The organism is Actinacidiphila glaucinigra, from assembly GCF_035918135.1.
GTDB lineage: Bacteria > Actinomycetota > Actinomycetes > Streptomycetales > Streptomycetaceae > Actinacidiphila > Actinacidiphila glaucinigra.
In genome coordinates, this window is the sequence record NZ_CP109145.1 from 170,311 (window position 1) to 285,653 (window position 115,343).

The 115,343-nt window shown below is 66.9% G+C and carries 68 protein-coding genes (2 of these 68 only partly in view); 44 read left to right on the forward strand and 24 right to left on the reverse strand.

Going from position 1 to position 115,343, the window contains the following annotated elements; all coding sequences use genetic code 11:
* On the reverse strand, positions 1-1,070 hold the 5' portion of the coding sequence (locus OIE69_RS44020; RefSeq protein ID WP_326581736.1) for a DnaB-like helicase N-terminal domain-containing protein. Its footprint begins 604 nt before the window's first position; only the first 1,070 of its 1,674 coding nucleotides appear in the window; it begins with the start codon at positions 1,068-1,070; the stop codon falls past the left edge of the window.
* A complete protein-coding gene (locus OIE69_RS44025; protein ID WP_326581737.1) occupies positions 1,067-1,435 on the reverse strand; it encodes a hypothetical protein in 369 nt (122 codons plus the stop codon). Before OIE69_RS44025 ends, OIE69_RS44020 begins: the two co-directional genes overlap by 4 nt.
* A gap of 602 nt (positions 1,436-2,037) precedes the next feature.
* On the opposite strand from OIE69_RS44025, the gene OIE69_RS44030 reads away from it, so the two are divergent.
* Together OIE69_RS44030 and OIE69_RS44035 are read left to right on the forward strand one after the other, a co-directional pair.
* Positions 2,038-2,418, forward strand: coding sequence for a hypothetical protein (locus OIE69_RS44030; protein WP_326581738.1), 381 nt, complete (start codon positions 2,038-2,040; stop codon positions 2,416-2,418).
* Positions 2,419-2,422: 4 nt separating this feature from the next.
* Positions 2,423-3,385, forward strand: a complete 963-nt coding sequence (locus OIE69_RS44035; protein WP_326581739.1) for a hypothetical protein — start codon at positions 2,423-2,425, stop codon at positions 3,383-3,385.
* A 434-nt stretch (positions 3,386-3,819) separates the two neighbouring features.
* Here OIE69_RS44035 and OIE69_RS44040 read toward each other — a convergent pair whose 3' ends face one another.
* From OIE69_RS44040 to OIE69_RS44050, 3 genes are all read right to left on the reverse strand, one after another.
* Positions 3,820-4,047, reverse strand: coding sequence for a hypothetical protein (locus tag OIE69_RS44040; protein ID WP_326581740.1), 228 nt, complete (start codon positions 4,045-4,047; stop codon positions 3,820-3,822).
* Between the two features lie 119 nt (positions 4,048-4,166).
* The gene (locus OIE69_RS44045) at positions 4,167-4,856 is read right to left on the reverse strand and encodes a hypothetical protein (RefSeq protein WP_326581741.1); all 690 of its coding nucleotides are present in this window, start codon (positions 4,854-4,856) and stop codon (positions 4,167-4,169) included.
* Positions 4,857-4,900: 44 nt separating this feature from the next.
* The gene (locus OIE69_RS44050; protein ID WP_326581742.1) at positions 4,901-5,965 is read right to left on the reverse strand and encodes a M23 family metallopeptidase; all 1,065 of its coding nucleotides are present in this window, start codon (positions 5,963-5,965) and stop codon (positions 4,901-4,903) included.
* Between the two features lie 362 nt (positions 5,966-6,327).
* Between OIE69_RS44050 and OIE69_RS44055 the strand changes: the two genes are divergently transcribed.
* The 6 genes from OIE69_RS44055 (at position 6,328) to OIE69_RS44080 (ending at position 11,930) form a co-directional block, all read left to right on the forward strand.
* Positions 6,328-6,645, forward strand: a complete 318-nt coding sequence (locus tag OIE69_RS44055; protein WP_326581743.1) for a hypothetical protein — start codon at positions 6,328-6,330, stop codon at positions 6,643-6,645.
* A gap of 110 nt (positions 6,646-6,755) precedes the next feature.
* Complete coding sequence (locus tag OIE69_RS44060) at positions 6,756-7,442, forward strand: hypothetical protein (protein ID WP_326581745.1); 687 nt, start codon at positions 6,756-6,758, stop codon at positions 7,440-7,442.
* Positions 7,432-7,812 carry a hypothetical protein gene (locus OIE69_RS44065; RefSeq protein WP_326581747.1) on the forward strand — a complete coding sequence of 127 codons (381 nt, stop codon included), beginning with the start codon at positions 7,432-7,434 and terminating at the stop codon, positions 7,810-7,812. Before OIE69_RS44060 ends, OIE69_RS44065 begins: the two co-directional genes overlap by 11 nt.
* A 2-nt stretch (positions 7,813-7,814) precedes the next feature.
* Entirely contained in the window at positions 7,815-9,005 is a 1,191-nt protein-coding gene (locus OIE69_RS44070; RefSeq protein WP_326581749.1) for a hypothetical protein, read from the forward strand.
* 60 nt (positions 9,006-9,065) lie between these two features.
* Positions 9,066-10,556: an SCO6880 family protein gene (locus OIE69_RS44075; protein WP_326581751.1), complete on the forward strand. Its 1,491-nt coding sequence runs from the start codon at positions 9,066-9,068 to the stop codon at positions 10,554-10,556.
* Between the two features lie 123 nt (positions 10,557-10,679).
* On the forward strand, positions 10,680-11,930 hold the full coding sequence (locus tag OIE69_RS44080) for an ATP/GTP-binding protein (RefSeq protein ID WP_326581753.1): 1,251 nt from the start codon (positions 10,680-10,682) through the stop codon (positions 11,928-11,930).
* Positions 11,931-11,992: 62 nt separating this feature from the next.
* On the opposite strand, the gene OIE69_RS44085 is transcribed toward OIE69_RS44080, so the two are convergent.
* On the reverse strand, positions 11,993-12,484 hold the full coding sequence (locus OIE69_RS44085; RefSeq protein ID WP_326581755.1) for a hypothetical protein: 492 nt from the start codon (positions 12,482-12,484) through the stop codon (positions 11,993-11,995).
* A gap of 353 nt (positions 12,485-12,837) precedes the next feature.
* On the opposite strand from OIE69_RS44085, the gene OIE69_RS44090 reads away from it, so the two are divergent.
* Positions 12,838-14,688, forward strand: a complete 1,851-nt coding sequence (locus OIE69_RS44090) for a type IV secretory system conjugative DNA transfer family protein (RefSeq protein WP_326581757.1) — start codon at positions 12,838-12,840, stop codon at positions 14,686-14,688.
* A gap of 134 nt (positions 14,689-14,822) precedes the next feature.
* Positions 14,823-15,395, forward strand: coding sequence for a hypothetical protein (locus OIE69_RS44095; protein ID WP_326581759.1), 573 nt, complete (start codon positions 14,823-14,825; stop codon positions 15,393-15,395).
* Positions 15,396-15,415: 20 nt separating this feature from the next.
* Here OIE69_RS44095 and OIE69_RS44100 read toward each other — a convergent pair whose 3' ends face one another.
* Positions 15,416-16,396, reverse strand: a complete 981-nt coding sequence (locus OIE69_RS44100; protein WP_326581761.1) for a hypothetical protein — start codon at positions 16,394-16,396, stop codon at positions 15,416-15,418.
* Positions 16,397-16,863: 467 nt separating this feature from the next.
* Between OIE69_RS44100 and OIE69_RS44105 the strand changes: the two genes are divergently transcribed.
* The 7 genes from OIE69_RS44105 (at position 16,864) to OIE69_RS44135 (ending at position 25,261) form a co-directional block, all read left to right on the forward strand.
* Complete coding sequence (locus OIE69_RS44105) at positions 16,864-18,054, forward strand: MFS transporter (protein ID WP_326581763.1); 1,191 nt, start codon at positions 16,864-16,866, stop codon at positions 18,052-18,054.
* Between the two features lie 55 nt (positions 18,055-18,109).
* Positions 18,110-20,122: a hypothetical protein gene (locus OIE69_RS44110; RefSeq protein WP_326581765.1), complete on the forward strand. Its 2,013-nt coding sequence runs from the start codon at positions 18,110-18,112 to the stop codon at positions 20,120-20,122.
* 174 nt (positions 20,123-20,296) lie between these two features.
* On the forward strand, positions 20,297-20,671 hold the full coding sequence (locus tag OIE69_RS44115; RefSeq protein WP_326581767.1) for an SH3 domain-containing protein: 375 nt from the start codon (positions 20,297-20,299) through the stop codon (positions 20,669-20,671).
* Positions 20,672-20,690: 19 nt separating this feature from the next.
* A complete protein-coding gene (locus tag OIE69_RS44120; protein ID WP_326581769.1) occupies positions 20,691-21,473 on the forward strand; it encodes an isopentenyl transferase family protein in 783 nt (260 codons plus the stop codon).
* Complete coding sequence (locus OIE69_RS44125) at positions 21,470-22,642, forward strand: MFS transporter (protein WP_326581771.1); 1,173 nt, start codon at positions 21,470-21,472, stop codon at positions 22,640-22,642. The genes OIE69_RS44120 and OIE69_RS44125 overlap by 4 nt, the downstream gene beginning before the upstream one ends.
* Positions 22,639-23,298 carry an HAD-IA family hydrolase gene (locus OIE69_RS44130; RefSeq protein WP_326581773.1) on the forward strand — a complete coding sequence of 220 codons (660 nt, stop codon included), beginning with the start codon at positions 22,639-22,641 and terminating at the stop codon, positions 23,296-23,298. The genes OIE69_RS44125 and OIE69_RS44130 overlap by 4 nt, the downstream gene beginning before the upstream one ends.
* 103 nt (positions 23,299-23,401) lie before the next feature.
* The gene (locus OIE69_RS44135; RefSeq protein ID WP_326581775.1) at positions 23,402-25,261 is read left to right on the forward strand and encodes an AAA family ATPase; all 1,860 of its coding nucleotides are present in this window, start codon (positions 23,402-23,404) and stop codon (positions 25,259-25,261) included.
* Positions 25,262-25,276: 15 nt separating this feature from the next.
* On the opposite strand, the gene OIE69_RS44140 is transcribed toward OIE69_RS44135, so the two are convergent.
* Positions 25,277-25,966, reverse strand: coding sequence for a hypothetical protein (locus OIE69_RS44140; RefSeq protein ID WP_326581777.1), 690 nt, complete (start codon positions 25,964-25,966; stop codon positions 25,277-25,279).
* A 417-nt stretch (positions 25,967-26,383) separates the two neighbouring features.
* On the opposite strand from OIE69_RS44140, the gene OIE69_RS44145 reads away from it, so the two are divergent.
* The gene (locus OIE69_RS44145; RefSeq protein WP_326581779.1) at positions 26,384-27,148 is read left to right on the forward strand and encodes a hypothetical protein; all 765 of its coding nucleotides are present in this window, start codon (positions 26,384-26,386) and stop codon (positions 27,146-27,148) included.
* 128 nt (positions 27,149-27,276) lie between these two features.
* Here the strand turns inward: OIE69_RS44145 and OIE69_RS44150 are convergent, their stop codons facing one another.
* Positions 27,277-28,056, reverse strand: coding sequence for an IclR family transcriptional regulator domain-containing protein (locus OIE69_RS44150; protein ID WP_326581781.1), 780 nt, complete (start codon positions 28,054-28,056; stop codon positions 27,277-27,279).
* A 683-nt stretch (positions 28,057-28,739) separates the two neighbouring features.
* Here OIE69_RS44150 and OIE69_RS44155 point away from each other — a divergent pair.
* Positions 28,740-28,964 (forward strand): hypothetical protein, encoded by a 225-nt coding sequence (locus tag OIE69_RS44155; protein WP_326581783.1) that lies wholly within the window; start codon positions 28,740-28,742, stop codon positions 28,962-28,964.
* 375 nt (positions 28,965-29,339) lie between these two features.
* Here OIE69_RS44155 and OIE69_RS44160 read toward each other — a convergent pair whose 3' ends face one another.
* On the reverse strand, positions 29,340-30,800 hold the full coding sequence (locus tag OIE69_RS44160) for a cytochrome P450 family protein (protein WP_326581785.1): 1,461 nt from the start codon (positions 30,798-30,800) through the stop codon (positions 29,340-29,342).
* 809 nt (positions 30,801-31,609) lie between these two features.
* Between OIE69_RS44160 and OIE69_RS44165 the strand changes: the two genes are divergently transcribed.
* Both OIE69_RS44165 and OIE69_RS44170 read left to right on the forward strand, forming a co-directional pair.
* The gene (locus tag OIE69_RS44165) at positions 31,610-32,929 is read left to right on the forward strand and encodes a cytochrome P450 (protein WP_326581788.1); all 1,320 of its coding nucleotides are present in this window, start codon (positions 31,610-31,612) and stop codon (positions 32,927-32,929) included.
* Positions 32,930-33,172: 243 nt separating this feature from the next.
* Positions 33,173-34,534 (forward strand): cytochrome P450, encoded by a 1,362-nt coding sequence (locus OIE69_RS44170; protein WP_326581790.1) that lies wholly within the window; start codon positions 33,173-33,175, stop codon positions 34,532-34,534.
* Between the two features lie 96 nt (positions 34,535-34,630).
* Here OIE69_RS44170 and OIE69_RS44175 read toward each other — a convergent pair whose 3' ends face one another.
* From OIE69_RS44175 to OIE69_RS44185, 3 genes are all read right to left on the reverse strand, one after another.
* On the reverse strand, positions 34,631-36,229 hold the full coding sequence (locus OIE69_RS44175) for a cytochrome P450 family protein (protein ID WP_326581792.1): 1,599 nt from the start codon (positions 36,227-36,229) through the stop codon (positions 34,631-34,633).
* A gap of 160 nt (positions 36,230-36,389) precedes the next feature.
* Positions 36,390-36,800 (reverse strand): hypothetical protein, encoded by a 411-nt coding sequence (locus tag OIE69_RS44180; RefSeq protein WP_326581794.1) that lies wholly within the window; start codon positions 36,798-36,800, stop codon positions 36,390-36,392.
* Between the two features lie 9 nt (positions 36,801-36,809).
* Positions 36,810-38,156, reverse strand: coding sequence for an ATP-binding protein (locus tag OIE69_RS44185; RefSeq protein ID WP_326581796.1), 1,347 nt, complete (start codon positions 38,154-38,156; stop codon positions 36,810-36,812).
* A 608-nt stretch (positions 38,157-38,764) separates the two neighbouring features.
* Here OIE69_RS44185 and OIE69_RS44190 point away from each other — a divergent pair.
* Together OIE69_RS44190 and OIE69_RS44195 are read left to right on the forward strand one after the other, a co-directional pair.
* Positions 38,765-40,042: a cytochrome P450 family protein gene (locus OIE69_RS44190; protein WP_326581798.1), complete on the forward strand. Its 1,278-nt coding sequence runs from the start codon at positions 38,765-38,767 to the stop codon at positions 40,040-40,042.
* Positions 40,042-41,106, forward strand: a complete 1,065-nt coding sequence (locus OIE69_RS44195) for a cytochrome P450 family protein (protein WP_326581800.1) — start codon at positions 40,042-40,044, stop codon at positions 41,104-41,106. Before OIE69_RS44190 ends, OIE69_RS44195 begins: the two co-directional genes overlap by 1 nt.
* Positions 41,107-41,272: 166 nt before the next feature.
* Here the strand turns inward: OIE69_RS44195 and OIE69_RS44200 are convergent, their stop codons facing one another.
* The 6 genes from OIE69_RS44200 to OIE69_RS44225 form a co-directional block, all read right to left on the reverse strand.
* Complete coding sequence (locus tag OIE69_RS44200; RefSeq protein ID WP_326581802.1) at positions 41,273-42,733, reverse strand: hypothetical protein; 1,461 nt, start codon at positions 42,731-42,733, stop codon at positions 41,273-41,275.
* Positions 42,734-43,166: 433 nt separating this feature from the next.
* Positions 43,167-43,883: a hypothetical protein gene (locus OIE69_RS44205; protein ID WP_326581803.1), complete on the reverse strand. Its 717-nt coding sequence runs from the start codon at positions 43,881-43,883 to the stop codon at positions 43,167-43,169.
* Positions 43,884-43,971: 88 nt separating this feature from the next.
* Positions 43,972-44,451 carry a hypothetical protein gene (locus OIE69_RS44210; protein ID WP_326581804.1) on the reverse strand — a complete coding sequence of 160 codons (480 nt, stop codon included), beginning with the start codon at positions 44,449-44,451 and terminating at the stop codon, positions 43,972-43,974.
* Positions 44,452-44,529: 78 nt separating this feature from the next.
* On the reverse strand, positions 44,530-45,315 hold the full coding sequence (locus tag OIE69_RS44215; RefSeq protein WP_326581806.1) for a hypothetical protein: 786 nt from the start codon (positions 45,313-45,315) through the stop codon (positions 44,530-44,532).
* A gap of 1,061 nt (positions 45,316-46,376) precedes the next feature.
* Positions 46,377-47,198: an IclR family transcriptional regulator gene (locus tag OIE69_RS44220; RefSeq protein ID WP_326581808.1), complete on the reverse strand. Its 822-nt coding sequence runs from the start codon at positions 47,196-47,198 to the stop codon at positions 46,377-46,379.
* 177 nt (positions 47,199-47,375) lie between these two features.
* Positions 47,376-47,576: a hypothetical protein gene (locus tag OIE69_RS44225; protein WP_326581810.1), complete on the reverse strand. Its 201-nt coding sequence runs from the start codon at positions 47,574-47,576 to the stop codon at positions 47,376-47,378.
* Positions 47,577-47,764: 188 nt separating this feature from the next.
* Between OIE69_RS44225 and OIE69_RS44230 the strand changes: the two genes are divergently transcribed.
* Positions 47,765-48,811 carry a hypothetical protein gene (locus tag OIE69_RS44230; protein WP_326581812.1) on the forward strand — a complete coding sequence of 349 codons (1,047 nt, stop codon included), beginning with the start codon at positions 47,765-47,767 and terminating at the stop codon, positions 48,809-48,811.
* 43 nt (positions 48,812-48,854) lie between these two features.
* Here OIE69_RS44230 and OIE69_RS44235 read toward each other — a convergent pair whose 3' ends face one another.
* The gene (locus OIE69_RS44235; protein ID WP_326581814.1) at positions 48,855-49,796 is read right to left on the reverse strand and encodes a quinone oxidoreductase family protein; all 942 of its coding nucleotides are present in this window, start codon (positions 49,794-49,796) and stop codon (positions 48,855-48,857) included.
* Positions 49,797-50,180: 384 nt separating this feature from the next.
* On the opposite strand from OIE69_RS44235, the gene OIE69_RS44240 reads away from it, so the two are divergent.
* Together OIE69_RS44240 and OIE69_RS44245 are read left to right on the forward strand one after the other, a co-directional pair.
* Complete coding sequence (locus OIE69_RS44240) at positions 50,181-51,029, forward strand: helix-turn-helix domain-containing protein (protein ID WP_326581816.1); 849 nt, start codon at positions 50,181-50,183, stop codon at positions 51,027-51,029.
* 1,687 nt (positions 51,030-52,716) lie between these two features.
* Positions 52,717-53,343: a hypothetical protein gene (locus tag OIE69_RS44245; RefSeq protein WP_326581818.1), complete on the forward strand. Its 627-nt coding sequence runs from the start codon at positions 52,717-52,719 to the stop codon at positions 53,341-53,343.
* Positions 53,344-53,629: 286 nt separating this feature from the next.
* On the opposite strand, the gene OIE69_RS44250 is transcribed toward OIE69_RS44245, so the two are convergent.
* The 4 genes from OIE69_RS44250 to OIE69_RS44265 form a co-directional block, all read right to left on the reverse strand.
* Positions 53,630-55,645, reverse strand: a complete 2,016-nt coding sequence (locus tag OIE69_RS44250) for a hypothetical protein (protein WP_326581820.1) — start codon at positions 55,643-55,645, stop codon at positions 53,630-53,632.
* Positions 55,646-55,658: 13 nt separating this feature from the next.
* Positions 55,659-66,992, reverse strand: coding sequence for a toprim domain-containing protein (locus tag OIE69_RS44255; RefSeq protein WP_326581822.1), 11,334 nt, complete (start codon positions 66,990-66,992; stop codon positions 55,659-55,661).
* A 175-nt stretch (positions 66,993-67,167) separates the two neighbouring features.
* Positions 67,168-93,426 (reverse strand): UvrD-helicase domain-containing protein, encoded by a 26,259-nt coding sequence (locus tag OIE69_RS44260; protein ID WP_326581824.1) that lies wholly within the window; start codon positions 93,424-93,426, stop codon positions 67,168-67,170.
* A gap of 71 nt (positions 93,427-93,497) precedes the next feature.
* Complete coding sequence (locus OIE69_RS44265; RefSeq protein WP_326581826.1) at positions 93,498-93,767, reverse strand: hypothetical protein; 270 nt, start codon at positions 93,765-93,767, stop codon at positions 93,498-93,500.
* Positions 93,768-97,054: 3,287 nt separating this feature from the next.
* Here OIE69_RS44265 and OIE69_RS44270 point away from each other — a divergent pair.
* From OIE69_RS44270 to OIE69_RS44355, 18 genes are all read left to right on the forward strand, one after another.
* The gene (locus OIE69_RS44270; RefSeq protein WP_326581828.1) at positions 97,055-98,017 is read left to right on the forward strand and encodes a ParA family protein; all 963 of its coding nucleotides are present in this window, start codon (positions 97,055-97,057) and stop codon (positions 98,015-98,017) included.
* Positions 98,018-98,328: 311 nt separating this feature from the next.
* Positions 98,329-98,694, forward strand: coding sequence for a hypothetical protein (locus OIE69_RS44275; protein ID WP_326581830.1), 366 nt, complete (start codon positions 98,329-98,331; stop codon positions 98,692-98,694).
* An 880-nt stretch (positions 98,695-99,574) separates the two neighbouring features.
* Complete coding sequence (locus tag OIE69_RS44280; RefSeq protein ID WP_326581832.1) at positions 99,575-100,441, forward strand: ATP-grasp domain-containing protein; 867 nt, start codon at positions 99,575-99,577, stop codon at positions 100,439-100,441.
* Positions 100,442-100,867: 426 nt separating this feature from the next.
* Positions 100,868-101,953 (forward strand): hypothetical protein, encoded by a 1,086-nt coding sequence (locus OIE69_RS44285; protein ID WP_326581834.1) that lies wholly within the window; start codon positions 100,868-100,870, stop codon positions 101,951-101,953.
* A 259-nt stretch (positions 101,954-102,212) separates the two neighbouring features.
* Positions 102,213-102,419, forward strand: coding sequence for a hypothetical protein (locus tag OIE69_RS44290; RefSeq protein ID WP_326581836.1), 207 nt, complete (start codon positions 102,213-102,215; stop codon positions 102,417-102,419).
* A gap of 153 nt (positions 102,420-102,572) precedes the next feature.
* Positions 102,573-102,977, forward strand: a complete 405-nt coding sequence (locus tag OIE69_RS44295; protein ID WP_326581837.1) for a hypothetical protein — start codon at positions 102,573-102,575, stop codon at positions 102,975-102,977.
* 262 nt (positions 102,978-103,239) lie between these two features.
* Positions 103,240-103,704 carry a hypothetical protein gene (locus OIE69_RS44300; protein WP_326581839.1) on the forward strand — a complete coding sequence of 155 codons (465 nt, stop codon included), beginning with the start codon at positions 103,240-103,242 and terminating at the stop codon, positions 103,702-103,704.
* A gap of 521 nt (positions 103,705-104,225) precedes the next feature.
* Positions 104,226-104,969, forward strand: a complete 744-nt coding sequence (locus OIE69_RS44305) for a Mom family adenine methylcarbamoylation protein (RefSeq protein WP_326581841.1) — start codon at positions 104,226-104,228, stop codon at positions 104,967-104,969.
* Between the two features lie 343 nt (positions 104,970-105,312).
* The gene (locus OIE69_RS44310) at positions 105,313-106,668 is read left to right on the forward strand and encodes a DNA cytosine methyltransferase (protein WP_326581843.1); all 1,356 of its coding nucleotides are present in this window, start codon (positions 105,313-105,315) and stop codon (positions 106,666-106,668) included.
* A gap of 457 nt (positions 106,669-107,125) precedes the next feature.
* Positions 107,126-107,704 carry a hypothetical protein gene (locus OIE69_RS44315; RefSeq protein ID WP_326581845.1) on the forward strand — a complete coding sequence of 193 codons (579 nt, stop codon included), beginning with the start codon at positions 107,126-107,128 and terminating at the stop codon, positions 107,702-107,704.
* Between the two features lie 361 nt (positions 107,705-108,065).
* On the forward strand, positions 108,066-108,689 hold the full coding sequence (locus OIE69_RS44320; protein ID WP_326581847.1) for a hypothetical protein: 624 nt from the start codon (positions 108,066-108,068) through the stop codon (positions 108,687-108,689).
* A gap of 623 nt (positions 108,690-109,312) precedes the next feature.
* The gene (locus tag OIE69_RS44325) at positions 109,313-109,912 is read left to right on the forward strand and encodes a hypothetical protein (RefSeq protein WP_326581849.1); all 600 of its coding nucleotides are present in this window, start codon (positions 109,313-109,315) and stop codon (positions 109,910-109,912) included.
* A 320-nt stretch (positions 109,913-110,232) separates the two neighbouring features.
* The gene (locus OIE69_RS44330) at positions 110,233-110,553 is read left to right on the forward strand and encodes a hypothetical protein (protein ID WP_326581851.1); all 321 of its coding nucleotides are present in this window, start codon (positions 110,233-110,235) and stop codon (positions 110,551-110,553) included.
* Between the two features lie 361 nt (positions 110,554-110,914).
* Complete coding sequence (locus OIE69_RS44335; RefSeq protein ID WP_326581852.1) at positions 110,915-112,120, forward strand: hypothetical protein; 1,206 nt, start codon at positions 110,915-110,917, stop codon at positions 112,118-112,120.
* Positions 112,121-112,403: 283 nt separating this feature from the next.
* On the forward strand, positions 112,404-112,940 hold the full coding sequence (locus tag OIE69_RS44340) for a hypothetical protein (RefSeq protein ID WP_326581853.1): 537 nt from the start codon (positions 112,404-112,406) through the stop codon (positions 112,938-112,940).
* Positions 112,941-113,210: 270 nt separating this feature from the next.
* Positions 113,211-113,573: a ClpX C4-type zinc finger protein gene (locus OIE69_RS44345; protein ID WP_326581855.1), complete on the forward strand. Its 363-nt coding sequence runs from the start codon at positions 113,211-113,213 to the stop codon at positions 113,571-113,573.
* A gap of 872 nt (positions 113,574-114,445) precedes the next feature.
* Positions 114,446-114,697, forward strand: coding sequence for a hypothetical protein (locus OIE69_RS44350; protein ID WP_326581856.1), 252 nt, complete (start codon positions 114,446-114,448; stop codon positions 114,695-114,697).
* A 564-nt stretch (positions 114,698-115,261) separates the two neighbouring features.
* On the forward strand, positions 115,262-115,343 hold the beginning of the coding sequence (locus OIE69_RS44355) for a hypothetical protein (RefSeq protein WP_326581857.1). It continues 422 nt past the right edge of the window; the window shows 82 of its 504 coding nt (coding positions 1-82); it begins with the start codon at positions 115,262-115,264; its stop codon lies beyond the right edge, outside the window.

A 115,343-nucleotide genomic window follows, 5' to 3' on the forward strand; every position in this document is an offset into this window, starting at 1 on the left:
AGGCGGTCGCGTAGCTTGTCCAACGCGTCCACCTGGGCACCTAGCGCCCTCGCCACCTCGTAGAGTGCGGTGTCAGCGGTGCCTTGGACCCGGACCGCCCCGGCCAGTTCGTCAACGACGTGGGTGATGCTCGGCTCCAGGATGTGATCCAGCGCGTAGATCGGCGCGAGGTCCGGATTCGTACCCCATGCGCCTCTGCTCGCTTGGACCAGGACCTCCCTGATTGCCAGCATGGCATTGGAATCTATGCGGGCCTGTGCCGCGGGATCGCCACCGCGACGCAGGTAGTCGTTGAACCACAGGCGCCGGTAAACGTGCTCAATCATGGCTTCGGTACGGGCGGCCGGTGTGACGAGCGGGTCGCTCACGGCCGGCAGCGCAATTGCCGGGTCGGGGCCGGTCACCAGCGCGTCCCAGATCTCAGCCGTCAGGGGGTCGCTGAAGTCCTCGGGCTGTAGCCAGTACGGCGATGCGCCCGATGCAGTGGGGCTGTAGAGGAATCGTTCCGCTCGCTGGGGATCGTCGAGAATGGCGCCGAGGACGGCCAGCTCAGGCTCGATGATGGTGAGCCCCGTAGCGGGCCTGCCGGCCAGCGAGAACGGCACGCCGTCGATGGCTGACGGCCGTTCGGCACCACGCACGATGACGTAGGCGTGGTGCCGGGCGTCCTGAACCGAGGCGTACCTGGCCCCTCCGACCTCGATCAGTTTGTTCAAGAGGTCCTGCCAGTGAGCCGCGTCGTTGAGGACAGCTTGTGCCCCTTGGTGGCCGGAGGCCGCCATCTCAACGTGACGGTCCCACAGTCGACGCACGACGATGTTGGCGGCTGTTATCGCGGGATCTTGTCCAGGGTTGCGCCACGTCTCGGTCTCGATCTCCTCGAGCCCGCCGCTGGCAAGGACCCCATATGCGTTGGCGATCCAGTCCGTCTGGAAGTGCTCGGTGCTCAACCAGTAGCGAGGGCCTGCGCTCGTGGCCTGCACCAGGTCGCGGGCGGCTCCCGGAGTGCGGAGGAGGCTGCTGAGCAGATGGACCTCCTGATCCGGAGCGTCGAAGTACGCCCCCTTCACAGCACAGCCCTGCCCGCGGGTGGCACCAGGCAGGTCGGTGCCAGGTCGGTGTAGGCCTGCTGATGTAGGGAGCGCCGCGTTGCGGTGACCGCCGCTCGGTACCGCTCGGCCTGCCGGTCGACCTCTGAGCTGCCCGCCTCGTCCAGGGCGGCCCACCCGCTCTCGTCTTCCCAGCGCCACCAGCGGTCCATGAATCGCACCGGGCTGCCAGGGAAGTCACCGAGGCGGGAGGCCCGGCCCTCCTGGATGAGCCGTTTCATCGCATCGCCGGGCAGGGGCGCTTCGAGGATCCTCTGCTGCGCAGAGTCCCTGACGGACTCGAACCGACCCGTCCCCTGCGAGGTCGGGCTGGTGTCCTCGGCCATGGCGGCGCTCCGATCAGAGGTAGGCGATGCGCTCCCCTGCAGGGTCGTCTCGGTCAAGCGCCTCAATCGCTCACAGCGCCGGTTCTCCCAAGGCCTGAACCGCCCTTGGTGAAAGACTTGGCCGTAGTCCCGCCCTGCGGACTTCGTGGAGCTGGTGAGCACAACGAACCCAACTCGGTGAAAGCGTCACCCCCGGTGTCCTCCGGGGTACGCGCGTGCGTGGACCGCACCGCCCCGTGCGGACACAGCGTGACCGAGGTCCCAGGATTCCCAGGGTTTGACACCAGACCCCTCAGGTATGGTTAACTGTGAGTGAGACCGGCCATCGGCTCAGGCTCCTCCGACGAGTGGAGCCCCGCTGCCCTTCGGGGTGCGGGTATGGCCGGTCTCTTTGCTCTTTAACGGCCAGCAGCGGTCATTCGACCCCTGGCTCCCACAGCGTGGGAGCCGCTGTGAGGTTTCCTCCCGCCAGTCGGACTCCGTAACTCTGCAACCGGGATGCCATGTTGGTGCCGTGTAGATTCACCAGACACTCCGGGCGGTGCAGTCCAGCCCGGCGACGCCAGCCGGCGAGAGAGTGGGGATCGCCTTCTATGCCCTCCATGCCTGAGATCGACTTCGACGGAGCCGATGCCACCCGTGCCGAGATACTCGCGGACCTGCGGGACCAGGTTGACCCTGACATCGCTGCAGCGCTCTCCCAGCCCGGGACACCCGACTACCTGCTGGCGCGCCCGTTTCAGGTCCCGCAGTCGTGGGACGACCTGCGAGGCCACGAGGACAAGCCCACCGACTCGTCCGATCAGCCGAACGAGGCGCAACTCGCGCTCTACGTAGAGCTCCTGGTCTCGGGAAGCTCGGCAGAGCAGAAGTCCTTGGTCTGCCCCGAGAGTCTGCTGGGCGCCTGGACGGCCCTGAGGACGCATCTGCCGGCCGTGGTGACGAGCGTCTGGGAGAGCCGATTCCCCCAACTGAGGAGGTGAGACCGTGATCCCGAACATCTCCTTAGCTCGGGAAGTCGCCGAATGCGCTGCTGCGGCGGTGAACGAGGCCTTGGGCCTGCGCTTCGCACTCGACGGTGACCTTGCTTTGCTCAGCTACGGCGCCCTGCAACGACGCGCCGAATCTGTCACCCTGACCACGACGGAGAAGCACAATCCGGAGCGAGTGACGGACCTCGTAGCTCAGGCCCTGGCCCAAGTCGGCTTCGAGGTACGACGCCCGGTCGGCGACGATCCCGGCACGCGCCGGGAGCTCTGGTTCCGACCGCAGCAGAACGACAACACGCCTGGGGTCCTGCTGACGTTGGCACGCATGGCGGAGTACGCCCCGCCGGTACGCCTCGTGGGCTTGGACCTACCCGTCACCGGCATGGCCACGCTCCTCATGCGCGCGCTAGAACAGGTGCAGTGGCCGTCCCGACTGGATCCACGCGATGTGGTGGACCTGAACAGCCAGGAGCAGTACTGGGGCGTTGAGGCACTCGGCAAGTTCATCAAGCGCGCCTTGGACCGCGAGGCCGAAGCCGCCCCTGAGCTGGACGCTGCTGCGCCATATCACAATCTGTACCAGCGGCTGCACCAACTGGTCGCTGTCTCACCGGACAGGTACGCCCTGGTCGGGGTCCGTCCAGAGCGGGCCGAAGCCATCCGGCGGGAAGTCTTCTTCCTGGCTGAGCGCGTCGCCCGCATGGCACCGACAACGGATGGCCCGAACTCGGCGCTCCTGAGGCGCGCGCTGTTGCCCTCCCTCGATCGCGCTGCCATCGAAGCGGAGCTCACCGCCCGAGGCCTCGACGCCGTATACCGCGGCGACCGACGCCCAACCCAGCCCGCCGCGTTGCCGGGAACCCCGAGCCGCCACCGCCCGCCCACAACGCCGCACCACCAGCAAGGGCACCCCGGTGGGCAGCCGCACGCTTCAACCGGACGGCCCACCGCCTCCCGCTGACGCGGCAGGTTCGCATGAACGATCGCCTGGTCCTCCCTGGTTTCGGGGAACGGACGTGCAGCCAGGTACTGAGCTGCGAGAGGGGTACGACCCTGGGGTGACACAGCTGCTCGGCTAGTTTCCCGGAGATTTCCGGCGATCTCGCTGAGGACGGATGGGAGCTGCTCACAGCTGAGACTGGCACCTCGCCGACAATGCACGGCTAGGGCTCGGTGACACGGTGAACGATGACCCGGCACAGCTACGATGCCGGGTCGCCGCGTGCCCGCAGCTCGCTTCGCTGTCGTTGCCGTTCGCAGAGTACACACGCCATCCGGGGGGCGACCCCGTCAGCCGTCACTACCTGCCGCGGCCGGCCACGTTCGCGATGTCCGACGCGCGTTCCGGCCCCTCTTCTCCGATCGGAGTGAGGAAGCGGGTTCGCCGCCGCAGCGTCAGTTGCGCCGGCGCCCGGTCCAGCTTCCGGTGTCGATGCGGACTGTCACGTGCAGTGCGAGGATGGCGGCCGCGCCCAGCAGGAACGTCTCGATGACCTTGATTTCCAGCCCGCCAGCCGACCATGCAAGGAACATGCCCGTGGCGAGGAGGACGACAGCAGCCAGGACGAGTACCGTCTGGAAGACCCTCAGCAGTGGACGCCAGGGGTTCACGGTCTCCCTCATCTCCTCGACTGGACAGTCAACTCCGCTGTACCCGCGTCCGTTGGGGGGGTCTGCCGGTACAGCCAGAGTGAAGGGTAGCGCCTCCTTGGTGCACCTGGTCGGAATTGCTGCTTGGTCATCTATGCGCTGGCATTGACTCGGCCTTCGATCTGGCGGCGCATGCCGACGGTCTGCTCTTGAGGCGCGACCTCAAGGAGCATCGCCATCAGGTCCTTGGCAAGGGTGCGGGCTTCGGGGAGTGGAAGCCGCATCCAGGCCGCGGCGGCTTTACCGGCAGCCTCGCGTGTCGTCTGACTGCCCGGTCCGTTCTGATCGAGCGCCGTGAGGGCCAGCCACACCCATGCAGATGTGGCATAAGCAAAGTCACCGCTGAGCCAGGCAAGGTCAGCACGGAAGCGGGCAACCTCGAGTGTCTGGGGCGCAGTGCTTGCGTGTTCGGCGGAGAGCTCCTCGAGCAGCGCGTTGGCTTCGGCAATGGCGACAGTCCAGTCGTGGGCACGGCCAGCCGCCTGCGCTGCTGCCAGGCGTGCGGGCGGCGATGCGGTGGGCGCCGCCATTGCCAGGGTGCCGTCGGCTGGGGGTTCCGTGGTTCCGTCCGGATTCACCTGCATCGTGAACTGGGCAGAGCTGCGGTCGTCGCGCACCGTGGCCGTCACCGCAGCTCCGCCGCTGGCTGCGTGGAGCCGCAGGACGTGAACGGCAACCTGGGCTGGATCCACGCCGAGCGGGACGTGCTGAGGTTCATGGTCAACGTGGACCTGGCCGTCACCGAAGATGCGGACGTCGTACGTTCTGGTGATCAGGCTCATGATGCTGTTCCGCCCAGGGGGCGGGAATCCCCTTTCGTTGCTGGTCACACTGACAGTCCGTGGCTACGGAGGTAGGCGACGGGGTCGATGTCCGAGCCGTACGCGGGCCCGGTGCGCGTCTCGAAGTGAAGATGGGGACCGGTGACGTTGCCTGTCGCCCCAGACAGTCCGATCTGCTGCCGTGCGGTGACCGCTTGGCCGGTAGCCACAGTGATCCGCGATAGGTGGGCGTACTGGGTGTAGCGGCCGTCGCTCATTTTGATCACCACGTTGTTGCCGTAGGCTCCGCCGGGCCCGGCTTTCACGACGGTGCCGCGGCCTACGGCCTGGACGCGGGTCCCGGTCGGGACGGGAAAGTCGATGCCGGTGTGGCTTCCTGAGGACCACATGCCTCCGCCAGCCTTGTACGGCGTGGTCACTCTGCTGTTCTCGACCGGTAGTGCCCACGCGCCGGAGCTGTCACCGCTCAAGCTGGAGCATCCGGAGGCCACGGTCAGCACGGCGTTGCCCCAGGAGTCGGCAACGAGGTCGCCGGCGGACTTCTCCCACTTGGCGTACGCATCGGGAAAGGCTGAGCGCTGTACAGCTTGGGCGACATCGGTGAGGGGCCGGGTCTGCCACCGGGAGACTTTCGCCAGCCGTTCATAGAAGCTGTTGCTGCTGTGCACAGCGTCGGTGACCTGCGCGGCCGTGCCCCATCCTTGCGAGGGCCGCTGCTGGAACAGGCCCAGGGAGTCGCGGTCTCCATAGGTGATGTTGCGGAGTCCGGATTCCTGCATGGCCGTGGCCACTCCGATGACGGCAGCCCGGGGCGGCATCCCGCGGCTGCGGGCGACGTTGGTGATGACGCTGGCCCAGCTCTTCTGGTCGGTCTTCCAGGCGGCTGCCTTCTGTGGGCCTTGCGGGTTCACCGGGACCGATATCGGCTCGGCGCCGGCTCGTGGGACGGCGGTCTGGCCTGCCACGGGTGGCGTTGCGGCGGCTGGTGCGCAGCTGTCTTCCCACGCCGGACCGTCTCGCCGAACGCCCGCGCCCATGAGGAGCGGGATGAACAGCACGGCACACAGGGCGCCAGCCATACCAACCGCTGCGCCGGCGGCTTTGCTCATGTCGGGTTTCCCCCGGTCGTCGATGCGTGTCCCGCCCCGTGGGACAGGGATCGCAATTCCGGTGCCATGGGGTGGTCCCGGGTACCCGGGCATCCCAGGCCTGCGAATGCTCTCGTTCAGGGCCGAGCGTTACGCGGCTAACGTCGGCGCCGAGCGACAGCACCAGGGGAATCGACAACTCGCGTTGCAATATATGACATTCGATAGGCCGTGCGTCAACCCACTGAAAAAGGCAGTGGATTTGCCGGAAGGTGCACGTCGTACTGGCCTTTCGTGTGCCGCTGATTCCCCCGCAAACGACGATCGGATGTCCGTGACCTTCGGCTCGCTGGGGCAGGCTTCCGTAGCCTGGGAGGGATTTCGTGCAAGCACATACGCTGGTCGATATGGCGGCAGGGGGCATCGGCGGCCTGGTCAACGGGATCGCCCCTGACTGGAACGTCTTCAGCGCTCTCGGTGACCGCGCCCGCGTCATCGTGGGCGTCATCATGGCGGGGGCGGTTCTCTACCTGCTCGGCAGCGCCATCGTTGGCGCCGTGCATATCCGCGTTGGCAATCAGCAGCACAACTCGATGGAGACCAAGAAGGGTCAGACCATGGTGGCGAATTCGCTGCTTGGGCTTTTCGCGGTGGCGTCCATGGCTACGCTCTTCAGCATCGTCTACGGGTTCGGCATCTGATGGCGGGAACGAGAACCGGTCGGGCCGGGACCCGCAGCCTGACGCCGGAGACACCTGCCTCCCCAGTCTCTGGAGATGCCTCTCCGTGGCGCCGTCTGAAGGTCGGCGCGGTGATCTTCGCGGTCGTGCTCCTGATCGGTGTCCTGCTGACCAGGTGCGAAGGTGGCGGCCAACCGGACACGACAGCCGCGACCGGCCCCGCCGCGAAGCCGACAACCCAGGCAGGCGGAAGCGGCAGCGGCAATCGAGCCCGGACAGTGAAGAACGGCGTGCCGGTGGGATACCCGCGCAGCCGTCAGGGAGCAGTGGCGGCCGCTGTGAACTACCAGGTCGCCCGGTCCAGTCCCGGCTACTTCACCGAAGCTGCCCTGCGCCGCCAAGTGCTGCAGACCGTGATGGCCACCGCGTCGCTGCCGAGCCAACTCGAGCAGGACAACCAAGCCACCGGCGCGCTCCTCAAGGCTCTGGGCGTCACCACGCAGACCGCGCCCGACATGGTCATGCGTTCGGCGCCGCTCGGCACCCGGGCCGACGCGTACACGCCGGAGACGGCCACTGTCGACGTCTGGATGAGTGAAGTCGTGGGCGTCCCCCGCGACAACTCACCGATGCCGGTGTCCGCCACCTGGTCCACGTACACCCTGATCCTCCAATGGCGATCCGGCGACTGGAAGGTCGCGGCGATCAAACGCTCGGACGGGCCTACTCCACTGGTCGCCACCGACTCCGTTCCTTCGTCGACCGGTGTCATGCAGTCCGCGAACTCGGAATTCGAGGCTCCCCCCTATGCCGGCTAACTCCCTGTCCCGTCTCGCCGCCCGCGTCGTCCTCGTGCTCATCCTTGCCGCGACCGCGTGCGTTGCGGCACCCAGTCCGGCCGCCCACGCGGACGGATGGGACACCTTCAACCCGTGCAATCTGCCAGGCGGTGCCTACGCCTGCCAGAAGGTCGAGGAAGGGTCGAAGTGGCTGTACAAGGCATCGGGAGCTGAGAGCGTGGTCAACTCCGCAAGTAGCGCCATCGACTTCGCCACGGACCCACTGGGATACATCGACGAGCGCCTGCGTACGGGCTTCCAGGGCCTCTTCAAGGCCTTCGGTGAGGAGCTCACAGGCAAAGAGTCACCCGCAGCCGGCGCCGGTCCCACCCCGAGCGGGGGTGACTGACCATGATGGAGATCGACTGGGGAAACCCCGGATTCCTGCGCCTGTACGCACTGGTCTTCGGTCTCTCAGCGGCACTGACGATGATCATGTGGTTGATCTCCGTAGTGAAACGTGCCATCCGCGGCGTATCACTCGGGCAGGCGCTGATGGAGAACATCGGCTACCTCATGCTGTCCGTCACGGTCTCCGCCTTCGCCCCCGCCGTCGTCGCCTACGCAGTGGACTTCTCCGACACTGCGGCAAACGCCATCCTCGGCGACTACCTGCCCGAGGTCATCTCCGGCGGCGCAGCCATCGTCAGCGTCCTCGTCTATATCTCCAGTACCGTGCCCGCCGCGGCAATCATCACTATCCCCATCCTGATGGCGATCGTTCTCGCCATCCTGGGCCTGTGGGTCATGCTCGTCGTCCGCAACGCCATGATCCTCATGGGCCTGATCTGCGGGCCCGTCGTCTTCGGTGGCCTGGTCGACAAGGATCTGTGGAGCGCAACCCGCCGGTGGGCCGGAATCATGGGCGGGCTCATCGCCAGCAAATTCGGCATCTACCTCGCACTGGCTCTGGCCGGCGCTCTCCTCGACGGCATCGACTTCAACCGCCTGAGCATCCCGCAGGCCATGGGAGTGCTCATCACCTTCTGCGCCCTCCTCTACATGGCGCTGATCATGCCGTTCCAGATCGCCAAGTGGCTGCCCCTGGTCGGCGATGAACTGCAGAACATGCACCAAATGAAGAGCGATGCAGCCGCCCGGCACCGCAGCACCAAGGCGGGCATGCAAGACGCCGACAATGACATGAAGGCGTCCGCTGCCAAACGCAAGGGCGGTGGCGGCGCACCCGGCGCCGAAGCAGCAGGACCGGCCGCAGCGGCCAGCGCCATCAAGGACGGCGTCGACGACGCACGCGAGCAGACCACAGAAGCCATCGAGTCCGGCACCGAAAACGCCGGAGGGGAGCCGCAAGCCAGCGGATCCGACGGGCCCGGCCAGGGCAGCGGCCCTTCCCCCGAAGGGCCGCAGACAGGCGGAGGAGACGGCCCGCAAGACGGCGGACCGGGACCCGGTCCAGGACCCCAGCGCCCGCCCGCCACACCCCCGCCCGGGCCAAGGCCTGCACCCCCCACACCTCCGCCGGCGCCTCCGCCGACCCCGCCCTCCGTACCAACGCCCCCTGCTCCAGCGCCCGTGGCTTAGCGCACGCCCACCGGCGTGCCCCGTACTGCCTCCCCCGCCCCGATGGATGAAGGATCAGCGATGGCCCGAGTGTTCTCCTTCCCTCGCCCGCGACCCCGCGGCCTGCTCGGGCGTCGCTTCGAAGCTGACGAGCAACTGGTCCTCTTCGCGGGGATCGTGCTGACCGTCCTGCTCTTCGCGACGCTCCCCACTGCCGTGCTGAAGATCCCGGCAAGCCTGCTGACCGCCGGCGCGACACTCTGGGCAACAGTCGTGCCCTACAAGGGCCGCACGTTTCTGCGCTGGTACGAGATCCGCCGCACCTACCGCAGGCTGCAACGCGACGGCAACCTGCTATACCGCTCGACTGCGCCCCTGAGCGGCCGCCGCAGAGACGGTCGACCCGAGCCGGTAGCGCAGCCTGCCGGCGTACCAGGAGACCTCGAGTGGATCACCGCGCACACCGCATACGGCGACATCACAGTCCTGCTCCAGCCGAACGAGGCAGTCTTCACCGCCGCCATCGAAGTCGAGGGAGCCAAGAACTTTGGCGGCCTCGACAGCGCCGACAAAGAGGCCCTGGTTGCCGCCTACGAGTACCTCCTGAAGGGCACCGCCGAATCCGGCGGCCGCATCACCCACCTGCAATGGCTCGCCCGGCTCCTGCCCGTCGACCCCAACGCGCACGCCCACGACGCTGCCGCACGCCGCGAGCCCACCGCACCCTCCTGGCTGACCGACTCTTACGACCAGCTCGTCGATACCGTCTCCGTCCACGCCGAGGACCGCCGCCTGTACCTCGTCCTCGGCATCCCCTACACCCCCGACCTCGCAGCAGAGGCACTGCAGTACCGGACCCTCCACGACGGCTACGGCGAACTCCTCGGGAAGGAAGTCGAGCAGTTCATCCGCACCCTCTCCAACGCCCAACTGAGATGGGTGCGCAACCTCAACGAACCCGCTCTGGCGTCCCTCATCCATCACAGCTACGCCCCCGATCACTGGATCGCCGACACCCGCGGCATGGACCGGGCGACTTGCTGGCCCGCTGAGATGGACGCTCGTGAACCCACCCGTATGGCCGCCCGTTCCTGGGAGGGAGCCACTCCGTGGTACAGCGCCACCGCGTGGGTCAAGACCTTCCCCATCCTCCCGGTTGGCGTCAACTTCCTCGCACCCCTGCTGCTGCATGTCTCCGACGTGATCCTCACTGTCGGCGTCACCATGCGGCTCCTGCCTGCGGATAAGGCCCTCCAGGACGCGATGGCCGACGTCACCAACGAAGCCGGTCAGGCCGACCGGAGCCCCGGAAAGATCGCCGACCCGAGGGAGGAGCGAGAGCTCAGCGCGGCAGCCTCCACCATGCACGACCTGGCCAACGGCGCTGTCGGGATCCGCCTCACCGGCTGGGTAACCGTCACCTCACCCAATCCCGACCTCCTGGTCCAACATCGCAACACCGTCCGAGCAGCCGCCGTGAAGAGCCAGCTCGCCATCGAATGGTGTGACCTCGAGCAGTACCGGGCCTTCGCAAACACTCTTCCCCTGGCCTCTGGCCTCCTACAGGACTGATCGACGATGCTCGAACTCCTTCGGTCCCAGACACAGACCCGCCGTCGCGCTCTGCGCACCACCTCAGCCACTGCCTGCGCGCTCTACCCGGCCGTGGGAGCTCCCTCCTCCGACCACCGAGGCGTGATCATCGGCAGGGAGATCTACTCTGGCGCGGCATACATCTACGACCCGTTCATCCTCTACGACCCCTCCGCGAGGGAACGCCTCCCCAGCGGCCACGTCCTGGTCCTGGGGAAGTCAGGCTTCGGCAAGTCCAGCCTGGAGAAGTGCTACGTACTGCGGCAGCTCCGCTTCCGCGACCGCAGCTTCGCCATCCTCGACGCCCAGGGCGAGGACGGTGTCGGTGAGTGGGACAGCATCGCGCGGGCCTTCGGCGTCACGCCGATCCGCCTCGTCTACGGCGGTGAGGAAGGCGAAGGAGTCCGACTCAACCCGCTCGATCCTCGGATCCCAGCTCAGTACCAGTACAAGATCCTCTGCTCGATGGCGGAAATCCTCGGTGGCCCCCTTACCTCCGAAGGGGCATTCGCCCTTGCCGTCGCCCACGACGCCGCCCGTGTTCGAGCCTCTGAACAGCAACGGGTCCCAGTCCTCACCGACATCCACGACGCCCTCACCAACCCGAAGCCCGCCATGCTCGGCAAGCGCGAAATCGGCATCCCGGACATGGTCACCTGGGGGCAGCCAGCCTCGCTGGTCATGGACCAGCTGTGCAGTGCCACCCGCGACCTCGCCGGCCTGTTCAACGGCCCGACCACACCCGGCATCGACCTCGACGCACGCCTCATCGTCTTTGACCTCACCAAGCTTCCCCGCGAGGGCGAGGCCATGCCGCTCTTGATGAGTGTCATTGGTCCCTGGCTACGGCACGCATGGATCAAACCCGGAGACACCGTCAAGCGCACGCTGATCGTCGAAGAGGCCTGGCACATCCTCAGCCACCGCCCAGTGGCCCGCCTGTTCGAAGAATTCGTCCGCTACGGCCGCCGCCTGGGGCTGAGCTTCTGGGCCATCCTGCACCACCTCGGCGACCTGCAGGTCGAGGAAGCGCCCGAAGCAGCAGCCATTCTCAAGCTCACCGCCACCCGCGTTCTATACCACATGGACAAGGCAGAAGCCGACATCACAGCGGACTACCTTCAGCTACCGGACTGGGCCCGCGAAGCACTCGTCGACGGAGCCAGCCGCTGCTCCCCCGGCCGGGCTGTATGGCAGGTTGGGAACAGAATCCATCTGGTCGAACACATCCGCAGCGGCACCGAGGCCCGCCTCACGAACACCAACCGCAAGATGACCGAGAAGGCGAAGCCAGGCAACGCTGCCGCGGCCGCGCCCGTCATTGCAATGCTCCCTCGGGCGGTGCCCCGATGAGGCCGCGCCAGCACGACTTCGAGAGGACACTGCGCTGGTACAGCGGCCCGACAAACGCCTTCCTACGTGCGCCGCGGTGCCGCCTCCTGATGCGACGGCTTGAGGCCAGCGGTCATCGTGACCAGGGCCTGCAGACGGATCCTGTCAGCCGCCGCCCACACCAGACATTCCGTATCGCCGAACTGCGGCAGTGGCACCTTCGGGCGTTGCCGAGGATGCTCGCGCAAGACCAGGCGCTCAATGATCCGTGCCTGCCAACGAGGCACCTTGACTTTCTGCAGCACCACACCCCCCTGGTCCGTGTGGTCTTGTATCCGCCGGTCAAGGCCGATCCCAATCTTGACGAACCGTTCGCCGCACCAATCCGGGAAGGCGATCAAGTAGACCCACGTAGGCGTCTCGTCGCCAAGGGCGAAGTTCCCCAGCTTGTAGCCCTTCCATCGATCGGTCCCGGGCATCCGCCCAATCGCGCTATGGCCACCGGCATGCCAGAAGATCACATCTTCAAGCGGAATCGTGGGGGTCAGCGCCTCCAAGCGGTCGATGAAGAGCATCTGCTGCTTCTGAACCGTATTCCGCTTGTGCCCGCATGGGCAGCGGGTGCGGTTCCGTACCTCCGCGTAGCGATGCCATTGAAAGACGCGAACCCGGCCGCACTCATCACAGGTCCCGACGTCCACAGGGGTCAGCCGCGAATGCTGCCATGTCTCCCCCTGAGCACCGAACCACACCTCGACCCGTCTGAACTCCATGCTCACCGGCCCACCCCCGGCGCGCATCGTACAACCGCGGGTGACCGTGCGGTGGTTCGCGGGCGAGCTGCCCGCATGCCGCAGGAGCAGGAACGGTTCACGATTCCCGTCACCAGCGCTGACGGCTCGTATGTTGCCCGGGAGGTGGCCGCGTAGTGGCTAAAGTCGTGACCCCGCACTCGGGTAATCGCCTTCACCTGTACAAGGACGCGTGGTGGATCGCTCTGTGCGCTGGCGCCCTCGCATTTACCCTTTGGGTGTGGATCGCAGCCCTGACCTCCGGCCTCCTGGCACACGGCGCCCTGGCCAGCGTGTCTTGGGGTGATGCGGCACCTGCCCTAGCGAAGCTTGTGGCCGCCCCGCTGCGGCCGCAGGACGCGTTCCCTGCTGAAGCCGGCGTTGGAGGTCCGTACACCTTCTACCCGCTGTTCATTGCCAGCGCGGCGGGGACAAGCTGGGGAGCACGCGCCGGATGGCGACGCTGGACGGCCAGTCGCCACGAAGGCCTCGATGGACTCGCTACCCGGATCCAGCTGGAAGAGGCCATGGGCGAGGCGAAGGCCTTGTCCCGACTCAGCGCCCTCAGGCCGAGCCTGAGCCGCCCGAAACCCAACTTGGGGAAGGCGTACAGGCCAGCCCGCCGTGGCGGCCGTTCGCCACAGGTTGCGGACGTGCCCGTGACCGAGGTTGCAGTCTTCTGTGGCACAGCGATCCCCACCGGGGTGAAGCTGTACGTCCCCTTCGAGGAGACCGCCCTCATCATCGCTCCTCCCCGTGAAGGCAAAACCAGCCAGTTGATCATTCCGTGGATCCTCGACTTCCCAGGATCCGTACTTGCGACCTCCTCCAAGACCGATGTGCTCTACGCGACAGCACGGTCCCGCGAGAAGTACGGGCCGGTCATGGTCCTCGACCCCACCGGCCTGTCGGGATGGCCCCTTCAGCTTCAGTGGAGCCTTGTCGACGGCTGTCAGGACTTCACCGTCGCCCGCAAACGTGCCGAAACGCTGACTGCCACGACCAAGAGTGACGAGGGCACGAAGAACGGCGGATACTTCGTCATGAACGCGCAAATGTTGCTCACGTGCTGGCTTCACGCCGCCGCGCTTGAGGACCTCAGCGCGATGGACATCCTGCGCTGGGCGACCGCTCCGACCGAGCGTCAGCCGGTCGACATCCTCGCCCGACACGGACAGCCGAACCTCGCCCGCGCCCTCGCGGCCCAGCACGCCGCGGCCCCCGAGGAACGGTCGGCAAGCTGGCGCACCGCCGAACAATCCGTCCTCGCGCTCTACGACCAGAAAGTCGCTGGGATCTTCGGACACAGCGCGAGCGACTCCGAGAACTTCTCCATCACCGAGTGGCTGACCAAGGGCGGCACGCTCTTCCTCATTGGGGAAGAGGAGGAGGGCTCCAGCCTCGCACCCATCATGGCGGCCTTCAGTCGAGCCATCCTGGACACAGCGAAGGTCATCGCAGCGCGCAAGCCCAACGGTCGATTGGACCCACCGTTCGCGCTCTTCGGCGACGAGTTGGCGAACGTCGCTCCCCTCCCGCAGATCCCGTCGCTGATGTCAGTCAGTGGCAGTCAGAACATCTTCATGGCAGCTGTTCTGCAGAACCTCGCGCAAGCTGAGGAGAGGTGGGGCCAGATTGGCGTGCGGAAGATGTTCGCTGCCGCGACCGTCAAGATCATCTTGGGTGGTGTGTCAGACGAGCAGGAACTCAAATCCTACAGCGCCCTCGCCGGCGAGTTCGAAGAGGACACCGAATCGATCAGCGACGACGGGGACCGCGCCTCGGTGAGCGTGTCGACCAGGCGGCGCGCAGTTCTCGAACCCGGCGACATCCGGCAGATCAAGGAACGGGAGGGCCTGGTTGTCCACCGCCGCACGCCCGTCACCCGTGTGAAGTTCGAGCGTATCCACGAAGGCCCACGCGCCAAGGAAATCGCAGCCGCCACCGAGGAGGCCCTGGCCAAGGTGAACAATCATGCCCGCAGTTGACTCCCGCACCTCACTCCACACCTCCACGTGCGCGTTGCCGGAACGCATGACGCAGCGGCGTCAAGGCCATCGCGTCAATGACGCGGAACGGAACCGCCGGGCTCGGGTCGCGGCCGCCTTCGGGGAGGTTCGCTGTGCCTGATCCTCTCGAACCGCTATTCAGCGCGCTGGAGAGCATCAACGATGAGTTGACGACTTTCGCCGCCCGACTGGCCCGGCTCGAAGATGCACGATCCGTCGCCGGGTCCTCCAGCCAACTTGGAACCGCTGGCGGGAGTGACGCCCGAGTGCCGGGAGCGCCCGTGGTGTGGCACGACCTCCAGGCCGAGGAGCGAGACCGCTTGTGGGCAGCCTTCACCTCCTGGGTGGTCAGAATCGCAGACCAGTACGAGCTCACCACCGAACAGCTTCCCCATGCCTGCTGGTGGGAACACGGAGGCGTAGTCGCCGAACTCACCGCGCTCTGGACCGGGTGGGAGTCCGCCTATGGCACTGAAGACGATGCTGCCGCCGGCCCGTATCTCTGGCACGACGCTTTCTCCCGCGGCATCGAACGCATCGGCCGTATGTGGCTGGGTGAGTGCACGAACGGCTACCACAACCCCAAGTCTCGTGAGGTGTGGGGCGTTAATCCTTCATACAGGCGTTCGATTCTGAGGGCAGGTCCGCCGAACACTGGCGAACAACCGGAGGCAAGCCCAGAATGACGGGGGACCGACCCTCGCCGTCAGACCTTCACAACGGTGATCCCCGCAAGGTGCTGGTACTCCGGACCTTCAGGGATACGCCGAGTGTCCATGGCCTCTCGCACATAGCCCGGCAGGGACCGGCGAAGTCCGCGCAACACATGGGGGACGTACGGGCGCGAGTAGTGCCCCCGGTCGTCAGACAACCCGTCGTCGAAGACCGCATCGTCCACGTCCAAGCGCGAGCGGCTGAGCGTCCCTGCTGCGAAGTGGCCCTTCCGGTGATCCGCGAGCGCCATCAGCAACCGTTTGGCCACAAGTCGAACACCCCGCTGACTCCTCGTCAGGATCTCTCGCGCAACGTCATCGAGGTATACGTCGCCGGCGCGATACCAGGGCTGGCTCGACCACATGGCGAAGTCTTCGAGAGGCGTCGAAGCATGCATGGACACGGCCGCCAGGTCTCGCGGAGAAGTACCCGTCAGATAGGCGGCAAGCATCGCTGGCAGCAGGCTGACACCGGCCCGTGGATCCTGCGTACACAGAACGCTGCGCTCAGGGTGCTGCTGGTCGCACACCAACGAGCTTCTATATTGAGAGTCGCCGCAGTACAGGACGTACGCGGCCGGCATCCTGAGGGCGTCCGCGGCGTACAGCAAGTCGTCCAGCTGGCGGCCGCCGCTGTACGAGTAGTCAACCTTCCATCCACTGACCCCAACCCGCTTGAGGTTTTTGGCTTGAACCAGCATCCCGAACGCTTCACCGGTGGCTGAGTCCACGAACCACCAGGCCCAGTCGGCGCCGAGGCGCCGCTCCTCGAAGTGCGTGAATGCGGCGTATCGCCACACTGGGTAGGCCGCCATGAGGAGCAGGACGGTGGCAGTCTCCTCGGGCCAGGTGGGATTGCCCTGGGAGAGCCACGTTGTTGTGAAACGGTCCACAGCCTCTCGGCCACGAACCAGTGCCGCGCGGAATTTGTCGGCTTCGCCGCCGGGATCGCTCACCTTCATGGTGTAGCGCACTTCGGTACTCCGCGTGTCCAGAATGCCCGAACCCTGTTACCCCTCCGCCAGCGTTAGCCAGCAGATCTCTGCGCCTTGGGCGTGTACGGCACCTCGCAGCAGCACCGCTGCTGAAACTTCGCGTCTTGGAGCCAGCCGACCCGGGAGCCGAAGATCCCCAGGCGGGACACAAGCGATAGTTCTCGAATCGTCTGACGGAACTACGGACAGTCGCGGACCGCCAACAGGGATTGCACATTGAGGCTCAGGCTGCCTCCTGGTGGGCTACTGATCACAGCGGTCAAGCCTCCTGCCGCTGGCCCTTTGCCGCCCGTACGGTGCGCGCCGGTCCCCCTCGGCCCCGTACGGGCGGCCAGCGGGTACCCGCTCCCCGAAGGCAGCATGCGATGGCGCTTGCAACCCCTGACCGCACGCACACGGCCTCCGATCGTGGTGTCCCGGGCACCGAACGGCCACCCACGTTCCGTATGGTGCTCGCGCACCACCACTGCGCCCGGTTGCTCTTCGCATCGGTGGCCGGGCGTCTCCCGCTGGGCATGGCCCCGATCACACTGCTTCTTCTCGCCACTCGCGAGGGGCTGCCCCTGCCGGCGGCGAGCTTGCTCGCCGGTGTGTACGGCGTCGCGCCGGCGGTCGGCCTTCCGCTGCTGGGGCGCATCAGCGATGTGCACGGCTTGCTCTGGCCGTGTCTGGCCGGAGCCGCGCTCGTCACCACCGCTCTCGGCACGCTCGCGCTCGTAGGCACCGCCAGCCTTTGGCTCGCGGTGGGCTGCGCGGCCCTGGCCGGAGCCGGCTGCCCGCCCTTGGAGGGCGCTCAGCGATCACTATGGCCGACAGTGCTTCCAGACACCGCACATGTACGGACCGCGATCGCTTTGGACTCTGCCACCCAAGAGGTCGTCTACGTCGCAGGTCCAGCTCTGGCGATCGCTACCGTCACATGGCTGTCGCCCGCAGCAGCCCTGACCGTTGCCGCAGTGATGACCGCTCTCGGCACCGCAGTGTTCATGTCTACTCCCCCGGCCCGCATCTGGCGCGGCTCGCCGACGCGCCGTCCGGACCGGCTCGGGGCTCTTCGGCCCCGAGGCATGCGCCCTGTTCTTATAGCGATGGTCTTCTTGGGCGCCACCGCTGGCGCCTTGGACGTCGCCGCAATCACCGCCGCTGGCCGCAGTCAGGCGGCCTGGCTCGCCGGAGGCATCCCCGCTGCCTTTTCCGCTGCAGGGATCTGCGGAGCCGCTCTATTCGCACGGCTCCCTGCCCGCACCACCCGTCGCGGAGTGCGGCAGTTGTTCGCACCCGCAGCCGTGTTCACCGCCTGCTGGATCCCCCTGCTGACACCCGCCCCACCCCTGTTGATCCTCGCTCTGGTGGTGCTTCCGGGAGCTGTGTTCGTAGCGCTCTTGACCGCGAGCTCGCTTGCTGTCGCTGCCCTCGCCCCGCCGGGTACCTCAACCGAAGCTACTGGCTGGATGACCAGCGCACTCCGCCTGGGCACCGCGGGGGGAACCGCGCTCGCGGGCCCTTTGACCGGCTCATTTGCGGTACCGCTGGCGGCCGCGGCCGTGTGCGCACTCCTGCTGGCCATTCGACCAGACCAAGCACCCAACCAACGCCCGGCCTCACCCGCCCATCCCGACCTGCTTCGGAAGGCCTAACCACGTGATCCCGTCGCCTGAACTATCCGCCCTCCTGGCGAGCGCGGATCGCATCGTGTCCGCATTCCACACCGACCCAGCACCGGGGGCGGTCTCCCGCGCCCTCACCCAACTGCACAGCCTCACATCGCCCGAGGCAGCCCGCGCCATCGACGTCATCGCAGGACGCACGCAGCCCGACGGCGCAAGATTGCTGCTCCTCCTCGCGCTTTGGGCCGACCATCGGGCCGCCGGCGGTGAAGAACTCCTGTCGGCGCTACGCCGCAGCAAGCCATCGTCCGCGAATCACCCCCCCAGCGGGCCCGCGGGCAAGCTGGCCGCGCAACTCATGGCCGAGCCCGACGGGCCAAGGCTGCTGGGAGAAGCCGAGGAACTCCTCAGCATGATCAACGCCCGCGAGCGGGAATCCCTAGAACACCTCGCCCGGGCGGGCGGCATCCGCCCCGGGACCCGCTACCGGTACCGGCTCTCCATGCCGGACGGCTCACACCGCCCCGTCGCGGTCTTTCCCAGCGCCTCGGCTGCATGGCAGCACCTCCTGCACCATGACACCCCACAGCACCCGATCGGCATCGTCGCCGAGACCACCGACGGCCAGGACGTCGAACTGAGCCCTGCGCGCCTTCACGACGACGTCGTCGCCGAACGCGCACTGGGCGACGAAACAGTGAGCGAGATCCATTCGGGGCTGCTCCGCGCCGCGGAAGTCGCATGGCTGCAACACCGTCTGACCGGGCCAGCCCGCTACCCGGACGCTGACCATGCGGCATCCACCGTCATGCGCCCCACCGAGCCGAACCGAGGCACCGCAGGGCAATGGGCCAGCGCCACGTTGGAAGCGATGGTGCGTCTGGGGTCCCTCACCCTGGTGGAACGTGCCGCCGACATCCTCAACGCCGAGGAAACCCGGCCGCTCAAGGGGCAACTGTGGCTGGACGCCTTCCAGCTCGCGGCGCAACAGGCGCTGAGCATCACCATGCTCTCCCGCCGCGAGTTGCGCCGACTTGACACGGAAGAACTGGTCGCGCACTGGCAAATCCTGCGCCTGGCGGGAGTCGACGATCCGCGCCTGGCATTGTTCGCCGATCAGATGCTGACTGAGCTGTCAGCGCGCGACCCCGGGGCGCAACGGCTGCGGGCGGTGCTGGAGCCCATCATGGCCGACACCGCACGGGACTGGACCGTGGATGCTTCGCAGCCTCACGGACAGTCACGCCGGCAGCAGGCTGCCGAGGCCTTCCAGGCCGCACGCGCCTTCACTTCAGCCCGGATCCTCCACCGCGTCGACTGGGACCGCAGGGACCACATCGACGTCACGCACGACGCGCTCGCCGCCGCTGGCATTGACGACGCCTTCGGAATTGCTGCCGGTCTGGCCGAGTCACCAGATGCCGCGGTCCGCCGCAGCCCCCTTGCTGTCGACGCGTACGCCCAAGCGTGGATGGCGGCACACCCCGACGCGTGGCAGGCGCTGCATAAGGAGGACATGGCTGCCGCGCTCGCCGCCGATGCCGCGGTCGACTCCCATATTCCCCAGGCTGCCGCGAACGCCGTGTACCGACAGCTGCGCGCGGACCGGCTGGCGGCCGTCTACAGCGTCCTCGGCCGACTGACCTCACCCGTGAGCGCACCAACCGGGCCGTACACCACGCTCGCTGCGCAGGCCCACGCCAGCGCCCTCCGCCACTTGGCGGTTGCCACCTTTGGTAGCGCTCAGCGCGCCGTCAACTTCTTCTCCGATCATGCCGCTCACCTCGAGCACACCACGGCCCCGCAAACGACCGACTCACCAGACGCTGGAGACCGGCCGCACGGCGACGGTCCCGCGAAGCAAGCGTCCGCTCTCCGTCGCGCGGCCGTCGAACTGGCCAGCCTCTTCCCCGAACTGCACACCCAGCAGGACAGCGCTGGCCCGCAGGACCGGCTGCGCGCCGTCACCGCCCAACTGGCCGCAGGTGCCGCAGCGCGTCGCCGGCCAGCCCCGACCGGCCTTCCCCACGCACACGATCCGGCGCAGCGTGCAGCAACACAGTCACTTCCGGGCTGTGTCGGCCCGGCACGTCACTAACCCACCGCCGCAGCAGCACCGCATTCCCCCGTGCCGGGACGCCACCCCGAAAGACCGTGCCGGGCCCTGGCACCTCACACCGCCCATCACGCCAGGCGGGCCAGATCGCCGCCAGGCTCCTGTCCCGAGGCCCCCAGGCCCGCTCGCAGCGACTACCGGAAGGACACAAGCTCCATGAAGCTCAAGCGCACAGCCGCCGCATTCACCGCCACCGCGGCCCTCCTCGGTGGTGGCATCGCCCTGGCCCCGACCGCGTCCGCCGTCGGCTCCTCCGCGTGCACCGCCAACGTGACCGACCAGGACGTCTGGCCCTACAGCGACGGCCTGCGCCTGCGCTCAGGTCCGAGCACCACGTATTCAGCGAAGGGCCTGCTGTACGGATCCGACCGGCTGACCGTCCGCTGCCGCAAGGGCAGCTGGTACTACATCTCCACCGACACCAAGACCCGGACCGGCATCGCCCGCAACACCTACGGCTGGATCTCCGGCTCCTACATCAACTGGCAGACGTGCTCCACCGGCGACGCCTACTGCCCGTACAACCGGTAAACCGACGGGAGACCTGCCCATGACCCCCGTCCCTGGCTCCGCGTGTATGGGCGCCGAGCCCGCCCCGGGCGTGATCCTCGTCCTCGGACCGACCGGAATCGGTAAGACCGCGCGGTCCGTCGAGCTGTCTCGCAAGTACGGTAGCCCCGTCATCGCCCTGGACCGCATCCAATGCCACCCGCAGCTCGCCGTCGGCTCCGGCCGGCCCACCCCCGCGGAGACTGCAGGGACCATCAGGATCTACCTGGACGAGCGATCGCTGGCCCTCGGCATCCTCGACCCCGGCGACGCCGTGGACCGACTGACCGGTGAAATCAAGCGGCTCCGCGACGCGGGCGCCACCACCCTCATACTCGAGGGCGGGTCGATATCGCTCCTCACCGAGCTGGCACGACGCAGCGACTGGACCGCTAACGCCACCGTGCGGGCCGACGTCTGGCTCGAGGCGAGCCCCCGCCGCTACCGCGACCAGGTCGCACGCCGTGTCGAGCAAATGCTCGGCTACTGCGACCACGAGCCACGCACCCTGCTCGACGAGGTCGCCGACCTCGTCCTCGACCCAGCGCACCTGGAACCCCTGCACAGCATCGTCGGCTACCGCGAGGTACTCGACATCAGCGCCCGCCGAGGCATGCCCCCCACCAGGCTGCAATCCAGCAGTGGGCGAATGCTGCGGATGGATCTCTTCGAAGGCGTGCTTGGTGCCCACCTCGACTACGCCAGGCAGCAGCGCCACGCACTCCAGCAGGTGCTGCCCGCACTGACCGATCTCGGGGTCCGGGTGGAGGTGCGTGAACGGTGACCGCGACCGCCATCCCGGCCGTCGTCGCTCTGCGTCCTCCCGTGGCCGCCCGACGGCTCCTGACCGCATACTTCGCGGGCATGGGCGCGCTCATGGCGGTGTGGGGGGCCCGGATGCCCGCCGTACAGGCTGTGGCCCACCTCTCCACCGGCCAATTGTCGATCGTGCTCCTCGCTGCAGCCGTTGGCATGGTCGCCGGTCTCCAGGCCGGAGGCATCTGGGCTCACCGGCATGGGCCAGCACGGCTGCTGACCGCGCCAGCCGTCGGCCTGGCCCTGGTGCTCGTGCTTCTCGGGCAGGGCCGCACTCTGCCCGAACTCGCGACGCTCGCGCTGCTCTTCGGCTTGGTCCACGGCGTCCTCGACGTCGGCGCCAACGCCGCAGCCGTACGCTGCCAGGACAGATACCGGCGACCCATCATGAGCAGCCTTCACTGTGGCTACAGCGCCGGCGCGCTTTGCGGCGCCGCCCTGGCAGCACTCACCGCCCACCTCGCGCACAGCGTCGTCTTCGCCGTCTTCGGAATCACCGCAGCCCTCGCCGCCCTCGTCGCAGCACCAGCCACCCGCAACATCGCCGACCTCGGCACTGAAACCCACCAGTCGCATGCCTCCACACAGCCCCCCGCCACCAAGCACCCCCGCAGCCTGCTGTGGCTTCTCGGCGGGCTCGCCGCGTCCAGCCTCCTCGGTGAAGGCGCGGCAGCGGATTGGGCAGCCGTCCATGTGCACGACCTCGGCGGCCAGGCCTCGATCGCTGCCGCCGCTTTCGCCGCGTACAGCGCCGCCATGGCCGCAGGCCGCCTCATCGGCGACCGTCTCACCAGCCGATACGGCCCCGCCACGGTGGTCCGAGCGGGCGCTCTGCTCGCCGCCATCGGATTCGGCAGCAGCCTGATGCTCGACTCCGTTACAGCCGCCATCGCTGGCTGGACAGCCCTCGGGCTCGGCCTCTCCGTCACCGTCCCCTGCCTGATCACCGCTGCCGGAACGGGAGGCCCTCGCGCAGTCGCCGCGGTGGCGGCCACCGGCTACCTCGGACTGCTCGCCGGCCCCGCAGTGATCGGCGCCCTCGCCTCCTGGATCACCCTGCCAGCCGCCCTGGCCCTACCCGCCGTACTTACGGTCGGCATCGCCGCAACCGCCCGACGAGCTCTGGAGTCCCGTTGAACCCCGCCACCCCCGCGCCCGCCTCACTGGAAGCGCTGATTCTCGACTACAACGGCGTCATCGGACGCCAGCCCACGGCCCCCATGTGGGCGGAGCTCGCCGAACTGGCCGGATGGCCGACCAACATGCACCTCAACTTCCAGCAGGCCTTCTGGGCCGACCGCGAAGCGTACGACGCCGGCATCGACAGCGACCGCGCCTTCTGGACACGCCTGGTCCGCGGCCGCGACCTCACCCCCGGCCTCCTCACCACGCTGCGCACCACCGACACGGCCATGTGGCTGCACACAGACCCGGTCGTGCTGAACATTTTGCGCGCCGCCCACCAGACAGGGCTCAGGCAGGTAGTTCTTTCGAACGCCCCGCACCCCGTCGCCGACGGCATCGACGCAACCGAGTGGCGCTCAACCCTGATGTCGGCCGCTCTCTACAGCGCCAGGCTCGGCCGGAACAAGCCCGCGCCCGAGGCCTACGAGGCGGCCCTCGCCGCCGCTGGGTGGCCGAACCCCGCCACAACGCTGTTCATCGACGACCGCGACAGCAACTGCCAGGCGGCACAGGCGCTGGGCATCAGCACCCTCCACTACACCGGCAACACCTCCCAGCTCGCCCGCGCCCTGCCCGCGCTGAAGCCCTCCCTGATCTCCGCTGCCTGACCCCGGACGGTACGCCCCTGACCTGTACCAGGGCGCGTACCGTCCGGCGGGTCACCAGCGCACCTTTTCTCCCACTCCCCGGGACCAAAGACGGCGCGACCTCATGCGCACCGGGCACAACCGGCAGCCTGACTTATGGCGCCTCGGCGGCACCCCGGCCCCGGGCACGACCATGGAAGGCCGCCTCGTGCCCGAGATGACTCCGCAACGGCTCTACGCCCTTACCAGCATCACCACGCATCCCTGGGGCGACGACACCCCCGGCCCGAAGATGCTGATCAGAGATCCCCTCGTAGCAACCCAGTGGTACTTGAGGATCGAGAGCGAGGAGGTCTACGCAGTCTCTGCGCAAGTCAGTGATGACCAAGGCGCGACGTGGCGTCCCCTGCTCCCCTCCGAACTGCTGCAGGACGCCCACCGGCACCTCAGCGATGCCCTCGCTGGCCAGCGCGATTCACGCCGAGCGCTGGTGGCTGAGGCTGCAGCTTGGCTCGACCGCAGAATGCGGTTCGTTCAGCCTGACGACCCTGTCCAGTGGATCCCGTCGCGTCCGTCGGTGCAGGGCTGGAGGACCGGTGGCGACGTCTGGGCTATGGCGATGGGTACCGTGCCCAACGACGATGTGCTGTCCCACCTGGCCGCGACATACTCCCACCGTCACACGGTAGGGGCGAAGCTCGTTCGCCGCGGGGCCCGCAAAATCCTCGCGGCCCTTGCCCTCGGCCAGAACCCGAGCGCGGGCGGGTCGGACGTACTCCTGCGGGCGTGGCGCGTGCTTCACCGAGCGGCTACTCACGTTGAAGCTGGTCAGGTTAACGCCAGTGCGCGCGCGGGCCAGGATCGAATCCTGGCCCACCTGGCGACCCACCATCCGGAGCGGGCAGCCGACGTGGCGAAGCTGAGGGTGCTGCGTCCCGTGGCAGGTGTGGATGAGGCTGGCGACCCGCCCGTGCGGAATCGTGCCGCACAGAATGGCGCTGCTGGTGGGCAGGCAGCTGGCACGGTGGAACCTGGCGAAGCTGTCATGCCCGGTTACCCGAAGGCCTTCCCCGACGATCTGCAGGCCGCAGCAGCGTGGCGGCAGCTCTCGCCCAAGGCTGCGCGTGCGGCCGACCTGGCGATGGACGACCTCTCGCGCGCCAGCCACCAGCTGAATCGGCTGACGCACCCGGAAACAGGGATGGCACCGCAGGAGGACCTGACCGAGGACGGTGCTCGAGGGTGGTTCAACGCGTGCTGCGTTCACCTGGCCGAGCTCGATGCCGAGCACGCGATGCTGATGTACGCGCACCTCCTGGCCAGCGCGCGGGATGAGGCCAAGCCGGCCCTTCATCGGCTGGGTGTGGCCGCGGCCGAGGCAACGGCCGGCTTGGGAGTCGACGAGGGGAACCGCCAATTCTCCGAACGGTTGAGGGCCATCGAAACCGGCATTGACGAGACCGTCGCGGCCCAGGCACAACTGGCACGTAACGCACTGCACCGCTGCATTCCGCAGATCAAGCCCACCATCGGCTGGCGTAGCCTCCTAGAACAACGTCTCATCCGCAAGCCCGGGCTCGGCCCCGACGCTTTTGAGATGACGTGGAGGACCCTGCGGCGTTTCGAGAACGATCTGGACGTCCTGACCCGACGTGCCCAAGCGAAACGGGAAGGCGACCTCGTTACACCTGAGCAGCTTCAGGACGCCCAGTCTCGTGTTACTCGGCTCCGAGGTGACGTAGCAGCGCTGCGCACGAGCATGCCCACAACGCGCCGGGCTTTGAAGGCTCTACAAGACGTGATGGAGCTGGCGCCTACCGATACGTTCAGCGTCGCGGCACGCCTGTCGAAAATCATCGCCGACTCGCAAAAGCGCGCTGCCGATGCCCCACCAGCACATGATCCGATGCCGTCCACGTCCCATTCCGCCAGCACACAGCGCACCCACCAGCAGCAGGGAAGCGCTGGACGGAGCGTTCGCTGAGACCCAAGGGAGAGCTCAGGCCTCTGTCGACGCGGCCTCTCCGTCACTCTGTGGCTCCGCGTCAGTTCCACGGTCACGACCTGCATCGGCGGCAGGGATAGCGGTGTAGAAAACGGAGCCTTGGCGCCGCTCCCGCTCTGCGAGCCCCTTGGCTACAAGGTTCTCCAGGGTGTTCCTGATGACTGGTGACGAAGCTGCCCTGTCGGGGTGTTGTTCCGCCACGGCTTCGGCGACCTCCCGAACCATGCGGGGCTCATGGGTCGCGTGGAGGACCTGCTGCACGAGTGCCACCAGACTCGGCCCGGACTCCTTCTTTGCCGATCGCGCGCCGACTGCAGGTCGTTGCCGGCCCCCGCTTGCCTTACGGCTGCGAGCCGGCTTAGCCGCAGCGGACTTGCGACCACGAGGTCGGGGAACCGCGGCCTCGTCGGTGCCCGACGCCGGCTCCTCGGAAGGCGAAGGGCCTTCGGAGACTACGGTCGAAGCGTGCGCCACGGTCGAAGCCACGCTCTCCTCATCGTTCTGCAGACGAGTGAGAACAGCACTCTCACGATCCAGTTCCGCAAGGTGCGTCTGCAATTCCTCAATGCCCGCGAGCACGCGCGAACGCTCAGATGCGATGCTGGCGAGGTGGCCAGCAATTCGCTGCGAACGCGCAGCCTGCAGGTCCCCCATGCCGGAAACGTCCAACCGCATGGCATCCATGGACAGCCCGCTCTCTACGAAATGGTGTTGCTGCCGGATGCTACCCACTGCACCCCGTATCGGTCACAGATTACGGCGAGGCAACCACGAACGAGTGCGGGAACCATCAGTCTGCCGTGCACCCGCTCGGTACCAGCAACCTTACTGAGTAGCACCGCCGGCAAGCGCGGCTCCAGCCCTTCGCTTCGCTCAGGGGGGAGGCCTGGAGCCTATCGCGCATGTCAAGCGCACTCCCGTAGACCAGACCTCCCGGCAAGAGTCCGGCGACACAGCACGCTCACATGCGTCATTTCGTGCCGCGCGTGCCGTCCCATGCTGCGGACCAACCCAGCAGTCAGCACGGCTGTCATCCCGGCACGCGGAACCAAACACACAAGCGCAGTCCCGCCCTGTGCCCAGGTCGGCATCGTGTATCCCATGACGACGAAGCCAAATAGCAGCCGACGCCCCGCCCGCATCACTGTCGCATCGCTCGCATGCGCTGGCGTGCTGATGCTGCTGCCGGGCTGCCGGGATGCCCTATCGCAGAGGCCATCAACGGGCGCCGTGAAGCCCGCCGCCGATGTCCCGGCCAGCAACACCAAGGCGACCCGAGTGGAGAAGCTGAAGCCCGCCGACATTTACGGCCGCGCGACCAAAGCCAACGCCGAGGCCTCATCCCTGAGAGAACGCATGATCCGAAAGGAGTCGGCCTACGACCTGCGGATCTCCGCCACCGAATGCGCCGGCACAGTCGACATGAGAGGAGAAGGCTCCTACCGCATCGTCAAGAAGGGTGATGACGTGTGGGCGCTGCCGGACGAGAACTTCCTCAGAGTCTTCGCCGCCAACGGTATCGAGACGGCCGAGGGCACGTGGCTGCACGGACCCGCCGACAACAGATTCATGGCCGACCTGGCAAGCTTCTGCAACAGCAAGCAGTTCACGTACCCCGAGACTGCGACGACGCCAATGACCAAGGGCAAGATCACCAAGATCAATGGACAGGAAGCCATCCCGGTGACGGGCAGCGTCGACACCCGCTCGCGCACCTACTTCATCGCAACCACCGGAGCCCCCCACCTGCTCGCCATGAAGAGCCGCGGCAACGTCGCCGTCGGTGACATCACCTACTCAGACTTCGGCACCCCCGTGAACGCGACGAAGCCCAGGGGAGTGATTGTGGAGGCACCGGCCTATTGAGCGCGGTCCGCTTGCTCGACGACGTCGCTGAGGCCAGCGGACACGAACTATGTTCAAGCCGCATCGTTCGTACTTCTGGAGGAGGCCTTGCCCAGAACGATGCATAGTGCGTTCGAGACTCCTGTGGGCTACCGCTCTGGCCGGCTGAGCCGAGCAGCCGTGATCTGAATCGCAGCTACGATCTCCGGCGACGGGTCAGGCATCGCATCAGCTGGCATGAGGACGAGAACGCTGCCCATGACAGCGTCACCCAAAAAGACAGGCGCAGCAATCGAGTGCCAGCCCTGGCGGCACTCCTCGAATCCCACGGCGTAGCCGGTGTCCCGAACGTCGGCCACCGCCGATCGGAAGACGTCTTGATCGTGAAGGGCACCGGGGCCAGCGGCCAGCGGCAGGGCAGTCGACGCAACGACTTCCTGAGTACGCTCCGGCAGGTAGGCAAGGATGGCGCGCCCCGGAGCACCCAGGCGCAGGGAATGCGTGATGGAAAGCAGATCCTTCCGGGTAGTGCCCAGCGCTGTGAGATCGAAGCCGCCGATCGCCATGTCTATGCAGTGACGGCTGGTCAATCCGAACGGACTCTTGAGGTACAGGAACACGAGCCCCTGATCTGTGGCGCGCTGCAAGGCGTGCAGTTCCTGGCTCGCGGTCTTGGGCAGGGAGCAGACACCGCGCTCTACAGCCGCAGCGAGGGAGTACACCCCCGGCTCAAGCCGCAAAAAGATGCCGTAGTTGATTCCGCTTTGAACAACACGGCTTACCGTGGATAGATCAAGGCCCGTAACGGAGATCAAATCGCCCATAGATGCCGTAGCGCGCCCAAGTTCGGCAAACGCCTGTTGAACCGTGAACGTGCGGCCGGCCTGAGTGCCTACGCCGCGAGCGTTCATGCCCCGCTGGCTCGCCATGGCCTCTGCACTCCCCTCCTGCGCCTGAGTCGCGCTCGAGACGCCGGTTCAGCTGCAGCGTCAGGTGTCATAGGCGACGCCCGTGGGCGACAGGCGTCTGGCGCGAGCGGGTCATTGCTCGTCCATCGCTGTCCGGAACGCCGTCCTGCAGCCACGTTCGTGCAGGGGCGCTCGGGACACAAGTGTTCTTGCCAGGAGGCGGCAATCTGCGCGAATCCCGGCCAAGCAGAGGGCCTTATTGCCAGCCTGGCAATATTGCTGCCCGACTCATTCCGGTTGGGCTGGCAACATCAAGGCGCCTCAGGATCCTCCATGCAACTGGCCCGTTGTCGGCGAGCCCTCCTCCGCGCTGACCCGAACAAGGACACGGGGTCACCAGTGCAGGCGACGGTATGCCGAACCTGCGCCGGGTCCCGAAGGACGCGTCGCGGGCGCTCATGGGCGGCTCGCCGCATCGTCGAGACTTGGCGCTAAGACCTCTCGCTGCTGCGCGAAGAGGTATCAGGGTTCGCTGACCGCGAGTTCTGGCAGGCCAAAAAAGCGCCCTGTGCTCGCCGAACAGCTCGTTATGCGACGGGCAGAGACGGAGCGGGCAGAGCGTCGTATCGACGAGGAATTGACCCCGGACGAGCTTGGTGACGCCGCGCTGGAGTGGGCGCCTGAGCCGGTTCTTCCTGGCCAGCGTGCTGCTGTCAGTAGGGCTGAGCGACGGCCGCTGGAACACCTCCGCGCAGGCCGGCACCGCCATCACACTGCTGCTTTTCCACCGCAAGCCGCAAGAGCTGGATGCCCAGGTCCCCGGGTGCCAGTGGAAACTGCTGGACCCGCCGGGCATGATCCCGCCGGTGCTGCGCGACCTCCTGCACCCACGCCCGGAGGAGGGGTCCCCGCATCCGGAAGGCGTCTGACGGGTACGTACGATCCGACTGGTTCACGACGACGACCTCCACCACCACAAGGCGCGAGTGCGGCCGTCGAGCAGGTCCACCCACCACTCCGACAGCGCGGCGCAGTCCTACGAACCTGCTGCCGCAGGGCAGTGTGCACTTTCGCGAATGAGGCGAGGACCCGCTGCCGGATGACATACCTAAGTTCTTCTGGCACCGCTGCTCCGCCGCCGTTGAGCCAGGCGCCAGCGGTCCGGGCCAGTGGCCACCCGGCACGTAGCTGGGCCAGCGCCTGCTGGAAGGCGAGGATGGGCGGCGTACCCCGACCGGACGCGCTTCAGCTGCCTCGCCCCGGGCGGGCTTAGGGCCAGCGGGAAGGACAAGTGACGAGGAACATCATCTGCCGCCCCGCGGGGTCCGAGGTGACCGCCCACGGACAAAGGACCTCAGCGAGTTCGATCGCGATGAGCGATCGTTCGCCGCGGTACCTGAAGCGGCCGAGTCATAGTGCGGATGCTCGGCGAAGTACAGAGGCTGCTGTGGCCACTCCGCCGAAACCCCTCGGTCGAGATCGTGTACAGGACTGAAATGGACGGGAAGGCTGGCGGGACCGCGCACAACGAGCGCTGGCGCCCACTCCACCTGATCCACAGGCACAGTCAGCTCCATCCCCGGCAGGTGGAGGAAGAGACGTTCCAAGCCGATGTAGACGATGTGGCAGGCCAGATCCTGAGCAGGGCAAGCGTGCGAACCAGCGCCCCAGGCGAGGTAGGCCTGGTGCCCGACAGCGGAGAACGGATCGTCCGGCCTCGTGCGGGACCCAGAGGCGGCGAGCGACAGCACGATCATGTCCCCGCGCTTGATCTGGCAGCCGCCGAGCTCCACATCCTTCAGTGCCCAGCGATTGAAAACGTTCTGCAGGGGTGGCGCCTGCCAAAGGCCTCTGTTCGCAACGTCGCCGACCGACACCCGCGCATCTCGGATCTGAGCCCGGAGCTCGGTGTCGGTGAGGATCTCCAAGACCGTGTTGGACATCCACGCCGCGGTGGTCAGCGAGGCGTTCATCATGAACCAGCTCTGGGACTCAACCTCGTTGATCTCGCGCCGTTTGCCACCTGCAGCCTTCAGCATGCGGGACGTCAGGTCCGGCCCCGGATCCTTGAGCTTTTCCACAACCACCCGGCGGAAGATCGAGTCCAACCGACGTGACCCGTCGTGAGCCTGCGGCGTGACCCGGATGACTTCATGCACCGATGCCTCGACCTCTTCGGCATAGCGGGCGTCGATGCCGAGCAGGCCCATCATGACCAGCAGCGGCAGGCGGTGAGCGAAGTCAATCTCGATATCGGCCTCACCCTTGTGAGCGAAGCCGGCGATGAGCTTGTCAGCCAGCGCGGTGATGAACCGCCGTGTCTGAAGACTGTGCTGTTCCAAGTCGGCGAAGGCCTCCACGACAGGCCGCCGGCGCCGTGCATGCTCGGCGCCATCATGGCATTGCATGTGACCGCGAGGATCGAGGAGACGCAGAAGCGGGTGATTCTCTTGGACCTCCTCACGGCGCGCCCAGGTACGCGGATCGTTGCTGAACCAGCCTTGACGGTTCTGAGCGACGTCACGGGCAAGGTCGGGGTCAAGGACCATCCATTGCCAGAAGGTGCCTGACTCGTTGACCTTGACCGGAACGACCGGGCCGTACTCCCGGAGTTTCGTGTAGTACGCGAGCGGGTCTCGCTCGAATTCCGCCCCGTACAGCGGCAGAGGCTCTCGTGGGGGCGGGGCGGACGGCGGCAGCTGGTCAGCGGTCGCTCCATGCAGGGGGCAGCCGGATGGGGCACGGTGGGGGGAGGATGTGGTCATCGGTGCTCTCAATCAGCAGCGAAGCGGTCCGGCGGCACGATCAACTTGTCGCGCTCAGGACGATGGCACATGTAGCCGCCATCTGTCCGCCGATCTCGGTTCCGGGCCGTGCAGGCGTATGGAGAACGGACTCAGGAGCTTCTGTCGCGTAGTTCGAACAGGTTGGGCCCTGAGGCGTCACGAAGGCAGCTCGGCTTGAGCCCGGGCTGACTGCGCGCATTGCTCAGACATCAGCGGAAGTCCCCGGCAGCGTCCGGCCCAGCACGGAAGCGGTACGCCGGGATGCAGGGCTGCGGGATGTCTCGGCGCCGGCGGCAGGCAAGCATGCGTCCCGAACTGCCCCCTTTTAAAATGCAGTTGAGGATTCGTCAGATAAGTCGTCTCGTACGCACAGCGTGAGCGGAACCCACTATGCTACTTCAGGCCCAGCCTCCTCGCGGAGGTCCGGCCAGCCCTGTCGTGCTATCGCTGCGGGTCGCATCCCGGGTCGGGCGCGGCGTGGTTCAGGGTCAAGGTTCGCTTCATCCGATGACGGGGACTCCACCTTGGTGGACGAAGGACCTCGCGCCGTCGGCTGGTGAGGGCGGCCAGGGACCTGACCGCATCGAGATGCGACCGGCTGTCCCATCATCGGAGGCTCCGTGAATCCCCCTGACCCCCACACTGCCGCGTCCCCGCAAGCCGCTGTCCCGCCCCCTGGATGCCCCGCCCACGGTATGGCGCCTGCGGACATCCAGCGCCTGTACGGTCCCGCCGTTGATGACGACCCGAGCGGCATGTACGAGCGGCTTCGGCAGCGGCACGGTGACGTGGCGCCGGTCCTGCTCCATGGTGATATCCCGGCGTGGCTGGTCCTCGGACACCGGGCCACCCTGGAGGTCCTGCGCTCCCCGAAGCGGTTCACCCGGGACTCCCGGGAGTGGACGGCCGTCAAGAACGGACAGTTGGGCATGGACTCGCCCATCCTCCCCATGGTCGCCTGGCAGCCCCTTGTCCTCTTCGTCGACGGTGACGAGCACAAGCGGCTGCGCGGTGCGGTCACCCGAGCGCTGGGCGCGTTCAAATCCAACGGGATCCGGAGCATCGTCACCCGGTTCGTCCACCAGCTCGTGGACGAATTCGTGCGGGATGGCAAGGCGGACCTGATTTCGCAGTTCGCAGAGAAGCTGCCGATGCTGGTGATGACCCGGCTCCTGGGCATGCCGGAGGAGTACGGGCCGCGGCTGGTGGATGCCGCCCGCGACCTGATGAAGGGCACCGAAACGGCGCTCGCCAGCAACACCTACATCACCGAGGTACTGCAGCAACTGGTCGCACGCAAAGAGGACAATCCCGCGCACGACCTCGCCTCGTGGCTGATCAAGGACGAGTCGAAGCTGACCACCGACGAGGTCGTGGAGCATCTGCGCCTGATCCTCATCGCCGCTAACGAAACGACGGTCAACTTGATCGCCAACACGCTCAAGACGGTGCTCACCGACCCCCGTTTCCGTGGTCAGCTCTCGGGCGGGTCGATGACGCTGCCCGACGCTCTGGAGCAGGTCCTGTGGGACGCTCCGCCCCTTAACGCCATCCCCGGGCGCTGGGCCCTCAGCGACACCAACCTCGGCGAGCAGGTGATCAAGAAGGGCGACTTCCTGGTGCTTGCCTTGGCCGCGGCCAACCGCGACCCGGCGATCCGACCTGACCTGGACGCATCGCTGGCCGGCAACAAGTCCCACGTCTCCATGAGCAGCGGCCCCCACGAGTGCCCGGGTCAGGACATCGGCCGCAGCATCGCCGACACTGGCATCGAAGCGCTCATGGGCCGGCTCCCCGACATGGCCCTGGCGCTCGATGAGGAGGACCTGACCTACGACGCCACCTGGCTGACCAGGCACCTGCGCACGCTGCCGGTGACGTTCACCCCCTCCAAGCCCAGCAGGGCCGTGGAGCCCGAGGCAACGCGCACGAGCCCGGCACTGCCGGAGCAGGTCCCTGCGCCGCAGCCGGCCACTGCGCCGCAGGCGCTGCCGCCTCTGCAGGCGTCCACGCTGGGCGTTCCTGCCGCAACCGCTGTACCCACCTCCGCAGGCCGGCGTCCGTCGCTTTGGACGCGACTGCTGCGGCGGATCACAGGCCGCGGCTGATCGCTTACCCCTGGAGGCGGTGCACAGTACCCCTGTGCACCGCCTCAGCCCTGCCTGCGTCCCTTCGCCACTGTGTGACCGGTCCCCAACCACGCCCGTTGCGGCCAATGGCGCACCGTCAGAAGAACAGCGCTGGTCAGCGCGACTTCTCGTCAGCATCGGACCGTGAAGCGGCCGTGTACCCATTGCTGCAATGGGCATTCATGATGGGTATATGTGTTCCCAACGCAGAGGAGCGTCGTCGTGACAGGGCTGCCTTCCATACCGCGCGCCCCGAAGGGCCTACCGCTCCTCGGCCACGTCTTGCCCCTTTGGCGCCGACCACTCGACTTCGTGGACTCACTCAGGAACACCGGCGACCTCGTTCGGGTCGATCTGGGTCCCCTGCCCGTCTACTTCGTGAACAGCTCGACCCTGGCCAAGGAGGTCATGGTCACCAAGGGCCCCAGCTTCGAGAAGGGCCGCCTGTTCGACCGCATGCGACCCCTCGTAGGCAACGGCCTGGCCAACTCAGGCGGCGCGACGCACCGCAAGCACCGGAAGCTGATGCAGCCCTCCTTCCACCACGCGCGCATCGCCGGCTACGCAGCAGCAATGAGTCGCGAGGCCCAGTCAGCCGTCGACGCCTGGAAGCCCGGCCAGACGATCGCTGTGGAACGGGCGATGGCAGAACTCGTCATCAATACGCTGGCCGCGACAATGTTCTCCGCGGACCTGGGCCGACCCGCGGTGGACGCCGTCCACAAAAACGTTCCTGTGATCCTCAAGACCATGCTGGCCCGCGCCGTGTCGCCCAAGGTCCTGGATCACCTCCCCATCCCGGCCAACCGCCGGTTCGACGCGGCCACCGCAGAACTCCTCAAGGTCATCGACGACGTCATCGCACTCACCCGGGAGAGCGGCGACACCGACCAGCCCGACCTGCTGTCCACCCTGCTGGCCACCCGGGACGCGGAGACGGGCGAATCGCTCTCCGACGGCGAGGTCCGGGACCAGCTGATGACCATACTTTTCGCTGGCAGCGAGACCACCGCATCCACCCTCTCTTGGGCGATGTACGAGATCGCCCGCCATCCTGAGGTCGAGGCCCGAATCCTGGCCGAGATCGATGCAGTGGTCGGCAACGATGAGGTCGGCTTGGCGCACGTGCCGCAGTTGGAGTACACCCAGCGGGTCATGGACGAGGTCCTACGCCTTCACAGCGTCACGCTGCTCATGCGCCGCGCTACGGAGCCGGTGGACATTGGTGGCGTAACCATCCCCACCGGCACCGAGATCGCGTTCAGCCTGTATGCCCTCCACCGGGATCCTCGCGTCTACACCGACCCGGAGATGTTCGACCCCGACCGGTGGGAGCCGGAGCGTCGGCGTCTCCTGCCCCGCGAAGCGTACGTGCCCTTCGGTGCCGGCACCCGCAAGTGCATCGGCGACGCCTTCGCCTCCACTCAGATCGTCATCTCGCTGGCCACCATCCTGCCCCGTTGGCGGCTGCAGCTGGCTCCGGGCCGTGCGCCGCACCCGGCCACGGCAGCGATGCCCTACCCGGATCACCTGCCCATGACGGTCAGCCCCCGTCAGGCGCCTATGCGGCGCACCGCGGCCTGACCTGCGGTCGCTCGTTCGGTTTCCGGCCAGCTGCACGGCCAAGGGGCGCCGGTGCTCTCTGCACCGGCGCCCCTTGGTGTTCTTGCCGTACTGCTTCTACCGCTCGTAGTCCTCTTCCGGCGTGACGATCCCGTTCCACGGATCCCAGGGCAGTTCGCAGACCACGTACCCCTCGATGGCACGCCAGCCCACCCGCAGGACAGTCTTGACGGAGGCCGGGCACATGTTGTTCGCCAGGTCCTGGGGCGACGGGGAAGGCCCGAGGCTGCCGTCGTCATACACGACGTAGATGATGTGCCCACCGAGCCGCGTGTAGCCGTGCCATGGGGCGAGCTCGGCAGGCAACGGGTGCGGGTAGGGCTTGTCGAAGACCACGTACTCGCCGAGGGCTTCCATCATCACCGCCTGCGGATCCGGACCGGCCCACAGCGGCTGGTGGCCCGCCGGTGTCGGCGGAGCCGTGGTGAAGATCGGATCGGGCAGATAGGTCGGCTCGCCTTCCACGAGCATCTCCCGGACGCGCGTGAACGACACAGGAAGGGTGTGACGATCCCTGGCCGGAGCGTTCAGCATCAGATCCGGCAGGTGATGGAAGAGCCGCTCAACACTCGTGTGGACGATCCGGAGGGCGAGGTCACGCGCCGGCATCGGGCACGCATGGTCGCCCAGACCCCACGCGATCTCGTAGCCCGACATGGTGACCGAAGCGCGGGGATCAGCGCTCGCCGCGGCGAGTGACACGACGACCAGGTCCCCAGCGCTGATGTCCACGTCTCCCAGACGGGTATCCCGCGTGGCGATCCGGGCCAACAGCTCGGTGCGCGGCAGCAGCCGCTGCAGAACCTGCGTGGTGACTTCGCCCATGCCGCCGGACTCCTGTTGGGCTGCGCGACGTAGCTCCGGGTCGGTCAGCATCGCCAACAGCGTGTTGCCCATGAGAGCTTCGGTGGCGGCCAGGCCCGTAGTCAGGAGCCGCCGCGTCTGTACGTGGATTTCCTGCGGTGTGAGGTCAGGCCCGTGCGCGATGAGCCAGGAGACGAGGTCGGGGCCGAACTCGGCACGCTTCTCTGTGACCAGCTTGTCCAAGAAGTGGTCAAGCTTCCGGGAACCTCTCTCGGCGTGCTCCGGCTCGCGGAGGTCGCCCAACGCGTTGGAGACGCCCGCGGAGTACCGCTGGTCCATGCCGAGCAGGCCCATCATGATGCGGGTGGGAAGCCACTGCACATAGTCGGCCATCAGTTCCGCGGCGCCGGAGTAGCGGCCCGCGAAAACCTCGACCTGTTCGTCAGCGATCTGACTGATCCACTGGATGGTGCGCTCAGGATGCAGTTCTCCGAGCGCTCGCTCCAAGGGAACGGCAAGGTCCCGTTGCACGGCGCTGCTGGCGAAGCGTGGACTCTCGCCGAGGGCCATGTCGATGACCGCCAGCGGAGGTCTGTCGCCCGTGACGGGCCAGCCGTGCCATCGACCGGAGTCTGTCGTCCACAGACCGTCGCCGTTCGTCAGGACCTCGTGGACCTCGTCGTAACCGAGTACCAGCCAGCCCGAGGCGTCTTCAGCGATCTGCGCGGCTATGACGGTTCCTTCGGCCCGCAGGCTGTCGAAATTGCTCACCACGTCGACGTAGAACGCGTCGGTGAACAGAGGCTGGGCGCCGACGGGGCAACGGCGCGGACTATCAGAGGAGGGGGACATGCGGTCTCCGGGGGGCGAGGGGATCTGCCGGTCGCGGCGGCTTTCCACCATGGCAATCCGCAAAGCAGCCAAGCCTTGCGGCCTGGCCCTGTGGCCAGCACGGCCTGTACACCGCCATGATCCCCTAGCCGGAGTGGCTTTGCTGCAACTGCTGCCATTCTCAGACCCGGTGGTCACCAGTCGCATGGCCCGCTTGCACGTCTACGGCGTCAGCGACGAGAAGAACTTCGTAGCCACTGGAGACCGGTTCCCTGTGCAAATTGGTCTTCATCATCATCCTCCAGCGACGGGACGGGACGGCATCCGCCTTAGCCTCCGCACCCAGCTCCCAGCTGAGCTCCAACACGCCGTCTCCGGTCCAGGCACCTGTGAGGTCACGCTCACAGCGTTTCTGCGCCCCCCGTAGCGTGGCATACGGCGGTTCCAGCTGGTTGGCATTATGCATGTCGACAAAAACAGCCTGATACCGCTCTGGCTGCTTGGCTGCGCTGACCATGTCTTCGTCCCCATCACCTTTGAACTTCTTCAGTTCACCCGCGCCCTGTGTGGTCAGGCGCCGCTCGGAATCCATGACCTTTACCTAGGGCGCCATATCGGCCGCGGGCAGGCTGCGCCGGCCGGCGGTGAACAACAGGGGCGAGAGGGTGACGTACGCGGACGTTCCGCCGCCCGGGTGGGGATCGAGTTGAACGCGGGCCTGATGCTGTACAGCGAGCAACCCCACGATGTGTACGCCTTGGCGGCGACTCCCTGGCATTTTGGGTGGGTTGCTCAGCCGCGCGTTGATGGTCTCGCGGTCTTCTTCAGACATGCCGATCCCCGCATCGTGGATCGCAACGGTCCCCCCACCGTCAGGGAGGACTTCGACACTCACCGTGACTCTGGTCGCAGGAGCGGAGAAGCGTGCGGCGTTGTCTAGTAGCTCGGCAAACAGCCGGATGAGGCCGGCAACCTCCCGCCCGCCGACGAACACTGGCGGTACATCTGCCAGGTCGATTCGGGCTCCTTGTTCGACCTCGGCTGCGGCGTGGCGCAGGACCTCCGACAGCGGAACTGGCGTCGACCACACCCGTCCAGGAGCCTCACCTGCGAGTAGGAGCATGTTTTCGCTGTTGCGGCGCGCGCCGATCGCCAGTTTAGCGACCGCGCTGAGCGCAGCATCCGGATCCCGGTGACCGTGTCGGGCCCCATCGATCTCGGCGAGCAGCCGCTGCAAATGAACCTGGCTGCGCCGGCTTAGCAAAGCGAAGGCCGCCCAGGCCTCGCGTGCCGCATCCGGCGAGAGCGGCAGCTGGTCTGGCGGGCCATCAGAAGCACGGCTCCGCCAGCGCCGACGGCTGCCGCTGGCTTCTTCCTCACGCCATGCCTCCTCGAGCCCGGCCTCCAGGCGTCGTTCCGCTTGGTGAAGCTGCTCGCCGGTGCTGTGATAGGCGTCTTCCAGGTCTCGTAGCCTCCGCATCTGGTCGGTGAGGGCCCGCAGGTGGTCCTCATACTGACGTGACAACTCCTCACGTTGGTCTCGGAGGCGCACCACCTCGGCCCCATTTCCAGACTCAGCAACCGCAACAATCTGCAAGGAGTGCAAGCGGTTTTCCAATTCGCCGCGGCGATCAAGCTCGATGCTGAGTTGCGCCTCCAGCGTGCGGACCTGCTCCTCGGCCTCCTGCGCCCTGCGCTGGGCCGCGGCCAGTTCGTCCCGCAGCACGTAGACCTCGTGCCGGTTGGGATCGTGCGCGGCACACGCCGCAAAGTACAAGGCACGTACGTTGGCGCGAACCTCGGGGACCAGGGGCGCGCCAAGCTTGTCTTCGATGGCTTGGTACAGCCGCCCAAGGAACTCGATCTCAGGCAGGCGCCGACCGTTCAGGTACCGCGACAACGTGCCCGGGTCGAGACCAAGGACGCCCTGGAGCTCCCCCAGGGTCATCTCTAGGCCGATGTAGAACTCGCGGAGCTTCGTAGCCCACGCGTACATGGCTGGGTGCAGGTCAGCTGGCAGATCCGCCAGGCCACGCCTCTTGCGTCGCGTATCTTGCCCCACCGGCAACAAACCCCCTGCCCGTCACAAACTTGCCGAGCCTCGGCAAGACTCCAGTACCCGCTTGCACATCCACCTCACCTGCCGCGATGTTGGGGAGACGGCGGGTCATTGATCACCCGACTCCCGCAAAAGGCACTAGGGGAAGCAACGTGCAGGTAGAACAGCAAGATGTGAGCGTAGCGGCGTCGCTCTCGCAACTCGACCCGGCATGTGCCGCAGGTACCGCACTGTCACAGTTACCACAAGCGGTCCGGGAGACATGCTGGCACCGCATCCCACTGTCCATGCGGTCTTGGCGCGCGGAGTGAGAACTCATGACCTCATCGTTGTTCAAACGCACGGCAGCAAGCTGCCCTGCCCATGCCGACGCTCGCACGCATTCCTCACCGCCGATCCGGAGGTCGCCGGAGTGCCACCCTCTCTACGGTCCTGAGTTTGAGTTGGACCCGCTGGAGTACTACGCACAGTTGCGCCGCCATGGCCCCGTTGTCCCTGTGAAGGTCGACAAGGATGGCACCTTCTGGGGCTGGATGGTGCTGGACCCCGACCTTGCTCGTGACGTCCTGCAGAACCGGAACGAGTGGTGGAGCAACGATCCCAAGGTCTGGAAACACCGACCCACCCAGGGCAACCATCCTCTCTTGCGGCTCCTCGATCCCCGAGGCCACATGCAGTGCCAGGACGGGGCGGAGCATGCGCGCCGTCGGCGGCCCGTGGTGGAGGCCTTCGCCGACCTGGAACAGCACAGTCTCCAGACCCGCACTTTCATCACCGAACTGGCCGACAGGCTCATCGCCGGCTTCGCACACCAGGGAGCGGTCGACATCGAGCAGGACTTTGCCCACCGACTGCCGCTCCTGGTGATGATGGGCCTACTGGGCATCGACAGTCGTTACGCCGATCAAGTCGAAGCATCGGTGCACGAGCTCATCCGCGTCGGCCCGCACGCCGACGATGCGTCGCGCCGCATGGACGACGTCCACCGCCAGGTCGTCACGGAGAAGACCAAGCACCCGGGGCCTGACCTGATCTCCCGCATGTTGAAGGCCACGGGTGACAGGCTTGACGTCGACGAGGTTGAAGCTCAGAGCTGGTTCATGATGAACACGGCTTTCACCACGTCGGCGTGGATGTCGAACACTCTGCTGGAGATTTTCACCGACACTCGGCTCCGCGCCCAGATTCACGACGCGCGAGTGTCAGTCGGCGACGTCGCCAACCGCGGGCTATGGCAGGCGCCGCCACTACAGAACGTTTTCAACCGGTGGGCTCTGCATAACGTGGAATTCGGCGGCTGCCAAATCGAACAGGGCGACATGGTCGTCCTTGGCCTGGCCGCCTCCGGCTCAGGTACCCGACCCTCTGACCCCTTCTCAGCCGTCGGACATCACGCCTACCTGGCCTGGGGCGCTGGTGCTCACGCCTGTCCCGCCCAGGACTTGGCCTGCCACATCGTCTATATCGGCTTGGAGCGACTCTTTCTCCACCTGCCCGATATAGCCCTCGCAGTCCCCGTAGAAGACGTGGAATGGGCGCCCCCGCTGGTGGTCCGTGGGCCTGCGAGCCTGCCCGTTACTTTTACCCCCATTCATCATCTCGACAGAGGAGATTCTCCGTGGCCACAACAGCCCCTGTACTTCTCGCAGCAGCCCCCGACGCCGACGGACACGAGGGCTCCAGGCTCCGAGACCACGGAGCGGTCTTCCCGGTGGAGTTCCTTGGTGGCGTACGTGCGTGGGCGGTCACCTCGCACGCCTCGGCCCGGCAGGTGATGGCCGACGCCTCCATCCGCAAAGACGCCGCACATTGGCAGGACAACAACGACGGGCTGGTGCCCGAAGACTGGCCGCAGCGACCCTTCTTCCTGGCCCAGAACCTCCTCAACGCCGACGGCGACCGCCACGCACGACTGCGCGGCCCCATCCAAAAAGCCTTCACTGCCGCCAGGGTCCGGCCCCTGCGCCCCAGGATCGAAGCCATCACCGATGCGCTACTGGACAACATGGAATCCGGCGCCGCCGGCGTTATCGACCTCAGGGCACAGTTCGCCCTACCGCTGCCCATGACAGTCATCTGCGAACTGCTCGGTGTTCCCGACGACCCGGCCATGCGCGACCGCTTCCACCGGCTGTCCGCGGCGGTCCTGCGCATGGACATCACGCCGGAGGAGTCGCAGCAGACCTGGCAGGAGTTTCCGATGGCGCTACAGGGCCTGGTCGACCTCAAGCGCGCCAAGCCTGGGGAGGATCTCACCACCGATCTGATTTCCGCCTGCGACGCCGGCAGCCTCAGCCCCGAAGAGGTCGTCGCCAACCTGCTGATCGTGGTCCTCGGCGGCCACGAGACAACTGTCAACCTTCTCAACAGCGCCGTCCTGGCCCTGCACCGGCACCCGGATCAGCTTCAGCTGCTCCTCGAGGGAGCGGTGGGCTGGGAGCAGGCCGTCCAGGAGACCCTGCGCTATGACGCGCCGGTCCGCTTCACCATGCCGCGTTACACGACCAGCGACATGGAGGTCGAAGGAACTGTCATCCCCAAGGGATCGTTGGTGATTGTTCCGATCACCGCGACCGGACGATGCCCGCACGCCTTTTCCGGCGCTGACACGTTCGACCTGCGCCGAAGTGACAGCCACCGCAACCTCGCCTTTGGGTACGGTGCACACCGTTGTCCGGGCGCCGCGCTCGCCGTACTCGAGGCCGAAATCGCCCTGTCCCGCCTTTTCACGCGCTTCCCGGATCTCCGGCTGGCCTCTGACCAGGCGCCGCCCAGGACTCCGGCCCCCGGTGTGAACAGCATCAGTGAGCTTCCCGTGATCCTGCGCCCGGTGTCCTGATCAACCCGGTCACCTGGCGCGCTCTCCCAGCGGATTGACATCTCCCGCGCCGGCCGCGGCTCCGCAGCCGGAGGTAGCACTCCCGCCGCCGTGTGCCACTCAGGCACACGCGCTCGCCATACACACGCGGCGGGGGCCGCCACCTGCGCGGCCGATTCAGCCACCGCTATGCCTGCGGAACGGGATCTACGTACGGCTCATGAACCGGAACCTCCGCAGGGATCCGGCGCTGCGCGTCGCCCGTCAGGGAAATGATCCGATGCAACGGTATCTCCATGTCCGGGTGGCCCCCGGTAGGCGAAAAGCCCAGCGTGCTCGTGTTGAACGTCCTGACCGCGCCGTACAGCGTGTGCAGAGTCGTGTCGGGCCTGCGCCCGCACTCGACGCTCAGGGACATCGTCCAGTCGCGGAGCCCGAGCGCTACCACACGGGTCAGCGCAGCGGACGCCGTACTGGCTTCATCCAAGGATTCATCGGGTATCCACCGATAGCCGCCGCGGACCAGCGCACTGTACAGCTCAACGCCATCCAGATCTCCCTCAAGCTGTGCCCAAGCTGCGTTCCGGCCCTCACGGCTCGCGGCGCGCGCTTGCATCACCGGCAACGACACTCCTGATGCGCGTACGTCTTCCTCGGCGTCGCTGGCTACGTACGGGAAAGCCAAGCGAAGTAGTGCCAACGCCTGACGCTCGATGTTCTCTCGGCCCTTGGGTAGTCGCGGGCCCGCGACAATCCGTCCGCCGTGAGCGCGGGCGTGAGCTGTGGCGTGACGGACGGCATTCCCGGGAACGGCAAGTACGACGGCATGGTTCGGCGCCCAGGACGACCGTTCACGCCGACCCCCGCACGGCACGGTGGGACCCACCTGCTCGTACTGAGCGAGGTATGCAAGATCGACGTCGCGCTCGCGAGTCAAGGGCCAGCCGGTCACGAGCAGCAACTGATGGCGCACTGCTCCGCCGCCGCCGGCTGTCCGCATGGCGGTCTCCAGCTTCTGGCAGGACTGACTCACATACCTTCTCCAGAGGTATTGGAATTCACGATCGGCCCACTCCGCTGGAGAGGAACAGCCATACGCCGGGATGCTCGCCACTCGGGGAAGAGCTGTTACATCGCGCACCCGCGCCGTGCCCCAGTGGCCCTCGACAGCATGCATCGCGGCGTCGAGAGCTGACTCGGCGCTGGCGCCCTGCGCGCGAGCAGTGCTCCATGCACGGCGCACCACTGACCAGACGTCGCACGGCTCGCCCCACCATGTCCGGTCGATCGCCGCCGCCAACTCCCGCCCCTCTTCGCTGACCCTCTCACCGGCGGCGACTGCGTCGCACGCGGTGCTGATGGAGGCAGCTTCCTTGGCTGCCGGCGCTGCCACTCGCCAGGCCGCCAGCGCCGACTCTGACCGCTGCAGCACCGTCGACCAAGCCGCGGCCATCTGCCTCGCTGCAGGTGCAAACTCCTCATTGGCCGCCAGCGGCTCCAATCGAGCGCGGACCCGAGAGTCTCGGTGCCGTGCGGCCTCCCAGAGCGCCAGCGGATATCCGCGCCAGGCCCCCAGACGCTGCGATGGCTGTTCCAGGCTTCTGGCACGCCCGTCCGCCTCAACGATCTCGGCGGCTGCGATCCACAACGACTCCTCGACTGGGCGCAGTCGTATCAGAGCGGCGCAGGTTCCACAGATGTCTGGTAGTACGTCCAGCAACGCTTGAGGGCTTCCACTCACGTACTGCCCGTATCGACACCGCGCTCCGGGCGACGTTGCAGGCAGGTGCCACTTGCTGCTACCGGTTCGACCCAGAGACACCTTGATCCTGCGGAGCGATCGGACGTCGACACCTGCACGGGCCAGCTCGTGTTCTCGTAGGAGCGGGAGCCCGCCTCGGCTGTTGCGCACGATTGTCTAGCTCCTTCAGCCCCGCCCTGCCGTACGTGATCACCTTGGCACAGGGAGGCCATCGCGGAATAGAAGCGATGTGGCCGTGAATCTTCCGCAGCCAGCAAGTTCACTGATGGCCAGGTACCGCATCACACGCAGTGACGAGGCTCCGTGCTCGCTACGCCGCTCAGGGCACTTCACGCTGAGCGGCAACCCGGGCGCCCGACGCCTCGTTGACCGGCGTGATGAAAACAGCCAGACAGCGGAACTCGCCATCTACTCCCCCCAGGTCCGCGTACGGTCGCCATGTCAGTGGGTACACACCACGTAGTACCTGCGTGTTGGGGATGTAGGCGCCGCCGGCCCACAGGAGTGTGCCGCGCAGCGTACGTCCCTCGTGGATTCGGAACTTGTCATCGTTAGTTTTTGCGCGGCCGGCTACTTGGGGGCGCCAGAGTGAGGCCTCGTTCGTCACGAGCAGCGCCAGGCCGTTCTGGTCCTCACGGTCACAGAAGCGTTCCAGCCGCTCCAGATCTCTCACGAAGTCCCGTCGCGCTACATCCGGGGCCCCGTGCTTCCGCAGCTGGTAGACCTCGGGCGGCAGGCCTATCGTGCCTGACCATCGACGCGTGACGTATTTGAACTCGATCGCCGTACGGGCCAACGGGCCCACGCACAGGAGATCGAGGTGCTCGTTCTTGCCACGCCCGCGCCTCGGCACCTCAAGCCGCGACCCTACCTCTGGTGCGAGCTCCCATAGTGCTCGAGCGAAGCTGTGCTGCAGATCCGCTTCGGAGTGAAATAGGGGCCTGACGGCTCGCAGAGCGGCGAGCACATCGTCCAACAGGATCCGTCCCGCGATCGTCTCCGCGGTACGGCCCGCCGGCGAGGGTGTCGTGGTCACAGGGCACATTGAAGTGTGGTTCGCATGACTTGCCAAGCGGCATGGAGGCTTTCGCTCGCTCACGGCGCTGGTGGGGCACACTTCGCCACTATCTGGTCAGCAGCTTGCGCCCCAGCGCGATGATCTCCGCCAACGCGTGCGCGCATTTTTCCTCACGCCCATCTGTGAACTCGAGTGTCTCCTCAGCGGTGAGAGTGCCATCTCCACTGATGAGAAGATCCAGTCCCCACGCCCACGTGTCTAGATCGCTCATCGCCGACTCGGCCCTTATAGCGATGCCTTCTGGGCCCTCCAACTGCACGGCCACGAGCGCGTCGCGTGCTTCTCGGACCTTCTCTGCGAAGTTCTGGTCGATGCCCGTGTCCAACCGATCCTCGCGTATCGCCAGTTCCGCTGCTTGCCCAGCGCGAACGGCCGCGTCATACCGAGAGATGAAGGCTCCGTACGCATCACGGCGGACCTGCCGACGCCACTGGGCCCGCTGTTGTCTGCCAGAGAGGTGTGCGGCAATGAGCGTTCCGATGATGCCGATGCTGGCCCCTGCGAGCGCGGCGATCCCCTGGTCCATGCGCACATTGAAGCGGATGATCGCCTGGGAGCACTTAGCGCTAAGTCACATCGCTACGTCACACCAAGCCCCTCGAGATCAACTCGCTACGCGCATGGCACCGGAGGCGAGCTCGCACCTCGCGCTTAGCCGGGCTGCGGACGCGAGTGCTGCCGCGGCGTACTCCCTGCGGTTGCGCTCCATGTGGTGCTTGTGGCCCATCACGGCAAGGGCTCCGTAGACGGTGGATCCCCTCCACAGAGGGACGCCGAGGATCAGCCAGTCGGGCAACGGAGACTGGGTCATGACGTAGCCCTCGGAGAGGATCTCTCGCATGCGGTGGCTCTGTGGTGCTCCGTCCAGGTGGGCCAGGATGGCCAGGCCGGGGCCGTCGGCGGTGAGCGGCGCGTAGCGGAGGGCCATGCGTGCGTCGACCGCTGCGTGCTGGAAGGCAGCCTGGAAGTCCGTCCGCCGCCCGTAGGCGTGGTGGAGCATCAGGCGAGAGGGGGTGTCGTCGATGAGTACCGCGCCAAAAGCCATGCTGACTTGCGCGGTCTGCCGCTGGAGGGCTGTGGTCTCGCGGTCCAGGGCGCTGTTGTGTGGCAGCGTGAGGTGCACGCTGGCGTCTGGGCGGTGCAGGGCGACGTCAGGAGCGATGCCGTAGCGGCCGGGAGCGCGGTAGACGAGGTGACGGGCTGCGACGCCAGCGCGCAGAATGCGGTGGGCCGTGGACTTCGTCACGCTGGACTGGCTGATGATTCGGTGGAGCGGGTGCAGCCCAGGGCCCATGGCGTTCAGGGTCTCCAGAACACGGTAGACCCTCATGTGCGCCGTTAGGCCCTCGTCGGCCGCGGCGGTCTCCTCCGTCGTGTCGTTGTCGAGCATGTGTCGTCCTCCTCGTCGGGATGTCGGCTACGTCCTGGGCTGTGCGGCAGGACGTGCCTGGGGTGCGTCGCGGACCCTCGAGAGAGCCAGCTACGCCCCACGCAGGACCTGCAGGTCCGAGTTCCGTCACTTCCTCTAGGGCGCCTGCTGGGCCCGTAGAAGGTGAGGTGACGGGTCCTCCTCTGGGCGTGGCTCTATCGATTCCGTGCCGCATGCAAAGGACTGAGCGAACGGCAGCGTTCCAGGGACCGGGCTAGCCGCCGCGGACAGCAAGCACCGGATGGGAATACTCTCCCTCACGTCCCACCCCAAGGACTAGTCCATTGACTGGCTCCCCCGCGTCCTTTTCCATCCGATGGAAAAGGACGGTGATTCCTCGAGGTAATTTCACCGCACACCTCCGGTCGAAGCATCGGCGAGGCGCTTCATCTCATTTCTTCGGCGAACACTCTGTGAGCGAGTCGGTGTGAGAATTCACGGCGGAACAGGCCTGTAGATGGGAACGGTTCACCCGAGACCGCCAGCAACAGTTACACGATGGGCCAGGGGCTCGCTCCGCCGGCACTCGGCTCGAATCCGGGCCGGACGAGGCGTCGACGGACGGCCGCCCATGTCCACGGCAGACACGAAGCAGGGCCGGAACCCGGGCGCCTTGTAAGTTGCCCGCGGGTTCCGGCCCTTGACCGGACTTTCGACCGGGAGCTCACTGCCCTGCCGAAAGTTGCTTCGCCGTCGACGTGGGGCGCCAACGAATCTGAGCCGCTCACCCCCAAGTGAGGGGCCCAGGTCTCCGGCGGGGTCTGCCGATTCCGCCGGAAGTCATTGTCTCCGTCCCGGAGACGATTGGCCGTGAAGGTCGGGTTCGGCGCCCGCCAAGAGTCGGGCGCCGATGGCCACTACTGTGCTTCATGACTTCGCGTGTGGCCAGTGATGCGAACCGGTCGCCTTGATCATTTTCCATAGGATGAAAAACGAGGGCACTCACGTGCGGAATGAGGGATCATCCTGTGGAACTCGAGCTCGGCTGGTTGGCAAGCATTCCGAACTGCATCTCACCGGTCTCACGTAGCCGGCCGTCCTGTCGATCCGTCGCCTCGGCGGCTTAGAGCTGCAGCAACGTCCTTGACCGCGGCAATGTACTCGGTGGATGGCTCCGGCATCTCGTCTGCCGGCTTCATCACCAACACGCTGCCAACGACGTTGTCTCCCCAGAAGAGCGGCGCAGCCAGAGAGTTCCAGCCTGCTACGCACTCCTCACGACCTGTGGCGAAGCCGCAGTCGCGCACGGTGCTCAATGAGGTCAACAGTTCCGTCTCGTCCAGGAGCGCTCCTGGGCCCGCACGCGCCGGTGATGGGGTAGCGAGCACGCTCTCCTGCATGGGTTTCGGCAAGTAGGCCAAGATGGCCCGGCCGGGAGAACCTACGCGTAGGGACTTGGTGATCTCCATGCGGTCCCGCGTTGTCATGCCGAGCTCCGACAGGTCGCTGTCTCCCACCGCCATTTCCACACACATCCTGACCAGCCCCCCCAGCGGACTGATCATGTACAGGAAGATGAGGCCCTTGTCTGTGGCGCCGTGAAGGTCCTGCAGCAGTACCTGCGCGGCGTCTCCGTCGTGGCTGTAGGCACTGGCTTGCAGACCCAGGGCGACCGAGCCGAGGCCGAGCGCGTAGACCCCTCGTTCCGGCCGGCTGAAGTGGCCGGTGTAGATCCCGCTCTGAAGGATGCGACTGACGGTGGAGTCGTCCAGACCTGCGACCGCTGCCAGCTCGGAGAGCCGAGCGGTGGGTCGGCCAAGGGCAGCGAAGGCGGCCTGCACGCTGAACACGCGCTCGGAACGCGTGCCAGCGCCGCGTGCGGTGCCGCCCTGCTGGATGCCCATGTGCCCCCGTACCCCCTTCTTGCAGGTGCCTGCGGCATCAGTTGCCGTGGGCATGCCACCCTGTCGGACATGTGTTGCTCGTCTTACCGGGCTGATCGGGTTGTGCGTCGTCGCGGACCAATTGCCGATCGCTCCCTTGAGGGCGTCGCCAGTGGCGCCGCCGACGCCCTCAGGGCGTCACCACTGGATGTCGTCCGCGCCCCACTGGATGTCGTCCGCGCCCCACTGGATGTCTCCCGCGGGCGCAGACGCAGCGATCCTCCACTGGATGTCGCCGGCCAGCGCCACGGTGGGACCCGCCGCGAAGCCGACGGCCAGCGCCACGCCAGCAACGGCGGCAGCCGCGCCAGCCAGGGCTTTGAGCCTTGTGTTCCGCATGCTGTTCTCCTCTTGGACAGGCCCGGCAAGGTCGGCAGTCCGGGCACAGGTTGGCCACACCCCGAGTGCGCACCTGCATGTACAGGCGACGCACATTTGTGTGGCCGACCCTTAGGCTGGCCCACGGTTGTGATCAGTTCAACGGTTCCTCTGTTGGTAGAAGTCCTATTGCAGAAAGTCCCCTCGACATGAGTGATGAACTGGACAAATCGCCCATCGGTGTGGGAGACCCACACGTACCGGAAGCCGCCTGGGAGCTCTACCGAGAGGCCGCTCGAGGCACGCCAATCGAGCCTGGAGACGATCGACTTGACATCCTGCAGGCTCTGACGCTGGTCGTCCCGGATCCCCAGCGCGGTGGCGCGCCGGTGCCCGCCGAGCCGCGGCGTGTCGAACGCGCACTCACCTCCCGCTACATCGAGGAGGTGCGCGCCGCAGCGGAGACTTTGGCGAGGTTGCCAAGCTTGATGGACAGGGTGGATGACGAGTTCGAACGCGCCTCCAACTCCTTCTCCGGCGGCGGAGTCGATCTCGTCGAGTACTACGAGGACATCAACGCGCGGCTCGCGAGAGCCTCCGACGCAGCCCAGGTCGAATGCCTGACGTCGCACCCTGGCCGGCGCGCGCCCGAGCGCATCATGGTCACGAAGGAACGCGACAAGGCGCTCCTGGAACGAGGGATCGGCATCCGAACCCTGTATGCCGAGGTTAACCGGAAGGACTCGTGGACTCGCGGTTGGGTGGAGATGGTCACCACCTTTCCAGCTGAGCCAGGTGCCCTCGTCCGCACGTCTGATTTCCCCCCCATCAAGATGATCATTTTTGACCGGACCGAGGCCTTCCTGGGTAGATACCTGCCCAACGGTGAGCTTGGTGAGGGATCCTGGCACGTCCGCCACCCGGGCGTCGTGAGCCTGCTCGTGGAGTCCTTCAACGTGCACTGGCGCCTCGCTACCCCCTGGACGCCCGGCGTTCAGGCGCCGTCGGACGCGGCCGACGGTGAAGGGCGTAATGGGTCGATGCCATTCCTGGACAACGACCCGAGGCTACTCTCGATCTTGTGGGGCCTATCGAGCGGCGACGGGCGTGACCGGGTCGCGTCGCTGCACACGATGAGCGTCAAGACGCTCGACAAGCACTTGGCCGCTCTCAAGCTTGCGATGGGGGCGCAGACGCTCTTCGAGCTGGGCTACAAGTTTGGCCGGTATGTCGAAAGGCACGGCCTCGACGACTGACTCTGCGAGCCGCTGGGTCCGGGCACGACTCTTGGGCCCAGCTCTACGCAGGATCGAGAGCGAGGTGCAGGTGCCCACGGCCGGTCTCGAGGTCTTCGTGCGCCATGCGGGCGTCACCGAGGGGGTACACCTGACTATCCGTCAGTTTGAGCACTCCCGTGCGGACGACTGAGTACAGGGTCCGCATCCCGAGAGCAATGCCCAGCCCCTCGCGAGCGAGGTGGTGCAGTTGGAAGCCGGACACCGTGATCCCTTGGTTCAAGAGGTGTTCCATCGGCACCGGCCTAGTCACCGGACTTGGCGGACCGTAGATGGCGATGCGTCCGCGTTCGGCCAGGGCTGCGGCGGCAGACTGGAGTAGGAGTCCGCCCGAGAAGTCTAGGGCGGCTGCGACAGGGCCGCCGGCGGCGTCGAGGATCCGGTCAGCCAGATCGTCATCCCTGGCGTCCACCGAGGCGCGAGCACCCATGGCCAAAGCCACGTCACGTCCGGCGGAACTGCTAGCGACCGCAAGAACATCCGCGCCACTGGCCACGGCAAGCTGCAGGGCGACAGCGCCTGGTCCACCATCGGCTTGCATCACCACAATGCGCTCACCCCTGGAGACTTGTGCAAGGGTGAACAGCGCGTGCCAGGCCACGTTGCCATTACCCAACAAGGCCAAGGCCTGCGCGTCGCTGATGTCATCGTGCACGTCCCAGCACGCGGTCGACGAGGCGAGAACCTTCTGGGCGTAACCCCCACCGTCCGTGAGTGCCACCACCCGCCTGCCGGTGTCGCTCAACCCAACAACCTCGCGGCCGGGCGTGTAAGGCAGCGAGACGAAGTCCCCGCCGTTGTTGGCTCGCTCGATGGCATCCACCGAGCTCACGCCTGCCAGGGACACACTGATAAGCGTGTGGTCAGCCCGGGGTGCAGGGGCCCGGACCTCCTCTTCCCGCAGGACGTCCGGACCGCCGAAGTCTCTCATGACGATGGCGCGCACTACTTGTCTCCTCAGGTCGTGAGGCGCGGGGTACCGGTCCGGCGAACAGGCTAGGGCATGAAGGGCCTGCGGCATCAGTACCTGATGTGATCTGTCTGCATTTTCGGCCGGTTGTGCACGGTCTGCTGCCCCACAGTGCACGGAGTGTCGCCCACGATTTCTCACCGGGCGAGAAACGGCGCCCATTTCTCACCCGGTGAGAAACCATCAACGGCATTTCTCGCCCCGTGAGAAACCCGGCAGGAGGAGGCATGAATTCGAGTTACACATTGACGGGAGTGACTCCTGGAACTTAGAGTCACACCCGCTTTACGGGATTGACGTGCCCGCAACTGGTCGTACCGCGTCGAGCGGACGAGCAGTCGACGAGGGGGATGGCGGACGATGCCTGAAGTAGGAGAAGGCAGGCAGGACCAGACAGCGAGCGCCACCAAACGGGGCTTCGACATGCTCGTTGCGCTGGCAGAGCTGGACGTGGCCAGACCGACCCTGGACGGCAGTCACTCACTGGCTGAGATCGCGCAGGGGGCCGGCATTCCTGGCACGACAGCGCTGCGCTATCTCCAGGACGCCAGGAGAGCCCGACTGGTGACGCAGACGCAGCGAGGACGCTATGCGCTGACGCCGACCGCTGGTGCTGTGTTGGCGCCCGCGCCTGCCCTGCCCGCGGCCACCACCCACGTCCTGACGCAGACCCAGCAGGCCACAGGACAGATCGTGCTGCTGTACGCCGCGGAACTGGTCGGAGAACCAATCCGCGTTCGCCGGGGCGCGGCCCTCGGACAGCATCACACGGTCATCCAAACCGCTCCCGCCGCCGCTCAAGCCGCGTTGGAGACAGCTCCCCTGCAGGTGACGCCCAACGACGCCGTGGCCCTCGCGATCCTGGCCGCGCTGGAGGGTCGCCGCCGCACCACCCCGCGGTTACTCGAGGACGTACTCGACTGCGGCTTCGCGCAGGGTCCATCCCCACTGGCAGGGTGGATCACGCTGGCTGCGCCTGTCTGGCGCGGGGCTACCGTCGCTGGCGCGTTGGCGGTGCTCGTCTCGGAACCTCAGCTGCGGTACCAGTACCGCCGCGACGAGTACCTTCAGATCCTCCTGAACGCCACTGCAGCTCTGAGTCGCAACAGCATGGCGGGAGGCACGAGCCTGCGAGCGGTGCCCGGCGCATCTTCGCCTAGCACAGCAATCGGGCGCGAGACTGCGCGAGACCACCGGGCCCTCGCCTAGGCAGCCAGAAATGGAGCCCCGGCAAGCGACCCCACCCACCTGGACATGTGACGCTTCGGCAGCGGCGCGACACGACCCCCGTGAAGCTCGCTTGATCACCCAGATAGCGGATAGGCTGCCCCGTTGCAAGACGCCTCCGCTAGGCCGCCGGCGCCCTTGCAGCCAGCGAAAAACAGAACGGGCCCGCGATACCCAGACGTGTGAAGACGCCTGGTACGGGCCCATCCGTACGGTGCGCCCTGTTGTGGAAGGCGGGGCCACCGCGCCGACACGAACCTTGGAAGAGGTGTCGACGTGACCAAGGCTACCCGCCCCAGGCCGGGAACAACCAGCACGGCCTGCTCCGGCGTGGGTTCTACCCGCCGTCGAGCTCACCAGCTGTTCTCTGAGGGCAGGGTCAATACGCTCCCCGCCGGCGTCCGCCGCGCAGATCTTCTCGGCTGCGGACCCGCAGCTAGGGGGCATATGAGGTAGCCGTTCACAGCGCGGGAGTTCTGAGCCCCCTCAGATGAGGGGGACTTGCTCCACCGCCCGGCCGCTCCCGGTGCGACCAACACCGGGGTTTGCGGCCCCAACGTCACCGTCCGGTACAACCCACCGGACGAAGGCCCAGAGGTTCCGGCGACCAACCGGAGCCCTGAGCGACCTACAAGGTTCACCCGAACCTCCAGACCCACCGAGGCGGGTCTTTGTGTTCCCTCGCAGAGACCACGAGAGAACGGTGCCCATAGTGCAGCACTTGGCTGCCGCTTGCCAATCCCGGCATGCCCAAAAGTCTGAAACATCCCTGTCTTCTCTGCCTTCCGTACGCGCCGACCGCTACTCGTGGGAGGCTTCTGCGCTTGGAGATGAGACCGTTGAATCCCGTCCGGGCCCGGCCAACGAGCCCTCAACGGACGACGTCTCCTGTCTGCCCGCGGCGTCCACCTGCCCTACCTTCGCCCTGGTGCTGCACGCTGCGGCGCAGGAGGTGAAACACACGGCATCGCGACGGATCCGTCACGCCAGCGACTGGATGGATGCCGTTCGGTGGATGGTGCAGGAAAGGTTCCATCCGAGTGCAAACGCAACCACCCTCAGAGTCGCTGCGGACATCGCCGCCCGCATGCACCACAGCAGCCACGGCCACGTCGCTTACAACCGTCGAGCAATGACCGAACGCCTCGCGCTCTCAGCAAGGTGCATATCCGAGCACGTGCAGTACTTGCGACAACTTGGACTCCTCGCGTTCGTTGAGCACGGATCGCGGCGCAACTCCCTCCGGACGCGTCTCGGCGCCGACTACCGGCGTGGCATGGGGTATCGCGGGACGGCAACCATCTACGCCCCGGTGGCACCACGTACTTGGGACGTCGCCCGCGGCCATCGAGTCGCTGGTGTCGGCTATGCCGCGAGGCTTTCGGGCGTGACGGAGACTGGCCGGCACCGTGCCGTGGAAACTGCCCGTGCTCGGGCAAGGCAGCGTCAGACCGACCCCTCACGACATGCCGCGTGCACCCCTTCTGTTGGGTACCCAAGCCATAGTTCTACGGGTGCGGGTAGTGAGTGGTTTGAAAAGAACACCGCGCTACCGCGCGTCTCAGGCAGCAGATGCAGACTGGCCAAACCAGCGTCCGCGCTCAGGCTTGCCGTCAGCGAGCCGTCTCCCATGGCTCACCGACGCGCGGCCACCAAGGTGGCGGCCAGCGTGGACGTGGCGGCTTGGGTGAGACCGCGGGTCAACTGGACCCAGGCAGCCACTCTGCGCGGGCTGGCGTACGCGCTGCGTCCGCTGCTGGACCAGGGGCTGACTCGTGAGGACATCGCGGCGCTGTTGACGTCCTGGTCCTGGGCCTGGGGTGGGACCTGGCGGCCTAAGAACCCGGTCGGCTACCTCATTCAGCAGGCCGCGCGCGGTCGATTCGACTTGCAGGTCTCGTCGTCAGAGGTCGCGGTGGCGACGTCTTGCGACTGCGGCTGCGACGGGACCGCCTCGTCCGTCACGGCAAACGCTGAATTTCGCGCCGCTATGGCGGCCCTGCGCACCAGTGGTCCTCAAGCGGTGCCGGACCCTGACCGGCTACCGAAGACGGTAGAGGGCGACAGAGCTGCGGAGACCGCATGGCGGGCATCTCAAGCGAGCGAGATCCGTCAAATGATCCTCGCGTCGCTTCACAGCGCCGCCGTGGCGGCCGACGCTCGCCAGCGGGCCACTCTGGACTTCGGGCAGTGGGAGGCCGCCGCAGAGGCCCATCACAGAGCCACGTGGTTGCGTCCGTCTCCGGTGGCCTTCCGGGCGCCGGATGGCCTCATCAGCGCCGCTGTGAGGGGCTGAGGCAGCGAAAAGCTTGCGGCCGGCTCAGAAAGGCTGCTGGGACGCCGCAAGGTGCCGCTCAACGGACTCCGCTGGGATTGGTTCCTGGTAACTGTGCGTAGGGAGCGGGGCGGGTCTGCTGCGGTCCGAGCACTTCCTCCCGCTGCTGCTGTGCGTATTGCGTGCGGCGTCGCCGGCCCGCCCTGGCGAGACGGTCACGTGTCAGCCGCAAGAGCTCCAGGCGGCCCAGGCGTCGCCTGGACTCCTCGTCGACCATGATGTTGCTCCCTTCGGGAAGTAGAACCGGTTACCTCATGGTCCGGCTGGCCGCCTCTTGCTGCTGGGGGTGCTGTTCGGGGGCTGCTGCGTGTCTTGTCGTGAGCCGATCGTGCGCCGGTGCCTTGTCCGGAGCCGGGAAGGCGGCCTCTCGCGCTTGACGCGCCTCCACGAAGCTCTGGATGCGCTCCCGGTCTTGCGGACTCAGAACGGCACGCACTGGTTCGGCATCCAGCCGGGAGCCACTGCCGGGGTGACGGCGCTCCTTGGTGCGGTCGCGCCGAGGCAGCGGCGCAGGGGAAGGCTCGGCACCGCTCTCGACTGCGGCAGGTGGGCCTGGTTCTTTCGGACCGGGAGCGGCCGGCGACGGAGCTTCTTGGGCGGGGGCCGACGGCCGGGGCCGTTCAGGGAGTGCCAGGAGACCGGGCAGACGCTGTTCAAGGTGCTCGAGCAGCTCAGGAAGGGACTCCTCGGTTGCGAGCACATCCCGGGGCCGCAGAGGCTGGGGCGCGTCAACGACACGAAGCTTCTGCAGCACGTCGAGGGCGCGCTCGGCCTGGCCGTAGTCGAGGCTGAGGCCGGGAGCGTCGGCAAGAATGAGGGCGGAGGCGGCAACTCGGTGCTCGACGATGTAGCTGGCGACTGCAGCAACGTCGGAGGCGGCGACGACCGCGCTGCGTGCATCGTCAGTGAGGTCGGCAGGTCCTGCGATCTCGTGGGCGTACATATCGGACGCGCGGTTCAGGAACGATGCGTCAGGATGGTAGGGGTCGGCTTCGACGCGTGCACGGAGCACTTCGATGAGTTGGAGCCGGGTAATCGCTGGGGTATCGGTGGGCATGCTCGCCACAACTGGCAGCGGGGGGAACTGAGCAACAAGGGGGTACTCGGACCCCACGTGCTGGCCGATCCGGTGCTGAAGCAGAAGGAAGCGGATCTGGTGATCTGTCTGCTGGTCCACGGTCATGCCGCCAGAGCTCAGTGCAGCCCAAAGCATCCGGGTTTCGTCGTACAGCGATGCCAGGACCCGGTCCGGCGGGCGGTTGTCGTAGAAGCCGACGTCACGACGCTCGGACTCACCCAGGCTGCCACGCAGCCGTTCCAGGCGCTGTTCCGCGAAGTGATGAACTACCGCGGCGATGGCCCGTCGGCCTGTGTATTCCTCCCCGCTGCGGTCGTACCTGCGCATGGCCGCCCGGGCGATCGCCGAGATGGCTTCGAACCCGCGGATTTGGACAGTCTCAATCATCCCGTGGAGTCGGACGTCCCGGTTCAGACGCTGGGCGGAACGTGTCGCGGCGGAGCCAAGGTGGCTCAGCGCCGTCATCAAATGGGCAGCCTCCGCGAAAACCGCGTCCCCGGTTGCGGCGATCCGCAGAGCAGAGGTCAGCGCTGGTTCGTCCTCGTCCCGGGGCTGTCCCGGCGGGCTGGTGGGGACCTCGAGGCCTGTGACTCGCAACTGTCTTGTGAGAAGCCGGGCATGGCGTTGCAGGTTCCGTGGCGTGGCGGGCCCATCTCCGGGGTTGAGGCCAGCGACCTGAGCACTGAGGCGCTCGGCGGTGGTCAGGACCTGATTCAGGGCTTGCCCAGCCGTCGTTTCGTACTGTCCCCATTGGTGCAGATAGGCGGAAGCCCTGGCGGCGTGGCGAGCGATGAGGCTGGACGCCAGCACGGCGATGCTTACGTCTTGGTTCGTTGTTTGCGTCGACGTGGTGTTGCGGGCTTTCAGCGCCGCGAGCACGGGTTCCGTCTGTCGCGTGATCTCGCAGATGGCGAGCCAGTCTGGGTTCGAGAAGAGGTACGCCTGGACCTCTTTGCTGGCTGTGTGATGGGTGACGACCGCTGCCAGCTCTGCAAAGTCCCACGAGCTGACATCTTGCGCTCGAGCCAGGGCCTCCAAGGCTCTGAGGTTCCGGGAGGCGGCACCGAAGCCGTCCAGTCGCTGTCTGCGGATTAGCTCGGCTTGCAGCTCCTCGGGCGGGAACTCGGCCTCGAGCAGGCCCCGGAACTCAGGTGGTGCGGTGGCGTGGCGCGCCGGTGTTGTCATCAGCGTCTCCGTTTCAAGACTGTCCAGGAGTCGGCGGGGCTGACTGCTGCCCTGCCAGGGCTGTGGCTTGTCCCTGTGTGTGAGAGCGGGGTTGTGTGTGTTTCGCCGAACCGGAGTCCGGCGGACGAGCAGTTCGTCGACTCCTTGCGTGTCGGCTCTCGTCGAGCTTGCTGACCAGGTTCGCCACCGTTCCGGCGTACATCGACAGGTCGGTGTCGCTCTCGGTCGGCTCGCCGACGGCGCGTGAAGGGCTGCCGTCTGGAGTTGATTCCTTCGGTGGACGCACCACAGGTGCAGGTTCGACAGGGGTATGCGACGGAGACCCCAGAAGCGCGGTCAAGTCCCGGCGCTGCGCGACCACGGTTCTTGGTGCGGCCGCCTGGTACGGGCCGAGGACCTGCAACCCCTCCAGGTGGTGCAGGAGGCGGTTTGCTCGCTCCTCGGATACTCCTAGCGCGCGGCGCACGGTCAGGGGCGACGCGTTGCGGGCAGTCGTGACGACAACCGCGGCATTGTGAACCAGCTGCGTCGGCAAGGGCCCCTCGGGATCATCACCGGTCGGCGGCGCGCCCACGAGCCGCTGCTGATACGCCCAAGCCACCCCGACGAACAGATCCGCCGTGGGGTCGTAGGGACGGCCGACGCTTTCAGGCTCAGCCGGGCTGCCTGCCGTAGCCGGCTTGCCAGGGACGACGTCCCGGAGTTCGGCGACCCGGACAGTGAGATGGCGGAGCAGCATCTCGTGTGCCGCGACAGGGTTGGGAATCGGTGGCGCGCCGGCGATCAGCCCGTCATCGGAGAGGAATGGCACGTCAGCTGGATGTCCATGGACCTGTTCGTAGCGCGCCCGCCATCGAGCACGGTTCACGATCCACTGCTCCTGCAGGGAAGGCACATCTGCCAACGCGATGCCTGACGCCATCTCCCGTTCGAGGCCGCGCTCTAGCTGTGCCAGGTCCTGTAGTCGACGGTCCGGCCTGATTCCCGCAATGCTGCCTTCGGGGATCGGAAGGCCGCGCAGGCGCGCCATGACGCGTTCCAGTCGCTGGCTGAGGCCAGACAAGCGGATCTTCGCCGCGACGGTGGACAGGCCCTCCAGGACACGCACGACCGCGGACTTTGCACGGTGCATGAGCTGCTCACCGTCAGGTCCGCGCAGGCGCTTCCACGCGGGCAGGTCGACATCCAGTTGGGCAACGAGGTCGGTGATCTGCTCGTACATCATGCCGGGCAGGCCGGTGGAGTACGGGCGAAGGCTCACCAGGGCCTCGTGAACGCTGTGGTGCGCGGCGGAAAGGTCCACCGCGAGTGGCTGTTCCGAGACCTCTGAGGAGGCTGGCGGAAGGGCGGCCGCCTCTGTGCTGATGCTCTTGAGCTCCTGAGCCTCTTGCCGGAAGCCATCTGTGAGAGCCGACCAGGCAGGATCCGGACCGGAAGTAGTGGGTTCCTCGACCCAGGCGCCATCATCGCGCAGCACCCAGACGTGCCCGGCGAGAGCAAGATGTTCCAATGCGCCTGTGGCCCGGCCCGCCGTGTACAGCGCGGCGGCCTGCTGGGCACGGGCTCGGATCTGATCCGGGATGTGCTCCTCGGCGGTCCCTTCGGCGAGTGTGGCTAGCAGCCGTGCGAAATCTGCGGGCGCAGGGAGGGCGGGGAAGCTGGAGGGAATGATGTCGCTCAGGGAATGGTGCCACGTCGCACTGAGCGGCCGTCCGAGAATGCCTGCTGCTTGCGCGGCCCGGCACTCCACCGCTGCCCGCACGGCATGCTCGCCCAGAGCGTGTATTTCGCTGTAGGCCAGCGACAGCGAGTCGATCACTGGCTGGCCGAACCACACGGTGATGGTGGGGTCGGGCGTGGTGGCGTCGCTCACTGAGGTTGCCAACGCGATGCCGTGCATACTTCCCCAGTCTTGCTGGTGGGGAAGGCGGACTGGATCGTCTGGCTCGCTGCCGCGTTGGACGATCCGGTCGAGAAGGTCGGTGTGCAGCCGGTATGCGGCGGCATGCCGGTCACGTACTTCTACAAGGCTGCCGTCAGGTCCGACGAGGCTCGCGACGAACGGCATCCGGGGCGCACCGTCGGGGCTGGCCGGCGTCGGGATCCTCAGTGGCTGCGTGGTACGGGCGGCTCTCTCCGGCTTGAGCCGGGCAATCTCCTGGTCGAGCGTCGGCCACGTGCCCGGTTGCTCCTCGGACGCCTCTGCCGGCGAGACCGGTGGTCTGGTGTCGGCGCTGGCGGCATCGGCGTCCTCGCTGCCGGAGAAGGCGCCTCGGCTCTGCACAAGGGGATCGTCGTTGAAGTATCCGTCCGGGTCCCGACCAAGAAGGTCCAAGGCGCGCTCGTAGGCGCGGTTCCAGCCGTCGGAGTCGGGATCTCCCGGCCCGTGCAGGATGGCAGTCGCGGTTATCGGACCTGAGAGGCCCCACGACGCGTGAAGCTGCTTGGCCCAATGCGCGGCCTGTTGCTCCAGGTGCTCGCTGCTGGCACGAGCCCCGGGTGCAATGGCTTCGCGTATGTAGCGGGCCGCCGCATTAGCTACCTTGATGTGCCGCGTATCGGTAGTGAAACGGTGCGCGGCTTGCTCTTGGGAAGTCGCCAACTGCATGAGCTGCGCCTCCACCACGGCGTTCAGCAAGGGCTGCGCATCCTGCAGCGCCAGCGCGAGTTTCGCGCCAGCATGAGGTGTGCCGTGACCTTCGTCTTCCTGCCATAGCTGTCCCGCGTCCTTTGCCGGAAGGCTGCTTGCGGCCTTGACCTGCGGGTCCCCCTGCAGAAGCTCCCACCGGCTCAGCAGTGCCTTGCGCCCTGCGACATCCGCGTCCGGGAACAACACCACGGCACGTCGACGCTCGGGGTCCGTTCCGCGGAGCAGCTCCAGTTGCGCCAGGGTCAACGCCGTCCCCATCGGGGCTCCGGCAAGGTAGCGCTCCTGCTCCGTCATGCCAGCGCTGGCGAGGGCTACCGCGATCACATCGAGGGGCCCTTCGGGAGCAACGGCCGGTCCGCCGGCTCCTTGCTGCGCGGGATGGTGCAGACCGAATACGACCTCGCTCTTGCGGAAGACTGCCGTCTCCGGGCTATTGATGTACTTCGGACCGCGCTCCTTCGCCTGCTGTTCGGTATCGTTCGGGTGTGCGATCCGCCGCGCGGTGAAGCCGACAACAGCGCCGTCCGCGTCATGGATGGGAAAGGTGATCCGGCCGGCGAAGAAGTCGTAGAGCTGACCTCGCTGTGTGACCTTGGCGAGTCCCGCACCGATGAGTTCCGCCTCGGTGAAGCCCTGCTGACGCAGTTCGTCAATGAGTCCCGTGTCGTGCCACCGTTCCCGATCACTGGTCGGGGCGTACCCCAGAGCCCAGGTCTGCTGGGCGCCGGACGGTATACGACGTTCGTTCGTGAGGTACGACCTTGCCTGGTGGGCCTCCGGATCCTGAAGGAGACGGCGGGTAAACACATGCTGCGCCGCAGCCAGGGCCGCCAGCAGGCGTTCACGTTCCGGCTCAGGGACAGAGGCGTCCTCCTGGTCTCGAAGCGGTCCGGTTGCGCCCTGCCCGGGCTGAAGCGGGGCGGCCTCGGCGCCGGCGGCAGGGAGGGGCGGCTGGCCAGGCTGCTCGGTGGGCCTGAATTCGATCCGGTAGGGCCTCAGCCCTGCGGGAGCCTCCTTGTCGAACACGGTTTGCAAGCGCTGTTCGAGCTCGCGGTTGAGGTCCGTCGCGCCGCGGCTTTCAAAGGTGACGAGGATGTGCCCTGGCGCGGAAAGAGTTGCTTCTACCGAGGCGGCTCCAGCTCGGGAGCATTCAGGCTCAGCCAAGGTCCGGGCCCATTCGAGGGCGGCGGCCGACTCGAGGGCACTGGGACGTGCCTCCTCGTGCCGCGCAGCCGCAGGCGACAGTAGGCCAACGGGGGACGCGGCCTCTGTCGGGCGCTGCGCCGGAACCTCCTGGGGCGCAGGTTCTGGCGCGCCAGGTGCCGTGGCGACGCTGGCCGATGGTGTCCCCGCAGTTGCGCTGGTCGGGGGGGCTGGGGCGTATGCCATGAGCGGGACGCCACCTTCGTCGGTGGCGTTCATCCAGGCCGTCATCGCCGCCAGCAGGCGCGCTGAATCCGTGGCCTCCAGTTCAGCGGCCGTGATGTGGACGACTCGGGCCTGCGCATCGGTCGTAAGCCCGAAAGAGAGCGTGCGCCTCGATTCATCAGCGGTCGTGGCGGCGTAGACGGGCTGACCGTGGACATGCGCGAAGTGGTGGATTCCTGGCTCGGAGTTCAGGTAGCGATGAGCGTGTTCCAGCAGGTGAACGGCTGCCTCGTCGGCCGAGAGCCACACGCCTGCCCCATGGGGGAGCTCCAGGGCGGGGAGGTCGATCTCGTCTTCCAGGACATCGTTGACCACCGGCGCCTCCGGTTCTGGGCGTACCACTGCCGCAGGCCCGTCATCGAGCTGCGTGACGGTCTGCTCGTCCACTTCGTCAACGCGCCGTTCAAGGAGGTGTTTGATCCGGCGGTCAAGGAACTGCCCCACTGTCACCACGCCGATCGGTGTGTCAATGGGCAGGACAGCGAAGCCACCCTCGACCGTCAGGGCCTGCAGTTCGCGGAGCGACTGGAGCGTCGTCGCCTCCGCCGCCTGGGCCACGACGTGAGCCCCCATGGTCAGCTGGGCACAATGAAGATGATGGGACAGCTGCTCCAGGAACGTCGCGCGACTGTCGGGCTCACTCGCTGCGGTTGGGCTCAGGGCTTGGCGGGTGGCGTTCTCGAGGTGGATGAGCGCCTTGAGGACACGTCGCCCCAAGCGACTGGTGCTGCGTAGAAACGCCGCGGCGTCAGCGCCTTCGGTTGCCGTGAGCCATTGCTCGTTCCTGGCGATCGCGGACTGGAGGGCCGCATGGGCGGCTGTATAGGCCTCAGCGTTGACGTACACGGCCGGCGCCTGGGTGTCTCTCGATGCTGGACCGTCGCCTGCCGGGTCGACGTCAGATGTCGGCACGCTGCCGGGGCCGCCGTCCCCACTGGGAGCTTGGACATCCCCGCGCCCCTCATTCCGTTCCGTCGCCACGGCGGCCGCTTGAGCAGACTCAGGTTGGGCCTGGCGCGCCGTGTGCGGAGAGAGTGCGAGGCCGTTGCCCGCTCCTGCAGCAGGGTCGACGTCAGCGGTCAGCCACGGGTGGTCCGGAGGAACCCGGACGGGCAGAGGATCGAACGTCTCTTCGGGCAGGAAATCAGTGGACCGACCTCCTCCCTGTGGGGTGTGCCAGATTGCCGTGCCAAATCGTGCCTTCCGCCCGCGGCCGCGCCGGACGCCATAGTCCACGCGCTCGACGACGCGTTCGCCCTTGCGGTTGGGGACTCGGATGACGTCTCCGGGCCGCAGGAACAGGGTTGCCAGCTGCGTTGTAGTCTCACCGGCGGCCTCCGCGCGGTCGAAGGTACGCCAGCGTGTTGCCCAGCTCTCGTCATGGAGCACCAGGTGACGGGGCTTCGGATACGGGTCAGACCCGAGCGGGTAGAGCAGCGCAGGATGGACGGTCTCATGCGTTCCGTCATCAAGGCGAACGACCTGCCATCGCCCGGACCCGCGGGGCGCAGGTGCCGTGCCCACAGCGACGACCTGCCTTTCCAGGCTGTCAGCTGCCGCGCCCACGTGGCGCAGCGCGGTCCCGTCGGGATGGAGGACGCGGCCCGGACGTTCTGCCGTGCCGGCCTTCTCGACTCCGGCGAGAGGCAGCGTCCCTTCTGGCAATTCAGTGACCCAGGGATGCAGGCTCGTGCCGGACTTATCACGTGACACTTGGAGGGCCGTGACGTGCGTCCGCTCTCGAGTGGCATTGCAGGCCGCAACCAAGTCCCGTAGCGGTTCGCCGAGCTCGGCTTGGAGGTCTTTGTCGGTGGTCCGCTGCAGGTCATCCGTCACCGTGTCCAGCATCCACTGCAGCTCGCGGAGCTGGTGAGCCACGTCGGCCAGCACCGCGGGACCTGCAGGCAGCTGTTCGGCGATGCGGGTCACGGCCCGCCGCGGATCGTCCAGGCCGATGCCTTGACGGCTCGCTCGCGGCCACCGGCCATGGCGACTGTCAAGAGCATTGAACGCTTCGACTACCAGCAGCCACGCGGCTGTCGCTTCACGAGGATACGAATACGGTAGCCCTGGCTCGGAAGGCGGACGGGTGGCCGGCTCGCGGGAAGCCTCACTGATCAATTCTGTATTCACGACACCTGCTTGTTCGTCGCCCGTCGACGTGGAGGCTGCTCCTGTGTGAGGGGTGTCAGCGCCAGGATCGGGGAGCTGGGACCTGCCGGCGATGGCTGGGACCACAGGGGGTTCATCTGGCGATTCGCCCGCATACGGGCCACTGCCAACTTCGTGGGTGTCCCGAATCCGGCCGTCGGTGTGCTCACCCTGCTCGGACTCAGAGACAACGTGCGGGTGATCGGCGCGTACTTCTACGGCGCCACGTGGCTCGGCTCTGGGCGAGGTAGTGAACTGCATCGGTGCACGTGGTGGGACCGCTTTCCAGCTTGCCCGGGCCTGTATCCACGCGAATACAGCCTCCTCCTCGCCCAGAGCCTGGTGGCGGCCCGCGTTGGCTACGAACCGGGCCGAGTCGACAACCGCTGTTGCCGCAGGGAAGTCCGGATAGCGAACATGCTTGCGACCAAGCGGGACCAGTGATCCGTCCCACCCAGCCGCATCCTCGACGGCGTGCGTGATTGCCTTGTGATCCAAGCCGGCAGCGTCGGCGTGCTCGGCCACGGCCATGAGATATGAGACGACGAGCCCTCGTATCCGCAAGACGTACGTCTCATCTGCCTGGACGCCACGTGTCGTGCGCCATGCCCTGTCCATGGCCTGCGCGTCCGTCCCGGCAGCCTGAATCCTCTGGAGGTAGTCGCGGGTTGCCTGAACGCCAACCTGCTCAAGTGTGTGACGTAGGTTGGCTACTGCCTGCGTGGCGTACGCGCGGGTCGCCGGATCAGCGATGGACTCCAACGCCGCCTCGGCGTTTTCGTCGAATTGAGCGAGGGGGTGGTGTCGCCGCCACAGCCACTGCATGCCCTGCTCAGGCGCTGCGAGAGTCGCCAGGTCTCGAGCCGTGGAGCGAGCGCGTCTGTCGCGTGCATGCGATGCCGCGGCGAGGGCGGCTTCCTCTGCCTCGGCAGCGATCTTGCCTCGGGGAAGCTTGTACCAGTCCTCGGCCAACGGTTCCACAACGGGCGGCTGCGCCCATGCCGCCGCAAACTCCACCCGCGAACTTTGCAAAGGAGCGTAATCGACGGACTCCGGGAGCACCAAGAGTGCTCCCCCGCTGCTCTCCCTCGGTGCATTGCCAAGCTGGGAAGCGGCGAGGATCGACTCGGCTCCTGGGCGTCCGGCGTCATCCGGGCTTGCCGGCTTCTGCGGGCCGTCCGGGGAATCAGGAACGGTCTCGGTTACTGGGTTCGCAGGCTCTGGGGTGCCGGGTTCCTCGAACAGGCTCGCTTGAGTCGGCAGTCCGTTACTTGGACCCTGATTCGGTGGAGCGGCAGCGTCACCAGGAAGCGGCCGCGGCTTCCGGCCTGGTGCGCCTGTGCCCGACGCCGGCAATGAGTGCCCCAGGTAGTCGGCATAACGCACGGGGTCGACGACTTTAGGCGGCTCGACCCATTCTGCGGTCTTGCCGTCAATCTTGGCCTTGACGTGTGCTTCCCACGCGCGTTTGCGGGCCTCTGCTGCGACGATGATCTCTTCGTGCTGAGCTTGCCGGGCAGCCACCACTGCTTCGCCGGCGGCAGCGAGGGCTTTGCCGCTAAGTCCAGCCTCACGGGCAGCTGCGCGCGCGATACGCGCCGCCTTCCGGTCTCCTTCGGCGAGGGCCTGAGCATATAGCGCTGCTCGAACGTCGGGCTTCGGGTCCGCCTCCCCCGCAGCGAGAGCAGACGCGAGCATCTCCCCCGCCAGTGCGTAGGCCCGCTCCTGCCAGTCAACCCAGTTGCCTTTCCCTTCAGCGAGGTATTCGGCGATCGACGCTGCATCTCGGCCGTACCCGTCGTCATCGGTAAGCCGGTACATCAAATGCTTGCCGCAGATCACCACGCGCCCGACAGCCCGGCCGTCCTCGCCAAGCACCTCCACCACAAACCGGTGGGGCTCATCCTTCTTGCACTTGCCCACATAGGGAGTGGAGACCGGGCAGACCTCAGCGTGTTCCTGGTCCACAGCTAGGACTCGCAGCCGCTCCGTAGGCACTGCGGTCAGTCCACCGCTAGTGGCGCACCACACCGCAGCCTCAAAGCGAAAATCCGGTGAGCGGCGAAGGCTCTCCCTTAGCCGTCCGTCGAGGTCATGTTCCCAACCCCACGGGTGCTCGGTCAGCAGTCCAACCTCGCCGAAACGCTTCACCAGGACGACGCCAGGCTCAAGTTCTTCCTGCTGCAACTCCGTGCTGAAGGGCACCTTGTCGTTGGTGCGGTGCCCATACTCGGCCCACCGCCGGAAGGCCAGTGCTCGGCTCTCCCCGTCCCTCCGGATCCACGCGAGGCCCTTGTCCAGCTCCTTCTTGCCATCGGTCCAATGGAAGGACTGACCGCCCTTCCAGGTCGGTCTGCGTGTGATGTCCCATGTGTCAGGCGAGGATGACCACGCGGTGAGGCGATATTCATAGCCGTACGCGTTCGTGAAGACGTAGTCGTGAATGTCCTTGGCGTCATCGCCGACATAAGGCACCACAGACTCACCTGCAACGAGCTTTCCGGGGAAGGGGTGCGCCGCCCCTTCACCGGGCGCACTCTGGGATACGCCGGAGACGTGCTCCTCCTGAGCGGGCTCAGCCTTGGCGACCACGGATTCCGCGGCCAGGCCGGCACCCTTGGTTGACGACTCATCTGCCTGCTCAGCTTGCGTCGTCATGGCGAGTATCCGCTCCCGTTCCGCCTCGGCCATCGACCGGGCCTCACGGCTCTTGAGCGTCCGTCTCGCAAGGTCGCGCGCTTCGTCGGAGTCGTCGACGACGACTGCGGTCCGAGGATCGACTTGAAAGTAGCGACCGCTATTAGAGGTGATGCCTCGGGTTGCCAAGTGCAGAGGGGGACCAGCATCAAGCACGACTACAACGTGGGGCACTCCGAGTTCGCCGTCGACGCCCGCATCGAGGACAACGTCCCCCTCGGCTACGTCCCCGTAGGTCGTCAGGCGGTGGCCCACCGACAGCGAGTCAGCCCACGTCGGGTGCGGCAAAGGCGCTTCATCGTCCTCCCGGACCGCAACAACGTGTGTCTCCGCCCAACTGGGGACAACCCGAAACTCGTAGCCGCCATCCTCTCGAACCAGCGGGTTTCCTGTGGTCCCCACGACCCGAGCGGTACGTGAGCGGCCGGCTTCGTCCCGGTAGTCCACGTAGTAGCCGACGCGAAACTTGATCCGGAAGCGCCGCTTGTAGGACTCCTTCTCGGCCGGTGTGGCTCCAGGACCTGGCGGCGTCTCGTTGCCTGCGATGACCCGACTCAGACCTGACAGCGAAGCGCTGCGCGCATGATCGGCACCTGTCTCGCCTTCTGGCGCCGACGCTGCCTCATTGCGTTCTTCGGGCTCGCGGGCGCTGGCAGCAGAAGGATCCGCATCCTCTTCAGCCCACAGCGTCAGGGGCGGTCGCTCAGACGAGGACAGGCCCGGCCCGCCCAATGCAGCTGCTGGCCAGTTCGCAAGATACAGATCAGCAGCTTCAAGAAGCTCACCGACTGCTCCCCCCACTTCCGAACCCAGGGGATGATCCCGGACTTCGTCACGCAGGGCCGCAGCCCGTGTTCGAGCGACACTGATCGCCGGTGCCGCCTCCTCGTGCGTACCCTCAGCAAAGATCACCCGCGCATTGGCCAACGCCTCGCCAATCGCACCAATGCCGTCTGGCGACGCCTTAGGCCCCCATACGCGGTCTGCCACCGTCGCCAGCCCATTGAAGACGTGCGCGAGAACAGCAAGCACCGCCTTCGCGTGCTCTCTTGGTGCAAGGAACTGAGGCCGGTCATCGACCCACCGCAGCGCAGCCTTCGACATCCGAGGCAGACGGCTGGCACGCTCCTTTGCCGCGTCAGACCCTCGGACCGCCTGACGCGCTGCCTTCAAGCGCGCCTCGTAGGCTGCCGCATCGTCAGCGTGCAGGCCCGCCGGGAAGAGGCGCGCCAGGTACAGAGCCTGCTCGCCGGCAGGCGACGGACGCAAGAGGCCCGACTGCTCACTCAGGTAACCGGCGTCCAGCAGCCGCGTCACTCGTTGGGCAGCGACACGCCGCCCCACCCCGACGCCTTCGCCCTTGTGACGATAGGTGCCATCTTCCGCGACAGTGAGCAAACCAGCCGCGGCCAACTCGACGACCTCGGCCATCGCGCGAGACCAGCCGAGCTGCGGCACATATTCCTCGGCCTGGTCCTCATCGCGTACCTGGCGCACCCGGTTCTCGTCATCCATGCCGGTCTCAGCCAATAGCGAGTTCTCTGCGTGCTCCGAGATGGCGGCCAACATGTCTGCTAGCTCCTGCGCTCGGCTATTCGCACTCTGCCCAGGAGCGACAGGGACTTCGCTCTGTCCGGCGGGGTCTCCGCGAGCACTCTGAGCTGTCTCGCTGGTTCCTGCCCTGGCCTGTGACTGCTGCGAGTCGGTCCTGCGGGCCGGCACGGTCTCCCGAGCGGCGGTGGTGGCGTCGGGGATGCTGGCGGTGTCGCCCCAGCCGTCGGGCGTGCCCGCGAGGGGCGTTTCGCCTTCGGTAGTGCCCCACGCCGCGGTGGTGGCGTCGGGGATGCTGGCGGTGTCGCCCCAGCCGTCGGGCGTGCCCGCGAGGGGCGTTTCGCCTTCGGTGGTACCCCAGCCGTCGGGCGTGCCCGCGAGGGGCGTTTCGCCTTCGGTAGTGCCCCACGCCGCGGTGGTGGCGTCGGGGATGCTGGCGGTGTCGCCCCAGCCGTCGGGCGTGCCCGCGAGGGGCGTTTCGCCTTCGGTGGTACCCCAGCCGTCGGGCGTGCCCGCGAGGGGCGTTTCGGCTTCGGTAGTGCCCCACGCCGCGGTGGTGGCGTCGGGGATGCTGGCGGTGTCGCCCCAGCCGTCGGGCGTGCCCGCGAGGGGCGTTTCGCCTTCGGTGGTACCCCAGCCGTCGGGCGTGCCCGCGAGGGGCGTTTCGGCTTCGGTAGTGCCCCACGCCGCGGTGGTGGCGTCGGGGATGCTGGCGGTGTCGCCCCAGCCGTCGGGCGTGCCCGCGAGGGGCGTCTCGGCTTCGGTGGTACCCCAGCCGTCGGGCGTGCGCGCGAGGGGCGTCTCGCCCTGCGTCTCAGCCCATGTCGCGGCCGCATCCGGCGCTACCGGCCGGTCGGGAGCAGTAGCCAATTCGACCTCTCGGTGATCAGTGTTCGGTCGGCGGACACGCCACACGCGCAGCTCCGGAATCCCGACCGTAGGAGGAATGTTGGGCGTGGTCCCCCCGGAGCTGCACGTTTCCCGTTGGAGTGGAACGATCACGCGGAAAACATCAGCGAGTTCCTCTCAGCGGAACGCGGGCACGTCACCGCTGAGCGGGGGTGGTCGGGCTTGCTTCGGTCGGAAGAGGAAGTCGCTGTTGTGAGTGTTGGCCGCCTTTGGAGGCCGCTGCTGCTGTCGGCGCCTGCCCGGTTCGGGCTGCTCGAGAGCTTGCAATCTTGCGCGCTAGGGAGCTCGCTCGGATCGCTTCGGTTGCGGCGGTTGCGCCGTAGCTTTCGATGATCTCCGTGACCTTTGCGTTCGAGGTCACACTCAGGCTTGCCCGCGTGAACTGGGCAACCGGCGGTCTGCTGGCATCGAATCCGAAGCGCAGGACCCTTCCATGCTCGGGGTGGGAAGCGACTGCGACATAGATCGGTAGACCGCTGACCGTGGAGTGCAGCACGGGCGCCGCTGGGGCTGCGGGCGACGCGAGGATCTGTAGGAAACTTTCGCGGAGCTGCCCTGAGGCTGCAGTGGCTGCTGAGGCATCGGCAGGTTGCCTGTGGCTGGTGATGGCGTGGAGGATCTTGTCGTCGGACCAGGTGGCGAGCATGTCTTCGTTGAATGCGGCTGCCGGCCGGGTGGTGGGGTCGAATCCGAATTCGAGGATCTTGCCGTGCTGGCGGCTGGGGGCCACGCGGACGTAGAGGCCGCGGCCGCGGAGGGCGGTGTGCTCGGTAACCGCGGACCCCGCAGCTGTTGTCTGGAGCAGGTGCAGCAGGCTCTCCCGCAGGCTTTCCGTGTCAGATGGCGTCGGGCGCGCTCCGCTCGTAGCCCTTGCGGGAGGCATGCGGCTGGTGATGGCGTGGAGGATCTTGTCGTCGGACCAGGTGGCGAGCATGTCTTCGTTGAATGCGGCCGCGGGCCGGGTGGTGGGGTCGAATCCGAATTCGAGGATCTTGCCGTGCTGGCGGCTGGGGGCCACGCGGACGTAGAGGCCGCGGCCGCGGAGGGCGGTGTGCTCGGTAACCGCGGACCCCGCAGCTGTTGTCTGGAGCAGGTGCAGCAGGCTCTCCCGCAGGCCCTCGCCATCCATGGGGGTGACCGAGCTGGTGTCCGGCCTCTCCTGAGCGGCGCCAGTGCCTCGTCGTTGACGAGCAGGACGGCTCGGGGTAGGGACGATGGCCGGTTGCGGGATCAGGGCCGCCTGGCTGGACACGCGGATGACGTGCGAGGGCAAGACGAAGGCGGCGGCCACCACCTCACGAGGTGCGGCCTTGCTGGCAACACCGTTTTCTATGACGGTGGCATCCAAGAGATGCGTGCGCTCCGCAGGCCCCTCGCGGTGGTTGCGCGTCAGCCTGGCTCGCCCCCGAACGCGCGTTAGCCCTTCTGCTGCGCTCGCGCTCGCGTTCGGCGCATGCGGTGCCAGGTCATCGTCGATGTCGACTTCGATGATGTCCTCGGGCGTGACAAAAGCAGAGGACATCCTGATTCCGTACGGCTGGTCGTCTTCCGTGACCACCGTGTCGGCGGGGTCCTGCTCGATGAATGTATTGCGAGGGAAGTGCCACTGTCCGGCGCCATCCAAGGTGAGGACGACAGTGCCGAATTCTGTCTCTCGTCGCTCCAGGACCTCCCAGGGTTTGTAGGTGTCGTCGACCTCGAGCCACACCCAGCTTCCGGCCTCGACGGTGTCGGCCCACCTGTGGCCCTGTTTCGGAGGCTGTGGGCTGCGGTCCGAGATGGTCTCGAAGAACATCCACAGCGAGGAACACAGTGAGCGCGGTCGGCCCTGTGTCCGGTCGAAGAGAGCACGCTGCTCCAGCAACGCATGGTTGAGCCATGCGACGTCTGGATTGCTGAGCGTCCGCGCCAGGTAGGGATCGCTCCAGTCCAGCGGTGAGCCGTCCGGCAAGTGCAACGAGGACAGGACTCGGGCGAACTCTTGCGCTTCCTCGCGGGACGGCAGGTGCCCAAGCGGGTTGGGCAACATCTCAACGTCCGTGGCCCGCCAGTAGACGCTCTCGGGAAGGAGTCCGTCGAAGTGCATACCGCTGCCAGCCGGGACGAGTTCAAAGTGGCCACCGCGCTGCCAGAGCGCAAAGTGACCGTCGCCGGCGACTTCGTCGAGGTGCTTGCGTCGTGCAGCATCCTTGAGAGCGGTAGCCCGCTCGCCGGACAGGCCAGGAATCTTTGCAGATCGGAAGTGGGTCCGGATTTGCCCGATGGTGCTGAATCGACGCTCGCCCTGCTGCGCCTCTCCCCCGTCGGCGGAGGAATCCTCGGGCGATGCCGCGAGGAAGTAGTCGGTTGTCCGGACGTTCTGGATGGCTTCACCGGTTTGGGCGTCGATGACCCTGACCCAGCCTCGCATTTCGTCGGTGAGTTCCATCCGAACGCGAGCTGGCCTGCTGAGCGGCTGGCGCCTCGACACGGGTCGTTCGCCCTGCTGATGCGGATTGTCGATCTGACCGAGCCACCAGAATGTGCCGTCAGGCCCAGCTAGCTCGCCGGTCTTGCCGTACACGATAGGAGCGAACGCTTCTCGGGTCGGTGTGCCCGGCTCCCACTCTTCAGGCGCTGCAGTGGCCGCTTCTTGTGCTGCTGGCGCGGCAGGCGCGGGCAGGTTGGTGCGCTTCGTGTATTGCCGAGCGTAGTCACCGTGTGGGTCCAGGCCGTGCGTGATCAGGGCGTGGAAGATCGCGGTCTTGATGTCCAGGCCCGTACGGTCGCGGAAGGCCAGCCCAAGCCCAACGAGGTCTTCCGCATCCCACTCGAAGGGCAGGCCGTCGGCGTCGCGAATGCTCTCCAGTGCCTCAGCAATGGCGTTGGCCTTCTCGCGTGACCCGACGTTGAGTCCCCACGTTCCGAACGGCAGCCGGAGCCGGTCGGGTGTGCGTACCTCGTACTTCTCCTTACCGACGGTGATGATTGCCAGGCGTTGACCGGAGCTGAGGTGAGTAGCGGCATGTGAGGCGCCGTGCTTATGGCAGAACTCGACGCGCTTCTTCTGGCCTTCCTGGTCGGCGTCCGCGGGATCCGGTCGAAGGTGACGCAGGTGGTACTTCAGGTTTTCGACGGCGTCTGCGTCCGGGTCCGCGATGACGAACCGAGGCGTCAAGCTGGCGAGGGCTACCGCTGCACGTTCGGCTGTGTCGTAGCCCTCAGAGTGCTTGGCCGAGGTCGCTCCCTCGACGCCGTACACGTAGCCGGCCAGAGTGGAGCGGACCCAGCCGAGGCGGACGTCGCCGCGTGCGATCGCCTGTGAGCCGTCCGGCCCGGGGGCTGCGACGGTCAGCTCGGACAGAATCCGGTCAAAGGCGGTGACGAGAGGCTGGGCATCCGCACTTCCGGTGCTACGAGCCTCGAGTTCAGCGCGGAGGGCGTCGCGCTGTTGGACGGCGCGTACAGAGTCGGCGGTGTCGTTCGCGTCCCCGTGGGTGCTCAGCCATGAGGCGAGGGCGGCAGCACGAGTTTGGAGTTCGTCCGCGGTCAGGCTAGGCAGCGGGCGAGCAACCAGCGGTGGCCGTGGCGCGGCCTCATGGGTGAACGGTCCGCCTTCCGGCTTCCGCGGCTGTGGCTGGGAGGCAGGAGCTGATGAGGAGCCCTGGTCGAGCAACGTGACGAGGCGGGTGCCGTCGCGCCACGCAAGGACTTCCTCAAACCCGAAGTGGGAGCCTTGCCGGGTACGCAGCAGGTGCTCCGTGCAGTGGGCGACGACGGCCCACTCCCGGGTGGAACGAAGGAGTACCTCGATCGTGGCCTCGGGACGAGGCTTGAGATCGTCAGGGGTCCATCGTCCGTCGCGGCGGCTCCAGGGCAGCTCAAGAAGCTCGGTCAGCAGGGAGGCCGGAACGTCCAGGTTCGTACTCGCCTGTGGCACCGGCGCTGGCCGCGCGTCTGCCGCGCGGGGCACGGAGCCCACCGCGACTGCGGCCACATCGTCGCGGGTGAAGGTGAGGGTCCGCTGGTCGACGGTGGTACCACTGAGGACTGATCCCGATGTCGATGTGATGGTGACGGTACTGAACGGGCCGTCCGAACCTTCGTCCTGCTGAGTGATGGATGCAGCCAGCACGCTGGGGTCACCTGGATCGGGAACGCGCACCTGGTCGCCAGGCTCAAAGGTGGGCAGCACACTGCGGTCGGCCCGCACCCAACCTTCGGGAGCGGGCGTGAACCGATACTTCCGATCGAAGACCGCCTGCTCGTGCTCAACAATGCTGCCCTCAACCTGCGTCTCTGTGCGGCCCCTGTACGCACGGGTTGCCCCGAGCGTGCCCGACACGTACACCGAGTGGCCGATGGCGACTTGATCAGCGCCCGAGGGGTTCCAGCAGGTCAGGGTGATGGCCTCGGCAGACGCTGCGGCACCAGGGATCTGGACCTTGATGAGGACGTCTGTGCTGCGGTGGTCCTTTGCGACGATGGTGCCGAGGGTGGGCTGGAGCGCCTCCCCAGGGCGGTACGACGCGGCGAGGGTGTCCTTGGGTTTGGGCGCTGCCGGTCGGACGGTAGGTGAGGGTGCGGAGGCGGCGCCGGTCTCCGGCACAGGAGCAGGCTCGGCCTGAGGACTGGCCGATGGGGTGGCTTGGGGGGCGTGATTCGTCTCAGGCGCAAGGTAGCGGTCGTCAGCCAAAGACCGGAGTTCTTCAATGTAGGCGAGCGAGCCCAGATCCAAGCCGCGCTTGCCTCGCGTCGCCGTCACGTAGGCCAGGCGCAGGTCCTCCGGGGTCGGCAGGACAACGTCCTGGCCCGGCTCAGTACTGGTCTTGGGACCTCGGAAGTCGGTGCCGACCTGCACCTTCGCCCACTCAAGACCCTTGGACTTGTGAGCAGTGGACACGATGAGGTCTGCATCCGCGGCATCCTTGGTCAGTTTGCCGACCATCTCGATCAGCGCGTCAGCGCCATGCTCGTCGACGAGACGGACGAATGCCTCGAGCTGCTTGGCGCTGTCGTGCTTGTCGACGTAGCGTCGCACTGCTTCCCAGGACCTGAAGGGCACCAGGTCAGGGTGCTTCCGCGTCTTGCCCTTCTGCTGGAGCTCCTTTGCTCCCTCGGCCATGCGCTTCAGCTCGTCGCCACCGCCGACCATGTGGACCTTGCGACCGTCGTTCAGCGCAGCGAGGACGGCAGCCACTACGCCGGCGTTGGTGCGGCCTAGCACGGCGTCCGGAACGTCGATCGGGCCGATGGCAGTGCTGACGGCGTCGTTGCCTTCCATCAGGTACGGGGAGCCGAGCAGCTTGAGGAAGATGTTCGCGATGTCGGCGACTTCCGGGCCGAACCGCCACGACTTGTTGAGGGGAAGCTCGACGTCGGCCGGCCAGTCTTCCAGCGCGTTCTCAGCCCCACGGAACCCGTAGATCGACTGGTTGGGGTCGCCGACGATGACGACCTGAGCGGCGTGCCCGACCGTGGGGCGCATGTTGTCCAGTACGACCTTGCGCAGGACTGGATTGATGTCCTGGGCCTCGTCGAAAACAATGGTGTCGGCGTGGACCTTGGGCCGGGACAGCGCCCAGATCTTCAGGTAGTCATCGTGGTGGAAGTTCAGTTCCCGCGAATTCGGGTCGATCTTGTCGCGCCAGGCCGCTTGGGCATGCGCCAGAACTGTGTTGCGTAGCGCTGTCGGGCGAGCTGCGATCTCGAGTAGGGGGTGGTCTCCTTCGGGAACATGGGAGAGGTCGATCGTGTCGGCGTCACTGTTGCGGAAGCTTCTGATCGTCTCCTTGATCAGGACGACGATGTCCTCCGCTGAGATGTCCTCCCCACGATCCCGGGCGAGCACTGGCTGCACCTTCAGGTATTCGGCCCAATCGGCTTCGGCGTTGCTGCCGATCCCACCGTCCTGCTGCCCTTCGGTGACCTTGGCAGACAACGCGGTGACCATGAGGTCACGAGCTGCCAGGGAGTGCGCGGTAGAGACACTGACGTGGCGAAGGCCCGCAAACTTCTGCCTCGCGTCGACAGCGTTCGCTGAGTTGAAGGCGAGGTAGGTGATGCGCCGGTTAGGCATCCGGCGGGCCATCGCCACCATGGTGGACGTCTTGCCGGTACCAGCGAGCGCCTGGACTGCCACGTTCAGGCCGTCCTGAGCCGCCACGACGATGTCCCGCTGCTGCGTGGTGAGCGGGTACGACTCAGCCGCCGCGGCCTTAGTCTCGTAGGCGGCACGCAGCTCGAGGGTTAGGGTGCGGCCGATGTTGTCACGGTCATCTCGCCATGCGGCATCCATCGCCTTGATGTACGCATTGACTTCCTTCTCCAGCCGTGCGGCGAAGATGGCGGTCTTGGGAGCGGTTCGCCAGTTTCCGTAGTTCGACTCCCAGCGACCGGTCTCCTTGATGAACGACAGGTGCTTGGACTTCAGCCACTCGCGTAGCGCTAGGTCTTCGCCGTCACCGCGGGTGCCGGCGACGATGACGTTCGTCCCTTCGCGGCTGACCGAGAGGCGCGTCGACGGGCGCGGGTTGGCTTCCTCCCAGCGCTGTTTCGCATCCGGATCCCCCACGGGGACTTCCGCCTTGTGCTGTCCGGTCGTCCCGTGCTCCGTGCCCCCGGTGTCCTGCGTGTCGTCTGCCGGGGACGAGGGCATTTCACCGGGAGCGGCAGCGTCCGTCGCGACGGCCGGCTGCGACGTTGTGCCAGTGAGGTGCGAGACGGGCGTCTGTGCTGGCGCGCTCCGCTCAGGCTCGGGCGCCGGCACGGCGTGCTGCGTGGCAGCCGCCCGGATCGACGCAACGGCAGATTCAACCTCAGGGTGCGATTCCTTCGGGTGCTGCGCGAGAAGTTCTTGGAGTGCGCGCGCCACTTCGCTCAGGCGCACGAGTCGTCGAGTTGCCTCCTCCGTGTCCACTACGTCTTCGGGCAACTCGTGCAGCATCACGTGTTCCAGTGCTGTGGCTGCCTGGCCGACCTCACCCGAAGCGATCGCGAAACCGGAGCTGACGACAGCCCACCATTGGGCCCAGGCGAGCGCTCGAGCCTGCTGGTACTCCCCTACCGGCGCGTCCTCCGCAACCGGAGCCTTGAAAACGGGCGGCCACGCGCCGGGGCGGCCAGCAGTCGCCACGGTGCGTTCGGCCAGGCTTAGTGCATGCTGGGCGAGCTCAGCGATCTGCGCCTGCAACGTCGGGGTTTTCTCAGACCGCAGGCGTTCTGCCACCGCGGTCGCAACCCGCAGCAGCTCAGCCGTGCGGGCCAGCGTCATCGGCTGCGGGGCGCCGAACAGGCGGCCCTCCTGAATCGAGGACAGCGCATGCTTCAGTCGCAAGGCGTCGGGGCGCCCATCGGCTGTCCCGGACGTCATGCGTCGCCAGGCGTTGTTGTGGCGGACCCCTTGGTTGTACAGGCGCTCGATGGTTCGCAGGAGATCCTGAACCTGCTGCGAACTGGTGAACGGTTCGCCGGGCTCAATCTCCGGCACGGACGTAAAGCGCAACCCGCGGTTGTCGGCGCCTTGGGCCGTCCCGGCAGCCGCCGCTTCCCTGGCGTCCTGGCTGTCGTGGACCGGGAGGTCGAAGCCTCGAGAGGCCATCAAGACCTTCAGGACACTCACCGCGTTGGACCGAGTCTTGTGCGTCCAGTGCGTAGGGAGAGCGTGGCAGTAGAGGCCCGACGCCACCTGTGCCCGTTCGACGGTCCGGGCAGTGAAACCCCGAGGACCGCCCGCAACCTCCAGAGAAAGGAGCAGCTCGCGATCGTCTGGGGCTACACCCCACACCCGAGTGTGCTCCCGGGCATGCTCGATCCACACCCCGCTGTGGCTGACCTCGCTTGCAGGCCCGGTGAGGACACGGTGGACCTCCACTAGGTGCCTGATGGACTCAGCGACGCTCCTCCGCCCAGGGATGGATCTGTCCCCATAGCTGGTCCTGTGGCTGCCCTTTCCGAAGGCCTGGTTCTCAACCGACCCGATGCGTTCGTTGTCCGGGCTGTACACGACGGTGGTGCTGTAGGTGCTGGCCTGGTGGTATCCGTCCTCGCCGGGGACAGGCTCCGCGTCCTCGGGCAGCTCTCCTTCCGCGAGCGGGGGGCGCTCTTGGGCTGCAAGTTCCGTCTCCTGCTGCTGCCGCTGTTCCTGCTCGCTGATCCACCGGTCGTGGGCGTCGACGACCCATGCCAGAGCTCCGGACTCCGTGTCGAAGGGCTCACTGCTCGACCAGTCGCCGGCGCCGGTGGGCATGTATCCGCCGGCGGAGTGAGTGGCGATCGACCCGATCGTCTCGCCATTAAGTAGGACCGCGGCGGCTACCAGGTTCCCATCCCGGGTGAGCTCTCCCATCGTCACGCGAGCCGCCAAGGCTTCCGCCTTGTCTCGGCCGCCCAGGCGCAACGCATCGTCGTCCGACACCGGGCGGCGCTCGTGACCGTCCGGGCTTGCGGGTGCAGGCAGCGGATCTGTTGCGCCCTGCTCTGCTTCGGCCGTGGCCGATCCCTGCGTGGCGGGAACGATCTCCCCGTCAGTGCCGCTGGACGGATCCGGCCCCTCGTTGCCTTCGGTCGACATGGTTTGCCCCGGGCCGGCCTGAACATCGGCCTGAGTCTCCTGTGCCGACGGCCGCTCGTCAGGCTTGGTGTCGGCAGCGACGGCGCGAGGCGTGGGTTCCTTGCCAGCTTCGCGGAGCCGGGCGGCGGCCGCTGCGAGGTCTTCCAGTTCAGCAGACCAGTGGTCGACGACTTCGACAGCGGCCTGGGCGCGGGCAGCCACCTCGCGTGCGCCGCCTTCGGGCCTGATCGGTCCGGCAGTCCTGGAAGCGTCGACGGCCTCGCCCGCGTGCCCGGCCTCACCTTCGATGGCCTCCGCGGTTGCCACCGCCACGTCGACAAGCCTGGCGGCGGCAGTGCGGGCCGCTCGCAGCTGGTCGCGGAGCTGGGCGATCGTGGAGGGCCTGGAGGCGACCGCGTTGCTCGCCGCCCGCAGGGCGCCAAGCGCTTGATGCAGGTCGCCATGGCCGAGCATCGGGATGGCCACGTTGTACTGCGGGTGATCGAGAGCAGTCAGGACCGCGGGGCGTACAGCGCGAGCAACGATCGTGTCATTGCGCAGCGCCAAGTCGCCGACGGCTTCCTGGACGACGCCGGCGCGGGCCACGACCATGCTGAGCTCGTGAGTGACCGTGGCGCCGCCCCGAGTTCCCTCCACGGCGACTGACCCGTTCTCCTTCCACGTGATGGAGGAGACGGTCAGCGGCTCCGACCAGAGTTCGGGGGTGAGATCCTTTGCTGATCGGTCCGGCAGCCGGACGACCGCGCCAGCGGCGACCTGAGTCCAGGCTCGACGCCGCCAGCCGGGAGGGGCGAAGAAATGACGGTCGTCTTCCCACTGGATCGCCCAGCCGTGCACATCGCGCTTGCGGTCCGTGGCCATGAGGGCATTGCCGTCGAGGTCGACGAACAGCCACTTTTGGCTCCTCACGCGGATGGGGGGTGCGTCCTGAAGCTTGTCACGGTTCAGGACCGCGCCCAGGGGCTCCCCGGCCTCGTTGACGAGCAGCTGACCGTTGTGGGCCTTGAGCGCCTTCGGGTCAGCAACGATGGCTTGCAGGGCCGTACGGCGCTTCTCAAGGCGAGCGAGCTTGGCCGCCACCCGCTCCAACTCGTCAGTGATCTCCGCACGGCGAGCCTCAACAAGCGGCGCGTGCCTGTCATCGGCCAGCGGGAGGTCCAGCCGAGCTCGCTCAGCGTCAAGTTCCTCCAGCGGGGCGCCTCGCAGGCTGACTGTGCCTGGGCGTGCCAAGTTGGTCTCCTCAACGGAGTCCGCAGCGGTCAAGACGTGCGGACCGCGACGCCGCGCCAGCACCCTGTCGTAAGGCACAGCTCCCTGTCCGACGTCGATGACGGACGCCTGAACATCCGCGACCGTGTGCCACCACGATTGCGGCCCGGAGATCAGCACCTGGTCGCCTACCCGGAACTCAACGGGGCTCCAGTCCCGCGGGCTATCGAGACGGCTCAGCTCCTTGCGCTGCGCGAGATCGAGCTCCGGGAGAGTGACGTCTGCCGGTCCACCGTCCTGGGTGAGGTGCACAGCGATGGAGCGTCCGTACTTGAGCATGCCGTTCACGAAGTCGCCGGTGTTCCGGCCCCGCACCTCAGGACTGACCTTGATTGTCTGGACGTAGGCCCCGTAGTTCGGCGCCTTCTTGAAGTTGTTGGCCCCCAGCACGGCGAGCACGTCGCTGTCGCCTTCGTCCACGCCGTAGACGTAGGTACGGCTGCCCGGACTCGGGTCGTGGAAGATCCACACCGTTTCCGGCGGCCGGGGCCCCGTGGCAAGTTTTGCCTGCTCAAGGGCCCGGTGGCGTTCAGCGATCAGCTTGGCACTGTCGGCCGCCTCCCGGCCGCCGGTCATGTAGTCGCCTGCGACGGAGACGGTCCACAGCTTCCGGCCATCCCACCCATTGGGGCCGTGCCCGTGCCCGACCACGGATGCCCCGTATCCCACGGTGATTCTGTCGGATTTGTGTCCGGAGTAGTCCGCGTAGGGGTCAGCTTCGGGCTGAGGGTCCCGTCGCCACCAGTAGCCGGGCATGTCGGCAATCTCAACGGCATCGTCGGGAGCCGTTGGCACCGGTTCCTCCTGCTGCGTCGGTTCATCGGAGGCACCCGCCAGCGCTCCCTCTTCCGAGCCGCCAGCCATCGCAACGTTTGTTGGCTCCGTCGCCGCTGGCGCAGAGGACTCGGGTACTGGCTCCTGGTCCGTGACTGAGACAGCCGAAGCCTCGCTCGGCTGCTCGGGGAGCGCCGGGTGGCTCCGCATGATGCTCAGGACCTCTCTCACGGTGGGCCGCAGCATGCCGCCTCTCGGGCCGGCCTTCCCGTCGGCTCGCGTCGCCAACGACGACTGCGCGTCCGCGGCGAACCGGCCCTTCTTCACGTGCCAGTGCAGGGTGAAAGCCCAACGGCCCACCGCCGTTTCGGCCTCGAGATCAACCAGCAGGCGCTGCGAGTAACCGGAGTTGCTGGTGGCCACGGCCGTGGTCCATCCATGCGCCTTCGCGGCTTCCCACAGTTCGCCGACGGAGCCCGGGACGGGATACTCCGGGGCCCACTCGCCACCAGCCCGCACGGGGGGCGCACCGGTCCCCTGCGCTGCCTCAGACTGCCGCTCAGCGTCACGGTCCGCTCTGCTGGCCTGTGCTTCGTCCCCACGCTGAGCGCGTCGTGCAGCGCGGTCCTCGCGTTCCGCTACCTGGCGCTGCCGGTCCGCTGCGGTGTCGGCCTCCGTCGCAGGTGTGAGCCGGTCGATGTGTACGTCCGTTGTTGTCTCGTACGCGAGCTCTTTGACCTTGAAACAGCCATTGCGGGTGTAGCCGATGACTTCTGCGACGTACGGGCTGTTCGTGGTTCCGGCGTCTGGCCCGACCCATACGAAGTCCCTGGGCTGATAGCGCTCGGGCACGGGAACAGCGGCAGACGCCTGCGAGGCCGGCTGGGGCGCTGCGTCAGGTGCCACGGTGTCGGCCTCCCGGGCAGCGACGGTGGTGCGCAGCCGATCCGGGAGCGTGTGAGCGTGGCCAGCCAGGACTGTCACGACTCCGTACAGGTCGCTGCCGCGGTGGTTCTCCTGCTCAAGCTGGTCTCGAAGTTCTCGCACGTCGGGCGCGAGCTGAGCGAGCAAGTCGGCCTTGCGCAGAACTTGGCTGTCGTCCAAGTGAATCCGGTCGTGCGGATCGACTTGTTCCAGTGCGTGGATGACACGGGCCAGCTTCGGCTCGTCCTCAAAGGACAGCGGCCATATCCTGCGGCCAGCGGTACGCAGTGCCGCGATGAGGGGCTCCAGATCAGCGAAAGCCCACGACAGGTGCATCGCACTGGGGTACGCCGTGGGTCCCGGGAATGCTTGATTCTGTTCGGCAGACCAGACGCGCAGAGCGTCCATCACCGCGTGACGGAAGTTGGCTGCGTCGTAGGGCTGCGGAGGCAGCACCGTCACCGAATTTCCGGGGCTCGGCAGTACGTCCCCCATGACCGTATGCCAGCCGGAGCTTTGCTTGACCAGCGTGGCCACCACAGTCCCGCCGGGCTCCCGCAGGGTGTAGCTGGGACCACTCCACACGCCCGCTTCGAGGACGACAAACCCATCCGCTCCGGGCACGGCGTAGCATCGCCGCCCCGGGTACTTAAGGTGAGGCACCGGCTGGAAGGGGTTGTCGCTGCCGGACTCGTAGTCGCCCAACGGCTCCATGGGCTCAGCCGACGGAGCGATGGTTCGCGGGTCGGCGTATCCAAGGCGTGGGAGCAGGAACGGATCAGCTGACCAGACCTCTGCGGTGGAGGGAAACACCCTTCGCCACTGGGGGCTCCACACGGTCGCGGCGACACGCTCGGCATGCCGCTGGACCCGCGAGATGAAGGTGTCGAATGTCTCCCGCGCCTCTCCGCCGAGTTCCGAGCCCAGATTTGGATTCTGAGTGGCTCGGGCCAGGTACAGCGCGGCGTGCACGGTGTCGGAGGAGTAGGTGAAGCTCGCAGACCGAAAGGCCGCAAGCGCTTCCCCCAGCGGGCCGGCTCCTGGTGCTGTCCCGGTCCACTCAGGGTGCGCGAAAAGGTCCCAGCCCAGTCCGACGAGCTCGTCTATTGCCCGGCTCCAGGCAGCTGGCGAGTCATACGGGCTGGTGTCCGACCAGTCAGTGGCGACGGCGAACAGCGAGCCCTGGTCGGCGTCCGCAGGGCCGGCGTAGCGCCGCCAGGAAGCGGCAAGTGCCTCAGTCGTCGGGGCGCCGCCGTCCTCGATGGCCGTCCACACTGCGTCGGCAGCCGCCGCCAGACGAGCAACCGCGGCCTCACGCTCTGGCGAGTTCTCTGGTGCCGAGGCCAGGGCCTCGTCGGCCGCCAAGAGCTCCTGCCGCCTGGCATCGCTGAGACCAAGACTCACCCACGCCGGCAGTAGTTCCCACCGCATGACCTGAGGCAAGTGCGCCCGATGGCGTGTCCACCCCTTGGTGATGAGAACACCGGCCGGGGCCGGGTCCAGCCGAGCAATGTCCTCCAGGCCCTGTGGCTTCCTCGGTACCTCCAGGAACACACCGAAGCCGGAAACGGCCAGCTCATCCCTCCAGATTCGCCAAACCGCAGGATCCTCCAGGAGGCGCACGAAGGCGGCGAGTCCCACACCCCGCGCCTGCCTGCGCAGCTCCCCAACGTCGCCATGGCGTTCGATCATCTGGCGCAGCGCCGCGCGCTGCTCTGCCAGCGATATCCCGGGGATACGGGCAAGGTCGACCGGGGGCCTCGCGGTGTCGGCTGTCTGGCTTTCCACGGCGTCGAGTGCGTCCTCACGTCCGGACAGTTTCCGCCCTGCAGGCTCCGCGACCACGCGGCGTGGGTTGGCGTCCTGCTGCGCCGGGGCGGCTGCCAGTGTCGGCACGGGTCCAGCCACGGCGGACTTTGAAGCAGGAGCCTGAGCTGCTGGCCAAGCGCGGCGTGCATCGACCGGCGCTGGCAACTGCTCGACCATCTGCGCTTCAGGCACGAACAAGACGACCTCGGTGCCGTCATCTTGAGTCACCACAACACGGCTGCGGCGCACCTCGTCACCGCCTTGCCGGAGCACGTCGTACTCGCAGGACCGGACGGCCCCCACCACGGTGGTGGAATCGGCTTCGGAGCCGTCCAGAAAGCCTGAAATCCGTGCTGGCAGGTTCGGCTCGACCTCCCACGGAAAGCACCACTGAGTGCCGGAGACCGTCAGCGCCCGGGCCGGCCTAGCAGGTGCCTGATCGGGGTGAAGCGGCAACCCAGGATGATCCAGCCGACGCATTTCGTCGACCAGCCGCTCACGCAGCCGGAGCGCTTGACCGGCGGCGCGCGCGTAAGTTGCCCGGCTCGGGTGTCCTGCTCCGCGGTTGAAGTCGTCCGCCAACGCCGCCAGGTCGGCAGCGACGCGCAGGAAGTCCTCCCGGACGCTGCCACTGAGAACCTGACCATCGCGGAGCGTCTTCAGTGCAGCACGTCCGCGCCGGGAGGTGTGCTCGGCCCGGCGCTGCCCACGGGGGCGGCCCTTGTCCACACCTTCCGGCAACACGGGCCATGCGGACAGCACCTCCGAGGCGAGGTTCTTGACCCGCTGAGGGACCGGGACGGTGACGGAGATCGGGGCACGCGGAACCACCCGGGCCTTGGTCTTCCCGCTGCGCCCGTCGTCACTGACCCAGCGGCGCCCAGTGAACAGGCCCATGAAGACAGCCTGGTGCAACCCATTCGGGCTGACCCGGTAGTCGAAGAAGCGGTGGCTGCTGCCGTTCCAATCCGGAAGCGCGCCGAAGACGGTGATCCATGAGCCATCGAGGCCGGAGGCGTCCCCTTCCAACAGGGGTAGCAGCTCGGCGTCAACGCGAACGCGTATGGCGGCCTCGTCCCGGTGGCTGCCATCCAGCCGGTTGAGCGCACGCCAGGTCAATCGCTCAGGCAAACCACCGGCGGATGCAGCAGACAACGCCGCGGCCATCGCCGTGTCGCGCTCTTCGTACTGGTGCCAGCGTCCGGCATAGTGCCCGTCCAGGGCAGGAGCGGCGTCGACAACAGACCCGGACAGCGCGGTGACGACAGCTCTCGCCAGCGGGTGGCCCTGCGCATCACGCCAGTGGCGGCTGAGTGGTCCAGCCAGCGGCGCGTCGAACGGGAACGGCTGGCCATCCGCGTCCTTGATGTCCTGGACTGCCTTCGCGGCTGTGCATGCCGTGGTGAGGTCCGGGAAGGCTGGCGCGTCCTCGGTGCCTGGCACCAGCGTGCCGCTGCCCGGCAGGTGGAGCCGGTAGCCGGCGTCGTCAGGGACGAGTGCGAGACGGCCCTCTAGCGCAAGAGCCGGCTGCCGGGCCGCTTGGCTGAGTTCCCGCCGCCGGCCATTGGTGAGCATCGCGTGACCGGGCCCTGCCAATTCCGGGGAGTCCCCCGTCCAGTGGTCCGCGAGCACGGAAGGATCCGTGAATCGGGGCTGGTCGTCCGGAGGCATCGGCACAAATGGCAGGCGTTCGGCGAACAACGACAGGGACTCGGCTGCCCCAAGTGGCGTAAACACCAACGGGTACGGCGTGTTCGGGGTATGCACGACCAAGGCGCCATCGGAGTCGGTGTCCACGGCGCCGCCCGCTGCCAGCAAGGCGGCCAGCTGGGGGGTGAGGTCTCCGCCGGTGTGCAGATGCCTGTCGTCCGCTCCCTGGAAGGCGCTCCACGCATCGACGTGGAATGCCGCGGCGCGCGCGGCTGCGCGCGTGGTCACTTCTCGTTCCTGGACTCGTCGCTCTCGCATCGCAGGGGTTGGCTGACGATGGTTGATGCGAGCGTCGAGGTCGTCCCAGGCTCCCTTGATTGCGGCGGTCAGGCGGATCCAGGCGAGGAGGCGAGCGATGCGATTCACGCCCTTGTCCGCATTGGACGCGAACTCCGCAGCCCACGGGGACTGGTGCACCCATTCCGCGTAGGTGCACGCGGCAGCCAGGGCCGCTACTGCTTGGATCTGCAGACCCTGCGGGTCCCCGAGCGCGGAATCACGGACCTGGAAGAGAGTGCGGTAGACGTTCTGCAGGATCGCGTGGTCGAGCCGATGGGCGTCCTTGAACGCGTAGTTCATCTCGTCCCAGGGACGGTTGTGGTCGCTCGCGTGCCGCGGCCGCCCCACTTCGGTGGATCTCACCGCGTCTCGCAGCGCGTCGAACGCTGCCGACCGCCAGCCCGCCGGTGTTGCACCCACCTGGTCGGCAGCGGCGCCGTCGAGGTGCTCGACCTCCCGGGCGGCACCCTGCAGCTTCTGCCATGCATCGGCGAGAATGCCGTCCTCGGTTAGCGATGACGCTTCAGCCAGGAGCTCATCAAGCAGATCCTCGGTCGGAGCGTGACGGACGAACCAGTTCCAGGCGCCGCTTCGGATGAGCGCAGTGACAGGGCTTCCGTCTGCGGTGGTTGAGGAGAGCGCGGCCATGAGGCCCGCGTCGGCGACAGCGCGCGTCAGCAGTTCCTCCATGGCGCCTGAGGAAGCGCTGAAACCGGTAACGGGATCGGCGGTGACGAGCGGGGCCTTCCGAGCGTCCAGGCCATGTGCGGGGAAGGCAGGCAGCGCCGATCCGACGATGGCCACCTCAGCCAGCCCCGTGTCCCCGGCTTCCAAGGTCTGCTCGAGCACGTAGGCGTGGTGGCGCAGACGGGCCTCCACCGTCTGCAGCACGGCACCGTCCACGACGCCGTTCCGCGCGCGCCAACGTGCGGTGGCATCGACCTGATCCGCCAAATCGTGCAGCACGGCCGGCTCAGCGAGTACGCGTCCCTGCTCCTGCGCCTGCCGTAGCTGGTCCAGCACGAGCACGCCGTCATCGAGCTGCAGAACGCCGCCAACGATGGCGTCGCGAAGGAGGTCACTCACCTCCTGCTGTGCTGTCGCCGCAGCGACCCCATAGGGGTAAGTCTCACGTGCCCACTCCGGACGCTCTCGCGTCCTCTGGCGCGTCCCGGGGGGTTCCTCGGCGATGCCGCCCAGAAGTTCGTCTGCCAGGTTCGTGGCGGGCTCCGCGCCCCGAGCCAGGGCACGCAGCGCCGCCCCCTGAGTCAGGCGCAGGCGATCCAGGTGCCGCGTGACCTGCGAGGCAAAGAGGTCCGCCCAGGGCGACTGGGCCTTCAGGGAGGTCAACGCCGATGCCAGGAGTTGGAACCGGTTGATCTCGCCGGCTGTCTGTCCGACTCCATGCCCCGCCACGACGTCGTCCCAGGCCTGCTTGACAGGCCTCAGCCACTCTTTGCCCTCGTGTTCCGATCGAAGGAGCCGATAGTGGGCTGCCAGGACACGCTGCTGAGAGACCAAGGACGCCCGGTCGTACCCAGCCTTCCCCTCCCCCGCCGGCTGCTCGTGTGCGATTGCTTCAGCGAACGCCTCAGCGGCTTCTGCAAGGGAGGCGGCAGCGATGATGCCCGCGTGGGCGTGCCGGGGCCGGGGCCGGTTCCGTTCCATGGCGTACCGGGCGGTCCGAGCGGCCTGAGCCACGGCGAGTGCCGCTCGCTGAAGGCCGGTCCAGGAGCGGACGACCGATTCCTCTTCCAGGGTGTCGCTGGCCTCCCGCCACGCGGCCACCGCCGGGACCGCGTATTGCGCCAGCGGCGCAGCCGCCTCGAGCGCACGCTGGTTCAGCTCCACCAGCACTCGGTTGACGTACTGGAGGGTCTCCTGCCGCGTGAACGGCTGAGTAGCGAGGATCTCGTCGGCTGTCTGCTGCAGCGGTGCATCGCCGCGGCGCGCTTCGGCTACCGGCCGACCGCCGGCGGCCAACAGGAATTCGCCACCAGCGTCCGTCAGGACCAGGCCCTCCTCCGACGTGGTGACGGTGGCCCCGTCGGCAACCTCCGCAAACACTTCCGCAGCAGACCACCACTCCTTCTGGTCCTGGCCGACCCGGACAACGGCCCCTGCCGGGCACTGCTCCACGATCAGTGCGGCGGGCCCCGGCACGGCTGTGCCAGCCGGCCAGCCCAGTTCAGCGCCGGCGACCTGGTGCGTGGCGCGCATCCGCGAGGCATGCGTGTGCGCTGCGTCCATCAGTGCGTCGGTGGCTGGATCTGCGGAAAACTCCTCCTCGCGCAGTTCGCTGTCGAGGATGGCCGCGTACTCGGCAATTTGCTGAGTGAGCTGAGCAGTGCCAACCGTGCCAGCGGGGCGGCTGGCGGCGTCTTGCAGGAGTTCGATTCCCGCCTGGGCGACATAGCCGGCGAGCCGATGTTCGGTGTGAAGGCTCTCCCCTTTCCACTTACGGCTCCACCGGCCCATCGCCGCCACCAGGGCAAGGGCACCCTGCTGGGCAGCTACTCCATCGGCGTACGGCTCCGCCTCATCGGTGTCGTAGGCATGCCAGGCCGTCGCCACGGCGTCGCTGATCTTGGGAGCCTGCGCGTCCGCGCTTGCGGCGAGGTCTTCGGTACTCCCCCGCGCCTTGGTGCTCTCCAGCGCAGCGCGCAGATTCGGGACAGCGTCGCAGTCCGCGAGGACATCAGAGAAGTCACTGGCCCGCCGTGTGGCGACCTCCAACAGCGACCGCCCGGGCTCTGCTGCCGCAACCAACTCCGCGATCTGCTCTTGGTGCGGCAGCGTCAGCAGGATGCCCCGGCGCTGGTTGCCGTCGTAGACGCGCACGGAATCGGCCTCGTCGCCAGGGAAGAGGCGAGGCCGGCCGAGATCTGCGGCAAGCAATTCCAGCACCTCGCCCCCGGCGAGCACCGCAGGTGACCCTGCTCCCGTCCACAGGTAGTACCTGTCGGGATGTGGGGTGACCGAATGCCAGGTCCGCCGGGCCACCGCACTGTGGACGTGAGCGATCAACGCGTCGCGCGCTTCGGTATCGCTGTCGGCGAAGTAGCGCCAAACCGCGCCCCGGTCCTGCCAGAGGTCACTGTCGACGCTGCCGGCGACATGGTCGTCGACCCACTCCCCCACCACCGTGACAGCAACGTCCTGCCGATTGGCGATCACCACTCCGGCCAAGTGGCGGTCGGTGCTCGCTGCCTCGACGACCGACCGGACAATGTCGGGCCGGTCGTCCCAGGCCGCCGGCAGGGGCAGGCCAGGATCAGGGTCAGCCAAGGCTTGTGGCTTGCCGGTGGTGGGCGGGGCGGCTTCTTGCAGCCGCTGCCACATCTGTCCGAACGGCCCCGTCAGGCCCGAGGGGGTGATGCTGCTCTCCAACGCTCGCCGAAGCGGTTCCGACATACTCGCTGTGCGCTCGCTGAGCCACGCCCACAGAGCCGGGGCATAGGGCAGGTCCGCTATCGGTGAGGTGTGGCGCATCTGGTCCAGGAGAGCGTCGTCGGCCAGGGCATCAGCGGTGAGCCGGGCGAGCTCCTGATGGAAAGCGGGCTCTGCCTGGTGCAGAAGGGTCTGCGCGCGACGGGCGTGCTTGCGCAACTGCCCTGACCAGCGCGTGAACTCCGGATGCGCGGTATACCGGTACATCGCATCGTGCTGTTCGACTGCGACTTGCCTCGCCAGTTCTGAGAGCGCCGAACAGAGGGCGGGCACCACAGCGTCGGGAACGCCATCGTTTTCGGTAAACCGCTCAGCCAACAACTGCAGGAGCCGCAAGACTTGGCGCTCTCCGCGACTGCGATTCGCCGTGAGATAGCCGCGCTGCCGCAGGTCATCGCCGTCTCGCAGGATTCGCTGCTGATCGTCCCAGAAGTTTTCCAGGCTGCCAGGCGCTGCCGCAGGGGCGAGCAAGCGGTCAGTGAGCGTGACAGCGGGCGCCGACGTTGCGAGAGCCTCCTCCACCGGACCCGGAAGGGTGGCGGCGTTGAGGCTGGAGCGGCCGAGGTGGGTGTTGGCCAATGCAATGAGTTCCGTGAGCGGTTCGCGCACCGGCGAGCCCTCGATTGAAAGCCCGTGCAACTCCCACGCTTGCAGTACCGCCAGATCGATCGCTGCTGTGTGAGCACGGGCGCTGACGAAGACGCCCGGCTGCCCCAGCAAGGCCACCAAGCCGTGAAACGCCTGGTACTCCCCGCGGCTGAGACGCGCTGGGTCACCTGCCGCATCCCGTACGGCATCCAGCGCCTGGGCGAGGTCATGCAGGCTGGCCGCGGTCTCTGCCGCGGTCATAAACGGCCCCTCGTCCGCAGTCGGGCCGGGAGCAGCACGCTCGATGCTCGCCAAGGTCGCGGCCATCCGGTCCAGATGGTTGTCGACGCCGCGGATGATGTGCCGCGCTCTCTGGGACCACGACATCCCCCGCGCTGGGCGGCCGGGTGCGTTGAGATCGTCGAGCAGACGCTGCATCCACGCCCGGACGTGACTGTACGCCCGGTAGTGGGACGTCTTGGACACCACCTTGGCGAGCTCGCCAGCTGAGCGGGCAGCCGCCTCCCAAGCAGCGCGCGCCGCAGCGAGTTGGTCGAATCCCTCGGCCACTTCACCGTGGGCGTCCAGGAAGTCAGCGAACAGCCCCTGCAAGGCGTCGGAGGCCTCAGCGACCGCCCCGAGGTCTTCATAGCGCGCCGGCGGGTCAGGAAATGTCCAGGTGCCCACCGAGGGCTCCTCCCCCGCGGCGAAGTCAGCCGGGTCGCTGCGCCTCGCCAAGCGGGTAATGAAGGCCGTGAACTGGCGACGGCTGGCACTCTCGGCTTCCTGCCGCTGGCTGTCCTGGGCATCGCGCTGAGCGAGAGTGACCCGGTGGCGCGCCAGGAACGCGCGAACCAGGTCCGTGAACGCGTCCAAAGGCTCTGCGAGATGAGAGCGCTCGTGCTCGTCGAGAGAGACAAGGAGACGTCTGGCTCGCTGTAGAGAGTCCGACAGGTGCGTCGCCGCATCGGCGAAGTCCTGATCGTCCTGGGCGGCAACGGCCCTGAACAGCGCCTGCCGCATGCGGGAGTATTCCTGTGGGCAGTCCTGCTTCCAGGCCTGCCAGGCTGCTTCGCTCAGGCTGATTTCCGCTGCGTCCACGAGCGCCATCGCCTGGTGCCACTCGAAGTCGCTGGCGAAGGGGAGCGGCGGCGGCTCCTGCTCGGTGGCCGCCGGCGCGGACGGCCCGCTGCCAGACTTCGCGGCACTGTCGAGAGGTGCGGCCGGCGCGTGCGGCAGGACAGGCGTCGGCGAAGCCTTTGGAGGCGCTTGTGACGGCTCAGCGACACCCTGGGGAGCCACTGTTGCTCCCACCGCCTCAGGGGCGGTGTCAGCGGACGCGAGGACCGTCAGCCCCCTAGCCGCCGCTTCCTCCGGCTGGGCGTCAACGGGACCCTCCCTGTCCGCGTACGTCTGCCACCCTGTCGGTTCAGCGTGAGCTCGCCACCACACCCACGCCTCGCCGACTACGCCGGTGTCTACGTGGTAGACCTCCCAGGCGGGGTGAACCTCCAATCCGGAGGGACGGATCCGGTAGCCCTCGTGACCAGCCACGGCACGGGATTCAATGCCCAGGAACCGCTCAGCCGCCTCTGCAACCGTGATCTTCTGACCATCGACGCGGAACTCTCTGCCACGTTCCCCGTAGACCTGCTGCACGAAGATGCCGCGGCGTCGGAGGAGCTCCAGGAAGCGGCCTTCCCCGTCGCGGCTGCTCACGTCCATGGCCTGCTTCGAAATGAGGTCTGGCAGGAAGCGCAGCAGGTCTTCCTCGAGCTTGACTGGGTCTTCCTCGCCGACGATCGCCGCAAGGTCGATGAGGCCTCGCTCCTTCGCGCCCCCGTACCACTCCCGGACTGCCTGCGGCCACGCGGTGCCCTCCCGCTGACGCGGGCTGGAATGCAGCTCTAGCAGCGTCGGGTCCAGGAGTGCGGCGTTGGCGAGACCGTCCAGTGCCATGCGGCGGGCACGAACGAGGTCGAGATCCAGGTCAGGGGCCCTATCGGCTGTGGTCGGCATGCCCGCATGACCCGCGGTGGTCAACGCCGGAGCCTCCGGTGCCGCCGGACCGCTCCGTCCCGCCGACACCCCGTTGCTGCGAGCGTCTGAGGGAACTGCCGCTCCTGATACCTTGCCGTTTCCACCCGAGGCGTCTGGGTTCGTCGCCGGAGCGCGTCGCGTGCTCTTGGACGACCCGCCCACAGCGGGTGTGGCATCAAGGTCGGGCGCGGCCACGTCAGCGTCATGAACCTCCGGCTCAGGTGCCTGCGCGGCGCTCTGCACGCCCAGGGCCTTTTGCAGGTCACGGGCCTCAGCCGTGGCCTCGTCCAGCTCTGCCTGGCGCGGGAAGGGCTTCCCCACCAGTTCGGCGGCTCGCGCAATGTTCGTCTCGAGGCGTGACTGGTGGGTCTGATTGCGTTCCCTGAGCCCAGGGAGCGTGTCAAGAGCGTTCTCGAGCCGGCGAATCAAGCCGACCCGGTCTTGATCCTTCAGCTTGTCTGCGGACAGCGCGACGGCTTCGATCGGCGCTCCCTGGAGGTACATCGACACGTACATGCCAGTGAAGTCCCGATCGGTCCTGGCAAGGATCGGGAATCCTCCGAGCTCGCCCACAACCTGCTCGTCCTGATGTCCCGAACGAGAGGACGAAGCAGCGAGCCGCTGCAGGTACCGGGCAAGCGCCTCGCCGGCGTCGCGTCGCTCGTCGAAGCCCTGGCTGCCCACGGTCATCGTGAAGGCGTCACCACGGGTGTCGGTACGACGGGCCAATGCCGCGTCGATGGCCACCAGCTGCTCTGCGAGGTCCTCCAGTCGACGACGCCCCTGCTCTCCCGTGATGCGGTAGGCGAACTGCTCGCTGGACCACAGCCTCTGTTGGAGCTGGAGCTGCGCCAGCTTGGCCTCTACCCGCTCCAGCTGCTCCAGCTCCGGCTTATCCGCTGCGATGGCAAAGATGACGCCGGCGGGGATCCGGCCGTCATCGCCATCGAGAGAGCCCTCCAGGATGCGACTGGTGTCGTTGACGTCGAGGATCGGCTCACTGAAGCCCTGCTTGGTGTTGACCTTCTGCCACAGGAACGGGTCGTAGGACTTCTTCGTGACGACCGCGGTGTGGTGCATGGCATCGTTCTGATTGCCCTGGCGTTTGCCTCGCCCGAGACTTTGGACGATCGGTGTGTTCTTCCACGTGGGGTCCATCTGCATGACGTGGATCACGCGCTTCTGATTGTTCCGGCCCGTGCCGAGCCCGGCGCGACTGCCGAGGAGGACAGCGACCCGTCCCTCCTGTGCGTCCCGGTCCAGCCGCGCCTTCTGAGCGCGGGTCTTCGCCTCCTGATCGAACCGGATCAGGCTGCTGGGCATTCCCCAGCCCACGAGGAGGTCACGGATCGCCTCGTAGAACACGAACTCCTTGCCGGGCCCGGGTACGCCCAGATCTCCGAAGCCCAACTGCAAGCTGCCCCTGATCGGTTCCTCGTTGCCGTCCTTGTCGTAGTAGACGTCGTCCTTGTGGAGCTTCCAGAGCCGGAAGAATTCCGCCGCAATGACGTGGGCTTTCTGCTCCCCCGACGTGTCCAAACCCACGAGGCGCACGTCGAGTGATGCGAGGCGGCCGTCCGTGGAGATCCACAGTGTGTTATCCGCGACGAGCTCGCCCTTTTTGTTGTACTTCATGTCAGGCTGGCCGTAGCGGATGTTCAGCATGCGCCGACCGAGATCCTTCATCGCCCCGCGAAGCTCCGGGGTGGCGTCCACCTCGAGGATGCGCATCTCGCCGCCGATGATGGCGGGCTCCCCCAGCTCCAAATCCCGCTTGAGCTTGACGTCGGCGACGCTGAACAGGACCCGCTTTAGCTCGGTCTGATTGACGTAGCGGGCATGACGGGCACGCGTGGAGAAGCTGTTGCCGTCCGGGCTCATCTCCACCCGGATCACGGGTTGGATGAACGTTGTGGCGAACTGGTCGTCCTCTTCGATGCCCCACTCATCCCGCAACAGTTCAGGAGCGAGGTACTTGAGGAAGGTGAGGATCTCCATGGGCGAGTTGTCCACGGGCGTGGCGGTCGCGATGGTCACCACACGGCCGCCGTAGCAGCTGCGCAGGTAAGCCAAGACCATGTCCGCATGAGCAGTGATCTGATTACCCTCGAGGGACAACTCCTGGATCGAGGAGATCACGCGCAGGTTCTTCAGCACGTGCCCCTCGTCGTAGAAGAGGTAGGTGCTGCCGGTGCGCTCGAACTCCACGCCTGAGTCACCTGCGGAAGCGAGTTCGTCCTCCAAGCGCTCCTTGAGTGTCGCGATCTGCTTCTCGACGTCCTTGACCGTGAAGCGGTCCCCGCCGTCCGCATTCTCCAGGTGCGCCTCCAGGCGCTTGATCTCCCGGTTGACGTAGTCCAGACGAGCCTTTTTGCTCATCGGGATCTTCTTGAACGCGTTGTGGCTCAGCAGGACAGCGTCGTAGTTGCCGGTCGACCAGCGGGCCACGAAGCGCTCGCGGCGCTCGCCGGTCAGGTCCGTGGAGTCGGCTACCAGGATCCGTGCCCGCGGGTAGGCCTGCAGGAACTCACGCTGGAACTGATCCAGCACGCCGCGCGGCACCGCGTAGACCGGCTTCTTGACCAAGCCCAACCGAACGAGCTCCATGCCGCCGACGATCATTTCCAGCGTCTTGCCGGCGCCTGTTCCGTGGAACAGCCCTGTGCCAGTCCTCGTCGCGCGGATCCTGGCCACCGCGGCCATCTGGTGCGGTCGCAGCGTGAAGGCCTTGGACAGGCCGGGGGCCGTGATCTGGGCGCCGTCGTAGTTGGGCGGCACGATCGCGTTGTATCGATCGTTGTAGTACCGCAGGAGAACTTCAGCCCTGTCGGGCTCCTCCCACAGCCACATGCGGAACCGGTCGTCAAGCTGCTGGGACTTCGCCAGAGCGAACGCGGTGGCCTCGCTGTCTTCCACCACCCGCTTGTCCGGCAGTGTCCTGGTGACGCGAATCTCCTGGTTGTTGAGCAGATTGCTCGCCAGCTCCATAGCCGAGCGCGCCGCGGTCCCCCAGACAGTCCGGGCCATCAGGCTTCTGGAGTCGCCGCCCTTGACGCTCCAACGCGCACCGAGGTTGCTGACCTCGATGTCGTCGTCCTCCAGGATCTCCCTCAGGAACTGCTGCACATACTTGGCGCTTACCCACGCCGCGCCAAGACGGCTTTCGATCTCCGCCGGCTCAAGGTCCCTGGGGATGACCTCGGTGAGAGCGGCCACGTTGACAGCGAAACGCTGATCGGTCTCGGCTGCGGCGATGGCCGCTGCCAGCTTGCGTCGGACGTTGCCCGACAGGTACTCGATGCTGCGGGCCAGGCCACCGTCAGGGTCGTCGTAGACCAAGTCGCCCAAGGCATCCCGCGCCTGGTTCTCACTGTCCAGGCCCAGCAGACCTGCCACCACATCCAACCGGATCTCGTTGTGGCGGTCCCAACAGATCAGCGCAGCGTCCTCAGGGCTGTCGGCACGGGTCAGCGGCTCTGGCGGAGCCACCACCCGCTTGCGGAATACGTCGGCCTTGACGGCCGTCTGTGTCTCCTCCTGGAAGGACTCCAGCGCAAAGACGTACGGAGCGAAGGGATCGTGACGAAAGCCGCCCATCCGCGGGTACGTGCGGTGCTCGTGCTCACCCTCATCCTCGCCGTCCCGCCCACCCGTCGAGGCTTTGGTCGTCGACTTGAAGCGGTTGACGGGCCCGATCCGGTCCACGTACGCGTCGTACCGCTGGTTAAGCTCCCCCCGAAGTTGCCCCATCCGCGCAGTGGTGAGGTGATGCTCGGCTTCTTCGTCGAGCAGGGCCACCGCCACATCCCGCAGCCCGATCAGTTCACGCAACTCCTGAGCCTGAGTCTTCGGCGGGTCGTGCGGGACTGGGCGCCCATTGCGAATCTCCGTGAAGCTTCCGTCCGGGTGCGCCTCAAGCAACCCGTCGTACTTCTCCAGAGCGGCATGAAAGACCAACCGCGGCGCATACACCAGGCCCGAGGACTGCGCCCGATTGACCACCTTCGCTAGAGCGTCCTGAAGAGCACCAACAGCAGGGCGATCGGCACGGACCACCAGGTCCGCACCATGACGCGTCACGTCAACCTGGGCCTCGCCCAACATCAACTCTGGGTGATGAAGGAAGTAGCCGTTCACCTCCACCGACTGCGCAGCAACGCCCGCCCTGGCCGACGGCAGCGCCGCCGGCTCGACCTGCAGCCAGTCAGCGGGCGCCGGCTCTTCACCTGACCCGCGACGCCGGAAGACCAGGAGATCGGTCACGACTGGGGTACCAGCCGCGTCCTGATGGGCACCGGTCGGCAAGCGCACCGCGCCCACCAAGTCAGCCAGTTCCGCCATCTGGGCCCGCGCTTCTCGGTGCGCCTTGTCCGTCCCGTCAAGCGTGAACCGTGAAGTGATCAACGCGACGATGCTGCCTGGCCGCGTCATCTCGAGGCTCTTCAGGATGAAGTGGTTGTGAATCGGGTGCCGGCGGTTCGGATTGAAATCGGGATCCCGCAGCTTGTGCTTGCCGAACGGCACGTTGCCCACAACAAGGTCGTAGGCCTCCCCCGGTGCCCGGGTCGCGGCAAACGACTCAGCAATGATGCTTGCGTGGGGGTATAGCGCCTGAGCGATCGCAGCAGAGATGGGATCCACCTCGACGCCGACAATGTCAGCGCCGGCCGGGACGTCCGCCAGGAAGCGCCCGGCCCCCACCCCCGGCTCCAGGACCCGCAAGCCAGATCCTGCCTCCAGACCTAGTCCACGCAGGGCCTGCCAGATCACCTGCGCGTAGTCGGGATCGGTGTAGTGGGCGTTGAGCGTCGACGCGCGTGCCTGAGCGAACTCCTCCTCAGACAACAACTCCTGGAGGGCAGCCCGTTCGGTCGCGAACTGGGAGGCGAACCGTTTCCGCTCGTCGAAGAGATACGGTGTTGCGCCCCAACCCGTCCACGCCAGCAGGACTGGGCGCTCGGCTTCCGTTGCCGGCCGATTCTCCGCTCGCAGACGGAGCACCAGCCGGACGGCCTTCAGGTTGGCCTCAACCCGCTCCCTCTCACTGCGGGGGCGCGCCTGGAGCCGAGAGGTTACCCCTCCTGTTCCACCTTGAGCAGGACCATCTCCCGCAGTACCTCCCCTTCCGCCTGCCGAGTCGCCGAGTTCAGGCGCTGCAGGCGCTCCAGGTACCCCTCCCCCGCCGGCTCCGGGCTGGCCAGGGCGCGCGTCCGCGTCTCGATGGCCTCTGCCAACGCCTCGCCCAGGTCCGTGAAGTACACCTCCGGCTCCTCCAGCTCCGACAGCGCCTGCGGGCGATGCTGTCGCCAGTGGTCCATCGCCAGCGCCCCGTACCGGTTCACCGTCCACTCCCCCAACGTCGAAGGCGTCCTGAACATACCCGTCGAACGGCTCCTGAGCTCCCATGTTGCCCGGCATCTATCGCACCCCCCTGAGGACTGACTGAGCCGGCCGGGCCTTGTTCCTCGACGGCTCTCCCGCGGGAGCGGCCTGCTCCCAGTCGTACGGACGAGCGGCTTGGTCTGCGGAACAGGCGCGTGTTGAAGCCAGGACGACACCGCGCCTACGGCGATACGACTGCCTATCCACGTCCACCCACTCCCCAGGTTCGGTGAGTGGCGCAGAACGGCTGAGGCCTCCGGACCATGCCTGCGCCACCGTGCCGATCGTCAGCGCTCATCAGCCTTGGCGTGGCGCTCTGACCTGGATCGTTCCTCTCTGCGGGAGGATGACCCTGCTGGCCCGGAAGTTCGTCCTGCCAGGTGGGACGGTGAAGCCAGCCGATGAGCGGTCATGGCCCAGGTGACGCTGCCCCAGGGCGCTGCTTTCCGCGCCACCTTGCGGCGGAGAGCTCTCAGGGCAGGCCTCGATCCGAGTCCCCCCAAGACGCTGCCGATGAAGGCCCTGTACGGCCCTGAGAAGGCCTGAACCCCCCTCCCGGGACGGTTGGTCCAACGAGGTCACGCTAGGGCTGCACGCGAGAAAAGCCCAGGTCAGAGGGCCTCCTGAACGTCTCAAATCGGCCCACAAAAAGGGCAATTGGGGTGTGAGGCCGCAGGGGCCCGGGGCGCCCCCTTCTCTCAGTCCTCCACCGCTGCGGGGTCCAGTGCGGCAGGATCTCGCAGTCTCCAGTGATGGGCCAGCGGCGGCTGGCCGCGCACCTTCGAACCGCTGGAGCTGCCAGCCCGCCTGCGACATTCAGGCAGAGGTGCCCTGAGGTCCAAGAGCACCGCCCACTCCCCCATTGGCAGCAACTCATCGCCAGTCCGCCGAGAAGTCCAAGTCGCAGCGACGAACCTGACTGCCTTGGAGCAGTTTGCGAATGTGGCGACGACGAGCCCCACGCCGGACCATATGGCCCAGTCGGCCGAGGCGGGGATGGGCACGGCACCAGGCCGAATCTGCATGACACGTACCGGCGCTTGGTCGTCGGCCAGGACTGGTCACTGGAGCCCGCCGACACAACATGATCACCCCAATCCGGGGGGTGCTGCGCGACCTGACCGCCTCCAGCGACTGCCACTTAACACATGGTCGGCTCGGCCGGCGCCGCGATCACACTGCCTGAATCACCGGCCGATCACGCACAACGGTCCCACTCTCATGCGATTGGAAATGCGTTCCCTCGGCGTCCGAAGACAGGTGCCCCGCCTGACCACCAACCTACGACCGAAGGCGCCGACAATGACGCACATGATGGGCGACAGCTGGGGAGGGCAGTGCAAGACCGCGACGCTCTACAGGCCGCTGGAATCGACGACGGTCGTGACCACTTCCTGCGGTAGAGCACGTGCGGGAATCCGCACACAGGACTACCTGACAAGCGTATGCAGTAGCCCGCATCGTCGAGACGTCATGCCTATGCCCTGCAATCGGCGTCTCGCCACACAGCGCGCTCCGTCGGGTTCGATCGCGATATCGCAGAGCTGGCCTCGGTGGAACATTTGCCCGTGCCCATCCGATCCGGCGACAGGCTCTCGAGGCCTAGCCGTGCTCGTACTCAGGACGTGCCCCCCCTATGTCGCGACGCCACTCCCCCACCCCAGGCCGGCCAGCTGCTTCCAACGACCATCTCAGCTGCGCCTGCGTGCAGTCAGAACCGCAAACCACTAGCGGGTCCTTCTTTGCGCACACTGGTCGCGAAATCTCGCGACCCTGCGTTCCAGTTCGCGCCTGGGTCGCGTCGAACTTGAGATCGCGATCCATGACCCGACTCCGCGGCATTCAAGAAGCTCTGTACGGCCCTGTGAGCTCCTAACGGGGGTCCCCCAAGGTGATTCCCTTGCCGACTCCCTCGTCGGCCACCAGAAGGGAAAACCGCAGGTCAGAGGCCATTTGCACCACTCGACAAATATCTACAAAGCGGTCATTCTTGCGCCTCACCGCGACCCCTTGGATGGCACCGACGATGCTGCACACTATGCGTGTGGAATTCAGTTTCGAAGCAAGGCAGAATGGATCTCAAGCCTGGCGGTACAGCGGAATGCTGTGCGAACATGGCTATGTCTATTAAGCAGGTGGCCTATCGCCTTATGGCTACTCCTGGAGTACCCGGTTTCCCTGCGTTTGGATTTAAGTGCAGAGTCACTGCGTTTATTGCAGATGTCTTGCTATTGGCTATGCTCAGCGAAGTAACAGCTATGGACATGGCGTGAATGGCACTCTGGGCACTCGTTGTAAGCATTCAGTTGCAGATGAATGGTTATCCAAGCGGAATGAATCGTTTCTCGCGTGCTGCAATTATTAACGTTGCGCTCCGAAGAGTGACGGGTAGATGGATTTCGGTCACTATGACTGGCTCGAATGATGTGGATACCTGCTGCTGTGAGTCGGTTCTTCCATCAGCCTCTATCATGGTGACAGTACATATAATGTCCTCCGGGTTGTCTTGTGGTTTTGCAGATTGAAGGCAACCAGGATTGATGGTCTCAACTCATTCTGCACTACCACTCTGTATTCAGCGTTCATAGGCAGTTGTGTATATGGCATTTCATAAAGTGAGTGTCAGTCATGTGCTCCCAGTTTGCGACGTCACTGATGGCCAACTGATACAGATGAGTGAAGGACTCCATGGACCATCGCCCATGAGTTCAGTCGATGTGACTGTCATGGTGCTGGGTTGGTCATCATGTGGATCAAACTAGGACACCCTAACCGAACGAACGGATGTTCAGAGGTGGGTCACTCCTGACGTCTTGCAAGTGGTGCTGCAAGTGGTATTGCAAGTAGTACTGCAAGTAGCGATGCAAGTAGCAACATCACTTATCACTGCAGGTCAGACCATGTGTAGCTCACACAACCTGCCAGCAAACTATGGGCCAAACTCGGACTCAAACTCGGACACGAACTCCACTACCACTAGCCCTTCACTATGGATGTCCAGCGATGCAAGCCGCAGTGTCAGCTGAGAGCGTGAAGCGATGTACAGCATCAGGAGGCTCGTGAGGTTCCCTAACCGTAGGTGCTGACGAGATGTCAACAGGAAGTTCGGACACGCCGCTGAGTTGCTACCCCTGCGCGGTGATCATTGTGGTTGAATGCTCCCCGTGGTACGAGGCGCACCCCGAGTGCCCCACGACCAGGGAAGTTGCCGGAGGTGGCTACCGCCGGACCGAGCAGGAGGATGACGATGGACGTAGCAGAGCGAGATCCAGCGAGGTACATCACGCTGGGCGCCTGGAACCCCGATGAGCCGGTCGACGTGCCGTGGGAGGACCTCTGGCACATCTACGCCATCGCCAACGACAAGGGCGGCACGGGCAAGACCTCGCTCACTGCGAACCTTGCTCTGATGCTCCTCAAGCGCCTACGCGAGTCGGACCCCGAGGCGCGGGTCTTGGTTATAGACCTCAACGCGCAGGGCAACCTGACTATCCACGAGTTCGACACGCCTGATGACATGAACGACCGCGGTGCCGGCATCCTGGAGGCGCTGAAGCGGGGGACTCCACTCAAGCCCGTGAACGTGCGGCCGGGTCTGGATGTAATCGCTGGGGGAGCGGAACTCAAGGAGGACTTGAACCCCCTGTACAACCGGTTGATGCAGCAGTACACGCTGAACGCCGACCTGCGTCTGCTGCAGTGCCTGCTTCCCATCGTCGACGACTACGACTTCGTGATCATCGACACTCCGCCCGAGAACCCCACGCTGCAGCGTCTCGCTATGGGAGCAGCGCGCTGGGTGATCTCGCCCTCCAAGTCAGACCGAGGCTCGCTCGACGGCGTCGAGGAGATGCGGAAGCAGTTCGTGACGGCGCGGAGGGTGAACCCTCTGCTCACGCTCCTCGGTGTCGTTCTCTTCGGCACCGGACGTAAGTCGTCGCAGATCCACAAGCGCGTGGAGGAGCGGCTCCTGGAGATCCTCGGCCCGAGCTACTTCAAGTTCGCCCAGCACATCGGACACAGCGAGGCCGTGGCCGTCGCGTCTCGCGACCTCGAGGGAGAGCCTCTCGTTGCGCTGTTCGATCGCCTGGACAGCGGTGAGGTCAACCTGCCGGATACCGTGCGAGCGGTGCACGAGGACTACTGGACCCTCACAGAGCAGATCGTCACACGCTCAGGAGAGCTCCAGCGCCAGATTGAGGGGTCCTGAGCATGGCGACCGAACCTGAGACGACCGACGACGCCTACGCACCCCCCTCCCTGTCCACGCTGAGCGGCCGCCGGCGACGCTCGCAGCAGGGATCTCAAGCCCCGGCGACCCCTCAGGTACCCAGCCAGGCGTTGGATGACGACCCGCCTGCAGGGGGCCTGGGTCAGCCGTTGGACGAGTCCCAAGACCTCGGGGAGCCCGCAGATATAGCTCCTGAGCCGGCAAGGCAGCCTCGTCGCCGCGCTACTCGGGCGACGAGCGCAGCCACTGAAACTGCTGGCCTTCCTGTAGTCGTCAGCGTTTCACCTGGCGTGAAGAGGCGCCTCGACCGGGAGCGTGCAAAAGCTCTGACGCAAGGCAAGGCAAGGCGCGGGCACCTGGACATTATCTTCGCGGCACTCAACAAGGCCGATGGGGACGGCTGGGAGAAGGTCGTCGCGGCGAGCCTGCCCCAGCAGGCCCGTCAGCGCTTCGGGGCCAGTAGAGCGGCGCCCCGGGACCGCGAGTACGCCGGAACCGGCCCGGAATCGATCTATGTCCGCATGACCGAAGAGGAAGCGGCGGAGATCGACAAGGCAACGGTCGAGGCAAAGGTCCCCGACCGGAACAAGCTCATCGCGATCAGCCTGAACTACTACCTGCCAGGCCGGAAGGACCGACCGGCCCAGGCTGAGTAAATCGCGCTGCGGCGGGCCGGGGGAGTGGTTCCCACTACCTCCGGCCCGTTCGTCGTTCAGCATCGCTCATACAGCGTCCCCGAAGCCGCCGAGCCGTCCTGCGCCTAGCCGCGTGGGAGTACCGTGGGGCGTTGCCCGGTCGCAGCGTGTTCCCCCCGTCCGCGGCGGCCGGGCCTTTGCGTGTGTGGACAAAGGAGACCTCGTTCCGGCCCTGTCGGCGTGGGACATGGCCCGTTAGGTGCCGCAGTAGCGCCGGGGCCGGACGGTGGAAGCCTTGGCGACCCATTCGGTAACGCACGGGCTGGGTTCCCACGGTGCCCCCAGCACGGCCCATCCTTCCCACCTCAGGCATCGCGAAGGCATGTCACGTTCTGAGGCCTGACACCTCCCAGCGCTGACGCCCGCGAGCCGGGAAGTCGGCAGAGTCTGCCGTTGCCGGACCATGCAGGCACGACCACAGTGAACAGACACCCTGAGCCCGGAACTGTTGTGTGCCCAGCTGAGTTTGGAGTCCTTCGTGACGAGCCACCCGCCCCTGACGGACGTCAGCGATCCCATAGGGCACATCATGGTTCTCGGAAGCGGCCCGCAGGCGGAATGGGAACCTGCGCTCCGGCGCCTGGCGTCAGCCGGCCCGCTCCTCTTGATCGACAAGGACTCGGAACCCTGGCAGGCGCCGATTGTCGCGGACGCCCGACGCGCCGACCCTCTGAGCCCCACGGCAGTCCTGAGAGCCGTGGGAGACCTCTCACGCACCTACCAAATCGACGATGTCATCAACTTTTCGAGCCACCATGCGCCGGCGGCAGCGCTCGTACGGCAGGAACTCGCTCACGCCAGCGGGGGAGGAGCAGGTAACTCCCCGCCCCGCCCATCGCGCATGGACACTGCCCAGCTTCTGGCTCAGGCCGGCGTCGAGCACAGCTCCCCACGCCTGGCCTCCACGTACGAGCAGGCTGTCGACATCGCCCACCACGTAGGATTCCCACTGGTCTGCAAGCCAGATGTTCCCCGCCAGCACTTCGCAGCTCGGATCGCCACGGATCTTGGACAGCTGGCCACCGCCTTCGCAGCCGCCAGCGAGGCCTTCCAGGTAGGCACCGGGGGAGTGGTGGAGCCCTTCCTCCAGGGCATAGAAGCCACGGCGTACACCTACAGCACATCAGGCCGTTCGCACATCGTCGCGATTTCGCACGCCACATTCGACCCGCAGGCCGAGCCCGCGCTCGTACCCATCGAACTGGTCGTCGACGGGGGCGACGTCTGCGTTGGCGCGGTGGAAGACATCGCCCTCCAGGCCCTGCAGGCCGTCGGCCACCACAACGGACCCGCACAACTCCGCCTGCGCCTCACCGCCACCGGACCGCGCGTAATCAGTATCGCCAGGCAACTGCCCGACCCCCTCGTATGCCTCCTCATCGAAGAAGCCACAGGCACCGACATTATTTCGGCGGCTGCAACCCACTGCCGCGACCGAACCATGAACCTCAGCGGCACACCGCAGGGTGCCGCGGCGATCCGTTACCTCCAGCTCACTGCATCGGTGGCAGCTGAACCGGCCGCTGATCAGAACGTGACAGGCCACGCCACACCGTTCGCCTACGTGACCAGGTATCACGCGGGTCGGCAAGTTGGCCCCGTGTTGCGCTACGGATACGTCCACGTCATTGGGGCCGACTACCCGCAAAGCATCGCGCGACTCCGTTCGTCGGTCAGCGATCTCCGACCAGCCCGAGCTACTGCATGACGTGCTGGCTGCTGGATCACCGGCAACGTTGACTGTGTCTACCGCTTGGTCGGCCAAGGAATCCGAGGACAGGAAGGCCGGGCATCAGCGGTTCCGTCTGGGACGCCGGCACCCCGACGGCCACCCGCGGTCACTTGCTTGCAGCAGCTGCTGGATCCTGCGCGGACCTGCCTCCTCACCGACGACCAGGAAGTCCACCTGACTAACTGGCCAGGGCGCCCCACGACCACATGAGCCAAGGTCTCCGCTGCAACCGCCGCCCAGGCCGCTACTGCAACCAACTTGCGTCCCTTGCCGCACGCCTCTCTACGGTCACGCCACACCGACACCGCCGCGAACCTACGCCCGGATGTCCGTGCCCCTCCAGCGCCCCCGTGCCTCTTCGAGTACGGCCTCGTGGCGCGCCCCCAAGTAGAGAGCCATGCCATGTCAACCGACCTCGTCCTCGTGGACTCGAGCTACAGCCGTACACGAGACGCCGTCATGCGCCGCCTGAATGCGCTGACCAGCACACCCGACACCACCCGCTCCGACACAGCCCTCAAGGCCGCACTGGACGCCCTCGCCATACCCAACGAGTGGTGCCAGACGGGCGGCGGATGCACTGCACGTGACATCGTCTTCGATCCGGACCCGAACGCCGAGGACCACGCCCTCAACATCCTGGTCACCTACGACGCCTCCGTCGACCACTACATGAGCCACCACGGCGGATGGGCGGCTGCATGGTACGGACCCGAGATGGACAGCTACCCCAACCACGTCATCTACGGTTCGTGGACGGGCAACAGCGTCCCCCAGCAGCCCACGTTCGCAGACATCGCCCACGACAGCGCCCAATGCGCACAGGCCATCCGCCGCTGGTACGACGGCATCGACACGACCTGGACGCGCAACGAGGTCACCCTCGAAGGTCTCGGCCCGTACCGATGCGAAACACGGTCCGAGCACTGGGACGGCTACTGCGCACCCCGCTTCACCCGCGAGGTGATGGAGCAAATCAGCCGCGACACGCAGACAGCCCACCGCCTCGGAACCTGGAACGCCCCCATCTCCATGGAGAGCGGCACGGCGGTCATCCGAACACCCCACAGCACCACCGAGGTTCGACCTGATCGGGACGGCTATTACCGGCCGGGAGCCTTCTACTGGCCCTGGACGGAGCACACCACCCGCGACCTGGGCCCGATCCGTGACATCCTCTGGCGTCTGCACCGCACGCGGTACAAAGCCGTTGATTCCTACACAGTCGTGGCCGCCGACGAGGGCTGGCGCGTCAAAGTCATCGACGTCCTCCGCACCCCCGACCCCAAGAGAGAAACGGAACTCGGCCTCGACCTCTACGGTGCCCTGTGGGACGCCGCCCTTGCATCCTACGAGGTCAACGCCGAGGGTCCGGGGGAGGCAGAGCAGGCGGTGCGAGACCACTTCCGTCGCACCAGGAGCGACCGCGATCCGGACGCGCAGGTGCAGACATTCGACTGCCCGGGCGTCCAGCTTCCCCAGCCCTGACGAGCACCCCCAGCCCGTCATCACCCAGCGGGGCCAGGCCGAGAGGCCCGGCCCCGCTGGCCACGCCAGGCGATTGCGCGCGAGGAATTCTGTCACCCCCACGGACTTCAAGAGCGCCCGAGGACCGCCCGTACCTCCACCTCACCGCCGCAAACCGCCGCCAGCACACCCCGACGCCCCCGCGACAGAGCCAGCGGACCTCTCCCGCGGCGACGCCGTCACCTCCACCCCACCCCACCCCTCGACAGGACAGCACCCCATGGACACCACCCTTACGCCCACGCCCCCCGCCGAGGCCATCGTCGACATACCCGGCCACGCCCTTGTGCTGCAGGAGACCCATGCCGACCTGTATGCCGGAGGGTGCACATGCGGCGGCTTCCTCGAGCCGCTCCCCATGCAGAAAGCCGAACAGGTGCGGAACTTCCTCCAGCACCGCGACGAGAGCGTCAACCAGACCATCTGATCCCGCTCCAAGCAACCCAGCCCACGTCCTCGGACCTTGCATCACTTGAACAACGCCCTCCTACGTTCAGGCCCACGGCCCGCAGACGCGCACCGGAACACCCAGCTCGTGCCGCGGGCATCGAGCCAAGCTCTATTAGGACTGGACAAGCGCATGCAGCCACCTCACCTGACGTTCAACTCCGCTCCCATCTCATCCCGCCACGCGGCCCACGCGGAGGGCCGAGCCGCGAACTTCCTCCAGCGGCGCGACAAGGCGGCCGCGCGTTCACTGGCCGAAGCCATCCGAGAGTGTGCGGACTTCTACGAAGCGCAGGATGACGACACCCCCGAAGAGACGACCAGGTGGTGCGCCACCGTCGCTGAGCTCCACGGGGTTGCGGAAGCACTGATCGCGCTCTCGCGCTTCAGCGCACCGCAGCCGACAACCGACGACGTGGACCACGCAGCGCAGATCGCACGCACCGCCCTGCGCCGCTTCGCAAGCGTCGCCGGGGTGCCCGACCCTAACCCCGAGCAGAACCTGTCCACCGCTCCTACGGGCTCCACTGGCCCCTGACAGACACCTCAGCCAGAGCCAAACCTCGACCGCGGCCGCCATCAAGGCTGCGACCCATGCCCCGCAGCCGGCCCGCCCTGTCACCTGGGGCGGGCCGCTCTCTTGCCCAGCCTCACCCCAGCACAGCCGCGGCAAACCGAAGACTTGCGGCCCTAGCCCCCAGATCGTCCACCGTTCCCGGGCCGGCACCTACGAAGGGCAACGCGCGCCCCGCGACGTTGCTGCGCTGCCGGATCACAGACACGCGAACCCAAGGAACGTCATGAACGCCATGCAACCAATCGTGACGCCGACCCCGTGGGGAACCCACTGGGACTTTCCAGGCGACACCGCCGTCAGCCCCGCAGAGGAGCGCCGCCGACACCTCCTCTCTTGCTATCGCGATCACCTCAGCACAGCCCTTGACCACGAGACGGCCTCATACACCATCAGCGTCTCCGAAGGGTCCGAGACGCTCGCTGTCGAGCTCTTCGACATCACCAGCAATGAGATCGTCGTTGTATGCCCCGCCCACTCCCGGGGAGATGACATCGCCTACGCCATCGGAGCCCTCCTTGACCTGGTGCGGTTCTTCACACCCGCCCCGAACAAGCTGCTCGTAGCAACCGGCGAGCCGTACGAGGACACCAGGCAACTCCTCGCCAGCTGTGACATCACCGTCTGCTGGCCAACCGACGACGGGTCATTTCGACGAGGCGCCCTGACTCCGCCTGAGCCCGGGGCGTAAACGTTGCATCGCTCCACCCGGCGCTAGCTAGCTAGCGCCGGACGAGCATCCGCAGGACGACAGGTGCGCTGACGCCTACGCGGCACCTTGGGCCCGCACTCAACGCGGGCCCGCTGCGGCGTCTGACAGCGCTCGGCACGCAATGCAGCCGTGGAGGCCACAGCCGCACGGCAAGCCCCCTCGTTCAACCCCTTCAGCCGTCGCCGGCCACGCTCTAGCACCCGAGTTGCCGCTCTATCGCGGATCCCGCGCATCGTAGGCGCGACCTGGCGCCGCGGCTGCGGCCAGGTCCCGGTGCAACAACGCACCGCCGTCCGCCTTCCTTCCTCCTTTGATCGCAGCCGCCTTCCCCTTCTCCGACGATAGGCAAGGAAAATTCGATGATTACTGGCGTTCAAGAAGGCCTCCCGTTCATCGACCTCCCGGAGGTTTCGACAGCTTCGGATTGGTGCCAACGATGGGGGAGCGGGTTCCACTCTTGGCGACACAAATCTGAAGGCGGCTTCGACGCTAGTTGCTACATGGTGGAACCCATCTCGGGGAAAGAGGCGAAGGACTACGTACTGAATCATCACTACTCGAAGTCATTTTCGTCCGCAACGAAGCGGTATGGCCTGTATCGCACTGTGCCCGGCGAGCGGCGCCTGTGCGGTGTTGCGGTGTACGGGACTTCCGTTGGTCAGCACGTATTCAGGTTGGCCCTACCCGAGTTGGAGCCGATAGTCGAGGCCCTGGAACTGTCACGATTCGTGCTGGATGATTCATGTCCGGGGAATTCCGAGAGCTGGTTCATCGCCCGATGCCATGAGTACTTGTACCGCGACGCCATCCGTGGAGTAATTTCGTTCGCCGACCCGGTTCCCAGGCGGGATCTAGCGGGCAAGGTGATATTTCCCGGCCATGTAGGCACGATTTACAAATCGACTAATGCCATCTACACGGGTCGCGCGACTCCGCGAACTGTGAAGCTTCTTCCTGACGGCACGGTTCTCAACGATCGGGCGGCTCAGAAAGTCCGGCGTCAGGAGCAGGGCCACGATTACGTTGAGGAAATGCTCGTACGCATGGGCGCACGAGTGCCGGCCGCAGGGGTCAAGCCCGCCGAGTGGCTCTGGACAGCACTCCAGGACGTCGGTGCCCGCAACCTGCGGCACCGCGGCGCCCATCGGTACGTGTTCCCACTCGGCAGGACCCGGAAAGAACGCGCGAGCATCAAGATCGGTCCGGAGCCCGAGCGCTACCCCCGACAGCCGGACCGAGGCTAGGCAGCAGCAACCGCCTGCATGAGGGGCACCTCAACGCGTCGCTTCCACCAGCCAGTGCCGCAACTGCGCCGCCTTACCCGACTACGCACTGCCCAGCCCAGGCCCGGCTCCGCGCACTGCGCGGGGTCGAGCCTGAGGCGCCGGCCTCGGGACTGCACACCGAAGCAGAACAGGGATCACACCTGATCTCGACGGCAAATAGGCCTGGTTGCGGCCCTAGAGAACTGCGCCACCACAGTACGGGACGACACCGCCGGAGCCATTGAGGCACGGCGCCTCCCCACGAGAGCCGCCTCGACGCGGATCACTCGCCCCCTTCTCTCTGTCGTTCCGGAGAACCCTCATGTCCTCACAGCTCACCCTGCCCATGCCCACACTCGACGACGGGCTGACCTACGCCGACCTGGAAGGCCGGACACTGGCCGACTTCACCACTGCGGAACACCTCGCGCAGCTACGTGAGCTCGCAGGTCCCTGGCCCATCCGCTGGCTCTTTCCCCCCGAGCCCGGCGATCCTGACCGCGCCGTGAACCTCTGCGCAGGATGTGGTGGCTGGTGCGTTGGTCTTCGCAAGATTCTGGGCGCAGACATCGACATGGTCTGCCTCGACAAGAGCCGCGACGCCGTACTCACGTCGATTGCTGCAGGATGCACGGCCCTCTGCGTCGACATCACCACACTCGACCCCGAGCACCCAGCCCTACGCTGGACAGCCATCCTGATCGCTTCGCCCCCGTGCACCGACTGGACCCTGGCAGGAAAGCGGCTCGGCCACCTCCACCACAACATCGAGATCCTGGCCGAAGCCATCGACCGAGCGGCTGCGGCTGCCGGGAACTACATCGTGGACCACTCCGAAGTGTGTTTCCACGACGACCCGACCGACTGCGAGGATGCCTGCTACGAGCACTACGGCCCCCCATCTGGAGAGTCGTGGAACGAAGTGCGCGCGATCACCCAGGAGATGACCGCACCCACAGCAGGCCTGATGCTTGAACCGATCATCTGGGCACTCGCCCTGTGGCGCATAGGCGCCCCGCTTCACACCATCGCGCTGGAGCAATCCAGCGCGCTTCCCGAAGCCGTACGGGAGCCCTTCACTGAGGAGCTCTACTGCGCAGGCTGGGAGCACGTCGTGTGGGAAGAGTTGGACGCCGCCGACTACGGCAGCCCATCACACCGGCGCCGAGCCTTCCTCCTGGCCAGCCGCTACCGTCGCCTGGACGTCAGCACCGGACTGCGCCCCACCAAGGCCCTCACCACGTACGCCGCCGAGGCCGTCGATATGGACCCCGAGACCTGGATTGTCACCCGCGGGAATCGGCGGACCAGCGGAGGCAACAAGTTCCACATGGACCGGGTCATCCCCGGGGTGACCTCCAAGATCCGTGGCTGGTACGCCGAAGACGACCCCGCCTTCCGGTTCACCCTGCAACAGGTCGCCAAACTCGTCACGCTTCCTGCAGACCACCCGCTCGCGGGCAGCCGTTCATCTGCCTGTCAGCAGGCAGCTGACGTGGTCGCCCCAGTGGTCAGTGCGGCCGTCTTCGGCACCCTCCTCGGCGTCGCCTGGTCGGCAGCACTCAATCGCTACCTCGCCGAGCTCTATCCGCCTGTCCACGGAACCACGCCGCCAATACCCCCACCAGGCCCGCGGGCGACCCACGGCCCATGGCATGCGAGCCTGACCTACGCGTGAGCCACCCACACCGGCATCGCGCAGCGTGACGACAGCCCCCGAACCAGCCCACAGGCTCGGGGGCTGTGCCATGCCGGGCGAACAGGGGCCTCCGCCTCGAGGCGCTGACCGGAGCAAACAGGCACGCCACGTAGCCCCCAAGCCGTCGACTACCAGCTTGCCCGCCTTGATGGCACGCCAGCCAACGTCACCCTCGCAAGGGCCAGCTCGCCCATGGCTGGACCGGGAACTCAGCAAGACGGCGACCACCCCCGCCCCGCTGCCAAGGCACCGCCCCCGGCAACCGGGCCCGGCAGCTCCCTCGCAGCAGGAAGGCGCTGCCCGCAAGGCAGACAGCCGCATCCCGCGATACCAATCGCGCCCTCGCTCCACCTCCATCCGCAGGCCGACGACCCTCGAAGGGGATGACGCCGTGCTCTACCTCACGACCCCCTCCGGGCCCGCCGTAAGGACGGCGATGGCAGCTGGCCGACTCGGCTGGATGAACACCCCGGCACAGGGAAACCGACTCCCACCACGACAAATCTGGGCAGCCGACAACGGTCGCTTCGGATCCGGCTGGCCCGGTCACGAGCGGTGGCTCCGCTGGCTCGGCGATCACGCCCACCTCGCCTCCACCTGCCTCTTCGCCGTAGCGCCTGACGTGCCCATGGACGCCAAAGCCACACTCGCAGAGTCCCTTCCCTGGCTTCCCCGCATCCGCACCCTCGGCTATCCCGCCGCGTTTGCCGCACAGGACGGCTCCGAGAACCTCCCGATGCCTTGGGATGAATTCGACGTTCTCTTCATCGCTGGCAGCACGGAATGGAAACTCGGACCAGCTGCCCGGCAGCTGGTGGCCGAAGCGAAGCGCCGAGGCAAGCACGTCCACATGGGGCGCGTGAACAGCCTCAAGCGGCTCCGCTACGCGGCAGCGATCGGCTGCGACAGCGCCGATGGCACATACGTCGCCTACGCCCCCGACACCAACCTGCACACCTGCGTCGGTTGGGTCGAGCAGGTCAACGACGAACCAGTTCAGGCACTTCTCTTCTGACTTGACCCGCTCTGCCGTTGATCGATGCACCGCCCGGAGCTTCCCGCATGCCCGCGTCCCTTCTTGTCTCTGCGCAGCCAGGAAAGGACACGGGCCTTTCGTGGTCGCCAAGTCGCAAGGCCAAGCCGCTCTACCGACAGGGCGGACCGACGTGCTGCGACTCCGCAGTTGCGGGGCTAGCAGTCAGCCCAGCAACAGTGCACGCACCGCGGCCGGACCCGCCTTCAAGCCCGGCCGCCATTGGAACCAAGACGCACTGGTGGCGACCGTCAACGGCGCGATGAGCCCGGCCACCACGCATCGCACACCCCTAGCCACCAGCTGGCACCCACCGCCTTCCTGCAGATTGCGAGGCTCATTCGTGCGCACCCCCCTGAGAGCGGCTGGTTTCCTGGCCGTTCTCCCACTCCTCCTTGACCACTGGTTCAACGGGGTCGTCTACCACCTGACCGTCGCTGTGACCGGCGTCGGCGTGGCGCTCGCGCTGGGCGCAGCCGTGTGGATCCGACGCAAGAAGGAAGTAACGACCTGCACAGTGCAGGCCATCGTGTTGCTTCTCCACCCCGTCCTCCTGTTCTCCTTGACTGCGGCCACTGGCGTCCAGGGAGCCGCGATCGCGCTTGCGCTGGCGGCCGCCTACGAGGCCGCTTCCGCACTGCCCATCAGGGCCGCACGCGAGCGTCAAGCCGGACCTGCCCCGACAGCCCCCTACCGGGACGCCAGCACAGACCCGTCCTTCACGGAGATCCGCTGCAGCAACTGCGCCGCAGGCGGTCTGTACCGGAGTGACGTTTCTCGCGACCCCCGGTGGGACCCGCAACCCACGCGCGGATGGCGGTGTGTCGCCTGCGGCAGCCCAATCGACCTGCGCGATCTGCAACTCGAACCCGGCGAAGAGTTGGCAACCCGCGGCTCCGTCCTTGGCTACGTCATAGCGGCGACAGTCAACGAACCCAGCGCCGGAGCGACGCCCCGGGACCGGTGATCCCTCCGATGGCTCCGTCCCAGTGCACCGCACTGGGACGGAGCCATTACTGCGGAACCGCGCCGCAGCCGTTCGCCAGACTTTGTCGACCACCGCCTGGCCACCAGGCCTGCCCTCATCCCCAGGCTGCGACCGGCCCGCGGATGAAAGTTGCGGGCCTTGCCAAGCACGACCCGAAAGTGTTCCTGGCAGGCCGGCGCCTCCGGTGCTCCGACACGGAAACACCACGGTCCGACCCCACTCCCACCAACAAGAGGACTCTCGTGTCCCAGCCCCCAGTACAGCCCGCCCCACCCACGACCGGGAACGCTCCCACGACCCAGCCGCCGTGGAGCCTCGCCCCAGGCGACGACCTCAGCCGCCCGCAACTTCACGCGGCATACGGCGGCCGCATCCATTCGCGGATAAGTCCCTCCAAACAGACCCCCAACGTCATGCTCTTTGTCACGCCGGACGCTCCAGCTAGTTGGTTCGACGCCTGGACCGGAACCCACGTTCACTATGGAGGCGAAGGCGGGAACGACGGCACCGACCAGAACTGTCTCTCCGGCAACCACGCCGTACTCGCCCACCAGGAGGAAGGTCGCGCCCTACGCCTATTCCTCCAATCATCCGGTGGGACGGTGCGCTACCTGGGCGAATACCGCCTTGATACAGACGAGCCCTTCGCGCTGGCCGAGGCACCACCCGACACCAAGATGAGCCAAGCGACGCGCAGCGTCATCGTGTATCGCCTCTTGCCCATCGACGGACCGCCGTCGGGCCTCCCGACAACGGCGCGAGTCCCCAAGCACCATGAAGTGCTCCGTATCGATCCGATGCTCACAGGAACGATCCGTGCGGTGCCCCATGAGCCCTCCTCCTCGGAGCGGGCTGCGGACAAGATGCTGCAAAGGTACGAAGCATCCGTACGGTGGACGCACCGATTTGAGACCGCCAGCTACCGGATCCGGGTTGCCCGCACGCTCATCGAACTTCGAGCTCCTCTCCTCGACCACACTCGGAACGAGCTCGTCATAGCTCGCGCATCCACCGCCCGGGAAGCCGTCTGGCAGGCGACCGGCGAGCTGATGGACCTGGCCCGGTTCTTCGCACCGACGCCTCGGCTCCTACTGCTGCTCCCACGAGAGCCCGAAGAAAACCTCGCTGGCTATCTACGGGATCAGCGAGTCACTGCCGTGTGGCCCTCCGGCCGCAACAGCTATTGCCGGGCCGACCTCTGAATGTCAGTAGGTGCGGCGCCACGCCACACCGAGCGCATCACGAAATACAGCTCCACGTGCGAAGCATCTTCAACCTCGGAACGACCTCCACCTGCGGCAACACAGGGGGCTCCTTCCAGTCAAGTCAGACACGGAGGGTCCTTACGGCTGAACGAAGGCGTCACTGATGCCAGCCAGTCCCCGCGTCCTGCCTCGGCGGCGCGACGCGGGGACTTCTATCGCGTCTCACGCAGCGCGAAGTTGCGGCCCTTGGTCGCGCCGGCACCACGGTTCCCAGGCACCAACCAGTCACACCTACCCAGCCTCTAGAAGGAGCCGTCATGTGCGCGAGCCCTGACCAGGAACTCACGAGCTACGAACCTGCTCCCGGCACCGAGTACCCCTACTCGGTCTCCGACATCGCCCGCGCTGCAGCCAAGCTGCTCGGGCCGGGCTACCACGCCGAGTCCGGGCACTGGGGCGTGACAGGCGCTATCACCGGGCCCCACGGTCAGAGCATCACGATCGGCGTAGACCACGAGGGAGACCTATACGTCAAGCGCGGCAGCGACCAGATCACGTACTTGCCCGACGCTTGCGCCGCCTACAGCGTGGAAAGCAACGCCGATGCCGTGGCCAAGGCCGTACTGGCCTTCGCGTAGATCGCCCCGCCTGTGGTCGCCCAATGCGCCGTAGGCCATCCACTGGCCAGAGCCCCGCGCCCTTCCAACGGGGAGCGGGGCCACGGCGTGCGACATTGACGGCAGGGACAGGGCGACCTCTCAGGCCGGCGCGGTGGTGGCCGCCCCCGCCAGCCGAGTCACAGGCGCGGTAACACCCAAAGTTGCGGGCGTTGGGCAGCGGCGGAGCAACCTCGGCGGCACCGGATCCGCATGGGAGTCGAGACAGCTCTCCTCCCACCTCACGCGGGGTCCGGGCTCCCCAATCCGCACAACCCGCACCGAGGAGCGCTCCGCCATGCTCTCGCCCTCTGCCCCTGCCTGGAAATCCCCTTCCCCTCACGTGCTGCTGGACTGGCAGCGCCGCCAGGAACTGTTCACCCGCACCAACATGAACCACGCCATGCTGCGCACGTCGCTCAACAACGGTTCCTGGAACTTGCGACCTGAGCCGATCGTGCCGCCGACCGGACTCGACCCGGTTGACTTCGCCGCCCTGGTCCTGATGCGCACCGAAGCTGAGCGTCTCTTGAGCGCCCGTACCTACAGCATCGGTGCGAACACCACAGGGCTGGCAGTCGCCACCACAGCCGGGTCATCTCCGAAGGAGAAGATCAGCGTGCAGCGGCCGCCTTCGCCGTGCGGCTTGATGGTCTTTGCGGACCCGATCGGCTCCGACGCCGAAATATACGGCGCGACAGACGGAACCTTCGTTGAGATCCACACACCGATCGTTGCCGTCTCATGGTCCCTATGGGATGGCACCCAGTCGGAGGCGGCAGGCGCCACATACCCGTTGATCTGGTTCCGCCAGAATCCAGACGGCAACCCTGTCCCGCTCCCGCCCGAGCTACGCGGCATCTGGATGACCTTCTACGCTCCCCGCACGGCCGATCAAGTCGGACTGGACCCGGAACAGACTGTTGCGGTTGGCCCGGACGGCAGCCCCATCACCGCGCGCCAGGCAGCTGCAGTCGACCGGGCGTTTCAGCAGCGCACCCCCGAACTGTGGGGCCCCCTGGGCTGGCACAACGAGATCGTCCTGCCGGAAGGCGGCACCTTCAGCGAAACTACGCGGTCCGGCACCGTCCAGCGCTGGGCCGCCACCGTCTACACGGTGTGGCAGATCATGCAGCAGACCGGGCGCCAGCAATTGGTCGAGACGCGGACAGCAGCAGTGCCACCCAAGGCGCGCAAGAAGGCCGAGGCGAAGGCTCGGCAGTTGGGGCAACCGCCGGTTGGCGACGGCGTCGTCAGGGTCGTCGATCTTGCGGCCCCCGCCCAGCCCTCGAAGCAGGCCGCCGCAAACGACGCCGCTGCGTCCGACGGCAGGCGCACGGTGGAATGGTCCTGCCGGTGGCCGGTACCGCCGTACCGGCGCAGCACCTGCCTGAACCCCCACCTGCACCGCAAGCTCGGCGACGACGCTCTGCGGCATCACGAGCACCGCGACGACGTCGTGCCACTGACAATCAAGGGTCCGAAGGACAAGCCACTGAGGATGCGAGGCGGCACGACATTCACCTTCGACGGCCCCAGGGAGTCCTGACCACCGGTAGAAGGCGTCACATGGCCCGCCCCACCTCAGGGGCGGGCCATCGCCATCCCGCCATCATCAGGCGGCGCGGTATGCAGCAGCAGCCAATGCCGGCATTGCCATCCGCAGCAGGGCGAGGAGTGCAGCCCCCAGGACCGGACACACACGGCGACGGGTTGCGGCCGTTGGCCCTGGACACCCCAACGTAATTGAGGGCTGATCACTCATGCCGCCCAAGCGACGTCCTCAAGCACAGGGCCGCGCACCCCACGACCACCTACTAAGGAACACCCGCATGCAAGACAGCACGCTTCAACCGACCCCCGAACCATTCCCGCCGGTAAACATCACCCCTCTCAGCCTGGAACAGCGCGTTGACTTCGCTGGCCAACTACTCGCAGACCCCGCCACCAAGGAGGCTGCCCTGGCCACCGTGAGCATCAGTGACCTGCACACGGCCTTGGTCAACAGCACAGAAACCGCACTCATCGGTGGCTTGCGCGATTTCATTGAGCAAGCCGTTCGTGATGGCATCATGAGCACTCAGCCGGTGACTCACGTGCGGTTCCGCACGGCCGACTACGGCAGCGGCCTGCGATACGACGAGGACGAAGCCCGCTTCTACCACGCCGACGGCGAAGTCACTGTCACCACCGTCGAAGCGACACCCGCCGACGACTGGCTCAGAGACCTCACCGAACTGGACACGGAGATTGGTTGCGACTCCGAACTCACGGTCGACCTCAACACGGGAACAGTCGCCTATGGCACCGTCGACGCCCAGGCGGACACCGGTCCGGTGACCGGGCCCGAGGGCAACAGCACGCACTGAGATCGCCATGGTGTGGCGGCCCCGCTTCCCCGACCACGGGCGGCGGGGCCGCTGGCGTTGTGGTCCAGCGCCTTCGGCGGGTCGGGGGGTTGCGGAGGTTGGGCGGGAGTCGGTGAGAGTCGGTCTGACCCCGGAAGACCCGTACGAAAGGCCCGGGGCGCCCCCGCCCGTCTGCCCATCCCGCTGCTTGGTGCTGCCTCGAGTGGCGGGTGTCGTGTTGCCGAACGCCCGGTGGGGGTGTGGCCTTACCCGTAACGAAGGGAACCGCTCATGCTGAACGCTTCGTACCCCAGCACGCTGACCGGCCAGTCCGAACCGGAAAACACGGCCGCGCGGTGCTTCTTCTGCGACACGACGCCCGCTCCCGGGACCGGCCTGGTCACCGGCCCTGGTGTGAACATCTGCGGGAGGTGCGTCGCCACTGGCCAGCAGCCGGAACACCCGCAGCTGGGCGGCTCCTCCGGCATCGACCCGGACGACTACTGCTGGTTCTGCGGCAGCACCCGCCGTACCGAGCCGGGCTTGATCGCCGGGAAACACGCCCGGATCTGCCCGCACTGCCTGGAGCTGTGCGCGATCATCCTGGACGCGGACCGGGGAGAGGACGGCTCGACGATGGGCGGGCTGGACTGAGCGGTCTTATCGGCCAGCACGACGGCCCGTCCCCGAAGCGGTGCGGGCCGTCGTGCTGCCCGGTGGCGGGCTGGCCGGACGGCGCCGGGCGCCTCGGCGTGTGTGGGCGCGGGTGTCAACTGTTGGTCTATGCACAGGGGTTGACGTTGTTACCCTCGGGTCGGGCAGAGTTCTCGTCCAGCGGGCCGGACCCCGCAGCCCCGGGCGGCGACCCTATCCCCCCTCACCCGCCTTCCGGTGCGGCAGCGGCGCGGTCCGGCCCGCCCTCGGGGCGGCCGCGCCCCCGTTTTCGGTGCTCCCCTTGCCGCTGGCAGCGGGGCACGGCCCCCCCTCCGCTGCCCTTTCTGGGGGGCCGTGGGTTCTCGAGGGACGCAACCGCGCCGTCGCGGTGTCAGCAGGGTTCAGACACGCCTCTGCTGCCGTAGCAGTAGTCGGTTACGGCGTCTCCCGGGAGGGGCGGGGTGTCGTTGTTGAACGGTCCTAGGTGAGCTGCCCAGGCCACCAGCCGGGCGACCAGGACAATCTCGGCGACACGGCCCGGACGCTTGTACCGGGGCACGGGTTCGGTCTCAGTGTCCGGTTCCTCCGGGCGCTGTAGGTCCTCGAGCACCGCGCACGGGTCGGGTGTCGCCGTGCCGGTTAGCCCGCGTTGGACTACGGCTTCCTGGATCGGTTCCGGTGGTGGTTGCGGGCGTTGAGCGCGTACCGGTCAGGGTCGGCGGGCCGCGCCGCCGGGAGCCGCTCGCCCCGGGCACCGGGGGAGTGGAGTGGCCGCCAGCACATTCCGCCCCGCGCCGCCCCGGTGTCGCGTCTGGGGCGTGCTCCGGAGCCGCGGCCGCGCACCGCCACCTACCTGAGGAGAGTCGTTTCCTGTGACCACTACCGTTGCCCCCGCCCGGCGTACCGTGACCGCCGCCGTGACCGTCCAGGGGCCGGCCGAGGCCGCCGTCGTGGCTGCCGGGGCGGTCGCGCCTGGGGCGTGCCGGAATCGGCACTGCGGCCGGCGGGGCACGCCCCGGCCCGGCGACGTCTACTGCGACCCGTGCGCTGATGACGCCGACGACCACGACCAGGGCCGTCACGACCGCGACAGCCGGGAGCACTGCCCCGTCTGCCAGCCCTGACCTCGCACGGCGCCCACCGACTACGGCCCGCCCCTTGCCCCTGGGGGTGGGCCGTTGGTGTGCCCCGGCCTGGTCCTGCAGCGCCGCGGCGGCGCATCGCGACAGGGGCGGTCTACCTGCTGGTCATGGCGCCGGAGGTCACCGCCCGCCGGAGCCGTCACGGTTCCGGCCCGGCTGACCCGCCTCGTCCCGTGCGGCCCCGCGCCCTCCGTGCTCAGGCAGCGCCACGTGCGGGGACGTTGCCGGGACGGCCCGCGCGCCCTCATGGGCTGTGCGTGGCTCTGCCCCGGCTGGCCGTGTTCACCGCCCCGGCTCGGGTTGGTCGGGCGTGCTGGCTTGAGTGCGGTGGTGGTGCCCGGCGCTGACGCCGGGGTTGCGTGGCTTGAACGGGCGCGGGTGACGCTACGCGGCGCCAGGGCTTCCGTTCCGCGGCGTCTGCTGACACAGGAGGCCCGGCAGGCAGTTCTGCCACCAGCCAAGCGCCACTCCCGCTCGCGCATGCGCCCTGTCCAGGCGCTAGGGCGGGGTGGCCGGTGCTCTACGACCAGGCCGAGGAGATCGTTCATGTCCAATACTACCGTCCGTCCTGCCGCGTCGCCTGCCGCTTCGCAGGCAGCCCGACCCGACCTGGCACCCACGCGGGTTC

Bases quoted from the DNA above. Each gene is read 5' to 3' on its own strand.
- OIE69_RS44045 (WP_326581741.1), bottom strand. From the start codon at position 4,856: ATGAGCCTGATCACCAGAACGTACGACGTCCGCATCTTCGGTGACGGC.
- OIE69_RS44025 (WP_326581737.1), bottom strand. From the start codon at position 1,435: ATGGCCGAGGACACCAGCCCGACCTCGCAGGGGACGGGTCGGTTCGAG.
- OIE69_RS44290 (WP_326581836.1), top strand. From the start codon at position 102,213: ATGGACACCACCCTTACGCCCACGCCCCCCGCCGAGGCCATCGTCGAC.
- OIE69_RS44175 (WP_326581792.1), bottom strand. From the start codon at position 36,229: ATGTCCCCCTCCTCTGATAGTCCGCGCCGTTGCCCCGTCGGCGCCCAG.
- OIE69_RS44345 (WP_326581855.1), top strand. From the start codon at position 113,211: ATGCTGAACGCTTCGTACCCCAGCACGCTGACCGGCCAGTCCGAACCG.
- OIE69_RS44240 (WP_326581816.1), top strand. From the start codon at position 50,181: ATGCCTGAAGTAGGAGAAGGCAGGCAGGACCAGACAGCGAGCGCCACC.
- OIE69_RS44195 (WP_326581800.1), top strand. From the start codon at position 40,042: ATGGCCGACGCCTCCATCCGCAAAGACGCCGCACATTGGCAGGACAAC.
- OIE69_RS44120 (WP_326581769.1), top strand. From the start codon at position 20,691: ATGACCCCCGTCCCTGGCTCCGCGTGTATGGGCGCCGAGCCCGCCCCG.
- OIE69_RS44225 (WP_326581810.1), bottom strand. From the start codon at position 47,576: ATGCGGAACACAAGGCTCAAAGCCCTGGCTGGCGCGGCTGCCGCCGTT.
- OIE69_RS44270 (WP_326581828.1), top strand. From the start codon at position 97,055: ATGGACGTAGCAGAGCGAGATCCAGCGAGGTACATCACGCTGGGCGCC.
- OIE69_RS44295 (WP_326581837.1), top strand. From the start codon at position 102,573: ATGCAGCCACCTCACCTGACGTTCAACTCCGCTCCCATCTCATCCCGC.
- OIE69_RS44330 (WP_326581851.1), top strand. From the start codon at position 110,233: ATGTGCGCGAGCCCTGACCAGGAACTCACGAGCTACGAACCTGCTCCC.
- OIE69_RS44070 (WP_326581749.1), top strand. From the start codon at position 7,815: ATGATGGAGATCGACTGGGGAAACCCCGGATTCCTGCGCCTGTACGCA.
- OIE69_RS44065 (WP_326581747.1), top strand. From the start codon at position 7,432: ATGCCGGCTAACTCCCTGTCCCGTCTCGCCGCCCGCGTCGTCCTCGTG.
- OIE69_RS44300 (WP_326581839.1), top strand. From the start codon at position 103,240: ATGAACGCCATGCAACCAATCGTGACGCCGACCCCGTGGGGAACCCAC.
- OIE69_RS44150 (WP_326581781.1), bottom strand. From the start codon at position 28,056: ATGGCGAGCCAGCGGGGCATGAACGCTCGCGGCGTAGGCACTCAGGCC.
- OIE69_RS44305 (WP_326581841.1), top strand. From the start codon at position 104,226: ATGGTGGAACCCATCTCGGGGAAAGAGGCGAAGGACTACGTACTGAAT.
- OIE69_RS44105 (WP_326581763.1), top strand. From the start codon at position 16,864: ATGGTGCTCGCGCACCACCACTGCGCCCGGTTGCTCTTCGCATCGGTG.
- OIE69_RS44310 (WP_326581843.1), top strand. From the start codon at position 105,313: ATGTCCTCACAGCTCACCCTGCCCATGCCCACACTCGACGACGGGCTG.
- OIE69_RS44220 (WP_326581808.1), bottom strand. From the start codon at position 47,198: ATGGGCATCCAGCAGGGCGGCACCGCACGCGGCGCTGGCACGCGTTCC.
- OIE69_RS44135 (WP_326581775.1), top strand. From the start codon at position 23,402: ATGCGCACCGGGCACAACCGGCAGCCTGACTTATGGCGCCTCGGCGGC.
- OIE69_RS44340 (WP_326581853.1), top strand. From the start codon at position 112,404: ATGCAAGACAGCACGCTTCAACCGACCCCCGAACCATTCCCGCCGGTA.
- OIE69_RS44075 (WP_326581751.1), top strand. From the start codon at position 9,066: ATGGCCCGAGTGTTCTCCTTCCCTCGCCCGCGACCCCGCGGCCTGCTC.
- OIE69_RS44280 (WP_326581832.1), top strand. From the start codon at position 99,575: ATGGACACTGCCCAGCTTCTGGCTCAGGCCGGCGTCGAGCACAGCTCC.
- OIE69_RS44185 (WP_326581796.1), bottom strand. From the start codon at position 38,156: ATGACCCTGGGGGAGCTCCAGGGCGTCCTTGGTCTCGACCCGGGCACG.
- OIE69_RS44145 (WP_326581779.1), top strand. From the start codon at position 26,384: ATGACGACGAAGCCAAATAGCAGCCGACGCCCCGCCCGCATCACTGTC.
- OIE69_RS44285 (WP_326581834.1), top strand. From the start codon at position 100,868: ATGTCAACCGACCTCGTCCTCGTGGACTCGAGCTACAGCCGTACACGA.
- OIE69_RS44115 (WP_326581767.1), top strand. From the start codon at position 20,297: ATGAAGCTCAAGCGCACAGCCGCCGCATTCACCGCCACCGCGGCCCTC.
- OIE69_RS44250 (WP_326581820.1), bottom strand. From the start codon at position 55,645: ATGACAACACCGGCGCGCCACGCCACCGCACCACCTGAGTTCCGGGGC.
- OIE69_RS44140 (WP_326581777.1), bottom strand. From the start codon at position 25,966: ATGGATGCCATGCGGTTGGACGTTTCCGGCATGGGGGACCTGCAGGCT.
- OIE69_RS44230 (WP_326581812.1), top strand. From the start codon at position 47,765: ATGAGTGATGAACTGGACAAATCGCCCATCGGTGTGGGAGACCCACAC.
- OIE69_RS44315 (WP_326581845.1), top strand. From the start codon at position 107,126: ATGGCAGCTGGCCGACTCGGCTGGATGAACACCCCGGCACAGGGAAAC.
- OIE69_RS44210 (WP_326581804.1), bottom strand. From the start codon at position 44,451: ATGGACCAGGGGATCGCCGCGCTCGCAGGGGCCAGCATCGGCATCATC.
- OIE69_RS44040 (WP_326581740.1), bottom strand. From the start codon at position 4,047: ATGAGGGAGACCGTGAACCCCTGGCGTCCACTGCTGAGGGTCTTCCAG.
- OIE69_RS44180 (WP_326581794.1), bottom strand. From the start codon at position 36,800: ATGGATTCCGAGCGGCGCCTGACCACACAGGGCGCGGGTGAACTGAAG.
- OIE69_RS44050 (WP_326581742.1), bottom strand. From the start codon at position 5,965: ATGAGCAAAGCCGCCGGCGCAGCGGTTGGTATGGCTGGCGCCCTGTGT.
- OIE69_RS44160 (WP_326581785.1), bottom strand. From the start codon at position 30,800: ATGACCACATCCTCCCCCCACCGTGCCCCATCCGGCTGCCCCCTGCAT.
- OIE69_RS44030 (WP_326581738.1), top strand. From the start codon at position 2,038: ATGCCTGAGATCGACTTCGACGGAGCCGATGCCACCCGTGCCGAGATA.
- OIE69_RS44215 (WP_326581806.1), bottom strand. From the start codon at position 45,315: ATGCTCGACAACGACACGACGGAGGAGACCGCCGCGGCCGACGAGGGC.
- OIE69_RS44085 (WP_326581755.1), bottom strand. From the start codon at position 12,484: ATGCTCTTCATCGACCGCTTGGAGGCGCTGACCCCCACGATTCCGCTT.